A 102,912-nucleotide genomic window follows, 5' to 3' on the forward strand; every position below is an offset into this window, starting at 1 on the left:
CGTCAATGCAATTCTAACCGATTTACTGGACTAACACGCAATAATCGGTTCCGGCTCAACTCATCGGACCTGAGGCCCGGTCCACCGCCCCAAGCGTTGATCCTTCGGCAGACAGTCCGCAATCAACTCTGCCTACACCACATCAACGGGAAGGACCGATTTAATGAAGTTCAAGCAGACGATCGCAATCGGCGTCACGGCGCTGGCTGGGTGGTCAGTAGCAGCTCAGGCCCAGAGCATTGCGGCAGCGGGCGTTTCGGTAGGTGTCACCGTGTATGGCCCGCAAGGCAACGAAGTGGGCCAGGTCGAACGGATCGACGGGGATATCGTCACCATCAACACGGGCAAGAACGCAGCCGCACTCGGCGGTGCATCCTTCGCCCAGGGCGCGAAGGGCCCGGTGATCGGCTATACCAAGGCCCAGTTGGATGACGCGATTGAAGCTGCCAACCAGCAGGCCAAGGCAAAGCTGGATGCTGCACTGGTCGCCGGAAATGCCCTGCGCGGCGCCGATGGCGTAGGCGTAGGCACGATCAAGACCGTGAACGAAGACGGCACGATCGTCATCGAAGGATCCTCACAAACGTTTTCGCTGAACCGCGACCTGTTCAGCGCCGACGATTCCGGGCCGATGCTGCGGATCACCAGCCAGCAGTTGCAAGAGGCGCTGGCGAAAAGTGCGGCAGCCGCACCCGCGGCCCCGGCCAGCTGACGATCAGAACTTGTTGTCGCGCGGGAAGCCCGTCGGCGGCATCCGCCCCGCCGCCCCGCGCGCGACTTTCCACATCACCACGTCCTTTTCGGTGCGGGTCCGGCCCGTTTCGCCGCCCATGGTCCAGCTGAGGCCGTCTTCCAGCCGCAGCGTGATCGCGTCGGACAGCCCGCCGTCGCGGTAGCGTTGCAGGGTTACGCCCTGCCCCTTGGCCAGCACCGGCATTTCCGACAGCGCGAAGACCACCAGCTTGCGGTTGTCGCCGACCACGGCGATGTGGTCATGCTCCGCCGGGACTTCGCGCACCACGGTCAGCTTCACATCGGGCTTGGTGGTCATCACCCCCCGGCCCTTGCGGGTTTCGGCCAGCAATTCGTCCATTTCAGCCACGAAGCCGCGTCCGATGTTGCTGGCCAGCAGCAGCTGCCCCTTGGGCTTGTAGGGGATCAGCGCGATGATCTGCGCGCTGGCGTCGATATCCAGCATCGTCCGGATCGGTTCACCAAACCCACGTGCGGAGGGCAGCTTGTCGGCCCCCAGCGTATAGAACCGGCCATTGTCGCAGGCGATCAGCAGCTTGTCGGTGGTCTGCGCATGGAGCGCGAAGGCCGGGCCGTCGCCTTCCTTGAACTTGAACTCCTTGCCCTCTGGCTCGTGCCCGCTGGCCCCGCGAATCCAGCCCCTGGCTGACAGGATCACCGTGACCGGCGCCTTTTCGATCATCGCGTCCATGCTGAATTCCACCGTCGGCGCGGCTTCGGCGATGGTCGTGCGGCGGCGGCCCAGCAGGGTGGTTTCAGCGTAGTCCTTGCGCAGATTGGTCAGATCGCGCTTCAGCCGGGTGCGCTGGCGGGCGGGACTGTCGAGCAGCTTTTGCAGTTCCTCCTGCTCGGCCACCAGCTCGTCGAATTCGCGGCGCAGTTCCATTTCCTCCAGCTTGCGCAAGGAGCGCAGCCGCATGTTGAGGATCGCTTCGGCCTGCCGGTCATTCAGCTGGAATTCGGCCATCATCACCGGCTTCGGCTCATCCTCGGTCCGGATGATCTCGATGATCCGGTCGAGGTTGAGGTAGGCGATGATATAGCCCTGGAGCAGTTCCAGCCGCGCGGCGATCTTGTCCAGCCGGTGCTGGCTGCGGCGCAGCAGGATATCGATCTGGGCGATCACCCATTCCTGCAGCAACAGCTTCAGCCCCAGCACGCCGGGGGTGCGGGTGGCATCCAGCACGTTGAGGTTGAGCGAAAACCGGCTTTCCAGATCGGTCAGCTTGTAGAGCGATTCCTTGAGCAGTTCCGGATCGATGTTGCGGCTTTTGGGCACGAACACCAGCCGGATCTGTTCATCGGATTCGTCGCGGATATCCTCAAGGATCGGCAGCTTCTTGTCAGCGATAAGCTGGGCGACCTGCTCGATCAGCTTGCCCTTTTGCAGCATGTAGGGGATCTCGCTGATCACCAGCTGCCACTGCCCGCTGCCCAGCTTTTCGATGCCGGTCGGCTCCCAGCTGCCATCGGCTTCGCGCCCGGTGGAGAACCGCCCGCGCACCCGTATCGCGCCCTTGCCGGTTTCATAGGCATGCGACAGCGCCGCCGGGCTATCCACCACCACGCCGCCGGTCGCGAAGTCCGGGCCGTGGAACACTTCCATCAATTGCGCGTGTTCAACGTGCGGATTGTCGATCAGCAGCAGCGTTGCGTCGATGATCTCGGCCACGTTGTGGCTGGGGATCGATGTCGCCATGCCCACCGCGATCCCGCTGGAACCGTTGGCCAGCAGGTTGGGGAAGATGCCGGGGAAAATCTCCGGCTCTTCCTCTTCACCGTTGTAGGTCGGGATGAAGTTGACGGTGCCTTCGTCCAGCCCGGCCATCAGCTGGATCGCGGTCTTGGTCAGCCGCGCTTCGGTGTAGCGATAGGCGGCGGCGTTATCGCCGTCGATGTTGCCGAAATTGCCCTGCCCGTCGACCAGTGGGTAACGCAGGCTGAAATCCTGCGCGAGCCGGACCATCGCGTCATAAACCGACTGATCGCCATGCGGGTGATACTTGCCGATCACGTCCCCCACCACGCGGGCGGATTTCTTGTAGGCCTGGCTGGGGTCCAGCTTCAGCTGCCGCATCGCCCAGAGCAGGCGGCGGTGGACCGGCTTCAACCCGTCGCGCAGATCGGGCAGCGACCGCGCGGTGATCGTGGAGAGCGCATAGACCAGATACCGCTCGGACAACGCCGCATCGAACGGCGCATCGACGATGGCGTCAAACGGATCGGGTTCGGTGGTGTCTATGGCCATATCGGGAACGCTCTAGCAGGCGCGGAATCGGCGCGCCAAGCGCAAACCCAGCCTTATCCAGAGGGAAAACGCGCGGGACTTCTGTTTGGAAACCTAAGCGGTTAGGCTGCTACCGAGACTCGCGGCGTGGAGAGGCAGGCGAAATGAAGCACTTGATCCGGTTTGCCCTGCCTGCACTGGCGCTCTTGTCGGCCTGTGGCGAGAAGGCCGAGGAGGCTGCTGAGCAGCCAAAGCTCATGTCCTACGATTTGAAAAAGCCCAGCGCAGAAGGGGCAGCCCCACAGAACAAGTTCGGCTTTGCGGAAGCGGTAGAGCGCCCCCAGTTGCTGCGGGACAAGCAAGCGGAAGCACGCAGCGATGCCGGAAAAGCGGCGTCCAATGCGGCGGTTCAGACCGACCCTGCCGCAGCTCCGGTCGCGGCGGCGCGGATTGCCTATGCCTATTCGTTCGGCTTTCGCGTTGCCGCCAACAGCCTGCCGGACCTGCAACGCGGCCACGCCGACTTGTGCAAGAAAATGGGGCCGCAAAGCTGCCGCGTGATGGAAATGAGCCAGTCCGGCGCGGACGAGGACTATGCCTATGGCAAGCTGCTGCTCGAAGTGGCGGCACCACAAGCGCAGGGCTTTGGCGCTCAGCTGGAAAAAATCGCGCAAGGGTTGGACGGCGAACAGATTTCCAGTGCGGTCAGCGGCGAGGACTTGTCCAAGCAGATCGTCGATACCGAGGCCAAATTGCGCGCCCGCGTGCTGCTGCGCGATCGGCTGATGGAACTGCTCGCCACCCGCAAAGGCACCGTGGCCGAACTGATCGAGGCTGAGCGCGGCGTGGCCGAAGTGAACCAGGAAATCGACGAGGCGCAAAGCTGGCTGAAGGAGCTGCAAGGCCGGGTCGAATTCAGCAAGGTCACCATCGAGTATGAAAGCGAAAACCGGTCCGGCAGCAGCTTCCTCAGCCCGATCAAGGCGGTGCTGGGCAGCCTTGGCACGATCTTTGGCGGGGTGATCGCAGGCCTGATCGCCCTCACGGTCGCGCTGGTGCCGATCTCGCTGTTTGTGGTGGGGGTCCGCTGGCTGTGGCGCCGGGTGCGCCGCTTGCTGCAACGCGGCTCGGTAGCGCCTTAACGGCGCTGCATATCCCGGCTTTCCCCCGGAATTCGCACTTCCAGCCCGTCCACCTCCTCGGTCAGCGTGATCTGGCACGACAGCCGGCTGGTGCGGGTAACGCCAGCGGCCAGATCGAGCATATCCTCCTCATCCTCGCTGGCACGGGGCAGCTTGGCGAACCAGTCTGGCGCGATGACCACGTGGCAGGTGGAGCAGGCCATCTGCCCTTCGCAGGTGCCTTCCAGCGGCATATCGGCGTGCTGCGCCACATCGAGCAGGCAATCGCCCGCTGCCCCGCTGACTTCGACCTTGTCGCCCTGCGCCGTGATGAACGTGACTTTGACCATTACACCCCTTGCGAGCGGGCTGCGGCATCCAGTGTGCGGCAAGCCTCGATAAGTTCGTCCCTAGTCGTATAGCGCCCGAAACCCAAGCGGATCGAATTCTTCGCCTGCGCCGCGCTGAGGCCCAATGCCGCCAGCACGTGGCTGGGCCGGCCGGAGCCGCTGGCGCAGGCCGATCCGGCGGAAAAGGCAATCGTCCGGCATTCGCTCATCAACCGGCCAACGTCCAGCCCATCGAGCCGCAAGTTGAGGTTGCCAGGCCAGCGCTGCTCCGCGCTGCCGTTTAGCGTCCAGCGCGCCAGCACATCGCGCGCGGCATCGCGCAGCGTTGCAACATGGGCGGCGTCCGCCTCCATCCGGGCCAGCGACAGCGCCGCCGCCGCCCCGAACCCGGCGCAGAGCGCAGGTGACAGCGTGCCGGAGCGCAGGCCGCCCTCCTGCCCACCGCCGAGGATCACGGGGGACAATTGCACCCCATCGCGGACCCACAGTGCGCCGATCCCTTTTGGTCCATAGAGCTTGTGCGCCGATACCGCGATCAGGTCCGCCCCGGCCGGGGGCGCGATTTTGCCCGCGCCCTGCACCGCATCGCACAGGAACAACGCGCCCGTCGCTTTCGCGCGCTCCGCCAGCCGCCCGGTCGGCTGGATCGTGCCGATCTCGTTGTTGACCTGCATCACGGCGATCAGCTTGGCCTCGGCGGGGAACGGCACTTCCGGATCGATTACGCCGTCCGCACCGACCGGCAGTTCAAAGTCCTCGCCAAACCAGCGCGCCGTATCGCGCACGGCGGCGTGTTCGATCGCGGAGACGGCGGCCGGGCCATACGGCCCGCCCCGGATCGCCAGATTGATCGCCTCGGTCGCGCTGCCGGTAAACACGACCTTGCCGCCCGGCGGGAACAGCGCGGCGACCGAATCGCGCGCCACTTCCACCGCAGCCGCCGCCGCGCGGCCGGGCCGGTGTGCGCTGTGCGGGTTGGCAAAGCCGTCATCCGCCAGCCAGCGCAGCATCGCGTCGCGCGCTTCGGGCGCGAGCGGTGTGGTCGCCTGATAATCGAGATAGGTCACCCGGCCACCTGCTGCCAGGCGGCGATGAAGCGGTCGATCTCGGCCAGGCTCGTCTCGCGCCCGATGCTCACCCGGATGACTTCGTTCGCGCCTTCGATCCCCATCGCGTCCAGCACATGGCTGGTGCGCAGCGAGCCCGAAGAACAGGCGCTGCCCGCCGAAACCGCAATGCCCATGCCATCAAACCGGATCAGCTGGGCGTTGGCCGACTTGCCCGGCATCCGGTAAGCCGCAATGGTCGGCACCCGCGCCGTTCCTTCCGCAATAGACACACCGCCCGCCGCCGCGATCGCCGTATCCAGCCGGTCGCGCAATTCAACCGCATGATCCAGCCAGTCCGCCCCCGCTTCCAGCGCCGCGACCATCGCCAGCACGCCCGGCAGGTTCTCGGTTCCGCCGCGATAGCCACGCTCCTGCCCGCCGGTGGGGCGCAGCAGCGCCCAATCGCGCACCAGCAGCGCGCCCACGCCAATCGGCCCGCCGAACTTGTGGGCTGACAATGCGATCAGATCGGCATCGGGCAGCGCCAGCTTGCCCACGCCCTGGGCGCAATCCGCCAGCAGCAAGCCGCCCGCCCCGCGCACCGCAGCGGCGATGGCCTCCAGCGGCTGCATCACGCCGGTTTCGTTATTGGCCTGCTGGACCGCGACCAGCCCCGGCAGCGCACAGGCCGCCGGATCGACCAGCCCCAGCCCATCGACCGCGATCCGCGCCGCGTCGCCCGCATGGCGTAGCACGGCCTCATGCTCCACCACTGAGACGCCCGCCAGAGGCAGGACGCAGCGGGTGATCGCCAGCGCCAGCGCCTCGCTCGCGCCGCCGGTGAAGATCACTTCACCGTCCCAGCAAAGCGCGGCCTTCAGCCGTGCGCGGGCCTCTTCCAGCGCGGCCCGCGCCGCCCGGCCGGGCTTGTGCGGGCTGGACGGATTGGCCCAGATCGCAAAGCCATGCAGCAACGCGTCGCGCGCTGCGGGCAGCAGCGGCGTGGTGGCAGCGTGGTCCAGATAAAGGGAATCAGGGGTCATGTTCGGAAAAGTTGCTTTTAAGAGACACGTTTCTATATAGCGCCTCTCTCCCGATCATACCCTTATCCGGTCCGGCACGCCGCTTTATCAACGGACGCCGCGGAATTGGCCTTACAAGAGCAGGTGCCAGACTATGCCCGCAGTGATTTTCCCCGGTCCCGAAGGTCGCCTTGAAGGCCGGTTCCAGCCCGCGTCGCGCCCGCGCGCACCCGTGGCGATGATCCTGCACCCGCACCCGCAGGCCGGCGGCACGATGAATGATCGCATCACGCAGGCGCTGTATAAAACGTTCGTTAATCGCGGCTTCGCCACGCTGCGCTTCAACTTTCGCGGCGTCGGCCGCAGCCAGGGCAGCTTTGACAACGGGATCGGCGAGTTGTCCGATGCCGCCGCCGCGCTCGACTGGGTACAGTCGATCCACCCCGAAGCGAGCACGACCTGGATCGGCGGCTACAGCTTTGGCGCGCTGATCGGCATGCAGCTGTTGATGCGCCGCCCGGAAATCCGGGGCTTCATCTCGATCGCGCCGCCCGCCAACATGTATGATTTCAGCTTCCTGGCCCCCTGCCCGGCATCGGGCATCATCGTGCAGGGTGCTTCCGACACGGTGGTCACGCCCAATTCCGTGCAAAAGCTGGTCGACAAGCTGCGCACGCAAAAGCACATCACCATCCACCACGAGGAAATCCCCCGTGCGAACCATTTCTTCGAAAACGAAATGGAAGACCTGATGCGCTCGGTCGACAACTACCTCGATATGCGCCTGTCGCCGGATTGCCCGATCAAGTAGGCTACTGGGGAAGCTGACCCGCCGGGGCAGTCCCGGCGGCGTCTGGCCAGGTCCAGATCGCGACGTTGATCGCTGCCACGAAGGTCAGCACCAGCATCAGCACCGCCTGCTGGCGCGCGCCGCGCCGCCACAGTGACCACGCCAGCACCGGCAGCAGCAGCACTGCCAGCACCAGCAGCGAGAGCACTGCATTCATCACTTGATGAGCTTGCCCGCCATATTCAGAATATCGTCGAGCGCGTTGCCATCGCCGTCCATATCGAGCAGCGAACCGAGGCTGCCAAGCACACCGCCGCCGGTTGCCGTGCCATTCTGGTTGCCGCCCTGATTGTCGCCCAGCACTGCGCCCAGAATCGATCCGATCCCGTCCAGCCCGCCGCTGCCTTGCGCGCCGCTGCCGCCCGCTCGCGCGGAAAAATAGCCCCCGACCAGCATCGCCAGCATTGGCAACATCTGCTTCAGGATTGCCGGGTCGATCCCGGTGCGGCCCGCCGCATCCGCCGCGACCGAGCGGCTGACATCTTTCGAGCCGAAGATCTGGCCCAGCACGCCGTTGCCCCTGGCTACGTCCGTTTCATCAGGGCCAAGCACGCTGGCCGCCAGCGCGCCGCCGCCCAGTCCGCCCAGCATCGTCACGAGTGCCCCAAGCCCGGCTTCGCCGCCGCCTGATGCCTCGGATGTCTTGCGAAAGCCGCCAATGATTGCGGGCACCAGTGCTTCAGTCCCGGCCATCGCCGTTGCCGGGCTGATGCCAAGTTGATTGGCGACGGCGTTGATCCCGCCACTCCGCCGCAGCATATCCAGCACGTCCATATTTGCCATTCCCGGGGGTCCTCGGTGCGACCCGATAACGTCCCTCTATCCGTTGTCCTCTAACGCAACTGCCCCCGCTCGCGCCAGTCCATTCTTTGGTCGGACTTAACCATGTTCTGATTTGACACAGCCCGCGCGGCCACGCAGTTTCGTTGTCATGACAAACACTTCCCTTTCCCGGCGCCAGGCGCTTTCGTTGATCGGCTCAGGAACGGCGGCACTGACGCTGCAGGCATGCGGCGCGGGCCAGCTGGCCGCCCCGCCGCCACTGCGCGATGCCGCTGCCTTGCTCGATTCGCTGGCCTGGGATCTGCTGCAACTCTCGCCCGAAGCCGCCACCTCGCTGGGGATCGACACTGGCGCACACGCCGGCTTGCGCAGCCGGTTGGGCGATCGATCGCAAGCCGGGCAGAACGCCATGGCAGCGCTGCTGCGCAAGGGCCTTGATCAGGTGCAAGCGATCGACCCCGCAGGACTGGACCATGCGGTGCGGATCAGCCTGGCCGTGGTCAAAAGTGCGTTCTCAGTCGCGCTGGACGGCTTTGCGCTGCCCTATGGCGATGTCGCGGTCGGCGGGTGGCGTAACACGCCGTACGTGGTGATCCAGAATGTCGGGGCCTATCTCGATACACCGCGCTTCCTCGATGGCGATCACCCGGTGCGGGAAGCCGCCGACGCAGAGGCTTATCTGGCGCGGCTGGCGGCAATGCCTGCCCAGCTGGACGGCGAACTGGAACGGCTTGTCAGCGCCGGACGGATCGGCGCGATTGCCCCGTCCTTTCTGCTCGACAAGGCGATCCGGCAGCTCGAACGCACCCTGGCCGATGCCCGCAGCGGCGGCGATATCGTGCAATCGCTGGTTCGCCGGACAGCCTCGATCCCCGGCGATTGGGAACGCCGTGCGAAGGACAGCGCAGCGGGGCCGGTCGCCGCCGCGCTGGAACGGCAACTTGCAGAGCTGACCGCCCAGCGCGCCCGCGCCAGCGATGCCGCCGGTCTGTGGGCGCGCCCGCGCGGGGATGAATGGTATGCCTGGGGGCTGCGCGCCAGCACCACCACCCGCCACACCCCCGCTGACGTCCACCGGATGGGTCTGGAACAGCTGGCCGAATTGCAGGCCCGGATGGACCCGATCCTGCGCAAGCTGGGCTACACCAGCGGCACGGTCGGTGAACGGATGACCGCGCTGGGCAACGATCCGCGCTTTGCGTTCAGCAACGACGACAAGGGCCGCGCCGAAATCATTGCGCTGATGCAGGACAAGATCGCCGCGATGCGCACCAAGCTGCCGCAAGCGTTCCGCACGCTGGTCAAGGGCAATCTGGAAATCCGCCGGCTGCCCGTGGCCGAGGAAGCGGGCGCGCCGGGGGCCTATGGCGGGGCCGGGTCAATCGACGGAACGATCCCCGGCAAGATCTGGCTCAATCTGGGCGATACCGGCCGTCACAGCCGCTTCAGCCTGCCGACGCTGGCGTTTCACGAGGGGATTCCCGGTCACGTCTGGCAAGGGGAATATGCCAACCGCCTGCCGCTGATCCGCACGCTGCTGGCCTTCAACGCCTATTCCGAAGGGTGGGCGCTCTATTCCGAAACGCTGGGCGATGAACTGGGCATCTATGCCGACGATCCGGTCGGTCAGCTGGGCTATCTGCAATCCATTGCGTTCCGGGCCTGCCGGATGGTGGTCGACACCGGGCTGCACGCCAAGCGCTGGACGCGCGAACATGCGGTGCAGTGGTTCGCGACGACCAATGGCTCCAGCCTTTCCGATGTCGCGCCGGAAGTGGACCGCTATTGCAGCTGGCCGGGACAGGCCTGCGGCTACAAGATGGGCCACGGCGAGATCCTGGCCCAGCGCGCCCGCGCGCAGCAGACATTGGGCGGCGCCTATGATCTGCGTGATTTCAACGACGCGGTGATTACTGGCGGGAACGTGCCGCTGGATGTGCTCGCCACGAACGTCGATCGCTATATTGCGACGGCTCAACGCTAACCTGTTGGCCCGCCCTGCAAATGTGATAGCCCACCCTATGCAGTTGGTTCAGCGGCTCAATTCCGATTCGCCGCCGACTGTGAGGAGTCGCTTGCCATGTCGATTTTCAGCAAGATCAAGGAAAAAATTTTCGGCAAGAAGGCCGAAGCTGCCCCGGTCGAACAGCCCGCCGCCGCTCCGGTTGCTGCCCCCGTTGCTGCACCCGTGGCAATCAGCGAAGTTGATGTCGAAGCCAACCTTGCCGCCATGGCGGGCGCTGACACGCTCAACTGGCGCACGTCGATTGTCGACCTGATGAAGCTGGTCGGGCTGGACGCCAGCTTTGCAGAGCGCAAGGAACTGGCGCACGAACTCGGCGATACCGACTATTCCGGCACGGCCGAAGAAAACATCGCGCTGCACAAGCACGTGATGAAGGCGCTGGCCCAGAACGGCGGAAAGGTGCCCGCCAGCATGCTGGACTGAGCCAGACCGAAGCCATGCCCAGCATGTCGTTGATCGGGTTTCCGTCACCGTCGCGGTCAAGCATGCCGAGGATGCTGGCCGCTTGCGGATTGTCCTTGAGCAATCCGCTGAGCTGGCCCAGCCCGCCTTCGCCGCCCAGCTGCTGCACGAGCTGGCCGAGCATGCCGACATCCAGTCCGGTGCTGGCAGCGGCGGTTTCAATCGTGTTGCCCGGCTCCGGATGCGCTTTGCCCAGCGCAGCAACGGCCTTTTCCGCCAGTTCCGGGGCAATCCCGAACTGACCGGCAATAGCGGCAATATCAACGTTCCCGGCCATCTGGCCCATGATTCCATCCAACAAACCCATGAATGCGACTCCATTTGCAAAGGAGCCGCCTACATGCCCGCAAAGCACTGGTCTGCATATCGATTTCACGGAAGGCCAAACGCAAACGGCCCCGCCGGATGGCGGGGCCGTCGCTGTTCAACTGAGTGATTGCGGTCAGGCTGCTTTGGGCGCCGCATCCAGCACGCTGGCATCGACATGATCGGCAAACTGGGCGAAGTTCTCGATGAACTTGCCGACCAGATCCTGCGCGGTCTTGTCGTATTCGGCGGCATCGGCCCAGGCCCCGCGCGGATCGAGCAGCTTGCTGTCAACGCCTGCCACTGCGACCGGCACTTCAAAGCCGAAGTTCGGATCGCGGTTGAATTCAGCAGCGTTCAGGCTGCCATCGAGCGCCGCGTTGAGCAGCGCGCGGGTCGCCTTGATCGGCATCCGCTTGATGCCTTCCATCGTGGCCTTGCCGCCCGACCAGCCGGTGTTGACCAGCCAGCACTTCACCCCGCCTTTGGCGATGCGTTCTTTCAGCAGGTTGCCATAGACCGACGGGTGACGCGGCATGAACGGCGCGCCAAAGCAGGTGGAGAACGTCGCTTCGGGTTCGGTCACGCCGATTTCGGTGCCCGCCACGCGCGCGGTGTAGCCCGACAGGAAGTGATACATCGCCTGATCCGGGGTCAGCCGCGCGATCGGCGGCAGCACGCCATAGGCGTCGGCGGTCAGGAAGATCAGGTTGGCCGGAACCGGGCCGAGGTTGTCGGCGCTGGCGTTCGGGATGAAGTCGATCGGATACGAACCGCGACTGTTTTCAGCCAGGCTGTTGTCGTCCAGATCAATCTCGCGGGTGACGGGATCGATCACCACGTTTTCCAGCACCGTCCCGAAGCGCTTGGTGGTGGCGAAGATTTCCGGTTCGGCTTCGGCCGAAAGCCGGATCATCTTGGCATAGCAGCCGCCTTCGAAGTTGAACACGGCGGTATCGGACCAGCCATGTTCATCATCGCCGATCAGGGTGCGGCTGGCGTCGGCCGACAGCGTGGTCTTGCCGGTGCCCGACAGGCCAAAGAACACGGCCGTCTTGCCGTCCGCGCCGATGTTGGCCGAACAGTGCATCGGCATCACGCCCTTGGCCGGCAGCAGATAATTGAGAATGCCGAACACCGACTTCTTCATTTCCCCGGCATAGGCCGTGCCGCCGATCAGGATCAGCTTCTCGGTAAAGTTCACCGCAACCACGGTTTCGCTGCGGCAACCGTGGCGCGCGGGATCGGCGCGGAAGCTGGGCAGGTCGATGATGGTGTATTCAGGCGTGAACGCCGCCTGTTCGGCCGCTGAAGGGCGAACCAGCAGCGTCTTGATAAACAGGTTGTGCCACGCAAATTCGTTGATGACGCGCACATTGACGCGGTTTTCCGGCTGCGAGCCGCCAAACAGGTCCGCCACGTACAGCGTGTTCTTGCTGGCCAGCGCGGCCAGAAAATCAGCCTTGAGCGCAGCAAAATGATCCGGCGTCATTTCGACGTTGGTCTTGCCCCACCACACGGTGTTTTCGGTTTCCGCATCGCGGACGATATACTTGTCTTTCGCGCTGCGGCCGGTGTGCGCGCCGGTTTCGACCACCAGCGGGCCATCCTTCGACAGCACGCCTTCGCCGTTGCGCACTGCATGCTCGACCAGCGGCGCGGTGCCAAGGTTGGCGAAAATCGTCGCGCCGGTGGCAATGCCCTGATTTTCAAGCGGGAAGAAAAGCGAACCGGACAAGGCCATCTCCATGATCATGGGTCGGGCACACCCAGCGCGCGCCCGGTCCTGTGCATAGGTATGCAAAGGAGTCGAGCCGCGCATAGTCGGTTGGAGCGATTCCGTCAAATTGCCCCGGAAATTCGCCAAATATTCGCCAAATATTCGCCTAATCAATCGCTTATCCGAAAGTCCCGCCGCAGCGATTGCCAGCACGATCCCAAGTCGCTAACTCTTTGGCCCCGCTTCAAATCCTGCTGTCCATCCGCAATGGCAATCCGCTATGGTCGACGCCGCTTCACCCCCTGCCCCGGCTGACAGCGCCCGCCAGACGATCGCGCTGGTGGATGATGACCGCAATATCCTGACCACCGTATCGATCGGCTTGCAGGCCGAAGGGTTCGCGACCCGCCTCTACACCGACGGTGCCACGGCGCTGAAAGCCTTGCTCGACAATCCCCCCGATCTGGCAGTGTGCGACATCAAGATGCCGCGCATGGACGGGCTGGAACTGCTTCAGAAACTGCGGGAGAAATCGGCCCTTCCAGTGATCTTTCTGACCAGCAAGGATGAAGAACCGGACGAGGCGCTGGGGCTGGCGCTGGGGGCGGACGATTACATCACCAAGCCGTTCAGCCAGCGCCTGCTGATTGCCCGGATCCGCGCCATCCTGCGCCGCTCCGAACTGGTGCGGGGCGAAGTGGAAGCGCCATCTCCCACCGCGCAGCCCGATGCCATCCGGCGCGGACGGTTACTGATGGATCCGCCGCGCCACGCGGTAACGTGGGATGACCAGCCGGTGTCGCTGACTGTCACCGAATTCCTGATCCTTGAGGCGCTGGCGCAGCGCCCCGGTCTGATCAAGACCCGCAACCAGTTGATGGACGCCGCCTATAACGACGATGTGTTCGTCGATGACCGGACGATTGACAGCCACATCAAGCGACTGCGGCGCAAGTTCCGCAGCGTCGATCCGGAATTCGGCGCGATCGAGACGCTGTACGGCGCGGGCTATTCCTTTGCCGACGGCTGATCGGCGGCCGCGCGAACCCGGCCCCGTCCGGCTGTTCTGGACCCGGCGAACCTCGCTCACCGCCCGCATCCTCGCGGTCAACGTGATCGCGCTGGGCCTGATGGCGGGCAGCCTGTTCTACCTCGACAGCTATCGCAAGCAATTGCTGGCCGAACGGTTTCAACTCGCCCGCGCCGAGGCAGAGATTACGGCTGATGGCCTGGCCGAAACCCCCATCGGCGGGCGGCGCGCGCTGATTGAGCGGGTCAGCACCGATCAGGCGCTGCGGCTGCGGCTGTACAATTCCAAAGGCAAGTTGCTGATCGACAGTTTCGATCTGGCCGGACCGACCTTCACCTTCGTCGACCCCGACCAGGAGGACTGGTATCAGCACGCCGCCCGCCGGATCGATGCGGGGATGAACTACCTGCTCGGCACCGCGCCGCTTGAACCGTATGCCGATCCCGCCGAAGAGCGCGCCGACGCCTGGCCGGAAGTCACCCGCGCGGTGGCGCTGGGCCAGACGATCGTGGTCCAGCGCGCCGCGCCCGATGAAACCCCGGTGCTCAATGCTGCGGCAACCGTTGGCGCGCGGGGCGAAGTGCTGCTGGCCACCCGCAACGCCACCGATATTACCCAGTCGGTCCGTGATGCCCGCCAGACGCTGGTGATCGTGCTTGCGGTCACGCTGCTCATCTCGATCCAGCTGTCGCTGTTTCTGGCGCGCACCATCGTCCAGCCGCTGCGCACGCTGGTGCGCGCGGCGGTGCGGGTGCGATTGGGGCGCGACCGCGCCGTCGTGGTGCCCCGCCTGCCGGAACGACGCGACGAGATCGGCCTGCTGGCCCGCGCCATTTCCGACATGACCACCGCCCTGCGCCGCCGGATCGACGGGGTGGAAGCCTTCGCCGCCGACGTTGCGCACGAAATCAAGAACCCGCTGGCCAGCCTGCGCAGCGCGCTCGAAACGCTGGAAAAGGTTGACGACGCCCAGCTCCGCCGCGAACTGACCGCGATTGCCGCGCATGACGTCCGCCGGATCGACCGGCTGGTGACCGAAATCGCCGAAGCCAGCCGGATCGACGCCGAACTCAGCCGCACCCAGTTCGTCGCGGTTGATCTGTTGGCGCTGGCCGAAGGACTGGCCCGCGGCCGGATCGAACGCGGCGGCAATGGTGCCTGCCGGGTACTCGTCACTCCGGTCGATACCGGCCCCTGGGACGTGCCGGGCGACCCGGCGCGGCTGGTACGGGTGCTGGAAAACCTGCTGGACAATGCCGTTTCGTTCTCCCCGCCCGGCGGCCATGTCGAAGTTACGGTGGAACGGCTGTTTGACCGGGTCGAGCTGGCTGTCAGCGATGACGGCCCCGGCATCCCGGCAGAAGCGCGTGAAAAGGTATTTGAACGGTTTCATTCGCTGCGTCCGTCCGGCGAGGATTTCGGCAGCCACTCGGGCCTTGGGCTGGCAATCGCGCGCACCATTGCCGAAGCACACGATGGCACCCTGATCGCGAGCGACCGGACCGATGCCCGCCCCGGCGCGCGGCTGGTGCTGAACCTGCCATCGCTGGATGAGGAGGACGAGGAATGAGCCTGCTGCATCAGGCCAGCTGCATCGCGATTCGCCGCCGGGCCGTGCTGATCGAAGGCCCGGCGGGCAGCGGAAAATCCAGCCTTGCGCTCGCGCTGCTCGATCGCGGGGCAGAACTGATCGGCGACGACGGGGTAACGCTGAGCGTCCGGGACGAGCGCTTGCTGGCCAGCCCGCCGCCGCGCATCGCCGGATTGATCGAGGTGTGCAACGTCGGCCTGCTGACGCGCCCCACCGTTGCAGGCGTGCCCGTGGTGCTGGTGCTGACGCTCGATCCACAAGCGCCGCGCTTCATTGAGCAGGCCGAACTGGCGGTGCGAGCGGGCGTGACGATTCCACTGGTGCGGCTCTGGCCGGACAGCCCGGTGCTGCACTTGCGCGCCGAACTGGCGCTTGACCGGTATGGCCTGACAGCCGACTAGCTCCGCTTTGTCCCTTCCCTTTGGGCCTGCGCCCGCCCACCCAGGAGGCCGTGATGTCTGAACCAGTCCACCCTGCCACCCGCCAGCGCGTGCTGCTGGTCACCGGCCTGCTGGGCGCGGGCAAGTCGACCGCGCTCAACGTGCTGGAAGATCTGGGCTGGGAGACGATCGACAATTTCCCGATCCGCCTGCTCGACCGGTTGATCGACGGTCCGGACGCCCCGGCGCCGGACTTGCGCCCGCCGCTCGCCATCGGGTTCGATTCGCGCACACGCGGGTTCGATCCGAACAAGGTGATCGAACGCGTGAAAAAGCTGGTCGGTCGCAACGACCTGGAGCTGACAACACTGTTTCTGGACTGCGCCGGGCAGGAGCTGGAACGCCGCTACAACGAAACCCGCCGCCGTCATCCGCTGGCGCAGGATATGCCGGCCGCATCCGGGATCGCGGCTGAGCGCGAGACGATGGAACCGTTGCGGCGCTGGGCCGACATGGTGATTTCCACCACGGATTTCACCAGCAACGATCTGCAACAGGCGATCCGCGAACGGTTTGGACGCGATGCGCCGATGGGCACCACCGTTTCCATCACCAGTTTCGGTTTCTCCCGCGGGATGCCGCCCGTCGCCGATCTGGTGTTCGATATGCGGTTCCTGCACAATCCGCATTGGAACCCGCAACTGCGCGCCCAGACCGGGCGCGACGCCCCGGTGGGCGATTTCATCCGCACGGATCCCGCGTTTGAAGAGGCGTTTGGCCGGATCCGCGACCTGATCCTGCAACTGCTGCCGCGCTATCAGGCGCAAGGCAAAGCCTACGTGAACATTGCCTTTGGCTGCACGGGCGGGCGGCACCGCTCGGTCTTTACCGCCGAACTGATGGCGGCGGCGTTGCGCGCGGCGGGCTATTCACCCAGCATCCTGCATCGCAACCTGTCCGCCCGCGCCGCCGATCTGGTGGAAGACCCATCGGGGAATCTACGCGGATCAGCGCCACTAAAACGTTGACCGTGGGCCGGTTCAGCGCCATTCGGAGCGGCTGAAATCGAGGCCGAATCGGCGGGTTGCAACAGCGGAGCGTCAGTTCAGCATGATCGGCATGATCCTTGTCACGCACGGCCGCCTGGCCGAAGAGTTCGTGCATGCCATGCAGCACGTTGTTGGCCGCCAGGAAGGCGTCGCAACGATTTGCATCGGCCCCAATGACGACATGGAGATTCGACGGCGCGAAATTGCCGACGCGATCCGCGACGTCAACAGCGGCCAGGGCGTAATCATTCTGACCGACCTGTTCGGCGGCACTCCGTCAAACCTTGCGATTTCGCTGATGCAGGCGGGCACGGTGGAAGTGATTGCGGGTATCAATCTGCCCATGCTGATCCGGCTCGCCAAGGCGCGCGGCTGCATGGACATCAAGGCCGCCACCGCTGCGGCTCGCGATGCAGGCCGCAACTACATCACGATCGCGTCTGAATTTCTGGGGCAAGACGCTTAACACGTTGGGGGATTTCAGCGGGATGACAGAGGCACGCGCAAGCGTCGAGATCGTGAACAACCGCGGGCTGCACGCCCGCGCCAGTGCAAAATTCGTCAACGCGGTCACCAAACTTCCCGATGGGCTGGCGGTGCGCGTTGCCAAGGACGGAAATGATGCGGTCGGCGGGTCGATCCTGGGCCTGATGATGCTGGGCGCAGCCAAAGGGGATACGATCGACATCATCGTCGCCGGGGACGGCGCGGATCTGGCGCTGACCAAGCTGGTTGGGCTGGTCAAGGATGGCTTTGGCGAGGACTGAGGCTTGACCCTGCGCCGCACGATCACCGGATTTTCCAACCCCACGGTCAAATATCTGCGAAGCTTGCGCGAAAAGAAGCACCGCAAGGCCGCCGGGCAGTTCCTGGCCGAAGGTTTGCGGCTGCTGACCGACGCGCGCGAAAGCGGCCAGCTCCCCGAAATCCTGGTCATGGCGACGGGCCGCGAGGCCCATCCGCTGCTGTCCGCGCTGGAGGCAGACGTGATCGCTGCCGGGGGCGAAGTGCTGGAAATGGACGAGGACATCCTCGCCAAAGTCACCGGCAAGGATAACCCGCAGGCGGTGGCCGGGGTATTCGCGGAATTCGATACGGGGCTGGCCGCGCTCGACCGGTCTTCGGCCAGGATCTGGCTGGTCGCGCAGGCGCTGCGCGATCCGGGCAATCTGGGCACGATGCTGCGAACCGGCGATGCTGTCGGCGCGGGCGGGCTGATCCTGATCGACGATTGCGCCGATCCGTTCTCGGTCGAGGCGGTGCGCGCCAGCATGGGCGCGATCTTTACCCAGCAACTGGCGCAGGCCCGCTGGGACGAATTCCTGCCCTGGCTGCGCAGCGGCGCGGGGCAACTGGTCGCCGCCAGCCTGCGTGACGCCCAGCCCTATCGCGGCGCGCCGTATGCCGCGCCGTGCTTCCTGATGGTCGGGAACGAATCGCGCGGCCTGCCTGAGGAATACGAGTTGGCCTGCGATCTGCGCGTCACCATGCCGATGAAAGGGCGCGCTGACAGCCTCAACGCCGCCGTCGCCGGGGCGGTGCTGGCCTATGAAGCGCTGGCCGCGCTGGACGGCTGATCCGTTCAGCCTGCGATCAGACAGCGTGCCCCACAACACGCGCCATGATCCGCACAATCACGCTCACCGCCATCGCCGCCCTGTCGCTGACCGCCTGCGCCCACGCCGCCGCCCCGCGCCAGACCGCGCTGCACGATACCAACTGGAAGATCGTGCGGATCGACGGCAAGGCCCCGGCCAGCGAACGCGCCGCGATTCGCTTCACGCAGGACCGGCTGAGCGCCACCGTTGGTTGCAACGGCCAGGGCGGCACCTGGCGTATCGAACAGGGCAAGCTGGTGGGCGGCCCCTATATGTCCACCATGATGTATTGCGACGGCCTGATGGAACAGGAACGCGCGCTGGCGGACCTGCTGGGCGCGAAGCCGTCGGTCGATGTCACGGGCGGCACACTGACGCTGCGGTCAAAGGACCATGTGATCGAAGCCCGCCGGGTGCGATAATCCCAATCCTCGCTTCCTGCATTCGTCCCGACCCCACTGCCCCATCCGCCCTGAGCTTGTCGAAGGACTGCCTTTTCCTGTTCGCTGGGAAAGTAAGGACAGTCCTTCGACAAGCTCAGGACGAGCGGGTTAGGGTGGTTTCGAGTGCTTTCAGGCGGGCGTATCGGTTTCCAGCGGCTCGCTATCCGCTGACGGCAAAGCGGGCTGCGCCGATTCCACATGGTCAGAATAGCGCGGATTCGATTCAACAAACGGAATCTCTTCGCTGATTTCACGCTTACCGATCTTGATGTGCTTTTCAGTCAGCCTGCGGGCGCGACTGAGTACATTACCTTCATAAGTCTTTGTAAAGTCATTGAACGAATTAACAGCGCGTCCGAGATGCACACCGGTCTTCACCAAGTCATCTTGGGTCTTTGCAAGACTGTCATAAAGATCGGATGCCAGTTTGCCGATCTCTCGGGCCTCCTTTGCAAGCCCTTCCTGCTGCCATACCTGCGCAATTGTCCGCGCGATCGCGACCAGGTTGGTCGGACTGGCGAGCAAGACCTTGTTGCGGAATGCAAAATCCCAAAGCGTGGTATCATGCTCTAATGCTGCGGAAATGAAATGTTCGCCCGGGACGAACATGATCACGTAATCGGGCGCATTCTCGAACTGCGACTGATAGCTTTTGGTCGCGAGCGTCTGGATATGATTGCGCATCGAGGCTGCGTGCAAATCAAGATGCACCTTGCGCGCATCATCACCCTCCGCTTCAAACGCGTCCTGATAAGCATTGAGCGAAACCTTGGCGTCGATCACCAACTGCTTATGGCCCGGCACCCGAATAATCGCGTCCGGGCGCAGCCTACCGTCTTCGGTTTCTACAGAATGCTCAAGGAGGAAATCGGTATGCTCTGACAGGCCGCACTGCTCCAGCACGTTCTTGAGTTGCTGTTCGCCCCAGCGGCCGCGCGCCTTTGGCGCATTGCGGAGAGAGTTACCCAGCCGTGCTGCCTCAACCCTTACGGCATCCTGGCCCTTGCGCATCTCGTCGATCTGCCCAGCAAGCTTACCAAAGGCATCGACCCGGTCCTTTTCCAGCTTCTGGACCTGTTCCTCATAACTCTTGAGGCGGTCCCCGACCGGCTGGAGCAGCGCCTTGATCTTTTCCGCGCTCTTGTCCTCTGACACGGTCATCCGCTCCTGCGCGCGGGCGAGGAACGATTCCTGTGCGGCGGCCAGCACTTTGGCCCCGGCGTTCTCAAACTCTTTCTTCAGCCCGTCCTGCGCGGTCAGCAGCAGGCGCTTCTGTTCATCGAAGTGATCAGCCTTGGCATGCATCGTTGCCAGTTCAGCCGTCTGCTCATCGCGGTGCCTACGCACCTCGGCCAGCTCCGCCTGCAACGCACCGACCCGTTCTGCCCGCTCACTCGCGGCGGCAAGGTCACGGATCGCGGCTTTGAACATGTCATCAAGTTCGCGCGAAAACCCTTCGGCCTGCGCCAGCCGCACGCGCAGATCCCCCACCGGGCGACTGGCGAGAAACCAGCCCAGCAGTGCGCCCAGCACGAGCGCGAAAACAACGATTACGGCAATGACGAACGGCGAATCCACATCGGCTCCCATCTGGAACGAAATGTGAACTTAGCGCCAGTTCCCCGTCAGCACAACACCCCTGACGATCAGGCCACCTTGCGCAGCTTGTCCAGCTTCTTCAGCGCCATCTGCCGCTTCAGGCGCGACAGGTGGTCGATGAACAGGATGCCTTCGAGGTGGTCCATTTCGTGCTGGAGGCAGGTCGCCATCAGGCCGTCCATGTCCGCTTCATGGGTCTTGCCGTCCAGATCCTGCCAGCGGGCGCGGATGCGCGCGGGGCGTTCCACTTCGGCGTAGATTTCCGGGACCGACAGGCAGCCTTCGGAATAGACCGAGTGCTCTTCGGACGGATCGAGGATTTCCGGATTGATGAACACGCGCGGTTCGCGCTTCACCGGCTGATGGGTGTGGCTGTGCCCGCCGTGGGCGGTGCAGACTTCGGGTTCGGCATCGGGATCGTCGGGCTGAAGATCAATCACCAGCACCCGCAGCGGCGCGCCCACCTGCACGGCGGCAAGACCGATGCCGGGCGCATCATACATGGTTTCGAACATGTCTTCGACCAGCGTCTTCAGCGCAGCGTCGAAAGTGGTGACGGGTTCGGACACCACTTTGAGGCGCGGGTCGGGAACTTCGATGATTTCACGGATAGCCATCTGGGCCAGATAGGAGCGTTGCGCGCGATTCTCAACCCACCCCTCAGCCCATCGGACGCCGCGCGCGCAGCGCCTGCGCCAAAGTGCCTTCATCGAGGTAGTCCAGTTCCCCGCCCACCGGCAATCCGTGCGCCAGCTGGGTGATCCGCACCGGATAGCCTTCCAGCCGCTCGGCAATGTAGTGCGCGGTGGTCTGCCCCTCCAGTGTGGCGTTCATCGCCAGCACAACTTCGTCGATCCCGCCTTGCGACACGCGCTCGATCAGCTGGCCGATGGTCAGGTCTTCAGGCCGCACGCCCTCCAGCGCGGAAAGCCGCCCGCCCAGCACGTGATAGCGCCCGGTAAACAGCCGCGCCCGGTCCAGCGCCCAGAGGTCCGCGACATCTTCCACCACGCAGAGCGCGCGGGAATCGCGGCGGGCATCGGTGCAGATCGCGCACGGATTGGTGGTATCGACGTTGCCGCAGGTATCGCATTCGACCAGCGTCGTGCGCACCGCTTCCAGCGCGTCGAGCAGCCCGACCAGCGCGGATTCGCGCCGCTTGATCAGCCATAGCACCGCCCGCCGGGCCGAGCGCGGGCCGAGGCCCGGCAGCTTTGCCAGCGCGGATGTGAGCGTTTCGATTTCAACCGAGGCCATGCCACCCCTTAACCGCTTGGCCAGAGCTTGTCGAAGGCCCGTCCTTTTCTTTTGCGACGGTAAAGCTAAGGACAGCCCTTCGACAAGCTCAGGGCGAACGGGGTTGGGTACACATGCGCATCATCTTCATGGGAACCCCGGATTTTGCCGTGCCCGCGCTGATCGCGCTGGTCGAGGCAGGGCATGAGGTCGTCTGCGCCTATTCCCAGCCGCCGCGCCCGGCTGGCCGGGGCAAACAGCTGCAACCCTCCCCTGTCCAGCGTGAGGCGGAGGCGCGGGGCATTCCGGTGCGCCATCCGGTGTCGCTGAAAGGGGCTGAAGATCAGGCCGCGTTCGCCGCGCTGAATGCCGATGTGGCGATTGTCGCCGCCTATGGCCTGATCCTGCCGCGCGCGGTGCTGGACGCGCCCCGCCATGGCTGCATCAACCTCCACGCCAGCCTGCTGCCGCGCTGGCGCGGGGCGGCACCGATCCAGCGGGCGATTCTGGCCGGGGACGCGCAAACCGGTGTCACGATCATGCAGATGGAAGCAGGGCTGGACACCGGGCCGATGCTGGCAGACGTGCGCACGGCGGTGGACGGCAAGACCGCGGGCGCGCTGACGGCGGAACTGGCGGAGCTGGGCGGACGATTGCTGCTGGACGTGCTGGCCGACCTGCCCGCGCATCCGCCCCGGCCCCAGCCGGATGCGGGCGTGACTTATGCCGCCAAGATCGACAAGGCCGAAAGTCGGCTCGACTTCACCCGCTCCGCCGCCGAAGTGGAACGCCAGGTCCGCGCGTTCGCGCCAACGCCGGGAGCGTTCTTCGAACTGGAGGGTGAGCGGTACCGTGTGTTGCAGGCCGAAGTGGCGGACGGCACTGGGGTAGCGGGCACAACCATCAACGATGCGCTGACCATTGCCTGTGCAGACGGCGCGATCCGCCCGGTGCTCATCCAGCGCGCGGGCCGCCCGGTGATGGACCGCGCGGCCTTGCTGCGCGGGCGCGCAATTCCCGCCGGGACCGTGCTGGCTTGATTTCCCACCTTCCCCGTTCGGGTCGAGCGAAGTCGGGACACAGGCGCGGGGTATCTCGACTTCGCTCGACCCGAACGGCATGGAAGTAAGCAATCATGACCCGCTTCGCCCTCACCCTGGAATTCGATGGCTCCCCCTTCATGGGGCTGCAACGGCAGACGCATGACCCGACCGTGCAGCAGGCGGTGGAGCATGCCGCCCGCGCGGTCACCGGCGAAACCGTGACCATGCATGCTGCCGGGCGCACCGACTCCGGGGTCCACGCGCTGGCGATGCGGGCGCATATCGACCTGGCCAAGGACATCGCTCCGTTCCGGCTGATGGGGGCGCTGAACGCGCATCTGCGACCCGCCCCGGTCGCGGTGCTGGCCTGCGAAGTGGTCGCGAATGACTGGCACGCGCGGTTTTCCTGCACGGGGCGCGAATACCTCTACCGGATCATCAACCGCCGCGCGCCGCTGACGCTGGAGCGGCAGCGGGCCTGGCAGGTGTCGCAGCCGCTGGACACCGATGCCATGCGCCGCGCCGCGCAGGCGCTGGTCGGGCTGCATGATTTCACGACGTTCCGGTCCGCCCATTGCCAGTCGGCGAGTCCCGTCAAGACGCTGGACCAGCTGACGGTCGAGCGGGTGGGTGATGAAGTGCAGATCCGCACCGCCGCGCGCAGCTTCCTGCACCATCAGGTCCGCTCGATGGTCGGTTGTCTGGCGCTGGTCGGCCTGGGGCGCTGGCGTGAGGAGCAGGTCGGCGAAGCGCTGGCCGCGCGGGACCGGCAGGCGCTGGGCCTCAATGCGCCCAGTGAAGGGCTTTATTTCGTTCGCGCGCTTTACCCCGGCGAGTGACGGGTTAAGTTGCAATCTGAAACCCCGCGCAAGGCGGAATGGATTCGGGAGACAATCATGACTTTCACGGGCCAGCAGCTCACCACCCAGCTTGATGCCGATGGCACGCTGACGGTGCAGCTCAACGATCACAGCTGGGATGCCCCGACCGGTACGCAAGTGCTGATCAAGGTCGAGGCCACCCCGATCAACCCGTCGGACCTGGGCCTGCTGTTTGCCTCGGCCGATACCGACAACGCGGTTTACACCCCCGGCAAGGTCGTGGCGAAAATGCCCGATGGTGCCACCCGCGCGTTCAAGGCGCGGCACGGCATGGCGATGCCGGCGGGGAACGAGGCGGCGGGAATTGTCGTCGCGGCGGGCGATGCCCCGGCCGCGCAGGCCCTGATGGGCAAGCGCGTGGCCTGCGTTCCGGGCACCGCCTATGCGACCTATGCAATCGCCGATGCCAGCATGGCCTTTGCCGTCGATGACAGCGTCACCGCCGAACAGGCCGCGTCCAGCTTCGTCAACCCAATGACCGCGCTGGGCTTTACCGAAACGATGAAGCTGGAAGGCTTCACCGGGATCGTCCACGCCGCTGCCGCATCGAACCTGGGCCAGATGCTGGTCAAGATCTGCCTTGAGGACAACATTCCGCTGGTCAACATCGTGCGCAGCGAAGCGCAAGTGAAGCTGCTCAAGGATCTGGGCGCGACCCACGTGCTCAACATGACCGATGCGGATTTCATGCCCAAACTGATCGACGCGATTGCCGAAACCAAGGCAATGCTGGGCTTCGATCCGATTGGCGGCGGCACGCTGGCCAGCCAGATCCTGACCGCGATGGAAGCCGCCGCCAGCCGCGGCGCGGTGTTCAGCCGCTATGGCTCATCCGAACCGAAAAAGGTCTGCATCTATGGCGGGCTCGATATCGGGCCGACGATCCTGAACCGCGCGTTCGGGCTGACCTGGGATCTGGCCGGGTGGTTGCTGACCCCGTTCATGATGAAAGCCGGCCACGAAGTGGTGGGCCGGATGCGCGCACGGGTGATGAAAGACCTGACGACCACCTTCGCCAGCCACTACAAGGCGCACGTCACGCTGGAAGAAATGCTGACCAAGCCCGCGGTGAGCGAATACAACGCGCGCCGCACCGGTGAAAAGTATCTGGTGACGCCAAACGGCTAATCCTGCGGTTCGGAGAGGCGGCGGAACCATTCGAGGATCGCCGCCTCGCCCCGGCTGTCGGCATTGCGCCAGCTTTGGGCATCGCGCCGGGAGTTGCGCGGGCGGCCATCGGGGCCGATCACGAACATGATGGGCGTGCCGCGCATCCGCTTCACGCCGTACCGCGCGGCCAGATCCAGATTGCGGCCTTTACCGACCTGCGGCACGCCAACATCGATGAAGGTAACACTGAACCGCGCGCCGAATGGATCGCGGAAGGCAGGACTGGTCAGCAGTTTGGCCAGACCGGTGCTGTCATGACACCAGTCCGCCCCGAACACGATCACGGCAGAGCGGCCGTCCCGCGCCGCATCGGCCAGCGCCGCGTCCAGATCGGCGCGGGCATCGGCGGCGGCGGGATAGTAGGCGGGCTGTTCAGCCTCTGCCGGAGCGGCCAGTGCCGCGCCGCCTGGCAACGCAAGTGCCAGCAGCAGCGCGGGCGCCAGCCAGCGCAGCATCAGGCCTTGCCCACCACGCTTTCCGGCAAGTCCTGCCCGAACACCCGCTGATAGTATTCCGCCACCAGCATCCGTTCCGTCTCGTCACACTTGTTGAGGAACGAGAGGCGGAAGGCAAAGCCCGGATCCTTGAAGATCGCGGTGTTCTGCGCCCAGGTGATGACCGTGCGCGGGCTCATCACGGTGGAAATATCGCCATTGATGAAGCCCTGACGGGTCAGGTCGGCGACCTTGACCATGTTGCTGACCACGGTCTCGGCCACGCCTTCAACCTTGCCCAGCACGATTTCGCTTTCGACGGCGGCGGGCAGATAGTTCAGCCCGACGACGATGTTCCAGCGGTCCATCTGGCCCTGGTTGATCGCCTGCGTGCCGTGATACAGCCCGCTGGTATCACCCAGCCCGACCGTGTTGGCGGTGGCGAACAGGCGGAAGTTCGGGTCCGGGCGGATAACACGGTTCTGATCGAGCAGCGTCAGCTTGCCTTCGGTTTCCAGCACGCGCTGGATCACGAACATCACGTCCGGGCGGCCCGCGTCGTATTCGTCGAACACCAGCGCGACCGGGTGCTGGAGCGCCCAGGGGAGCAGGCCTTCGCGGAATTCGGTGACCTGCAAGCCATCGCGCAGCACGATCGCATCGCGCCCGATCAGGTCGATCCGGCTGATGTGCGCATCGAGGTTGATGCGGATGCACGGCCAATTGAGGCGCGCGGCGACCTGTTCGATGTGAGTCGATTTACCCGTGCCGTGATAGCCCTGCACCATCACGCGGCGGTTGAACGCAAAGCCCGCCAGAATCGCCAGCGTGGTGTCCGGATCGAACACATAGCTGTCATCGCGGTCTGGCACGCGTTCATCGGCGATCGAGAAGGCCGGAACCTTCATGTCGATGTCGATGCCGAACGTTTCGCGCGCATCGATTTCGATGTCCGGCGCGGGCAGCACGGTCTTGTTGCGGGTGTCGAGCTGATCTGTTGAGGTCTGTGTCATCGGATACAAGCGCCTATACGGGCGCGGGCGGTCCTGCAATATGGATTAGATTGCAAAATACGACTCGTTTTGCTGCCGGGAGAGCACAAAGGCCCATGTACGAACTTTCCGTTACCCGCCTGATCGACGCCGCGCCTGCCAAAGTGTGGGATATGCTGACCAACCGCATGGGCGAATGGTGGTGCCCCAAGCCCTGGCGCGCCGAAGTCGAACGGCTGGACCGCGCGCCCGGCGGGCAATCCCTGATCGTGATGCATGGCCCGGACGGCGAAGTGAACCGGCACCCTGGCTTCATCGCGGCATGGGACGAAGGCCGCCGCTTTGCGATGACCGATGCGATTACGGGCGATCTGGAACCTTCGGGTCCGTTCATGCTGGGCATCTGGGAAGTGCAGGCCGAAGGCACCGGCACCCGCTACACCGCCCGCGCCCGCCACTGGACGCCCGAAAGCATGGCCCATCACAAGGAAATGGGGTTCGAACAAGGCTGGGGCGTCTGCGCCGATCAGTTGCAGGCGCTGTGCGAAGCCGCGTGACCCGTCAGGCGAACGCCGCCGCCTTGCGCAGCAACTGATACGCCTCCACCACCGCTTGCAATCGCTTTTCAAAACTGCGGTCGCCGCCGTTGCGATCCGGGTGATATTCGCGGACCAGCGCGGAATAGCGGCTGCGCAGCATCATCCGGTCCGAATCGAGCGGCAGGCCCAGCAATTCCAGCGCGCGTCGCTCATCGGGCGTCACCGCGCGGCCATCCTTGCGCTGCGCCGGGCGGCGTGCGCGGGCGCGGGCGCTGATCGCTTCGAGCGGGTCGGCAAAGTCCGCCCAGCGCGGGGCGGCATCGATTCCAGCCGTCGGGTTGAACGCCCGGGTTTCGCGTTCCCAGCCGTGGATCGGGGACTGCGCGTGCATGATTTCCTCGGCCGTCATCCCTTCGAACCAGTCATAGCCCGCGTTGAATTCGCGCACGTGATCGAGGCAGAACCAGCGGTAATCGCCCGGCCCGTCAAAGCTGGAGCCGCGCGGACCGGGCGCGCGGAATTCCCCCGCCTCGCGGCAGCCGGGCCGGTCACAGCCCCGGCCTGCCGCGCCAACGCGGCCATGAAAGCGATCATGTCTCACAGCGTTTCCCCATGGCGATTGTTCCGCTAGAAAGGAAGCCATGACAGGCCCCCTTGCACTCGAAATGGAAACGCTGCTGACGCAAGCGTTCCAGCCCACCCACCTTGCCGTGATCAACGACAGCGCGCGCCACCACGGCCACTCCGGCGATGACGGATCGGGCGAATCGCACTTCACGCTGGAGATCGAAAGCGCCGCCTTTGCGGGCCAGTCGCGGCTGGCGCGGCAGCGGATGGTCAACGCCGCGCTGGGCGATATTCCGGGGCAGCGTGTCCACGCCCTCGCCATCAAGGCGCGCGCACCGGGAGAGTGACGATCTCCAGCCTGACCGCGCTCCGCCCCGGCCAGGCCAACCTGATGACCGCCGGGCGCTTTCCCACATCCCGCTGCCGCAAGCGCCCTTGACCAACAGCGACTGATCGCTCCACCCTGCTGCCAAATGCAATAACAGGGAGAGTTCGATGACTGAGGCAACCAGGACCGCATGGATCACCGGCGCATCGTCCGGCATCGGCGCGGCGCTGGCGCGGGCTTATGCGGGGCGCGGGCTGCGGGTGATCCTGTCGGGCCGCAACCGCACAGCGCTGGAAGCGGTCGCGGCGCAGTGCGGGACCGAAACGCTGGTCCTGCCGTTCGAAGCGGCGGACTTTGAGGCCGCCCGCGCTGCTGCTGATACCGCGTGGGACTGGTCGGGCGGGATCGACGTGCTGGTCAACAACGCCGGGATTTCGCAGCGCTCGCTGGCCATCGACACTGACTTTGCGGTCTATCAGCGGATGATCGACGTCGATCTGCTCGGCCCCATCGCGCTCACGCAGGCGCTGCTGAAGCGGATGGCGGCGCGGGGGACCGGGCAGATCGTGATGATTTCCAGCCTCGCGGGCAAAGTCGGCTCGCCGCTGCGCTCGGCCTATTGCGCGGCCAAGCACGGGCTGATCGGTTATGCCGATGCGCTGCGGATTGAACTCAGCGCGCACGGGATCAGCGTGATCGGCGTCACCCCCGGCTCGATCCGCACCGATGTATCGCGCAACGCCGTCACCGCCGATGGATCGCGGCGCGGGGAAAGCGATGAAGCCATCGACAGCGGGATCGATCCCGATGAATTCGCCGCCCGGATGCTCGCCGCGATCGATGCAGGGGAACGCGAAGTGGCGATTGCCGAACACGGCATGGAACAGTGGATCGCGCAGGAACGCCGCACGCCCGAAGTGCTGTTTGACAAGATGATCGAATCCTTCAACGCCGGGTACGCCGCCAAGATGGGCGTGACCGCGCAATGACCGGCTATATCAAGCTGGAACAGCAGCGCGTCCGCCTCGCCAACGGGATCGAACTGGACGTCGTGGACACTGGCCCGCGCGATGCGCCGGTGCTGATCTTCCTCCACGGTTTTCCGGAAAGCCACCGCACCTGGCGCCACCAGATCGCGCACCTGTCTGCCCGGTTTCGCTGCATCGCGCCGGACCAGCGCGGCTATCGCGGGACGTCGAAGCCGGACGGGATCGAGAACTATACCCCCGACAAGCTGATCGGCGACGTGTTCCTGCTGGCCGATGCGCTGGGGGTGCAGCATTTCACCATCCTGGGCCATGACTGGGGCGGCGCGATTGCCTGGGGCGTGGCCTTGACCGGACAGGCCAGTGGCCGCGTCACCCGCGCGGTGATCGCCAATGCGCCGCATCCCACGATCTTCCCGCGCCTGCTTTACACCAATCGCGCCCAGCGCGCCGCCAGCCAGTATTTCCGCGACTTCCGCGACACCGCAAACGATGAACTGGTGCGCCAGCACGGGCTGGGCGCGCTGCTGCTGAAGGCGTTCGGCGGGCGCGATGCATCCCCCGCGCTGGAACCGGAAGAGCGCGCCGCCCTGCTGGCCGACTGGGCCGATCCCGATGCCGCCATCGCCATGCTCAACTGGTACCGCGCCAGCCCGATGGAAGTGCTGGACATGGACGCGCCCTATGAACTGCCCGCCGGGTGGAAGCCCTACCCCATCCCGCAGCTGACCATCCCGACCATGGTGATCTGGGCGCTGGACGATCACGCCCTGCCGCCTGAAAACCTCGACGGGATGGACCAGATCATCGACGATCTGACCGTGGTCAAAGTCCCCGGCTGCGGCCATTTCGTGCCGTGGGAAGCCCCCGCAGCGGTCAATGCTGCGCTGGATGCTTTTCTGGCGCGGACTGCCGATGGCTGAAGCAAGCCCGGCGCACCGGGACGATCTCGATTTGCTGCCCGCCGCGATCCGATCCATGCGGCGCAAGCCAGAACTGTGGCCTGCCAACCGGCGACCGCTGATCAACGGACCGGGCGTGGGTTACCGGTTAGCGGAGGGTGATTAAGCGCAACAGCGTTCTGCTTGCAGTCAGATCGCGGAGAAGTGTTCAAGATCACTGATTCGACCCGACACGACCAATTCGTCATCGGGGAAGATGATGGTATCAGGGACGGCATAAATGAACGCTTCGCCAGTGCGTTTCACACCCACCACGGTCACTTTGTACTTCTCACGGCATGCGCTGATGACCAGCGGCAGGCCATGGATGGGTTCGGGTGCGCGCAGCCGGGCGATGGCAAATTCATCATCAAAAGCGATGAAATCGAGCAGCCGTTCATTGAGAAGATGCGCCACGCGCTCGCCCATGCGTTCTTCCGGGAACACCACATGCGTAGCGCCGATTCGTTCAAGGATGCGGGCATGATTCGCGTTGCTCGCTTTGGCCCAGATGTTCGATATCCCCATTTCCGCGAGTGCCAGCACCGTCAGCACGCTGGCTTCGATGTCGGTGCCGATACCGACCACCGCCGTGTCGAAATCAGCCACGCCCAACTGCCGCAGCACTTCGCCATTGGTACAATCGGCCTCGACCACCTTGGTCAGATCCTCGGCATAGCGCTGCACCAGCTGCGGATCGCTGTCGACCCCCAGCACTTCGCTGCCCATGCTGCTAAGCCTGCGGGCCACAGCGCCGCCAAAGCGGCCCAGACCGACGACCAGAACAGGTTTGTGCTTGTCAGCCGACAATGAGATTCTCCTTGGGATAGCGATAGAGTTGCGGGGTTCGTCCAACCGCTAGCGCGGTGGCGAACGTAATCGTTCCCACCCGGCCGATAAACATCAGCAGCACGATCACAACCTGTGCGGATGGTGGCAGGTCGGCGGTGATGCCGGTTGACAGGCCGACGGTGGCGAAGGCTGAAATGCATTCGAACAGGATATCGGTCAGCGGCAGCGTGGTGATCGACGCAATGTAGGTGGTGGCGGCAAACACCAGGCTAGCGGAGAGCACAGTCACTGTCAGCGCCTGCCGCTCCAACTCGTGGCCGAACCGACGCTGGAAAAGCCCCGCATCGCGGTGGCCCAGCACTTCAGACAGCACTATGGCGAACAGAACGACGAAGGTCGTGACCTTGATCCCGCCGGCCGTGCCCGCGCTGCCGCCGCCGATGAACATCAGCAGGTAATTGACCATCAGCGTCTGATCATGAAAACCGCCGACATCGACGCTGTTGAAGCCCGCCGTGCGCGGCATCACCGAATGGAACGCGGCGTTGAGCAGCTTGGTCCCTACACCCATTGGGCCGAGGGTGGCAGCATTGCTCCATTCCATCACCAGGATCGCCACGAAGCCCAACGCCAGCAGCGCCAGCGAGCCATAGACCGTGACCTTGGAATGCAGCGACCACCGCCGCCATTCCAGCCGCTTATCGCGCAGATCCTGCAACACCGGAAAGCCGATTGCGCCAAGGGTGATCGCCACCATGATCGGCACGAGAATCAGCGGGTCGGCCTGATAGCCCATCACGCTGTCGGCATGGGTCGAAAAGCCGGCATTGTTGAAAGCGCTGATCGAATGGAACACCCCATGCCAAACGGCGTTGCCGACGCTCATGTCGTAACTAGCCATACGGACGGCAAGGATGGTCGCCACCGAAGCCTCAACGGCGATTGTGACGCCAAGCACTAGTTTGAGAACCGACAGCGCATCCCCCCGCTCCAGCCGCCCACGCTCGACCTGCGTCGCGATGCGATCATGCAACCCGAACCCGCGCCCGGCGATCAGTCCGAACAGGGTGGCGGCCGTCATAATGCCAAGCCCGCCAATCTGGAACATCAGCAGGATCGCCACCTGCCCGAACGGTGACCAATATGTGCCAGTATCGACCACTACCAGCCCAGTGACTGCGACCGCCGATGTGGCAGTGAACAGAGCCGTGAGGAATGGAGCCGGGGTTCCTTCAGCAGTGGCAATCGGCAGGCTCAGCAACACTGTGCCAATGGTGATGGCGAGCAAAAACAGGCTCGGCACCAGCCGGATCGGATTGCGCAGCGATTTCATGCGGCGTGATTGCCGCAGGTTCCTGCGATGAGCAAGGGCATGATCGGCCGGACATCCCGGCCATAATCGCCAACAGCGTCATGGGTGGATACCCGTCGCGCACCATCATAGCAGCATTCCGCCCATTTTCGGACACGAGCTGACCAGAGAGCGTCACCTTAAAGCGGAATTTCGGCTTACGCGCGTTTCAGTCCGTAACCCATTCCGCAGACGGCCAAGTGGCTGACATCTGGACGGGTGAACTTAGGGCAGGTTCTGATGCGCCGTCGGGCAGCGCGGAACCGCTTGCCGTTCTCACCCCCCTAAACCCACCAGTCAATACTCGCCCCATGCGGATGCGCGCGGGCGAGCATGACCGGCTCACCGTCGCCGGGCCAGTGGCGCATGACCAGCTCGTGCAGGTGGACCGTGCGATTGGCCTCCAGCGCGACCCATGCCAGCGGGCGGTCCGGCGTGGCCCGCGCTCCGGCGGCTTCCATCGCGGCGGTGATGCGGGCTTGCTGATCGGCGGGAACATATTGCCAGACGATGGAATGCATCAGCACCCGCGTCGTGCCGGCGTCCTGCGGCCGGGCCAGCTGCGCCTCGACGAAATCGGCGGCATTCATTTTTACCAGATCGGGCGGGGATTGGCCCGCCTCGGCAATCGCGGCGGCCATCCGTTCGAACCGGACGGTGTGTTCGGGCCAGATATAGGCTTTCAGCCGCAGCGCCTGCGCCGGGTCGGTCAGGTCCACCGGCGCGACATCGCAGCCTTTGGTCGAGGCAATCTGGATGGTAGCGTCCGGCGGCGGGCTGCCTTGCCACTCCGGCCGGAACGCCATCGCCCCCGGCAGCGGCCCCACCTGCACCCCGCCCAGATCATAGTGATAGCGCTCCAGCATCAGGTTGATCCCCGCGCTCGATCCGATCTCCAGACACTCGAAGCGCGGCGGCAGTCCCTGCCCCGCCAGCCACAGCATCGCGGCGATGAAATTGGCCGAGCGCCCGGCCTCGTTGGTCTGCGGCGGGCCGTCCAGCCAGGGCAGCAGCGCAGCTTCGTGGGTGTGGATCGCGGCTGCGACGATTGCGGGATCGTCAACGCCGGGTTGGTCCTCATAAATCGCCGCCAGCGCCGGTTCGGTCCCGCTCAGGTGCAAGGCATGCAACCCGCCCGCCAGCCGCAGCGGCAGCGCATCCGCCAGCGGCGCACCGGGCCAGTTGCGGACCCGGTCCAGCAGCGGACCGCCCTCACCCCGCGCCAGCAATTCCCCCACCGCCGCGCAGATCCGCCCCGTGATCGGGGCATCCGCCGCAGCGCAATAGGCCACCTGATTGACAAACGCCGCCGCCACCGCCCCGCTGCCGGTCGCCTGTATGTCGATCGGCTCGTATTTGTCCTGCATCCACCACTCCTTGCCCTTTGCGCCCATGCCGCCTAAACGCCGCCCCTTATGACCCGACCGCTTACTTTCGCCGTGCCCAAGGGCCGCATTCTTGATGAGGCGCTGCCGTTGATGGCGCGTGCCGGTGTGGTGCCCGAACCGGGCTTCCACGACAAGGCCAACCGTGCGCTGTCGTTCGCCTGTGAAGACAGCGCCATGCGCCTGATCCGCGTCCGCGCGTTCGACGTGGCCACGTTTGTCGCCCACGGCGCGGCGCAGTGCGGCATCGTCGGGTCGGATGTGGTGGAAGAATTCGCCTATTCAGACCTTTACGCCCCGGTTGATCTGAACATCGGGCACTGCCGCCTGTCGGTCGCCGAACCGGTCGGCCCCAGCGAAGACCCCGCGCGCATCAGTCACCTGCGCGTCGCCAGCAAGTATCCCAACCTCACCCGCCGCCATTTCGAACGGATGGGCATTCAGGCCGAAGTGGTGAAGCTGAACGGCGCGATGGAACTCGCCCCCGGCCTTGGTCTGGCCAGCCGGATCGTCGATCTCGTCTCGACCGGGCGCACGCTGAAGGACAACGGGCTGGTCGAAACCAGCACGATCCTGAACATTTCAGCCCGCCTGATCGTCAACCGCGCGGCGCTGAAAACGGATGAGCGTGTCGCCGCCCTGGTGGAGCGTTTCCGTGCCCTGGTGGCCGACTGATGTTGCGCCTGAAGACCAGTGAGGCAGGGTTCGAACAGGCGTTTCGCCGTCTGGTGCAGGACCGCCGCGAAAGCGACGAGAACGTCTCACGCGATGTCTCGCTGATCCTCGCCGACGTCCGCCAGCGCGGGGATGCAGCGCTGGCTGAGCTGACCGCGAAGTTCGATGGCCACACCCTCACCACCGACGATGACTGGCGCATCCCGCTGGGCGCCTGCCGCGCCGCCTTCGACGAGCTGAAGCCGGACCTCCGCGCCGCACTGGAACTCGCCGCCCAGCGCATTCGCGCCTATCACGAGGCGCAGTTGCCCGCTGACCGCGATGAAACCGACGCCGCAGGCGTACGGCTCGGTGCACGCTGGCGGGCGGTCGATGCGGCTGGCCTCTATGTGCCCGGCGGGCGCGCGGCGTACCCGTCGTCGCTGCTGATGAACGCCATTCCCGCCAAGGTGGCCGGGGTGGAACGGCTGGTCGTGGTCACCCCGACGCCGAAGGGCGTGGTCAACCCGCTGGTCCTCGCCGCCGCGTATCTGGCCGGGGTGGATGAAGTGTGGCGCATCGGCGGCGCGCAGGCGGTGGGCGCGCTGGCCTATGGCACGCAGCGGATCAAGCCGGTCGACGTCATCACCGGCCCCGGTAATGCCTGGGTGGCCGAAGCCAAGCGCCAGCTTTTCGGCGTGGTCGGGATCGACATGGTCGCCGGTCCCAGCGAAATCCTGGTCATTGCCGATGGCCAGAACGACCCCGAATGGACCGCCGCCGACCTGCTCAGCCAGGCCGAGCATGATCCGTCCGCCCAATCGATCCTGATCACCGACGATCCGCTGTTCGCCGACACCGTGGCCGACCGCGTCGGCGTGGAACTGGCGATGCTGCCAACCGCGCGGGTCGCGGCCGAAAGCTGGAACACCCATGGCGTCATCATCGAAGTTGCCAGCATGGATGAGGCCCCGGCGCTCGCCAACGCGCTCGCGGCCGAACACGTGCAGCTGGCCGTGGCCGATCCGCAGCCGCTGATGGACGCGATTCGCCATGCCGGATCGGTGTTCCTGGGCCGCATGACCCCCGAAGCGGTCGGAGATTATGTCGCTGGCCCCAACCACGTTCTCCCCACGGGTCGCCGTGCGCGGTTCTCATCCGGCCTCTCGGTGCTCGATTTCATGAAGCGCACCAGCTTCATCCAGCTGGACGAGGCCGCCCTGCGCGCGATCGGCCCCGCCGCCATCCAACTGGCCGATGCCGAAGGTCTGCCCGCGCACGCCCGTTCGATCGAAGTGAGACTAGGCATATGAAACCGCACAACAGCGCCACCGCCAAAGCCCGCGCCGCATCGCGGCTGGCCGCCGTGCAGGCGCTTTACCAGCTGGACATGGAAGCCAGCCCGCTGCCCAAGCTGCTCGACGAATTCCACCGCCACCGGCTGGGCGCGGAAATCGAAGGCGACCAGTATGCCGAGGCTGAAAGCGCGTTCTTCGACGATCTGATCAAGGGCGCGGTCGCGCGCCGCGATGAAATCGACACGCTGCTGTCGGGCAAACTGGCCGAAGGCTGGAAGCTGGAACGGCTCGACAAGACCATGCTCCAGATCCTGCGTGCCGGCGCGTATGAACTGATCGCCCGTCCCGACGTGCCGACTGCAACCGCGATCAGCGAGTATGTCGATGTGGCGCACGCATTTTTCGAGGCGCGTGAGGCAAAGTTCGTAAACGGGCTGCTCGACGCCGTGGCAAAGGCCGTGCGCTGAGCCGCGAAAGCGCCTTCATTGACGCCTTGCGAGCTATCGCCACGCACCCCGCCGCGCGCGGACTGGCCGATGATGCCGCCGTGCTGGAAGTGGGCGGCGAAACGCTGGTGCTGACCCACGACACGATGGTCGAGGGCGTGCATTTCCTGCCCGGACAAGACCCGACTGATGTCGCGTGGAAGCTGGTTGCGACCAATATGTCGGACCTCGCCGCCAAGGGCGCGCAGCCGCTGGCGGTGCTGCTGAGCTATCAGTTGGGACGCGATGACGCCGCGTTCCTGCGCGGCCTTCAGGCGGCGCTCCAGCATTACGGAGATGCCGCGCTATTGGGCGGCGATACCGTCCGCGCCGACGGACCGCAAAGCGTCGGCCTGACCGCGATTGGCCGTGCATCCCACCGCCCGGTGCCATCGCGCAGCGGCGCGCAAGTGGGCGACGGGCTGTGGATCACCGGCCCGGTCGGCGCTGCCATGCTGGGGCTTGAAGCCCTCAGGGCCGGGACCGGCGATTCGAGCGCCTATCGCCATCCGTCCGCGCTGCTGGTCGAAGGGCAAATGCTCGCCCCGCTGGTCAGCGCGGTCATGGATGTATCGGATGGACTGCTGCTCGATGCCAGCCGCATGGCCGATGCCTCTGGCGTGACCATCGTGGTGGAACGCATGGCCGTGCCGATCGCCACACCCGAAGCCCGCCGGGATGAAGCGCTGCGCTGGGGCGATGACTATCAGCTGTTGTTCACGCTCCCCGCCGATGTCCCGCCGCCCTGCCCCGCGTGGCGCATCGGCATTGTGCTGGAACGACAAAGCGCGCCAATCCTGCTGGACGGCGCGCCTGTGTCTGGCCGGTTAGGCTATGAACACGGTCAAGCGGACGGCGCCTAATCCTTCAGCGGACTGCAATCCACGCCGCGCGCTTCCAGCAGCGGCTTCATTTCGCGGTAGGCATAGCGCGTCATGTGGTTGGGCACTTCGGGATAGAGGTGGTGGACCACGTGATATTGCATCCCCATCGACAGGTGATGGCCGATCCAGGTTCTGAATACGCGGGTGTTGTCATATCGGCCCGTGCCGGTGCGCGGGTGATGCGGTGCCCAGCTGAGCCAGAAGCGGATGTACGACAGCCCAAGATGACGCGGCAACCACCACAGCAGCGCCACTTCCATGGCATAGCCTGACCACGCCATCGTGAAGAAGAACGCCATCGAAAACAGCTGCAGGATCATCGTGTCGCGCAGCGCCGCCTTGGCGGCGGGCGTGCCGATCCGTTCCAGAATGCGCTTGTAGTGATGGATCGAACCATCGACCCCCGGCTGGCGATTCAACCAGGTCTTGTACCAGGCGGAATACTTGCCCGGCGCGGCATCGGTGTAGTCCGGATCCTTGTCCGGATCGTTGGTGTAATAGTGGTGATGCAGATGCATCATCCGCGCCATGCTGAACGGGAAGATCAGGATGATCGTGGCGACCTGACCAACCGCCTCGTTCCAGAACCGGGCTTTCGTTCCGGGACGTCCGATGTTGGAATGCATCGCTTCATGGCTGGTGATATAGCCCCCAGCGGCGAAAACGGTGCTGGCAACAAAACCCAGCCACAGCGGCAGGATATCCAGCATCGCCAACGGCCAGAATGCCAGCCACAGCGCAAAGCAGCCCAGCGTAACCGCAGTATAGGGCCACATTTTCCTGGGATCAGACGTGTATTTGCGCGCAATCGCCCGTTCCTGTTGCAACAGTGTCCGGCGGGTGTGCGCGTCCAGCCCATCGCCAGCCCCCAGCGCGATCGCGGGTGCTTCGCCCTGGTCCGGGGCCAGCGCAACGCCGGGTTGCAGCGTGCTCAATTCGTTCATAGCCAGCGCCCCCGCAGCGTTGCGTAAAGCCCCCACGGCGCGCCGATCAACAGCCCGAACTGAATCGGGCTGAGCCCCACCGGGGCGGCAACCTGCCAGTATTGCAGCATCTGCGCGATGAGCGGAGCGATGAAGCCGATTCCGAACAGGAATGGCATCCAATGGAACAGTTGTTTGATCGCCGTGGTCATGGTGGTTAACTTCTCATAAACCACGAAGGCTGGCAAGAATCGTTGTTCCAGAGACTGTTCCGAAAGGGAACGACCCCAGCGGCAGACCAGATTGCGCCGCTGCGGGCGGGTTGGCGGTAAAGCATTGCAAAGCCCGAAACCGGGCTTAAGCTTCGCGCCGACCACCCGCCCCCTTGGGGGCATCCTGTGGCCACAATTAATAAGGGGGAGCGTTGCGTGAATGATCTTGTCACGATCGCGATAGTCTTGGGACTATTGGCCGTGGTCTACGGCTTTGTAACCAGTCGGCAGGTGCTAGGGGCACCGGCCGGCAATGAGAAGATGCAGGAAATTGCCGAAGCGATCCAGGAAGGCGCACAAGCCTACCTGAGCCGCCAATATACCGCCATCGGGATTGTCGGTGTGGTCGTGGCGGCGCTGGTGGCCTATTTCCTTGGCCTGGTATCCGCATCCGGCTTCATCATCGGCGCGGTCCTTTCGGGCGTGGCCGGTTTTGTCGGCATGAACATCTCGGTCCGCGCGAACGTCCGCACGGCTGCTGCCGCGCAGACCGGGTTGCAGGCCGGCCTGACATTGGCGTTCCGCGCTGGTGCGATCACCGGGATGCTGGTGGCCGGTCTGGCACTGCTCTCGATTGCGGTGTTCTACTGGTATCTGACCGCGATCATGGGCAAGACCGTGGGCGGCGTTGACCGCACCGTGGTCAACGGTCTGGTCGCGCTGGCCTTCGGTGCGTCGCTGATCTCGATCTTCGCGCGCCTGGGCGGCGGGATCTTCACCAAAGCTGCCGACGTCGGCGCCGATCTGGTCGGCAAGGTCGAGGCAGGTATTCCGGAAGACGATCCACGTAACCCGGCCGTGATCGCCGACAACGTGGGCGACAACGTGGGCGACTGTGCCGGCATGGCGGCCGACTTGTTCGAAACCTATGTCGTGACCGTGGGCGCGACGATGGTGCTGACCGCGCTGCTGCTCAAGGGCATCGGCGGGGAACAACTCCAGGCGCTGATGGCGCTGCCGCTGCTGATCGGCGGCGTCTGCATCGTCACCAGCATCATCGGCACCTACTTCGTGAAGCTGGGCAAATCGAACAACATCATGGGGGCCATGTACAAGGGCTTCCTGGTCACTGCCGTTCTTTCAGTCGGCGCGATCTGGTGGGCAATTTCCTATGCCCTGGGCGGCATGGAAACCGCGATGTCGTACACGGTGCTGGGTGATACGGTGAACTTCACCGGACGCACGCTGTTCTATTGCTCGCTGCTCGGCCTGATCATCACCGGGCTGATCATCTGGATCACCGAATACTACACCGGCACGAACTATCGGCCGGTGCGCTCGATCGCGAAGTCGTCGGAAACCGGGCACGGCACCAACGTGATCCAGGGTCTGGCAATCAGCCTTGAATCGACCGCGCTGCCGACGCTGGTGATCTGTGCGGGCATCATCATTGCCCACCAGCTCGCCGGACTGATCGGGATTGCCTATGCCGCAACCGCAATGCTGGCGCTCGCCGGGATGGTCGTGGCGCTCGACGCGTATGGTCCGGTTACCGACAATGCCGGTGGCATTGCCGAAATGGCCGGCCTTGACGATTCGGTCCGTGAAAAGACCGACGCGCTCGACGCGGTGGGCAACACCACCAAGGCTGTGACCAAGGGCTATGCAATCGGCTCGGCGGGGCTTGCCGCGCTGGTGCTGTTCGCGGCCTACACGGCTGACCTCCGGGAGTTCTTCCCGGACCTTGAGGTCAGCTTCAGCCTTGAAAACCCCTATGTCATCGTTGGCCTGCTGCTTGGCGCACTGCTCCCGTATCTGTTCGGTGCGATGGGCATGACCGCCGTGGGGCGTGCAGCTGGTGACGTGGTGCTTGATGTGCGCAACCAGTTCCGGGAAAATCCGGGTATCATGGCTGGCACCAGCCGTCCGGACTATGCCCGCACGGTTGACCTGGTCACGAAGGCGGCGATCAAGGAAATGATCATCCCGTCGCTGCTGCCGGTGCTTGCGCCGATCGTGGTCTACTTCGTGATCGCCGGGGTAGCCGGTGAAGCCAATGGCTTTGCCGCACTGGGGGCGTTGCTGCTGGGCGTGATCGTGGGCGGCTTGTTCGTCGCCATCTCGATGACGTCGGGCGGCGGAGCCTGGGACAACGCCAAGAAGTATATCGAAGACGGCCATCACGGCGGCAAGGGCAGCGAAGCCCACAAGGCCGCGGTGACCGGTGACACGGTCGGCGATCCTTACAAGGATACCGCCGGTCCGGCCGTCAACCCGATGATCAAGATCACCAACATCGTCGCGCTGCTGCTGCTCGCGGCGCTGGCCGGGGCACACTGACCCCAGCCTGACACTGCGGTGACAGCAAACCCCGTCCGGAGCGATCCGGGCGGGGTTTTGCTTTGCGGGCAAATGGTTGCCCCCCATTGCGTCAACCGGGTCTTGCGGTAATCTGCCGGGCATTGAACCGCCACGTTCGCCGTGGCCGATGGAAGGAAGCATATTGTGAAGCTCAAGACTTCGTTGCTCGCCAGCAGCCTGGCCGCACTGGGCCTGGCACTTGCCGCCCCGGCACTGGCGCAGACCACGCCGGGCGAACCGGTCGCAGCCAAAGTGCCAATGGCCACACTGGCCGAATTGCCTGCGATGTCCACGCTGCGCCTGTCGCCCGACGGAACGAAGGCCGCGGTCACGCTGGGTGGCGGGAATGATTATGCTTATGCCGTCCTCGATCTGGTCAATGGCGGCAAGCCCAAGGTGTTCGCGACGGCCGAAACCTACAAGGAAGCCGGCCAGCGCTCGGTCCAGTCCTATCGCTGGGCAACGAACCGGCATCTGCTGATCACGCTGGGTTCGCGGGAAAACATTCAGGGCCAGCGCATCGATCTGCGCCGGATCGCGTCGTATGACGTCGAAACCGGTGCGGTCGTCCCGATTGCCTGGCGCGATTCGACCGGGGATGCCGGGTCAGTGCTGCATATCGACAAGGAAAATGGCCGTCTCCTGCTGGCCCGGCAGGTCGATACCGGCAACACCGAACTGATGTTCCGTTATCGCGTGGAGTGGGTCGATATCGCCACTGGCAAGACGCTGAGCATCGTTCAGCAGCCAAACCCGGTGGTCGGCGGCTGGGCTGCCGATGGCAAAGGCGTAGTCCGCTGGGGCGGCGCATCGGACCGCGATTCAGGCGAGCAACGCTCGCTTTACCGCTCCAAAGCGGGCGATCCGATCACCACGGTGCAAAAGGTAGTCGACACCAATTTCACCGGATCAGGAATCGATCCGATCGTGTTCCTGGACGAACCGGACATGGCGATCGTAGCCAGCAACCACGAAGGCTACACCGCCATCTACAAGGCCAACCTCAAGACGATGACCATCGTCGGCAAGGTCTTCTCTGCCCCGGATGGGTATGACGCCTCCTCCGCCATTGCGAACGAGCGCGAGAACGGAATCATCGGGTTCACTTACACCACCGATCGCCCCCGCCAGAAGTTTGTCGACGCCAAACTGAAGGCAGTCCAGGGTTTCCTTGAGGAAAGCTTCGGCGAAGGCAACGCCACCATCGTTTCCACCAACGACGGCGATACCAAACTGATTGTCTCGCTTGCACGGCCCGACCAGTTGAACTCCTATTATCTCTACGATGTGCCGACCGGCCAGATGCAATTGATCGGGCATGAGAATGCACAGATCAAGGACGGGCGGATGAACCCGGTCGAGGCGATCCGCTACAAGGCCAGCGACGGGCTGGAAATCGAGGCTGTGGTAACCCGTCCGCGCCTGCGCGCGGGTCAAGGCAAGCTACCGGTCGTGGTACTCACTCACGGCGGCCCGTATGGCGTGCGCGACAACGCCGAATACGATCAATGGGCGCAGTCCATCGCCGAACAGGGCTATGTCGTGATCCAGCCGAACTATCGCGGTTCGGGCGGTTACGGCACCGAGTTCGTCAAGAAAGGCCGCCAGGACGGGTTCGGCACCCGGATGCAGGACGACCTCAACGATGTGATCGACCATCTGGCCGCCAAGGGTGAGATCGACCCGAACCGCGCCTGCATGATGGGCTGGTCATACGGCGGTTATGCCTCCGCCCGTGCCGCCCAGCGCGATCCGCAGCGCTGGAAGTGCACGGTCGCAGGAGCCGGCGTCTATGATCTGCCGATGATGCGCGATTACGACAAGGCCTACCTCGGCTCATTCGGCGCGAACTATCTGGCCAAGGGGGCCAACTCGCTCGGCGATGTGTCACCGGCTTTGCAGACCCGGACCAAATGGTCGCCAATCCTCGTCGTCCACGGCGTGCGCGATCCGCGCGTGCCGATTGCCCAGGGCCGGACGCTGGCATCGCGGTTGCGCTCATCGGGCAAACAGGAGGGCGTTGAATTCGCCTATATCGAACAGCCGAAAAATGGCCACTACGGCAACTTCTTCACCAAGGAGGAGCGGCTGGAATGGCTGGGCGGCGCGGCGGCGTGGATGGACCGGTTCAACCCGGCCTACATCCCCGGCGATGCCGATTTCGCCAAAAAGCCCGCAGCTGACCCCGCCGTAACCACGATGGCCCAGCGGCTGTTCACCCGGTAGGTTCCTGCGCGTTAGCCATTCCTTGGCATTTCAACGTTAAACCCCCCTTGCGGCGGCGCTGGTTCCGCCGCTGCAAGGGGTAATGATCGTGGCAACGCAGGCCTTGCGCGCACCGCTGGCCGAACCGCAGCAGGAAGCCGCGGCGATACCCTTGCCTGCGCCGATCATGCGGACTGCCAGCTGGTCCAGCTTCGATGCCCCCGATGCCCGCGCAGCCTGGGACAAGCTCGCCCAGCGAGCGAGCGAGCCGAACCCGTTTTTCGAAAGCTGGTATCTGCTTCCTGCCCTGCGCACGCAGGATCCCGACCAGTCCGTAACCCTGCTGTGCGCCGAACAGAACGGCGCGCTGATCGGGTTGCTGCCAATCCGGCTTGAGCGGCGCTATTACCAGCGCCCGGTCCCGCACCTCGCCAGCTGGCACCATCCCAACTGTTTCCTGGGCGCACCGCTGGTGGCCGCCGGGCAGGAGCGGCCGTTCTGGCAGGCGCTGCTGGAATGGGCGGACCGCAACCCTGGCTCCGGACTGTTCCTGCACCTGCCCCAACTGCCGCTGGCCGGGCCGCTCTATGCGGCCCTGATCGATGAACTGCGAGCGCAAGGCCGCTTTGCCGCACTGGTTCACCGCGAGGACCGCGCGATGCTTGCGTCGGACCTGTCGGCCGACGCTTATCTCGAAGCGGCGCTATCCGGCAAAAAGCGCAAGGAACTGCGCCGCCAGTTCGCCCGCCTGTCCGAACTGGGCGACATCCAGTTCGAACGCCGCACCGATGCCGCCGGACTGGAGCGCTGGGTCGATGACTTTCTGGCGCTGGAGCATTCCGGCTGGAAGGGCGCCGCAGGCTCCGCACTTGCTTCGCACCACGCCACCACCCTGCTGTTCCGAGAGGGGCTGGCCGGGGCCGCCGCGCATGGCCGGCTTGAGCGGTTGACCTTGACGCTGGACGGCGAGCCGATTGCGATGCTGGCCAGTTTCCTTACCCCGCCCGGCGCATTCAGTTACAAGACCGCGTTCGACGAACGGTTCTCCCGCTTTTCCCCCGGCGTCCTGCTCCAGCGCGAAAACCTCGCCATGCTGGATCACCCCGCAGTTCGCTGGACCGATAGTTGCGCCGCGGCCGATCATCCGATGATCGACCACATCTGGCGCGAACGCCGCGCCATCGGCCGCGTTTCCATTGCCATCGGCGGCCCGCTGCGCCGCTTCGCCTTCCGTCTCATCGCCAAGGCCGAACTCGGCCGCAATCCTGCTGGACTAACGCCATGACTGTGTTTTCCCCCGACGACCGCGCAACCTTTGCCGCAAACTATCCCGAAGCCCCGCACAAGCTGACGCACCGATTGGGCCTGCATCCGTTGCTGGAACTGGATGCGCTGGCCCGTCTGGCCGAGGCGCTTCCTGAAACATCGATTGAATACAACAAGGCCGACTTGCCGCTGGGGATCGATGGCAAGCCCGCCCCGACCGGCATTCCGATCGGCGAAACGATCCGCCGGATCGAGCAGACCGGCAGCTGGGCCGCGCTCAAGAACATTGAGCAAGTGCCGGAATATGCGGCGCTGCTGGCCGAGTTGCTGGCCGAAATTCGCCCGGAGATCGAGGCCAGGACCGGGCGGATGCTCAAGACCCAGGCGTTTGTCTTCATCACCTCTCCCGGCGGGGTGACGCCGTATCATTTCGATCCGGAACACAACATCCTGCTTCAGATCCGGGGCAGCAAGGTGATGACCCAGTTCCCGGCCGGGGATGCGAACTATGCCCCGGATGAGGTCCATGAAACCTATCACACCGGCGGCGGGCGCGAGCTGGTCTGGCGGGACGATCTGGCTGCGGGTGGGCGCGAATTCGCCCTGTCCTCTGGCGAGGCACTGTTTGTGCCGGTGATGGCCCCGCATTTCGTGCGCAACGGCGCTGAACCGTCCGTCTCGCTCTCGATCACCTGGCGTTCCGAATGGAGCTTTGCCGAGGCGGATGCGCGGGCGTTCAATTCCGTGCTGCGCCGGATCGGGCTGCGGCCGCGCAGCACCGGGCGCTGGCCGCACGACAACCGCGCCAAGGCGCTGGGCTGGCGAGTGATCCGCAAGCTGCGCGGGCAGGCCTGACCGGCACAAGGTTGACGGCCACCGCCCTGCACCGCAAAGGGCATGGCGATGGAACAAGCACAACCCACCCCCGAAGAACTGGTCCGCTGGCTGGTCAAGCTGCTCGACGTGAAACCGGGCGAGGATGGCCACTTTGCCGGTCGGCGCAAGTGGGGCGGCGTGGGCCGCGTATTTGGCGGGCAAGTGATTGCCCAGGCGCTTGCCTCCGCCGAACGGACCGTGCCGGATGACCGCCCGGTCCATTCGCTCCACGCCTATTTCCTGCGCGGCGGGAACGAGGACCACGAGATCGATTTCAAGGTCGAGCGCGACCTCGATGGTGGCAGCTTTTCAAACCGCCGGGTCGTCGCCAGCCAGCAGGACAAGCCGATCCTCAACCTGGTCGCCTCGTTCCATCGGCGCGAACCGGGGGTTCACCATCAGGACGCCATGCCCGACGTGCCGCGCCCCGACGATCTGCCGAGCGAGGCCGACCTGCGGCGCGAATTCCTGCATCTCGTGCCCGAAGACAGGCGCGCGCAAATGATCGCCCCGCGTCCGATCGAGCAGCGCCCGGTCGAAAAGCGGCACTGGATGGGAGCCGAACCAAGCCCGCCGCTCAGCCATACCTGGTTCCGCGCCTGCGCCCGCCTGCCGGACGATCCGAAGATCCACCGCGCGGTACTGGCCTATGCCAGCGATATGTCCCTGCTGGGTACCTGCACCCTGCCCCACGGCATGTCATGGACCGTGGGCAACGTGATGGGCGTCAGCCTGGACCACGCCGTGTGGTTTCATGACGATTTCCGCGCCGACGAATGGCTGCTCTACGCCACCGATAGCCCTTGGGCCGGCGGCGCACGCGGGATGAACCGTGGCCGCATTTATACGGCAGATGGCCGCCTGGTCGCTGAAACAGCGCAGGAAGGCCTGATCCGCGAGATCAAGTCCAAAGTCTGAGCCACCTCACCCGCCGGGGTGGTAGAAATCATACACGGTCTGCGCCACTGCGGCGCTGACGCCAGGGGCGCATTGCAGGTCTTCCAATGCGGCGGCGCGGACTTTTCCGGCGGTACCGAAATGCAGCAAAAGCGCGCGTTTGCGGGCCGGTCCGATGCCTGGAATCTCGTCCAGTGGACTCGCGATGATCGCGCGGCTGCGCTTGTCGCGGTGCGCGCCAATGACGAAGCGGTGGACCTCGTCGCGCAGGCGCTGGAGGTGGAACAGCAGCGGTGAGTTGACCGGCAGCGTCTTTTCGCGGCCATCGGCGAAGTGAAACACTTCGCGCCCTTCGCGCCCGTGGTTCGGCCCCTTGGCGATGGCGATGAGCGGCACATCCTCGATCCCAAGCTCCTCCAAGGTGTCCTTGACGGCACTCATCTGGCCCTTGCCGCCATCGATCAGCACCAGATCAGGCCACTGCCCGCCGTCGCGGTCCGGATCCTCATCCTGCGCCCGCGCGAACCGCCGTCCCATCACCTCGCGCATCATCGCATAGTCATCACCGGCCGCTTCAGGCTGCTTGATGTTCCATTTGCGATACTGGCCCTTGATGAAGCCCTCTGCCCCCGCAACCACCATCGCCCCGACCGCGTTGGTGCCCTGGATATGACTGTTGTCGTAAACCTCGATCCGTTGTGGCGGTTCGGGTAGTTCCAAAAATTCGGCCAGTTCACGATTGAGCTTGGCCTTGCTGCCGCTTTCGGCCTGCCGCCGCTCCAGCGCCTCGACCGCGTTGCGTTCGGCCTGCGCCATCAGGCGGCGGCGATCGCCGCGTTGCGGCACCGATATTTCGACTTTGCCGCCCGCCGCCACCGCCAGCGCCTCGGCCAGCAGATCACCCTCGGGCAGCTCGCGGTCGATCAGGATCGTGCGCGGCGGGGGCACTTCCTCATAGAACTGGGCAAGGAAGCTGGTCAGCACTTCGGCTTCGTCCAGCCCGTCGGTATGGCTGGGGAAGAACGCGCGGTGGCCCCAGTTCTGACCGCCACGAATGAAGAACGCCTGCACCCCGAACTGGCCGTTCGCCTGCGCAATGCCGAAGACGTCGGCATTGCCAACCCCCTCGGCATTGATCGCCTGGCTGCCCTGGATGAACGTCGCGGCGCGCAGCCGGTCACGCAGCATCGCGGCGCGCTCGTAATCCAGCGCTGCGGCCGCGGCCTGCATCTGCGCTTCGATCTTTGTCTGCACGGCCGAGCTTTTGCCGCCGAGGAAGTCCTTCGCCTCGCCCACCAGTTCGGCATAAGCCGCAGGATCGATCCGGCCGACGCACGGCGCGCTGCACCGCTTTATCTGGTAGAGCAGGCACGGCCGGTCGCGCCGGCTGAAAAAGCTGTCGGTGCAGCTGCGCAGCAGGAACAGCTTTTGCAGCGCGTTGATCGTGGTGTTGACGCTGCCCGCGCTGGCGAAGGGGCCGTAATAGTTACCCTTCGCCTTGCGCGCGCCGCGATGCTTGGTGATCCGGGGAAAGTCATGCTCGGCCCGCAGCAGGATGAACGGGAAGCTTTTGTCATCACGCAGCAGCACGTTGTAGGGCGGGCGATAACGCTTGATCAGCTGCGCTTCGAGCAGCAGCGCCTCGGCCTCGGAATTGGTGGTGACGATTGTCATCGACCGCGTCTGGCTGACCATCCGCTTGATCCGCAGCGGCAGCCGGTCAACCTGGGTATAGTTCGTCACCCGGTTCTTCAGCGCCCGCGCCTTGCCGACATAGAGCACATCGCCGCGCGCATCGAGCATCCGGTAAACCCCCGGCTGCGGCTTCAACGTAGCCACCACTTCGCGGATCGCCGCCAGCCCCGCCGCAAGGTCCGGCTGACTACCGGTCATCGTGAAGGTTGCCTGCCCTTCGTTGAAGCGGTCACCACTTTGCCGGTCAGGAGGGGTCGGATTGCGGGGCATCAGCGCCAGATAAGCGTTCCCCGGCCAGCACGGAAGCAGGGAGTTGGGGCTATCCCCACCCGATTGGCGCGACATTGCGATCACGCCGGACATAACACGGGCCGCGCATCAGGTGATACGCAGCCCGGTCCAGCTATTCTTGTTTGCGACTAGAGCGCGCGCCCGTCGATATTGACGTTGCGGATCCGGCCATCGCCATCGACCGTGCAACTGAACGACCCGCCGCCAGTCGCCCGGCCCTGCACGCGCCAGCCATCGCCTTCGCGCGCCACGCTATCGACGGTGTCAATCCGCGTGCTGCCGCGCGACACTTCATCGCGGCAGCGATTCACCGCGCTGTCGATCCCCGTGCCTTCGCGCCATTCAGGGCGATCGTCGGAGTTGTAATTGCCCGAATTGCCGCGCTGGTAATCATCCGCCGGATAGCGGTAATCCGGTTCGGCGCGGCGCTGGTCTTTCTTTGCTTTGGTCGATGCGCTGGCAATCGCCGCAATCGCGCCGATGATCAGCACTCCGGCAAAAATATCGCCCGCGTCGACCCGGTCATGCTGGTAGTGCCGACCCCAGTTGCCACCGCCCCAGCGATCGCGCGCCTGTGCGGGGGTTGCCGCAATCGAAACAGTTGCCACAGCTGCCAGCACGGCAGCCACACGCGAAACCTTGCGTCCCATTTGCAAGACCCTCCGGCGGCGCCCCGACCCATGCCGGGGACTCGTAACCGCCACATTCTGTTGTCGCGCCTAGGCGGTCCAGGCTTTCAACTGCCTGAACCGCCCATCGCGATCATCTTATCAGAGGCCGCGAATACCGCTGTAGTCGATATCGACCACCCGGCCGCGTTCGACCCTGCACTTGAACGAGCCGCTGTCGTAGCCGCGCAAGTTCGAGTTCCAGCCACGGTAGTCGTTACCCCAACCCCGGCCATAATTGCCGTCGTTGGCGCGCCAGCCGCGGGAGTTGGTGTTCACCGCGATCCGGCCCCGCACTTCGTAGCCATAACGGGTTTCCCTGACCTGACGAATGTCGGTCACATCGGCCCGGCCATAGCTGTAGCGGCTTGCACCGCGCTCGGCGGCATTGACGCACTGCTCTACGGCACTGCGCGGGCTGCCGCCCCAGCGGGTGTCGCGATCGTAACCGGCCCGGCCGTAGCGGTAATCGTCGTAACGGGTGTCATAGCGATCACCTCGCCCCGCCGATGCGGCAACTGCGGCGATTCCACCGATAACCAGCGCGCCGGCAATGATCTCACCTGCGCTTACCCCGTCCCGATGGTTGCGATCACGGCTGTCAGCAAAGGCCGGGGTGGCCGAGGAAACCGCCATCGCGCCCGCCGCGATGGTGCCGACAAGTGCTTTGGACATGGTCTTCATGGCATTCATCCTTCAACTGACCGGACGGGATAGTCCGGCGTTGAGGATGGTTTACCGATTCGCCCGTGGCGTGAGCCTGAACTGGATCGACAGCCACCGTTCAGATTAATGTCCACTTTGATGAACAGTTATTCGGGAACCGCCAGGCCGCTCCACTGCGCCAGGAACGCCAGGATATCCGCACCTTCCTCTACCACCTTGTCGGTCGGCTTGCCCGAACCATGGCCCGCGCGGGTTTCGATCCGGATCAGATGCGGTTTGGGTCCGGCCTGCGCGGCCTGAAGCGCAGCGATGTACTTGAACGAATGGCCCGGCACCACGCGGTCATCGGTATCAGCCGTGGTGACCAGCATCGCCGGGTAATTCACCGCCGGCTTGATGTTGTGATACGGCGAATAGGCCCGCAGCACGCGGAAATCGGCTTCCTTGCCGGGGTAGCCATAATCATCGACCCAATACCGGCCAGCCGTGAACCGGTCGAACCGCAGCATGTCCATCACGCCGACTGCGGCATTCCCGGCCGCAAACAGATCGGGCCGCTGGTTGACCACAGCACCAACGAGCAGGCCCCCGTTGGAGCCGCCCTGCACCGTCAGCCCATCTTTGGGGGTGATCCCCTGCGCAATCAGGTATTCGCCTGCCGCGATGAAATCGTCGAACACATTCTGCTTGTTCGCCAGCCGCCCGCCATCATGCCAGGCCTTGCCGTATTCGCCGCCACCGCGCAGGTTCGCCATCGCAAACACCCCGCCCGCTTCCAGCCACGCCATCCGCACCGCCGAAAACGCCGGGGTCAGCGACACATCGAACCCGCCATACCCATAGAGCAGCGTCGGCGCGGCGCGGCCTGCGCTCGCCAGTCCCTTCTTGCGCACCACGAACATCGGCACCCGCGTGCCATCCTTCGAGGCATAGAACCGCTGTTCCACCGCATAATCGTCGGGTGAGAATGTCAGCTTCGGCAGCGCAAACGGGGTGCTGACGCCCGTATTGCTGTCAAACCGGTAGATCGCGCTGGGCTGGTTGAAGCTGGAAAACGCGTAAAACGTTTCCGGGTCACCGGGCCGGCCGGTAAAGCCGGTCGCCTTGCCGATCGCGCTCAGCACGATCTGACGCACCGGCTTACCGTCGAGTGAGACGACTTCAGCGGTCGAGGCCGCATCGCGCAAATAAGACAGGATCAGGCGATTGCCGACGATCTGCGCGCGATCAAGGGTTTCCGCGCGTTCCGGGATAACGTCGCTAAAGCCGAACCGGACACCGGTGGGCGATGCCGCCGCGACAGGCGCTGCCGTCAGGTCCACTTTCACGACCTTAAGCTTCGGCGCGTCCTTGTTGGTCGCGAAATACAGCGTATCGCCCATTCCTTCGATCAGCCGCCATTCGTGGTCCAGCCCCGACACCAGCGGATGGACCTGCCAGCTGCGCTTGCCGCGTCCAGCCTTTGCTGCGGTCACCCCGCCGAGGCGCTGCCCGGCCAGCGGGATAGCGTGCAGTTCATACTTGGCATCGGTCCCGCGTGAGGTGGAAATCACCATCCAGCGGTCATCCGCCGTGACAGTGGCAAAGTGGCCCAGTTCCGGACGGTCGGGCGTGGCATAGACCAGTTCATCGGCGGCTTGCGGCGTGCCGACCCGGTGGAAATAGATCGCCTGATTGGTGTTGAGCGACTGGAATTCCTGCCCCGGCTGCGGCTGGGGAAAGCGCGAATAGAGGAAACCTTCGCTGCCCACCCACGCAATCCCGGTGAACTTGGCCCACTTGATCTCATCGGCCATGACCTTGCCGGTCTTCACGTCGATCAGCTTGATCGTGCGCCAGTCAGATCCGCCGTCCTGCACCGAATAGGCCAGCAACTTGCCGTCGTGCGAAGGCACCCAGGCATCCAGCGCAGTCGCCCCGTCCTTCGCCCAGGTGTTGGGATCAATCAGCAGCCGAGGCGCACCATTCAGCCCGCTCCGGACAAACAGCTGCGACTGGTTCTGCAACCCTGAATTGCGGGTATAGAAATACGCCTTCCCGGCCTTCTGCGGCAACCCGAACCGTTCGTAATCGGTCAGCGCCCGGATCCGCTGCGCGAACCAGTCACGCTGCGGCAGCGTCGTAAGATAGGCCTGGGTCAGGCCATTCTGGCGCTTTACCCAGTCGGCCACCTCCGGATCGGTGCGGACATCGTTCTCCAGCCAGCGATAGGGGTCGGCCACACGCTCACCAAACTGAACTTCAACCAGATCCTGCTGGTACGTGTCGGGATATGTTAGCGTTGGCATCGGGTCAGCACTCACCAGCGTGGCAGTCGACAACAAAACGGCACCCAGTAGGGTGCGGGACACGCGGCGCATCAAATTCTCCCCGAACGAAAAAGCGGTCGCAGAGCTAACGCCTGCGACCGCCATTTCAATCCGTGGATCGACGAACGCCAGACGACGCCCGTTGGTATCCGCTTATTCGTCGTCGGCAGTGAACACCGGACCCGAATCCTGACCCTTGGCCGAAGTATCGCGGTCCACCAGTTCGATCACGGCCATCGGCGCAGCGTCCGATGCGCGGATGCCGGCCTTGATCACGCGGGTGTAGCCACCGGCGCGATCAGCGTAGCGGGCCGCCAGAACGTCAAACAGTTTCGCCAGCTGCGCGTCATCCATCAGGCGGGTGTGCGCCAGGCGGCGGTTCGACAGCCCGCCGTGCTTGGCCAGCGTGATCAGCTTTTCCACATAGGGACGCAGTTCACGGGCCTTGGGCAGCGTGGTGGTGATCTGTTCGTGCTTGAGCAGCGCCGCCGCCATGTTGCGGAACATCGCCTTGCGGTGCGACGAGGTGCGGTTGAGCTTACGCCCACCAATTTTATGACGCATAATTCAGTCCTTCGTTCGTAGGGGGCCCGTATCAGGTAGCCCGATCCTGGCAGCGTTCTCGGCAGCTGCCCCTTGCCGTTTCCCGCATCCCCGCAAAGGCGGGGACGTCAGGCAATTTCAGGCCGGCTCCAGCAGGCCTGAGGCCCCCGCTTGCGCGGGGGCTCCAAGTTTCAGCCCAGCAGCTCTTGTTCGAGCTTCTTGGCCATTTCCTCGATGTTTTCCGGCGGCCAGCCAGGGATGTCCATGCCGAGGCGCAGGCCCATCGAGCTCAGGACTTCCTTGATCTCGTTGAGCGACTTGCGACCGAAATTCGGCGTACGGAGCATCTCGGCCTCGGTCTTCTGGACCAGGTCGCCGATGTAGATGATGTTGTCGTTCTTGAGGCAGTTGGCCGAACGGACCGACAGTTCCAACTCGTCCACCTTCTTGAGGAGGTAACGGTTGAGCTGGTTGGTATCGCCTTCTTCCGAAGCCGGAACTGCCACACCAATCATCGGCGAACCGCCCACCGGCAGCGCGTCTTCGAAGTGGACGAACAGCGCCAACTGGTCCTGCAGGATGCGCGCAGCGTAAGCCACCGCATCTTCCGGCGTGACCGTGCCGTCGGTTTCGACCGTCAGGCTCAGCTTGTCATAGTCAAGCTCCTGCCCGATGCGGGCATTGTCGACCTTGTAGGACACCTGACGCACCGGGGAATAGAGCGAGTCGATCGGAACCAGCCCGATCGGCGCATCAATCGGACGGTTCGCCACTGCGGGAACATAACCCTTGCCGGTATCTGCGGTCAGTTCCATGTTCAGCACCGCACCTTCGTCGAGGTGGCAGATCACGAGGTCCTTGTTCATCACCTCAATGTCGCCAGACACGGCGATGTCACCAGCGGTAACAGCGCCGGGGCCGGTCGCCGACAGTTGCAGACGCTTGGGGCCTTCACCCTGCATGCGCAGTGCAATCTGCTTCACGTTCAGCACGATGTCGGTCACGTCTTCACGCACGCCGGCCAGCGACGAGAATTCGTGCAGCACGTTTTCCATCTTGATCGACGTGATCGCCGCGCCCTGGAGTGAGGACAGCAGCACACGGCGCAGCGCGTTGCCGAGCGTCAGTCCGAAACCGCGCTCCAGCGGCTCGGCGACGAACACGGCACGCCGCTTGGGGTCGTGGCCCGGCTTCACCTCAAGGGTGTTGGGCTTCTTGAGTTCCTGCCAGTTCTTGATGTTGACAGTCATAGACTTCCCCTAGGGTATTGTTCTGGCGGGAAAGGCCGCTGCCCCTGATGGAGCCGCGGCCGTTCCGAAAACGCAGCAACGCTGATGCGCTGCCGCGTGGCATCAATCAGACGCGGCGACGCTTGGACGGGCGTACGCCGTTGTGCGGGATCGGCGTCACGTCGCGGATCGACGTGATGGTGAAACCCACCGCCTGCAGCGCGCGCAGCGCGCTTTCACGGCCCGAACCCGGGCCCTTCACTTCGACTTCCAGGGTGCGCACGCCGTGTTCGGCGGCCTTCTTGCCGGCATCGTCCGCTGCCACCTGAGCGGCGTAGGGCGTCGATTTGCGGCTGCCCTTGAAACCCATCGTGCCGGCACTGGACCAGCTGATGGCGTTGCCCTGGGCGTCGGTGATGGTGATCATGGTATTGTTGAAGCTGGCATTCACGTGGGCGATGCCGCTCGTGATGTTCTTCCGCTCGCGGCGCTTAATGCGCTGGGGTTCGCGTGCCATATGGAATTCCTGTCAGGTATCGGGAAGGGAAAGCGATCAGTCGGTGACGACCGATGCTTACTTCTTCTTGCCGGCGATGGGCTTGGCCTTGCCCTTGCGGGTGCGGGCGTTCGTGTGGGTGCGCTGTCCGCGAACCGGCAGCCCCTTGCGGTGACGCAGGCCGCGATAGCAGGCCAGATCCATCAGGCGCTTGATGTTCATCGCGGTTTCACGACGCAGGTCACCTTCAACGGTGTGATCCGCATCGATGGCTTCGCGAATATGCAGCACTTCCTGGTCAGACAGATCCTGCACCCGGCGGGTGTGATCAATGCCAAGCTTGTTCGCGATCTGCTTCGCCTTGTGCGCGCCAATACCGTGAATGTAGGTGAGCGCGATGATAACGCGCTTGTTGGTGGGGATATTTACCCCGGCAATACGAGCCACTTAGTTCTCCATGCTCCACAGGGAAAGGCGGATGCCAGACCCTATCTCAACGCTTCACTGCGATGGAACGGCAAAAAGCCCGGTTGGCGCGCACAATGGCTGACGCTTGCCGGACTGACCCGCCTGTATCGAGTGAACCGCGCGCTTAGGGCGATTCGACTTCGCTGTCAACGCTGGCCTGACCGGGCACAAGCAATCGGAGGGCTTCACCCGCCCTCGTCAGGGCAACGGCGCACGGTCCGGCGAGGCCCCGCCGCCGACCGGAGTCAACCGCGCCGCGAGGCGTTGAACCTGTTCTGCCAGCACCCGGTCCACCAGCGGCGCGACATCCGCCAACTTCATCCGCATGTAGCCGCCGACAACATAGTTCCAGATGATCGTCGTGCCGCCGCCTTCGACCGGCTTGAACGTGATCGTCAGTGTCGCGTGAACGGCCTCGCCCTGCAAAGGACCGAGGCCGCCGGTCATCCGCAGCACCCGGCGAACGGGATCGGCATAGACGACATGGGCATGCTCGACACTGCCCATCCGCTGCCCCGGCAGTGCATCCTTCGGCACCGGGAGCTTTTCGCAAAAGCAGCCGGTCGCCTGCGGATCGAGATAGAGATTGGACGCATCGCCGGAATAAGTATGGTCGCCTGACCACCAGCGGTTGATCGCAACCGTTTCCAGCCACGCTTCGCCCGGGCTGGCCGGAACAGTCGCCTCGTTGCGACTGACGAAGCCATTTTCGGTCAGGCCCGACACTTCGGCATGCGCGGGCAGTGCAACTGTCGCCGCCAGCACCGCAACCGCACAACGGAACAATCGCATCGGCCAGCCTTTCCGCTTCAGCGCCAGCCGAACCGGCAACGCCTCAGCCCGCGATAACGCGTTCAATCGCCGCCGTCACGTGATCCATTTCAGCCATGCCGTTGACCCGCGTAACGATCCCGCGCGCGTCGTAGATCGGCAGTATCGGCGCAGTCTTCGCACGGTATTCGGCCATCCGGGTGCGCACGGTTGCTTCGTTGTCATCCGGGCGGCGCTTGAATTCCGTGCTGCCGCACTTGTCGCAAACGCCCAGCTGGCGGGGCTGTTCGAACGTGTCGTGATAACCCTTGCCGCAATTGGCGCAGGTAAACCGGCCGGTGATGCGCTCAACCAGCGCGTCTTCATCAACGTCCAGTTCGATCACGTGATCCAGCTTGCGGCCTCGTGAACCTAGGATCGCGTCAAGCGATTCAGCCTGCGCTGCCGTGCGCGGATAGCCATCAAAGATCGCGCCAATGCCCGGCCCCATCGCGTCCAGCTCATCGCCGATCAGCGCCGAGACGATCTCGTCAGAGACCAGCTCGCCGCGCTCCATCACTGCCTTTGCCTGCAACCCGACCGGGGTGCCGGCCTTGACCGCCGCGCGCAGCATATCACCGGTCGACAGCTGCCGCATGCTGTGCGCTTCGACGAGCCGCTGGGCTTGCGTGCCCTTGCCCGCTCCCGGCGGTCCAAGCAGGATGATGTTCACAGTTGCGGTCCCCTCTGTTTCCTTGCCGGCCCAGTGCCGCGCGTCAGCGCATGCGGCCCTTGAGCTTCGCCTTCTTGATCAGATCCCCGTACTGGTGGGCCAGCAGGTGCGACTGGATCTGGGTAATCGTATCGACTGTCACGTTCACCACGATCAAGAGGCTGGTGCCGCCCAGGAACATCATGTTGATGCCGGTCTGGGCGATCCAGTATTCCGGCACGACGCAGACAATCGTCAGGTAAATCGCGCCGATCACGGTGATGCGGGTGAGGACATAGTCGAGATAATTGGCCGTGTTCTTGCCGGGGCGAATGCCCGGAATGAACCCGCCATTACGCTTCAGGTTCTCCGAGGTTTCTTCCGGATTGAACACCACGGCAGTGTAGAAGAAGCAGAAGAAGATGATGCCCATCGCATAGAGCAGCATATACAGCGGCTTGCCGTGTGCCAGGTACTGGTTGAGGTTGACGATGAACGAACCCATTGGCGTGTCAGGCGATACGGAATTGCCTGCGAACTGGGTGATCGTCAGCGGCAACAGCAGCAGCGAACTGGCGAAGATCGGCGGGATCACGCCCGCAGTGTTGAGCTTCAGCGGAAGATGGCTGCGATCCGCCTGCATCATGCCCTTCTGGCTGGCACGCTTTGGATACTGGATCAGCAGCCGCCGCGTGGCGCGTTCCATGAAACAGATTATCAGGATCATCGCGACCAGCATCAGGGTCAACAGCGCAATCGTCAGGCCGCTGATGGCGCCGGTGCGGCCGCCTTCAAACATGTTGACGATGAATGTCGGCATCTGCGCGACAATCCCGGCCATGATGATCAACGAAATGCCGTTGCCGATCCCGCGACTGGTGATCTGTTCCCCCAGCCACAGCAGGAACATGGTGCCGCCGATCAGGCTGATCACCGCCCCCACCTTGAACATCATGCCTGGATTGACCACCGCCTGAAGTCCGCTCGACGCGCCATACGCCTCAAGCCCGGATGCCACGAACCAGCCCTGAATCGCCGTCAGCAGCACCGCGCCATAGCGGGTGTACTGGTTGAGCTTCTTGCGCCCGCTTTCGCCCTCCTTCTTCAGCGCAGCCAACGCCGGATGCAGCGAGGCCGCGAGTTGGACGACGATGGAGGCCGTAATATAGGGCATCACGCCCAGCGCGATCAGGCTCATCCGCTCAAGGCTGCCGCCAGAGAACGTGTTGAACAGATCAAGAATCCCGCCGCGGGTCTGGTCGTAGAGCGTCTCCAGCACCAGCGGATTAACGCCGGGCAGCGGCACGAAGCTGAGGAAACGGAACACAACCAACGCCCCGATCGTGAACCAGATGCGGTTCTTGAGTTCGGTTGCTTTGGAAAAGTTTGCGAGACTCATGTTGCTCGCAATGTTGTCGGCGCGTGATGCCATCTGGGGGATATGCCTTGATGTGGGTCCGGTCCGGACCGCGTGTCAGTGCCATATAGGCACGAACCCGCGATGTCGAACCCCCGAAGCCGCACCATCCCCGCATCCCCGCACGGGGATATCCCCGCATCCCGGATGCGGGGATGGCCAGAGCCTTACTTCGCTGCCTTGTTGGCTTCGCGGCGGGCCGTCTTCTTTTCATGCTCGCTGGGCTGGGCAGCAGGCAGTTCGACCGAACCACCAGCGGCTTCAACCGCGGCGCGGGCACCGGCGGAAACGCCGTCGACAGCAAACTTTGCCTTGGCCGAGAAATCGCCCTTGCCCAGCAGCCGGACGCCGTCCTTGCCGCCGCGCGCGAGGCCAGCGGCCTTCAGCGCAGCGTGGTCGATCACGGCGTTGACGTCGAGCTTGCCCGAGTCGATCGCCTTCTGGATCAGGCCCAGGTTGGCTTCAGCGAAGTCCTTGGCGAAGATGTTGTTGAAGCCGCGCTTCGGAATCCGCATGTGCAGCGGCATCTGGCCGCCTTCGAAGCCGTTGACCGATACGCCCGAACGCGCCTTGGCACCCTTCTGGCCGCGGCCAGCAGTCTTGCCCTTGCCCGAACCGATACCACGGCCGACGCGCATCCGGCCCTTGCGGGCACCGGCATTGTCACGGAGTTCATTGAGTTTCATAAATTGCACTCGCTTTCGCTTTAGTCGCGCTAATGGAAGCGGCGCCCTTAAGCGAAGGCCGGGGCGATGTCACCCCCCTTTATACGATGGTTCAGCCAGCCGCCCCCGCCCGGGCCGCAATCCGGCGGCGCAGCGCCTCGATCCGAACGTCGACGAACCGCACCAGAACCCAGGCCAGCGCGCAGGTAACAAGCAACGTGGCGATGGTCAGCAGCGACGGACTGGCTTTCAGCAGTGGCAGCGCGCCCAGCATCGCGAACACCAGCAAATGCCCCAGATAGACCGGAAACGACAGCTCACCGATTGCGCGATCGACGGCCGAACGCTGGCTCCAGCCATGAATGGCCGGCAAGGCGAGCGCGACCAGCGTCAGCAGGGCAAGGCGCGGCGGGGAGAAAAACTGGTCGTGCGGCCAGTCTCCGCTCCACCAGGGCCAGGTCAGTATGGCCACCGGAACCGCCAGCGCCAGCGCCTTGGCGGCATTGCCCACCCATAGCGCGCGATCTGAGGCCCACACCCGGTAAGCGAGCACCCCGGCAAGAAACAACGCCAGTTCGAACGGGAAGAATCGATAGCTCCACGGATCATCGACCAGCCCACCCCCGGCCGCCAGCGCGCGCGCGGCCAGCGACAGCGCCAGCACGACCACGATCGCCTTGACCGAGCGGCGCGCAATGAACGGAGCGACGGCGTAAAACATCAGCTCCAGGCTGAGCGACCAGGCCATCGGGATCATCATGTAGTTGATGACCTCGCCCGCACCACTCGCCTTGAACGTGGCGGTCCACGCCAGTTGGCCGTCCTCGACCGTCAGCCACAGCGGAAGTTCCTGCCCGATTGCAGTGAAGTTCAGCGCCCCCAACCCGATTCGCTCGCCCAGCCCGATCCGATCATCGGCATAGATCCCCAGCGGCGTGGTTCCGCCCTGCACCTCGACCAGCGCGAACACAGCCAGGTGCAGCGCCAGGAACAGGTAATACATCGCAAAAATGCGGATCGCGCGGTTGGTGTAGAATGCGCGGTTCAGCGCCGGGCGGTCATAGCGCTCGTTCAGAACCAGCCCCATGTAGAAGCCGGAAATGATGAAAAAGCACTGCACCGCAACCGCGCCGCCCGTCATGGCATAGCCGCCCAGCCCGCCAGTGTGCTCGAACAGCACGATCGCAGCCAGCAACAGGCGCAGCAGCCCCATCAGATCTGGCCAGCTTCAGCATGGCGCCGCAGGCGTTCCCGCAGCGGTCGCTCGAACCAGATGAAGCTCAGCCGCGCGGCCAGGATCACGGCGCCAAGCCACGCTGCCAGCACCCAGCCTTGCGCGGTGAACTCGGCGGGATTGCCGTGCGGCAGGATCACCAGCATCAATGCCAGCTGCATCGGCACGTGCCACAGGTAGATACCATAGGTGCAATCCCCCAGCCAGCTGCTGGCCCGGCGCAAACCGCGCGGCGCGGCATTTTCAACCGCAGCCAGCATCAGCAAGGCCGCTCCCGTCAGCGCTGGGATGGCAACCACCTCGCGGGCCAGTCCGCTTCCCTCACGCAGCGCCGCCAGTCCGGCCAGTGTCAGTACAGCGCAGATCAGGCTCCGTCCCGCGCCGTTGCGCAGATGCAGCCACTCATGCAGCCGGAACAGGGCGGTCCCGACGAAAAAATAAAATGCGCAATTGGGAATACGCGATACCGACGAGAACAGGTTGCCCAGCAGGCACAGCGCGATCACCGCGATCAGCCCGCCTGCACCAAACTTGCGCAGCGGCTCGCGCAACACCCAGAACAGGGCGTAAACCACCACTTCCACCGATACCGACCAGATCGGACCGTTGAACGACTGCCCGGTTCCAACCAGCCAATCCGACGCAAAGAACAATTGCAGGAAGAAATGCCACCAGTCGTAATTGTCGTAGAGCAGCGTGTGCCCCACCTGTTGCAGGGCGATGAACTGCAACCCCGCCACCACCAGCAACGTCAGGAAGTGCAGCGGATAGAGCCGGGCAAACCGGTTCACCACGAATTCCCGCGTCGTTGCCGGTCGATCGAGATAGACCGCTGCAAACACAAATCCGGAAATCATCCAGAACAATTGCACGGCGTAAAAGCCCCAATCGTACAGCAGACCGAACATGGCCCGCGCCGGCTGGTAATCGAGATACTGGAAATAGCGCTCATGATCGGTGCCGATCATCGCAAAATGCATGTAGTGATAGAACAGCACGGCCACAGCGGCCAATCCGCGCAGCCCGTCGATCAAGGTAAGCCTCGGCATGCTCAACCGCACCGGAGCAGGTGGCCCAGGCACCGTGACCTGATCGGACGTAACATTCACCAGCCCGGCCCTTCGCTAAGCAGTTGCTATCCTGCCTATGTCGCGATGGTTAAGATCGGGCAAAGGAAAAGGGCTGCGGATCGCTCCGCAGCCCTTTCGTTTCCAGCTAACCGCTGAGCGTTCAGTCGATCACAGCAACCATATGCGGCAGCTTGGCGATTGCGCCGCGCACTTCGGCGGTGTCTTCCAACTCCACCACGCGGTTCATCTTGCCAAGGCCCAGGCCGATGAGGATCTTCTTCTGGCTTTCCGGCCGGCGGATCGGCGAACCGATCTGCTTGATCTTGATTGTCGCCATCAGACTTACTCCGTGATCGCGTCAGCGGCAGCTTCCGCTTCCGCTACGCTCGCGCCGCCACGACCCAGCAGGTCGGCAACCTTCTTGCCACGACGCTGGGCAACCGACTTCGGCGAAGTCTGGTCAGTCAGCGCGTCAAAGGTGGCGCGGATCATGTTGTAGGGGTTGCTGGTGCCGACCGACTTGGTCACCACGTCAGCCACGCCCAGGCTTTCGAAGACAGCGCGCATCGGACCACCGGCGATGATGCCGGTACCCGCCGGAGCCGAACGAAGGTTGACCTTACCGGCACCAAACCGGCCCTTGCCGTCATGATGCAGGGTGCGACCGTCCTTGAGCGGAACACGAACCATCTTCTTCTTGGCAGAAGCGGTTGCCTTGGTGATGGCTTCCGGCACTTCGCGCGCCTTGCCATGACCAAAGCCAACGCGGCCCTTGCCGTCACCGACCACGACCAGAGCTGCAAAGCCGAAGCGCTTGCCGCCCTTCACGGTCTTGGACACGCGGTTGATGTGGACGAGCTTTTCAATCAGCTCTTCGCCGCCATCATCATCGCCGCCACGGCCACCACGGCGGTCATCACGGCGACCGCCACGGCCACCACGATCATTCCCGCCACGGTCGTTTCCGCCGCGACCACGACCACGGCCACGGCCGCCTTCGCGTTCACCACCCTCAGGGGCAGCAGCAGCCACTTCGGCAACGACGCCTTCGACTACAGTGTTGGTTTCGTCTGCCATCATCAGAACTCCAGCCCGCCTTCACGCGCAGCGTCAGCCAGCGCTTTGACGCGGCCATGGAACAGGAAGCCGCCGCGATCGAACACGACAGCGGTCACGCCCGCCTTCTTGGCGGCCTCGGCGAGCTCGGTGCCCACCTTGGCTGCCGCATCGGTGGTCGCGCCGGGGCCAGTGCTGCCCTTGGTCAGCGTCGAAGCGGCCGCCAGCGTACGGCCGGTCGCATCGTCGATGATCTGCGCATACATGTGGCGGCCCGAACGGTGAACCGACAGCCGGGGACGACCAAAGGCACGCGCCTTGAGTGCGGTACGAACGCGCCGACGACGGCGCGCGAAAAGAGAAAGCTTGGCCATTACTTCTTCTTCCCTTCCTTGCGGAAGATGAACTCGCCGCGGTACTTGATACCCTTGCCCTTGTAAGGCTCAGGCTTGCGCCACCGGCGAATTTCGGCCGCAACCTGGCCAACCTTCTGCTTGTCGATCCCGGAGATCTCGATCGTGGTGTTGTCCGGCGTCTTGATCTCGATGCCTTCCGGCACCGCGAAGTCGACGTCGTGGCTGTAACCGAGCAGCAGCTTCAGGTTGTTGCCCTGAACGTTCGCACGGTAACCAACACCGGTGATTTCGAGAACCTTGGTGTAACCGGCGGTCACGCCGGTCACCAGGTTGTCAACGAGGGTCCGCTGCATGCCCCAGAAGGCGCGAGCCTGCTTGGAGTCATTGGCAGGCTTCACAACGATGACCTCGCCTTCGATGGAGTAGCTGATTTCATCACGCATACGGAGCGTAAGAGCGCCCTTGGGGCCCTTCACGGTAAGCGTGCCATTCGCGATATCAGCGGAAACACCGCCGGGAATCGGAACAGGCTTTTTGCCGATGCGGCTCATCAGAACACCTCCGCCAGCACTTCGCCACCGACGTTGTGCGAGCGAGCTTCGGCATCCGAAAGCACGCCGCGCGGCGTCGAGACGATGGTGATGCCAAGACCGTTGCGCACTACCGGGAGTTCTTTCGAACCCGAGTAGACGCGGCGGCCCGGCTTGGAGACGCGAGCGACATGCTTGATCGCAGGTTCGCCCTCGAAATACTTCAGCTCGATGCGCAACTGCGGATGGGCGCCAGTGGCGTCCTCCGAATAGCCGCGAATATAGCCTTCACGCTGCAACACTTCGAGTACGCTTGCACGCAGCTTCGAGGCCGGCGAAAGGACAGAGTCCTTCTTCGCACGCTGGCCGTTGCGGATACGGGTGAGCATATCACCCAGGGGATCGGTCAGTGCCATCGCTTGTCCTTACCAGCTCGACTTTGTCACGCCCGGGATCATGCCTTTGTTGGCAAGATCACGCAGCTCGATGCGGCAAAGGCCGAACTTGCGATAGTAGCCGCGGGGGCGGCCGGTGGTGGCGCAACGGTTGCGAACCCGGGTCGGGTTTGCGTTGCGCGGGATTTCCGCCAGCTTCAGACGCGCGATCAGCCGTTCGGTATCGTCGAGCGACTTGTCGTCGGCGACCGCCTTCAGCTTTGCGTACTTGGCAGCGTACTTCTTGACGAGGACCTTGCGGCGCTCGTTCTTGTTCACGGAACTCAGTTTCGCCATGGACTTAAGCTCTCTCTAACTCAGGCCGCTTGAGCGGGTTCGGCTTCAGCCGGGAACGGGAAACCGAACAGGCGCAGCAGTTCGCGCGCCTCGTCGTCGGTCTTGGCAGTGGTGGTGACAATAATGTCCATCCCACGAACCTTCTCAATCTGGTCGTAGCTGATCTCCGGAAAGATGATCTGCTCCTTCAGACCCATCGCGTAGTTGCCGCGACCGTCGAACGACTTCGGGTTCAACCCACGGAAGTCGCGAATACGGGGCATGGCAATCGTGATGAGACGATCCAGAAATTCAAACATGCGTTCGCGGCGCAGGGTAACCTTGCAACCGATCGGCATGCCTTCACGCAGCTTGAACTGCGCGATCGACTTCTTCGCCTTGGTGATGACAGGCTTCTGGCCGGCAATCAGTTCCATTTCGGCGGCGGCGGTCTGGACCTTCTTCTTGTCCTGGCTGCCTTCGCCCACGCCCATGTTGATCGTGATCTTCTCGATCTTGGGCACTTCCATATGGTTCTTGTAGCCGAACTTTTCGGTCATCGCTGCAACGATCGCGTCGTCGTACTTCTTGCGAAGCCGGGGTACATACTTGTCACCCATCGATCTTCTCCCCGGACTTCACGGCCACACGGACCTTCTTCCCGTCAACGGTTTCGAACCGCACGCGCGTTGCCTTGCCGTCCTTGGGATCGGCCAGGCCAACCTTCGAGACATGCATCGGCGCTTCACGGCGATCGATGCCACCCTGCGGGTTTTCCTGGGTCGGCTTGCGATGGCGGGCAGCGATGTTCACGCCTGCAACCACAACCTTTTCGTCCTTCGGAAGGACCTGCAGGACAGTGCCGGTGCGGCCCTTGTCCTTGCCCGAGCGGACAACAACGTTGTCGCCCTTCTTGATCTTAGCGGAAGCCATTACAGCACCTCCGGAGCAAGGCTGATGATCTTCATGAAGCCCTTGCCGCGCAGTTCGCGGACCACGGGGCCGAAGATACGGGTGCCGATGGGCTCTTCGTTCTTGTTGATCAGAACGGCGGCATTGCTGTCAAAGCGAATGACGCTGCCATCGGGACGGCGAACGTCCTTGCGGGTACGCACGATCACCGCGCGGTGAACGTCGCCCTTTTTCACGCGGGTGCGCGGCTGGGCTTCTTTCACCGACACCACGATGATGTCGCCAACGCCGGCGGTGCGGCGCTTAGACCCGCCCAGTACCTTGATGCACTGGACGCGCTTGGCGCCGCTGTTGTCCGCGACGTCGAGCTGGGATTGCATCTGGATCATTGATCCGGTTCCTTCTCACTGGCTTGCCGGAACCAGTCCGGCAGTTCCAAATTGCTCGTCTGACTTAGACGTCGGCTTCCACAGCGGCAGTCTTGCCGGCGAGGACGCGTTCGATAACCTTCCAGGTCTTCAGCTTCGAGAGCGGGCGAGTTTCCTCGATCCGCACCGTTTCGCCAACCTTGAAGGCGTTGTCTTCGTCATGTGCGTGGTACTTCTTCGAACGGCGGATGATCTTCCCGTAGAGCGGGTGCTTCACCTTGCGTTCGACCTTGACCACCACGGTCTTGTCGGTCTTGTCGGAGACGATGGTCCCGATCAGGATACGCTTGGGCATCGTATTCTCCTTACGCCTGGGCCGACTGAGAACGCTCAGTCTGCAGCGTTTTGATGCGGGCGATGTCGCGGCGCACTTCCTTGATGCGCGCCGGGCGTTCCAGCTGGTTGGTCGCCGCCTGGAAGCGGAGGTTGAACGCCTCGCGCTTCAGCTCAGCGAGGTCTGCCGACAGCTGATCGTCAGTCTTGACGCGCAGGTCTTCAATCTTGCTAGCCATCATTCGGCTCCCAGGTGCGAGGTGTCGCCCAGGCGGGCCACGACCTTGGTCTTGATCGGCAGCTTCATCGCTGCGCGGCTGAACGCTTCCGCAGCGAGCGGGCCGGCGACACCGTCCAGCTCGAACAGGATGCGGCCCGGCTTCACGCGTGCGGCCCAGTATTCCACCGAACCCTTGCCCTTGCCCTGACGGACTTCGGCAGGCTTCTTGGTCACTGGCACATCCGGGAAGATGCGGATCCAGAGACGACCCTGGCGCTTGATGTGACGGGTGATCGCGCGGCGAGCCGCTTCGATCTGACGTGCGGTGATCCGTTCCGGTTCCATCGCCTTGAGGCCATAGGAACCAAAGTTCAGATCGGTGCCGCCCTTGGCGTCGCCCTTGATCCGACCCTTGAAGGTCTTGCGGAACTTGGTCTTTTTCGGTTGCAGCATGGTGCTTACTCTACCTTAAGCTCAGCGTGCCGGACGGACGCCGGAGGTTTGAGCCTCCATCATCAACCGGTCCTGCGCCATCGGATCGTGGCCGAGAATCTCACCCTTGAAGATCCAGCACTTGATGCCGATGATCCCATAGGCGGTCAGCGCTTCGGCTTCGGCGTAATCGATGTTCGCGCGGAGCGTGTGCAACGGCACACGACCTTCGCGATACCATTCGACGCGGGCGATTTCTGCCCCGCCCAGACGGCCACCGCACGTGATCTTGATGCCTTCGGCACCAAGGCGCAGGGCCGATTGCACGGCGCGCTTCATCGCCCGGCGGAACGCCACGCGGCGGATCAGCTGGTCGGCGATGCCCTGGGCGACAAGCTTGGCGTCGATTTCCGGCTTGCGGATTTCAACGATGTTCAGCTTGACGTCGCTGCTGGTCATCTTGGCAAGCTGCGAGCGCAGCTTTTCGATGTCCGCACCCTTCTTGCCGATGATCACGCCAGGACGGGCGGCATAGATCGAAACGCGGCACAGCTTGGCCGGACGTTCGATCACGACCTTGGAAATCGCGGCCTGCGGCAGCGTTTCCATGATGAACTTGCGCATCTTGAGGTCTTCCTCAAGCATCGACGCATAGTTCTTGCCCTCGGCGTACCAGCGGCTGTCCCAGGTACGGTTGATCTGGAGACGCAGACCGATCGGGTTGCTTTTATGACCCATGGATCAGGCCTCCTCGACTTCGCGAACCACGATGCGCAGCCGGCTGAACGGCTTCAGGATGCGCGTGGACTTGCCACGGCCCCGCGTGTGGAAACGCTTCATGGTGATGGACTTGCCGACGCTGGCTTCAGCAACGACAAGGGCGTCGACATCCAGGTTGTGGTTGTTTTCCGCATTGGCGATCGCGGATGCGAGCACCTTGCGGGCATCAACCGCCATGGCCTTCGTCGAGAAGGTCAGGATGTTCATGGCCTCTTCGACCTTGCGACCGCGGATCAGAGCGGCGACCAGGTTGAGCTTCTGGGCCGAACCACGGATCGTGGTGCCGACCGACAGGGCTTCCTTGTCACCGACGCGACGGGGAGCTTTTGCCTTGCCCATTAGCGCTTGCCCTTCTTGTCGGCAGCGTGGCCGGGGAACGTGCGCGTGGGCGCAAATTCACCAAGCTTGTGACCGACCATGTCTTCGTTGACCGAGACGGGGATGAACTTGTGACCGTTGTAGACGCTGAACGTCAGACCAACGAACTGCGGCAGGATCGTCGAACGACGCGACCAGGTTTTCACCGGGCCAGCGCGCGTGCCAGCTTCCTGCGCGGCTTCCGCCTTCTTCAGCAGGTGCAGGTCGACGAAGGGGCCTTTCCAGACGGAACGTGCCATGGTGGCTTACCTCTTCTTCTTCGCGTGACGCGAACGGATAATCATCTTGTCCGTCTGCTTGTTATGACGAGTGCGAGCACCCTTCGTCGGCTTGCCCCACGGAGTAACCGGATGACGGCCACCGGACGTGCGACCTTCACCACCACCGTGCGGGTGATCGACCGGGTTCTTCGCGACACCGCGGGTTAGCGGGCGACGGCCCAGCCAGCGGTTACGACCTGCCTTGGCCAGGTTCTGGTTGCCGTTGTCGGGGTTCGACACGGCACCGACGGTGCCCATGCAATCCCCGCGCAGGTAACGCTGCTCGCCCGAATTCAGACGCGCAATCACCATGCCGCGGTCACGACCGACAACCTGAACGTAGGTGCCTGCCGAACGTGCGATCTGGCCGCCCTTGCCCGGCTTCATTTCCACGTTGTGGCAAATCGTGCCGACCGGCATCTGGCTGAGCAACATCGCGTTGCCCGGCTTCACGTCGGTCTTTTCACCGGCAACCACAGTGTCACCGACCGCAAGACGCTGCGGCGCGATGATGTAGGCCTGTTCGCCATCGGTATACTTGACCAGCGCGATGAACGCGGTGCGGTTGGGGTCATATTCCAGACGCTCCACGGTCGCAGGCATATCCCACTTGCGACGCTTGAAGTCGATGAAACGATACTTCTGCTTGTGACCGCCAGCGATCCCGCGCGAGGTAACGTGCCCCTTGTTGTTACGGCCACCGGTCTTGTGCTTGCCTTCGGTAAGCGCCTTGACGGGCTTGCCCTTCCACAGCGACGAGCGGTCGACCAGGATCAGGCCACGACGGGCCGGGCTGGTCGGGTTATAGTTCTTGAGTGCCATGATTCAGCCTCAGATCCCGCTGGTGACGTCGATCGACTGGCCTGCAGCCAGCGTCACAACCGCCTTTTTGACGTCCGAACGGCGATAGGGCTTGCCCTTCCACCGCTTGGTCTTGCCCTTCTGGGTCAGGGTGTTCACGGAGACCACCTTGACGTCGAACAGAGCTTCGACCGCAGCCTTGATCTGCGGCTTGGTGGCAGCTTCGGCCACCTTGAAGACCACGGCATTATGCTCGCTGAGCAGCGTCGACTTTTCCGTGATGTGGGGAGCCACGATCACGTCATAGTGACGCGTGTCGATTGCGTCCTTAGCCATTGAAACGTGCCTCCAGCTTTTCGACCGCAGCGCGGGTCAGCACCAGCGTGTCATGCTTCAGGATGTCATAGACGTTCGCACCGACAGCCGGGAGGACGTTCACGCCAACGATGTTGCGGGTGGCGCGGGCAAAGCCCTCATTCACCTGCTCACCGTCGATCACGAGCACCTTCTTGCCCCAGTTCGCCTGAGCGAGCTGGGCAGCAACGGCCTTGGTCTTGGCGTCGCTCACGTCCAGCGTGTCGACCACGACCAGACCCATCTTGGCCTTGGCCGAGAGCGCCATCTTGAGGCCGAGCGCGCGGACCTTCTTGTTCAGCGAGACGTCGAACTCGCGGCGACGTGCGCCGTGAGCCTTGCCGCCGCCGATGAAGATCGGAGCTGCACGGTCACCGTGACGGGCAGTACCGCCACCCTTCTGGTTGCCGAACTTCTTGCCGGTACGGGCAACGTCCGAACGCTCGCGGGTCGCACGGGCAATGCCGCGACGATTTTCGAGCTGCCAGGTGACAACGCGGTGGAGGATGTCGGCGCGCGGTTCGAGACCGAACACCTCATCATTGAGTTCGACTTCGCCCTTGGCGGCCGAACCATCGAGGTTGAGGACCTTGACTTTCACGACTTAGCCCTCCTGGCCTTCGGCCTGTTCGACGGCCACCGCTTCAGCGGGGGTGTCGGCAGCGGCCGAATTGTTGCTGTTGGCAGCCTGCTTCAGGCCGGCGGGATAAGGTGCTTCAGCGTGGCGCGAGACCTTCACCGAGTCCTTGACAGTCAGCCAGCTGTTCTTCGAGCCAGGGACCGAGCCCTTGACGAAGATCAGCCCACGTTCGTCGTCAACGCGCACGACTTCCAGGTTCTGCTGGGTGCGGTTGCGGTCGCCCATGTGGCCGGCCATCTTCTTGTTCTTGAACACGCGGCCCGGATCCTGACGGTTACCCGTCGAACCGTGGGCACGGTGGCTGATCGAAACGCCGTGGGTTGCGCGCATACCGCCGAAACCCCAACGCTTCATCGCACCGGCAAAGCCCTTGCCCTGGGTGTGGCCCGAAATATCGACCAACTGACCCGGAACGAAGTGCGACGCAGCGATCGTCGAACCGACTTCAAGCAACGCGTCATCAGCTACGCGGAATTCAACCACGCGAGCCTTGAGCGGCACTTCAGCCTTGGCAAAGTGTTCACGCTGCGGCTTCGCAACGTTCTTTTGCTTGGCCTGGCCCGCACCGAGCTGAACCGCGACATAACCGTCACGGTCATCGGTGCGCACCGAAACCACCTGGCAATCTTCCAGCGCCAGAACGGTTACCGGCACGTGCCGACCGTCCTCCTGGAAAAGGCGGGTCATCCCCACCTTTTTGGCGATCACGCCAGTGCGCATGATCCATTCTCCATAAACAGAGGCCTGCCCGGGCCCATCCCGAACAGGCATGTCCAGCCCATTTTGTGATACGAGCCCCGTCCGGGCTGGGTGCTCCCTGACCGGTGCGAAGCACCAGACGGAAGCGAGACGGGGGACGCATTCCCGGCCATCCGACCGGAGGTATCCCTGTGTCCGGGCGGGTTTCCCCGCCAAGCCGGCCGAAACCGGAAGGAGTTGAGCAGCGCGTTACCGAACTGCCCGGAACTGGTAATCGAGCTGGCGGATTACGCCAGCTTGATCTCGACGTTGACGCCAGCAGCCAGATCGAGCTTCATCAGCGCGTCCACGGTGGTGGCGTTCGGCTGCACGATGTCGAGCAGACGCTTGTAGGTGCGAACTTCGAACTGCTCACGCGACTTCTTGTCGATGTGCGGCCCGCGGTTCACGGTAAACTTCTCGATCTTGGTCGGCAGCGGAATGGGGCCCCGGATCAGCGCGCCGGTGCGGCGAGCGGTTTCCGCAATTTCACCAGTTGCCTGGTCCAGCACGCGATGATCGAATGCCTTCAGGCGAATGCGGATATTCTGAGCTTCCATGTCCAACTACCGATGAGAAAGAGCCAAAAACAAACCAGACCGCCGCTCTTTCCCGCTTTCGTGAAAGAGCGAGCAGCCTGAAAAACCGGCCCGCAGGAGAACGAATCTCCTGCGGGAGCGCGGCCTATATTACTTCGTGATCTTGCTGACAACCCCCGAACCGACGGTGCGGCCACCTTCGCGAATTGCGAAGCGCAGACCTTCATCCATCGCGATCGGCGCGATCAGCTTGACCGACAGGGCAACGTTGTCGCCCGGCATCACCATTTCGGTACCTTCCGGCAGAATCACTTCGCCGGTGACGTCCGTGGTGCGGAAGTAGAACTGCGGACGATAGTTGGCGAAGAACGGCGTGTGACGGCCACCTTCATCCTTCGACAGCACGTAGACTTCGGCAGCGAATTCGGTGTGCGGAGTGACCGAGCCGGGCTTGGCCAGAACCTGACCGCGCTCAACGTCGTCACGCTTCAGACCGCGGACCAGCGCGCCGACGTTGTCGCCAGCTTCACCCTGGTCGAGCAGCTTGCGGAACATTTCGACGCCGGTCACGACGGTCTTCTGCGTGTCACGCAGACCGACGACTTCGACTTCTTCACCAACCTTGATGATGCCGGTTTCGATACGGCCGGTCACCACGGTGCCACGGCCCGAAATCGAGAACACGTCTTCCACGGGCATCAGGAACGGCTTGTCGGTCGGACGCGGCGGCTGCGGGATGGCAGTATCGACGGCGTTCATCAAGGCAATGATCGAGTCCTTGCCGATGTTTTCGTCGCGACCTTCAAGTGCGGCAAGAGCCGAACCCGGGATCACGGGAATCGCGTCGCCGTCAAAGCCATAGTAGCTGAGCAGTTCGCGGATTTCGAGTTCGACGAGCTCAAGGATTTCCGCGTCGTCGACCTGGTCAACCTTGTTCATGTACACGACCAGCGCCGGCACGCCGACCTGGCGGGCCAGCAGGATGTGTTCGCGGGTCTGCGGCATCGGGCCGTCAGCAGCGTTCACCACCAGGATCGCGCCGTCCATCTGCGCTGCGCCAGTGATCATGTTCTTCACATAGTCAGCGTGGCCCGGGCAGTCGACGTGCGCGTAGTGGCGGTTTGCGGTTTCGTACTCGACGTGAGCGGTCGAGATCGTGATACCACGCTCGCGCTCTTCGGGAGCCTTGTCGATGTTTGCGAAGTCAACAGCTACACCACCGTTGATTTCGGCCATGATTTTGGTGATCGCTGCGGTCAGCGTGGTCTTGCCATGGTCGACGTGACCGATGGTGCCGATGTTGCAGTGCGGCTTGTTCCGCTCAAATTTTGCCTTCGCCATTGTCTCAAACCTTCTTTTCGCTTGATATCGAATCTGCGGGAATGGACGGCGCCCGCTGAATCAGGCGCCGCCCCTAGTATCATCTTGCCCCTTAGGCAAGCTTCTCCTTCACTTCGGCCGCGACGTTTGCCGGGACCTCGTCATAGTGAGAGAAGAACATCGAGTAGTTGGCCCGGCCCTGGGTGAACGAGCGCAGCTGGTTCACGTAACCGAACATGTTCGCCAGCGGCACCAGCGCCTCGACGACTTGCGCGTTGCCGCGCGTGTCGGTGCCCTGGATCTGACCGCGACGGCTGTTCATGTCGCCGATGACGTCGCCCAGGTATTCTTCCGGGGAAACGACTTCGACCTTCATGATCGGCTCGAGCAGCTTGATGCCGGACTTCTGCGCCACTTCGCGCATCGCACCGCGACCCGCGATTTCGAACGCCAGCGCCGAGGAGTCGACGTCGTGGTAGGCACCGTCATACAGCAGCACTTCGAAGTCGATGATCGGGAAGCCGATGAGCGAGCCGGTTTCGGCCGTTTCACGGAAGCCCTTTTCAATCGCGGGGATATATTCCTTCGGAATGTTACCACCCTTGATTTCGTCCTTGAAGACGAAGCCCGAACCGCGCTCACCCGGCGTGACCTTGACCTTCACGCGGCCAAACTGACCGGTACCACCCGACTGCTTCTTGTGGGTGTAGTCGATGTCCACCGGCTTGCCGAGGTATTCGCGATACGCCACCTGCGGCGCACCGACGTTGGCCTCGACCTTGAATTCACGGCGCATGCGATCGACGATGATGTCGAGGTGAAGCTCGCCCATCCCCTTGATGATCGTCTGGCCTGATTCATGGTCGGTCGACACGCGGAACGAGGGATCTTCAGCCGACAGGCGGTGCAGTGCCACGCCCATCTTTTCCTGATCGGCCTTGGTCTTGGGTTCCACCGACAGTTCGATCACCGGCTCGGGGAATTCCATGCGTTCCAGCACGATCGGGTAGCGTTCCGAACAGATCGTATCGCCGGTCGTCGTTTCCTTCATGCCCGCAAGCGCGATGATGTCGCCTGCGAAGGCTTCTTCAACGTCCTTACGCTCGTTCGCGTGCATTTCGAGCATGCGGCCGACCTTTTCCTTCTTCCCCTTGACGGAGTTGAGGTAGGTGCCCTTGGTCAGCGTGCCCGAATAGATCCGGATGAACGTCAGCGAGCCCACGAACGGATCGTTCATGACCTTGAACGCCAGCGAGCTGAACGGTGCTTCGTCGGTCGGCGGACGGCTGTCTGCCTCGTCGCTGTCAACCTTGACGCCCTTGACGTCTTCGATGTCCAGCGGCGAGGGCATGAAGTCCACGACCGCGTCGAGCAGCGTCTGCACGCCCTTGTTCTTGAACGCCGAGCCGCACAGCACCGGCACGAAGGCCTGCGCCAGCGTGCCCTTGCGGATCAGGCGCTTGAGTTCGGCGGCGTCGGGAATGTTGCCATCGAGATAGGCTTCCATCGCGTCGTCGTCTTGCTCAACGGCCAGTTCGATCAGCTTTTCGCGGTATTCGGCGGCCTTGTCGGCAAGGTCGGCCGGGATATCGACGTATTCGAACTCTGCGCCGAGGCTTTCATCCTTCCAGATGATGCCGCGTTCGTTGATCAGGTCGACCAGGCCGACGAAGTCGCCTTCGGCGCCGATCGGCAGATACAGGACGGCCGGCTTTGCGCCGAGACGGTCGATGATCGTCTGGACGCAGTAGTAGAAGTTCGCGCCGGTGCGGTCGAGCTTGTTGATGAAGCACATCCGCGGCACGCCGTACTTGTCGGCCTGGCGCCAGACGGTTTCGGACTGGGGCTCAACCCCGGCCACGCCGTCGAACGCGGCCACGGCACCGTCGAGCACGCGCAAGCTGCGTTCGACTTCGATGGTGAAGTCAACGTGGCCGGGGGTGTCGATGATGTTCAGGCGGTGGTCGTTCCAGAAGCAGGTCGTCGCGGCGGACGTGATCGTGATGCCGCGTTCCTGTTCCTGTTCCATCCAGTCCATGGTCGCGGCGCCGTCGTGAACTTCGCCGATCTTGTAGGACTTGCCGGTGTAGTAAAGGATGCGCTCGGTCGTCGTGGTCTTGCCAGCGTCGATGTGCGCCATGATACCGAAATTCCGGTATTTTTCAAGGGGATGGCCGCGTGCCATGGGTATTTCCTTTGAAGAGAGTTTGGGGCCCGAACAGCCCCGCCCTCTGGTTCAGTTTCGTGACAGCCTGAAGACGACTTACCAGCGATAGTGGCTGAACGCACGGTTGGCGTCGGCCATGCGGTGGGTGTCTTCGCGCTTCTTGACCGCGTTGCCGCGGTTGTTGGCGGCGTCCAGCAGTTCAGCCGAGAGGCGCGCGGCCATCGTCGTTTCGCTGCGGTTGCGCGCGGCGGTGATCAGCCAGCGGATCGCCAGCGCCTGGGCGCGTTCCGGACGGACTTCGACCGGGACCTGATAGGTGGCACCACCGACGCGGCGCGAACGCACTTCGATCTGCGGCTTCACGTTGGCCAGCGCATCGTGGAACAGCGCAATCGGGTCCGATTTGGCGCGCGTTTCCATGGTGGCCATGGCACCATAGACGATGCTTTCAGCAACCGACTTCTTGCCGTCCATCATGAGGTTATTCATGAACTTGGACAGAATCTGATCCTTGAACTTCGGATCAGGCAGGATTTCCCGCTTCTCGGGACGACGACGACGTGACATGTCACATATTCCTTTGCATCAACCCGGCCCTGCACTGTGCCCGCTTTCGTCACCCTGAACTTGTTTCAGGGTCCATCCAGCGGTTGGCCTGGCCGTGTGAATTCTTAAACCCGGGCTTGCGGCACCATGGATCCTGAAACGAGTTCAGGATGACCTGATGCCTGCGGCCGTCAGGTCACTTCGGACGCTTGGCGCCGTACTTCGAACGGCTCTGCTTGCGATCCTTGACACCCTGGGTATCGAGCACGCCGCGCAGCACGTGGTAACGCACGCCGGGAAGATCGCGCACACGCCCGCCGCGGATCAGCACGACCGAGTGCTCCTGCAGGTTGTGGCCTTCGCCCGGAATGTACGAAATCACTTCGCGCTGGTTGGTCAGGCGGATCTTCGCGACCTTGCGCAGTGCCGAGTTCGGCTTCTTCGGGGTCGTGGTGTAAACGCGGGTGCAAACGCCGCGCTTCTGCGGGTTCTGCTCCATCGCAGGGACCTTGCTCTTGGCCTTCTGCGGAACGCGACCCTTGCGGATCAGCTGGTTGATAGTAGGCATGAAGTACTCTTCACCTTGGTTGTGGCCGAAGCGGACAGGTGAAGGAATGCGGGTCCCGCGAAATGCGCTTACCGGGGCAAGGCAAAGCCCGCCGCCACACATCACACGAGCCGAAAACGCTCCACCCGGACAACTGGACCGGGTTACTTTGACGGCTTGCCAGGGTTCCCCCGACGCACCGCCAATGTTCAGCTCAACCGGAACGCAGGCAAAGCCCGCCTCCGGAAGTCGCGGCCCCTAGTGTGATTCCAACACAGGGTCAAGCGGAATGGGCCGCTGGGCCGTGACTGCCTACATCGCGCCTTGAGCCTTGCCTTCTATTTAAACCGCTTGCACGCCGCGTGTATTCACTGACAAATAGCACCCGGCATCAGCCACAAGTCGGAGACTTGCGCATGTTGACGATCAGTCAAGGCGTGGTGACATCATTTGAAGGAGAAAAGGCGCTCCAGCGCAGGGAGCGCTTTTCTCGGTGGGTGGCCTCGTTGCAGCCAGTCACAGGCGCACTTGCGCCACATCAGATCAGTCAGGCCCCGGACCTGTTCCTTGATGAGGCAAGGCGCGCGGGAATTGACACGGAACCGCGGCTGTTCGTCTATGCCCTCGCCCGCCTGCTCATACCGGAAATGAATGGGCTGCAATACATGCAAACCATGGACACGGTCTTTGCGCCGCTGGACACCGCGTTGAAAGTAGAGACGATCGTTCAAATCCGGGATCGCCCAAATGGCTAGCGCGCCACTCATGCAAAGTTGCCCGGTCGATGGCGGCTGTCCGCAAGCGCAAAGCGAGTTGCGCGAGATGCAGCAATGGCGGCAGGATGCCGATGTCGCCAATGCGGCCTACGGGCGCCCTCCGCCGCAGACCATTGCCGCCCCCGCCAATCAGATCATTCCACCCAAGCCTATCCCGCCGATGGCGCTGGTCGATGATCCGAAAGAACTGGCCAAGGCCGGCCTGAGGCCAGAAGATCTGAAAATCGAAGGCACCAATTTTGGAGCAGTCGTCTATAAAAGCGGTGAGCCACCAGCCTATACCGTCTCGTTCAGGGGGACGGAGGAATGGTTCGGCAGCGACATGGGCGCAAACAAGGATCAGGCCCTGGGGAAGAACGATACGGCTTACTACAGCCGTGCGCAGGAAATCGCCAGGAAGATGGAAATCCACAACCTCCAGAACGGTTCGCCTTCGCCACCCTCGAAATTTGTCGGTCATTCGCTCGGCGGAGGATTGGCGAGCGCGGCGGCGGTCGCGGTTGATGGCAACGCCACCACGTTCAATGCCGCCGGCCTCCACGCCAACACGATTGCGGCTGGTGGCCGTCCCAACGGCAAAGTCGTGGCGCTCCACGTCAAAGGTGAAGCATTGACGGCACTTCAGGAGAGCACGCCCGCGCCCGACGCTTTCGGCACGCGCAAGATCGGGCTGGACCCCCCGTTCAATCTGACGCGCGACCTGCTGGCGCAAGGCCTGGGTGCTGCCTTGTTGGGCATCAAGGGCATTCTCGCGGCGGAAGCAGTCAGGTCCGGTCTGCTGCACAAGATGGGAAATGTGGTAGACAGTCTGGACGGGGCGCTGGGCACCGCACACGATAACGTCAAAGCGAAATGTGGGGGCTGAAAAGGATATGCACGCACCATGGCCCGATCCTGGCACTTCGGCGTTCTCGCACTCGCGGCCCTGCTGTTGGGGTGCACGGACATGACGCCCGCCCCCCCGGGCTCGTCACCCTTGGCCAACGCCGTGGTCAACCGTGAAGCGGCCATGGCCATGCAACTGCTGGATTCCGGCGCTTCTCCGAACAGCGCGGATGAACGTGGCACCGCAGCCCTGATTCTCGCTGCGGTTACGGATCAGTATCGCCTCGCCAACTTGCTGGTTCAGCGGGGGGCCGACGTCTGGGCTGCCGACAGCATGGGTTATACGGCAGCGATTTACGCCAGCACTTCACGGCTCGATGATGAGAGCGATGAGGGCAAGGCCCGCCTTGTGTTCATTTCAACGATGCGCGCAGCGGGCTATTCGTGGCCTCCGCCGTGGCCCAAGGACGTGCTGGCCATGAAAGACGCAGGTCGTTGGCCGCCGCGCCCCGCGCAATAGCCGCACTTTCAGCCCGGTAGTTCGGCCCGGTAGTTCGGCCAGACTTTCGCTCCAACCGCCGTCAAACCATTTTCCTACACCGCCCACCCTGCGTTAAGTTGATCCTCCAACGGGGAATCCAACAAACCAGGTGGAGTGTGGTTCCTTGCGCGATCCCGACAGTTTTGATGATGAGGGCGAGGTAACAGGCCCTCCCCCAACCCCTCCCGCAAGCGGGAGGGGCGAAATCTGGCCCCCAACCTCGCCCGCCAGTGAGCGGGAAGCGATCTGGTCGCCGGCCTCGTTCGCCAGCGAGAGCGCGGCTGTGGGCTGTGCCTCGCCGCGCCCGTGGAAGCGCACATCGCGCACCGCGTTTGCCGATCTGCCGCCCGAGCCGGACGATCCCTTGCTGGGGTTTGCGCCGTATCTCCACCGGATGCCGCGCCGCAATTCGATCACGCCGGACCGGCAGCGCGAGTTTATCGCGGTGCTGGCGGCGACGGGGATCGTGACGCAGGCGGCGCGGCGGATCGGGGCTTCGCTGGAGGCGCTCTATCGGCTGCGCCATCAGCCGGGGGCCGAGGGCTTTGCCGCCGCGTGGGAGGCCGCGATTGACCGGGGGATCGCGCGGCTGGAGGATTGCGCGCTGGAACGCGCGCTGACGGGCGAGGAACGGCCGGTCGTGCGCGGGGGTGAGGTGGTGGCGACCTGGCGGCGCTATGACACCGCGCTGCTGCTGTTCCTGCTGCGCCAGCGCCGGGCCCAGCGCTGGACCACGACGGCCCCGCACTTTGCAGTGCTGCGGCCGGGCCATCCGGTTTATGAGCGGCTGCGCGCCGAATGGGCGCTGGGCGATGCCGAGGACCAGCAGGCGGTCTATGACAGCATCGACGCGATGATCGACCAGATGCGGCTGAACTCCATCGCGAATGCCGCGTTGCTGGCGGAGGACGATCCGGAGGAGGAGGAGGACGCCTAGAGACTGAACGCGGGCCGCTCGGCCAGCCGGGCGCGCCAGGCGGCGATGTTCGGCCTGCCCTCGGTGGGATCGAACCGCAGGACGCGGGCGAAATCGATTGCCACGGCGGCGGTGATATCGGCCACGCTGAACCCGCTGGCGGCGACATACTCGCGCCCCGCCAGGTGCGTGTCGAACCGGTCGAGGAAATCGAACAAACGGGCGCGGCCGCGTTCGGCGAGCTGCGGGATCTGGGCGTAATTGACCGGGCCGGGCAGCGCGCGGTCCTTCATCGCCGGGGCGGTGTTGCGCATCGCCTCGGCGATGGGGATGAAACAATCGTGCTCAATCCGCGCGTTCCAGCTGGCGATTTCGGCCTTGTCGAGCGGGGTCCGGCCCAGCAGCGGCGGTTCGGGCTTCACCGCTTCGGCCCAAGCCAGGATCGCGGCGTTGTCAGTCAGCGCAGGCGCGCCGTCCTCCACCAGCAGCGCGGGCACGGTGCAGGCCGGATTGACCGCGCGGAAGCCCTCGGCCAGCTGCTCGCCCGCCGCCAGATCGACGATCGCGGTGTCATGGGCGATCCCCTTTTCCGCCAGCACGATCCGTGCACGGCGCGGGCTGGGGGCGCGGAGGTAGTCATAGAGAATCGGCATCGGCATCTCCCGTTTCACCCAGCCTAGCACCATGCGGATCGATTGCGATTGAAGACTGGTTTCCGCTACGGCATCCGCGATTCGTTCATTGACGGTTATGGTATGTTGTAACATACCTAGTGCGTCGCCCCGGTGCGACTCAGGATAAGCAAAGGGCCGTCGGGGCGCCGTCACCAGAACGGAGGGTGCCACCATGGCTTATGTCGATACCCACACTTCCAACCACCGGATTGCCACACTGACCACGGTCGCGCTAATCCACGTCGCGGCGGGGTTTGCGCTGGTCAACGGCCTCGGCGCGAGCTTCATGCCGCAGGCGCGCGAGATCATTCGCACGTTCGATGTCGACCTGCCCAAACCCAAGCCGGTGCCCACGCCGACCGAGCAGCCCGTGGCCGCAGACCCGCGCCCCGCGCCGAACCGGCCCGCGCCGAACCCGGCCGATCCCTTTGCCTTCACCGCCACCGGCCCCGCGCCGACCTTCCCGACCGGCCCGGTCGGCGAGGCCAGCGGCGGCGGCCTGGGCGAGGCGCTGTTCCCCACGCCAGCGCCCACTCCCGCCCCTGGCATCGCCCCGCGCGCAGCCCGGCCAAAGGGCAACCCCGCGCTGTGGGTATCGACCAGCGATTACCCCAGCGCCGGGATACGCGGCGAACTGGAAGGGCTGGTCAAAGTGCGCCTGACCATCGGCGCGGATGGCAAGCCCGGCGACTGCACCGTCACCGCCTCAAGCGGCCATGACGTGCTGGATGACGCAACCTGCGCCAAACTGCTGCGCCGCGCCCGGTTCGATCCGGCCAGCGACCAGACCGGCGCGAAAGTGGCGGGCACATGGACTACGGCGGTGCGCTGGGACATCCCGGACTAAGCCGGGGCTGCGGGATAGGCGCGGGCGCGCCTGCGCCTATCCCAGCGGCATCACGCGGGTCAGGAATTCGATCACTGCGCTGTTGAATTCATCGTTCTTGTCGCCCGCCACCATGTGGCCAGCGCCGCTGATATCGGCGATTTCGAGCGCGGGGATGCGGCGTTTCAGGTCATCGACGCCGTCTTCGGTAACGATGTCGGACTTCATCCCGCGCACCAGCAGGGTCGGCACCCGGTCGGTCCAGTCGGCAGCGTCCATCAGGTTGAGCAGGGCGTGCGGATCGCGCCGGAAATCGTCCATCATGCGCGGATCCCAGTGCCAGTGCAGACGGCCATCGTCGCCAAGGCGCAGGTTCTTGTTGAGGCCCGACACGTCCTTGGGCCGGGGGCGTTCGGGGTAATAGGCGGCGACGGCATCGGCCGCCTCGTCCAGATTGGCGAAGCCTTCCGGATTGGCGGACATGAACGCGCGGATGCGGCCGACGCCCTCCTCGCTCATCTTCGGGACGATATCGACCAGCACGATTGCCGCCGGTTCCAGCCCGTGCGAGGCCGCGACGAGCGAGGTCACCCCGCCCAGCGACGCCCCGACCAGCGCAAACGGGCGCGAGCCGACCGCCGCAACCTGCGCCAGGTCCTCCGCCCGCAGATCGATGTTGTAATCGCCGTCGGGCGACCAGTCGCTGTCGCCGTGGCCGCGCAGGTCATAGTTGATGGCGAAATAGCCGGCCTGCGCCAGCTGCTGTTCGGCCTTGTCCCAGCTGTGCCGGGTCTGCCCGCCGCCATGGCCGAGGATTACAGTCGGCGCGCCGCGCGGACCGGCGATGTCAGCGGCGATGGACAGGCCTTCGCCAATCGGAATGCGGATCGTTTCAGGTTTCATGTTGCAACCGGGATGCCCCGGCCGCGCGGCCCGGTCAATCACCGATTTAGCCGCGCGGTTAAATTGGGCAGAGGCCCCTCACGCCAACAGTTCGAAGTCCTGCTTCTCGCTGCCGCAATCGGGGCAATACCATTCGTCGTCGATGTCCTCGAACCGGGTGCCCGGTGCGATGCCCTCGTCCGGCAAGCCCAGCGCCTCGTCATAGATGTACCCGCAGTTGCGGCAGCGCCACTGGCGGAAACCTTCGGCCATGGCCCGTCCCTCCCCCTTAGCTCAGTTCGCGGTGAAGCGGATCGGCACGTGCTTTGGCCCGCACACGAAGTTGGAAATTGTGCGTTCGCCCTTGCCCGCCAGTTCGACCGTTTCCAGCCGCTTGAACAGTTCCTCCCACAGGATCCGCATTTCCATCCGCGCGAGGTGCTGACCGAGGCAGACATGGACGCCGTAGCCGAACGCGATCTGCGGGTTGTTTTCGCGGTCGATCCGGAACTCGAACGGGTCAGCCCAGACGGTTTCGTCGCGGTTGGCGGATTGATAGGACAGCATCAGCCAGTCGCCCGCCTTGATCTGCTGCCCGCCGATTTCGCAGTCCGCCACGCAGCTGCGCATGAAGTGCTTCACCGGCACTTCCCAGCGAATCGATTCCTCGACAAAGGCATTGATCAGCGCCGGGTCGGCCTTCATCTGCGCCAGCATTTCCGGCTTTTCGGCCAGCGCCCACATGGCCCCTGCGGTGGTGTTCGAGGTGGTGTCGTGGCCAGCCGTGGCGGCGATGATGTAATAGCCCATCATCTGCCGGTGGTTGAGGTATTCGCCGTCGATCTTCGCGTTGGCGATCAGGCTGTTGATGTGGTCGGTGGGGTTCGCGCGGAACTTTTCCGTGACGGCGGCGAAATAGCGCTCCAGCTCCATCGTGGTTTCCCACAAGGACTTGAGCATATCCTCCGGCGACAGTTCGGCGCGCGCGCGGTTGAGTTCCGGGTCGGCGTTGTTGAACAGTTCCTGCGTCAGCTTCAGCATGAACGGCTCGTCCTCCTGCGGCACGCCCAGCACGGTCATGATGACCCGCAGCGGATAGAGGAATGCAACGTCGGCGGCGAAATCGCATTCCCCGTCAAAGCTGAGCATGTGGTCCACGAATTCGCGGGCAATGCTGCGGATCTGCTCTTCCAGCGGCTTGATCGCGCGCGGGGTGATATGCGGAAACACGATCCCGCGCAGATCCTTGTGCTCCTTGCCGTCGACCGACACCAGGCTGCGGATCAGGTTCGGTTCCCCCCCGGTCAGCATCTGGACGCGCGCGTTGCCTTCGATATTGGTCAGGAACGTGGACTTGTCACCGTTATGGAAGAAGTCCGACTGACGTTCGATTTCCTTGATGTCGGCATGGCGCGTGACGACCCAGAACGGCTCAAACCCGTCGAGCTGCGCCTTCACCAGCGGCGCGGTCGCACGAATGGTGCGGAACGCTTCGTCAACCACCTCACGGTTTGAATAGGCCTTGGGATCGATGATGGTCTGGGCGAGTTCGTTCGGCAGTGCCATGGGTTAAGCGTCCTCTGCTGGATCGGCGGCTGATGCGCCGGTTGTGCGAGGATGATATTTTAGAGTTAGTATACGGTCAACAACTAAGTTATAGTTGCAATGCTGCCCGTCCTGGGGATTAACAACATCGATGGATATGCCCGTGCGTGAACCCCCTGCCCCCGATGCTACCGCCCCCAAGCGGCGCACCCAGGCGGAGCGCAGCGCGCAATCCGAACACCGCCTGCTGGATGCCGCCGCGCAGATCATCGCGACCGAAGGCTATCTGGCCGCCACGCTGGAACGGGTGGGGACCAGCGCGGGCTTCAGCCGGGGGCTGGCCAGCCGCAAATACGGATCGAAGGACGGACTGATCGAAGCGGTGATCTGGCGCGTATCGGCCCATGTCCACGAACAGGCCGATTGCGCCGTGGCCGGGATCGACTGCCCGCTGGAACAGGTGCTGGCGCTGGCTGACCGGTTTGTCGAACTGGTCCAGCGCGATATCTCGGTGCGGGCCTATTTCGTGCTGTTCAGCGCGATGATCGCCAACCGGCTGGAAACCCGGCCCGTGTTCGATGAAGTGCAGATCCGTTTTGGCGAACGACTGGCAGCGCTGATCGTGGCGGCGCAGGGCGCGGGCAAAGTCCCCGCCACCCTGCCCGCAGAGCACGCCGCGTTCATGCTCGGCTGTTTGCTGGCCGGGGTGGCGATCGAAACCACCATGGGTTTCGACCGCCTGACCGATCCTGCGGCGGTCCGGACAGACCTGACCGCGATGTTGCGGCGGGCTTTGGGGGGTTAACCCCCAAACGCGACCCGCAGCCGGAGATAGGCCGACCGCCCCGCCCCCGGCAGCCGCGCACCCAGCGGGACGTCGCCAAGGCCGTTGCGGTTATAGCCGGACAGATGCTCCACATAGTGCCGGTCGAACAGGTTCTCGACGCCGGCATCGATCCGCACCCCGTCGCGCGGCAGGACATGGCCGTGCAGGCTGGCGGTGACATAGCCCGTGCTGCGCTGTTCGCTGTTGGCAGCCGACACGCGGTCCTGCGCGGCGACGGCTTCGCCTTCCAGCGACAGCCCCCAGCGCGCGGCATCCCAGCCCAGCGCCAGCCGCACTGCGGCCGGGGCGATCCGGTAGAGCGAATCCGCGATGTCCACCCGCCGTCCGCGCACCCAGCTGGCCACGCCGTCCAGCCGCAGCGGTCCGGCCAGTTTCGCCCCGAACGCCACGTCCGCGCCCCACAGCTCGGCCGCGACATTGGCAAACCGCAGCGGGGTGGGATCGCCGCTGGCGGCCGCGACCATTTCCACCGGGGTGTTGATTACCCCCGGCGTGGCATCATACGGCACGCCCTGGATATAGTCGTTGATCCGCCGCCAGAACAGCGCCGGCCGGGCATAGGCGGTGCCGCTTTGCCAATCGAGCCCAGCCTCGACCAGCCAGGCCCGTTCCGGCTTGAGCTGGGTATCGCCGACATAGATGTTGCCATCTGCCAGCCCGCCGCTGGCCTCGGTCGGCAACCAGCTGAACCGCTCGACCAGGCTGGGCACGCGGGTCTTGTGCGCCAGTGTGAAGCGCGGCGTCAGCGCGCCCAGATCGGCCCAGATCCGCAGTGCGCCGTCCACCGTGGTGCCGGTCCACTGCCGGTCGGCCGCCGCGAAGGCGAGCGCCAGATTGGTCGGCCCCATCGGCACGCCGGTGCCCACCCGCGGCGCATCGGTCGCGGCCATATGCGCATCGACGCGCACCCCCGCTTCGATTTCCACCGGGCCAAATCCGCTGCGCAGTTCGGCATAGCCGCCGACCCGGCTGGAGCGCGCCTTGTCGAGCGGATGGATCGAGAATGTCGGCATGTTCGGGTTGTAGATCTGGAACTGCTTGTCGATGTGCTCGTAATCCGCGCCCAGCCGGACATGGCGGGTCGGCGTGCCGATCTCCAGCGCCAGCCCGGTCGCCAGCGTGCGCGCGGTGGTATCGGACTGGCGCGTGGCGCTCAGCGCGGGCGCGGGGCGCAGGCTGTAATTGTTCATCCGGTGATCGACCCCGGCATAGTGCGCATGAACGTCCAGCTTCACATTGTCGGCCAGTTCGCCCTTGAACCCCGCCCGCAGGAAATCGGTATGAAAATAGACGATATCCATTGCAAACGGCGGGTTGCCGGAGGCACCGGTTTCCTGCCGCCGGTATTCCAGGCTGAGTTCGCCCGGCCCGGTCCGCAGTCCCGCCTGCACGCCGTAAACCGCCCGGTCGTACGATGTGCCGCCAATCCGCCGTCCGCCGGGGAAGCGCGTGTCATCGCCGCGCTCGTGCGAGGCGATCACCCCCAGCCGCAGCGTATCGTTGGCAACGCCCACCAGGCCGCCCACGGCAAAGCTGTCATCGACCGAGCGATACTGCGCGGTCACATCGACTTGCGGGGCAAGGCCGCCCGCCGAACCGAACCGCACTTCCTTCAGCGCCACGTTCACGCCGCCAGCCAGCGCAGGCCCGTCGCGCACCGGGGAAATCCCGCGCGCCAGCTCCATCCGGTCGACCAGCACCATCGGCGCATAGTGCATCGCCGGGTCCATCGCGTTGGGACCGCCGGTGGCGAACTGCTGGCCGTTGATCCGCAGCAGCACGCGCTCGCCAAACAGGCCGCGCAGCTGGACCTGTCCGGACAGCACGCCGTTTTCAACCAGCGCAGCGCCCGGCAGGCGGGCAATGAATGCGGCGGCATCGGGCGCGGTGGCGGGCTCGCTGTCGCGGGCCAGCGCGGCATCGGTCGGCGTGGTAGTCAGGCGCGGAGCGGTGACGACAATCGTCTGGGCATCGGCAGAATCGGCTTCATCGGCCAGCGCGGGTGCGGCAGCAGCCAGCGCGGCAAGGCACGCGGACGCGCGCAGCAGGGTATGGAATTGCATGAAACGGGTATCCTGTAATCGCATGAACATGCGCCCGCGCGCGGCACTGGGCCGGGCAGGCGACGGGGGAGTTCAGGCGATGGCAGGCGGTCCGGTCTGGGGCGGCGGCGGGGCGGCAAGACCCCGGCCGACGGAAATTTCCAGCGGCATTCGCGCAGGTGCGACCCTGTCTGACAGCGGCATCGGCAGATCGGCGGCGTGCGGCAGATCGGCAAGGCCCGCCAGCGCGGTGAAGGCGCAGGGGGCTTGCTTGCCCTCATGCGGATCGGGCGTGTCATCGCCCAGCGGGATCGTGACGAAGACCTGCCCGCCGCTGGCATCGCTGCACAGCGCGACGGTGAGTTCACCGCCCTGCTGCTCCACCATCCAGCCGCCTGGCACCGCCACGCGCAGCGCCAGCACCGCCGCCAGCAGCAGCGCTGCGGCGAAGCGATGGTGGTGCAGGAAGGCGCGCCAGAACGTCATGCCCGCGCCCCTACGCCTGCCGGGTTTCGCTGTCACCCCCAATGTCATTGCCGCCGCCAGATAACGCCGATAGGCTGCGCGCAACATTCGTTCAGCCGGAGATTGCCCTTATGCTTCGCCCCGCCCTCGCTCTTGCCGCCCTGTTGTCCGGAACCAGCGCGCTGGCCGCGCCGACTTATATCCACGCGGGCCGGTTGATCGCGGTGCCGGGCCAGACCCCGCGCGGGGCGACGACGATCGTGGTCGATGAGGGCAAGATCGTGGCGGTGCAGGATGGCTATACCCCCGCCCCGGCCGGCGCGGACACGATCGACCTGAAAAGCCGGACCGTGCTGCCCGGCCTGATCGACAGCCACACGCACCTGTCATCCGACCGCGCGGGCAACGAGGGGATCACCGCGATGGTGACCGACAGCCTGCCGCTCAACGCCCACGAAACCTACTGGAACGGGATGAAGACGCTGCGTGCGGGGTTTACCACGGTGCGCAACCTGGGCGACGATGATGGCAAGGTGCTGGCGCTGAAGGAAGCATCGCGGCGCGGCTGGGTGCTGGCCCCGCGGATCGTGGATGCGGGCGAATCGATTTCCACCAGCGGCGGGCACATGGATGGCCGGGTCGGTCTGGCGGACGATGTCCACGCCCTGATCGGAACCGAAAACCTGTGCGATGGCGCGGACGATTGCCGCCGCGCGGTGCGCCGCCAGATCGGGCGCGGGGCGGACGTGATCAAGTTTGCCAGCACTGGCGGGGTCAATTCCGGCACGGGCCTGGCCACCCGGATGTTCGAGGATGAGGCCCGCGCGCTGGTCGATACCGCCCACGCCTATGGCCGCAAGGTGGCAGTTCATGCCCACGGCGCGGAAGGAATCAAGCTGGCGGTGCGGGTCGGCGCGGATTCGATCGAGCACGGGACGATGATCGACGACGAGATCGTCAAGCTGATGAAGGAACACAAAACCTTCTACGTCCCCACGCTCAGCACCGTGAACGGCTATCTGGAACGGCTTGCCGCCAATCCCAACGCCTATCCGCCCGCGATCAAGGCGCAGATCGACTGGCGCATCGGCGTAACCGGCAAGTCGCTGGCCAAGGCCTTTCCGGCGGGCGTGCGGATCGCCTATGGCACCGACGCGGGCGTATCCAAGCATGGCCGCAACGCCGATGAGTTTGAATTGCTGGTAAAGTTCGGGATGCCCCCGGTCGAAGCGATCAAGGCCGCCACCATCAACGCCGCCGAACTGCTGGGCGTGGACAAGGAAACCGGCACGATCGAGGTTGGCAAGGCGGCCGACATCATCGCGGTCGATGGCGATCCGCTGAGCGACGTCAAAGTGCTCAAAGCGATGAAGTTCGTGATGGCGCGCGGCACCGTGGTGGTCGCGCCATAAGCGGATAGCAGACATGAAAACGGCCGGGACTGGCCCGGCCGTTGTCAGTTGGTCCACGCAGCCTTGCGGCCACGCCGGGGTCAGATCGCCCTAGGGCGAGGTGAACCCTGCCGCCGCCTTTTCAAGGTCACGCACCTGGCGCGCCTCGGCGGTTTCGGCAGCGCGGGCGGCCATGGCCTCCCACGCTTCGGCTGAGCGCAGAGCGCGCTCACGGACATTGTCGAGCGAGCAGACTGCCGCCTCGGCCCGGGCTTCACCAGCGCGAGCAAGATAAAACTCCTGCGTTGCCATGTTTCAGCCTTTCCGGGAACCGATGGGCAGAACTGCGCGCGTCAGATCAGGCAGCCGAACGCAGGTTCGTTGCGCTCATCTTGCCACGGCGATCTTCGGTCAGTTCATACGTGATGCGCTGATCCTTATCGAGCGTGTGGAGACCGGCGGCCTGCACTGCGCTGATGTGGACGAAGGCATCATTGTTGCCATTGTCGGGCTGGATAAAACCAAAACCCTTGTCCTGGTTGAAGAACTTCACGGTGCCGGTGACGGCTGTATTGTCGGACATAAACTCTATTCCTTGCGTCGCGAACCCGAACGCCGGGTCGCTGGGCCATAAGTAGCAAAGGCTGGAAAGAGGAGCGTCTCGGCACCAAAAACCGTCAGTGGCAACCGATAGCGCGATCCTATTGGGCGCTTTTGCGCCAAATAGCAAACACCATCTTGGCAATGGCGCAAATCAGCCGTTCGTGAGGAATGCGACGAGCGCTTTGACCTTTTTCTGGCGCCACTGCGGCAGCGGCGCGACCAGCCAGTAGGCCCGGCGGCAGGGCTCCGATTCGGGCAGGTCGCCGATCCGCCCCTGCGCCTGCCAGCTCTGCGCCAGCAGCGCAGGCACCCGCGCGCGGCCCATCCCTGCGGTGGCGGCGGCAAAAGCCTGTCCGGCATCACCGACGGTCAAGGGCGCATCCGCCCCGGCACCACCCGGCTGCGCATCGCCCGGCCAGCCGATCCAGTCACCCGCGCCCACGATGACGCGCGCCGCTGCGCCCAGTTGCACGCCTTCCAGCTCACCCGGCCCTTCGGCCCAGCGCACCGCCAGATCGAGGTTCGCCTCGGTAAAATCGGCATCCTCGCCGTCGATCAGGCTATAGCGCACTTCCGGGTTGGCAGCCCGGAACGCCGCCAGACGTGGAGCGAGCCAGGCCGCAAAGAAATCGCGCGGCGCGGCGATGGTGTAGACATGGCTCGATTGCCCGGCCTGCATCGCCTGGACCGCATCTTCGAAATGCAGGAACCCGGTGCGCAGTGCTTCCAGCCCGGCGCTGGCTTCCTCGGTCAGTTCCAGCCCCTTGGGCGTGCGGCGGAACAGCACCACGCCAAGCACGTCTTCAAGCGCGCGGATCTGCTGGCCGACGGCGGCCGGCGTTACCGCCAGCTCATCCGCCGCGCGGGTAAACGACAAATGCCGCGCGGCTGCATCGAACACGCGCAAGGCGTTCAGGGGCAAGTGCGTGCGCTTCATGGCCCTTCCCTATGGTGCGTGATGCAGCGGGGCAATGGGGTTTTCACGACCCCGCCTGAAAGGAAAATTACTCCGCGCGCGGTTCAACCCGCTGTTGCGGGCGCCGCCAGCGCAAAGAACGGGATCGCCGCTTCGAACAGCGAGCCATCCACGCGGCGGAAGGTGTAATGGCCTTCCATGCTGCCGTGCGGCGTCGTCAGCGGGCAACCGGATACGTAATCGTGGCTGGCCCCCGGCTGAAGCAGCGGGGATTCGCCGACCACCCCTTCACCTTCGACATGGTTCACCAGCCCGCGCCCGTCGGTGATCCGCCAGTGGCGGGTCAGCAACTGCACCGGCTGATCCGATCCGTTCTCGATCCGGATGTGATAGACCCAGAACCACTTGCCCGATTCAATCCGCGATTGATCCGGCAGAAAATTTACCGCGACCCGCACGGTGATGCCATCGGTCATGGCCGCATGTTGGAACAGTTCCTTCATGCGCCCAAGTTAGCGATTGGATCGCGGGCGGGCAATGGGGCGTGATGGCAAAACGCGCGCCGCCTGCCCCGCCTTGCACGGATGGCTCCTCGATTGCTTATTGCGACTTATTCGCATTAGCGATAGGATGCAGCCGCACTTACGGAGAATCGCCATGGAACCAGCCGCCCGCCCCCGCACCGACGCCCCTGCAACCGTTCTGCCCTTTGCCCTGCCCGACGATGCGATGCAGCGCATGGTGCTGGTGGCAGTGCGGCGGATGGCAGCACACGGCATCCGCGATGCCCACGCGGCGATGCTGTTCCTCAACACGTTCGGCGCAGGCTTTCGCCAGCCGCTGGTGCTGCTGCGCGCGTTCGTGGTGGAACTGGCGGGTGCAGCGCGGCGCAAGATCCTGCTCGCCCCGTGCTGCGCACTGCGCATGACGCAGGACGAGGCGCGGATCGTCGGCGTGCTGGCGGCGGCGGCCAGTTCCCCGGCCTGCGCGGCGCGGCACTTGCGCGAGCTGGCGGGCGGCGGCTGCATCGGCCATCCGCTGTCCACCGCGGCAGCGTTCAACGACGCAGCGGCAAATCTGGGACGGCCGCTGGTGATCTAAGTGATGGAATTACCCTATCCACTGCCCGACATCCCGGACTTGATCCGGGGTGTCGGTAAAGGCAGGCTTAAAGCCCTGCTTTGGTCAGCGCCTGATCCAGATCCTCGATCAGATCCTGCGGATCTTCCAGTCCCACGTTCAGCCGCAGCATCCCGTCGGTCACGCCCATTTCGGCGCGGGCCTCAGGGCTGACCGAATAGTGTGTGGTCGAAGCGTTGTGACATAGCAGCGAGCGCGAATCGCCGATGTTGTTGGAAATGTCGATCAGCGCCAGCCCGTCGAGCAGCGCAAACGCCTGTTCGCGGCTTTCCACTTCGAACGAGAAGATCGAGCCGCAGGCATCCATCTGCTTTGACGCCAGTTCATACTGGGGATGGCTGGGCAGGCCCGGATGGTTGATCTTGGGCACGCGGGCTTCCAGGAACTGCCCAACCAGCAGCGCATTCTCGCTCTGCCTTCTGACCCGCAGGTCCAGCGTTTCCAGCCCCTTCAGCACGACCCAGGCATTGAATGGCGACAGGTTCGGACCCGTGTTGCGCTGAAACGGCAGCAGCGTGTTGTTGATGAAATCGGCCGTGCCGGTGACCGCCCCGGCCAACACGCGGCCCTGCCCGTCCATCAGCTTGGTTGCGGAATAGGCCACCACGTCCGCGCCGAACTCGATCGGGCGTTGCAGGGCCGATGTGCAGAACGCGTTGTCGACCACCGTGGTGATCCCGCGCGACCGCGCCAGATCGCAGACGAATTGCAGATCGACGATATCCATCGTCGGGTTGGCGGGGGTTTCAAAGAAGAACACCTTGGTGTTGGGCCGGATCGCGGCTTCCCACTGGGCGTTGTCGCGCGCGTCGATGGTGGTCGATTCGATCCCGAAACGCGGGAACAGCTGGTCGACCAGCCAGCGGCACGACCCGAACGCAGCGCGCGCGGCAACCACGTGGTCGCCCTGCGAAAGCTGGCACAGCAGCGCGGTGGTCATCGCCGCCATGCCGGTGGCCTGCACCCGGCACGCCTCGGCCCCGTCCATCAGCGCGATCCGTTCTTCCAGCATCGCCACGGTCGGGTTCTGAAGGCGCGAATAGGTCATCCCGTCCGCCTCGCCCGCAAAGCGCGCGGCCACGGTCGCGGCGCTGTCGAACGAGAAGCCGGAGGTCATGAAAATCGCCTCGCTCGTCTCGCCCTGCTCGCTGCGCCAGGTGCCCGCGCGCACGGCCTGCGTTGCGGGGCGCCAGGTGCGGGTGATCGAACGGTCGGTTCCGGTGGTGCGTTTCATAGTGGTTTGGGCTTTAGGCGGGGGCTTGGCGGCGGGCAAGGGGCAGACACCACCCTTTCGCCTCAACCCCGTCATCCTGAACGCGTTTCAGGATCCATCGGGCAGGCCTGCGCGGACCCCACCGGCGGCAGCACGGCGGCACCGGGCGCGCCAGAGCGGCCCCAATTGCGCCAACCGGGGGATGGATGCTGAAACAAGTTCAGCATGACGATGCTGGATGGACCCGGCGCTGCTCCCACCAGCCCCACCCCTCCTTACCCCGTCATCCTGAACTCGTTTCAGGATCCATCGGGCAGGCCCGCGCGGACCCCACCGGCGGCAGCACGGCGGCACCGGGCGCGCCAGAGCGGCCCCAATTGCGCCAACCGGGGGATGGATGCTGAAACAAGTTCAACATGACACAAGTGGGAGGGATTTGAACCCGGCCGAACCCATTGCGCTCCTTGTCCGCACGCATTAACCCCGCGTCCATGGGCCGCAGTCTGACCGCCGAACGGGATCCCGCCGACTGGAGCGCGGTCATCGCCGTGTTCTTCCTCGCGCTGGTGTGGTGGCGGCTGGGCATCCCGTCACAGATCTACTTCGATGAGGTCCATTACACCGCCGCCGCGCGCCATGTGCTGGCGGACACGCGGTTCAATCCGGAACACCCGATGCTGGGCAAGACCGTGCTGGCCGGCGCGATCGCGTGGCTGGGCGATAAGCCTCTGTACTGGCGCGCGCCATCCGCGCTGGCGGGCGCGCTGGGGCTGTTCGCGTTTGCGCGGCTGATGTGGTTCGCCACCCAGCGCCGCGCGGTGACGCTGGCCGCGCAGTTCCTGCTGGCCACCAATTTCCTGTGGTTCGTGCAAAGCCGGATCGCGATGCTCGACATGATGATGGCGATGCTGGCGATGGTCGGCCTTTGGCTCTGCGCCAGCGCGCTGCGCCGCCCCGGCAGCGCGCGGTGGCGGCTGGCGGGCGGAGGCATCGCGCTGGGGCTGGCGCTGGGCGCGAAGTGGAGCGTCGCACCGCTGCTGGTGGTGCCGGGGCTGGTGTTCGCTGCGGCCAAGCTGAAGGATACCGGCCTGCGGTTCGGATGGGCGCGCGGCGGCGGGGCGGTTCCGGGCATCTCCTTGCCCGAAGCCGCGCTGTGGCTGGGACTGGTCCCGCTGCTGGTCTATTGGCTGACCTTCTGGCCCGCGTTCCACTGGACCAGCCAGCCGGTCAATCCGTTCGATCCGGTCGGCTGGCACAACTACATGCTGCAATTGCAGGACAGCGTGGTGAAGCCGCACCCCTATCGCAGCGACTGGTGGCAATGGATCATCAACGCCCGCGCGATCTGGTATCTGTATGAGGTGGTGGACGGCGTGCAGCGCGGGATCGTGCTGATCGGCAATCCCTTTACCATGCTGGCGGGCCTGCCCGCGCTGGGCTGGTGCCTGTGGGCGGGGCTGCGGCAGGGGCGGCGTGATGCGCTGGCGTTCGCGCTGCTCTATCTGGTCAGCCTGGGGTTCTGGGCGGTGTCGGGCAAGCCAGTGCAGTTCTATTACCACTACCTGCTGCCCGCCACGTTCCTGATGGCCTGTCTGGCGCTGGCGCTGGAAGACCTGTGGGCGCGCGCGGACCGCTGGCGCTGGCTCGCCCCGGCGACATTGGTGCTGAGCGCGGCGCTGTTCGCGTGGTTCTATCCGATCATCTCGGCCGCGCCGCTGACGGGCGGGAAGATGAGTTACGAACAGTGGATGTGGCTGCCCGGCTGGCGCTGAACGCAAACGTCCCCATATTGCGAGGCGAACAGGAGGATTTCGCAATATGACTACCCCCGCAGCTCCGCTGACCTTTTCGCGCGGCCCGGCGATGGCCAACCGGATGATGCTGGCCCCGCTGACCAATCTGCAAAGCCAGCCCGACGGCACCCTGTCGGACGATGAAATCAACTGGCTGACGCTGCGCGCAAACGGCGGCATGGGGCTGGTGATGACCGCCGCCGCGCACGTCCAGCGCCAGGGCCAGGGCTTTCCCGGCCAGCTCGGCATCTGGTCCGACGATCACCTGCCGCGCCTGACGCAGCTGGCCGGGGCGATCCGCGCAGGCGGCGCGCTGTCATCGGTGCAGCTGCACCACGCAGGGATCCGCTCGCCCAAGGACCTGATCGGCGAAGCGCCGCAGGGTCCGTTCGCGGATGCCGAAACCGGATCGCGGGCGCTGACCACGGCCGAGGTTGAGCAACTGCGCAGCGATTTCATCGCCGCCGCCGTCCGGGCCGAGCGCGCCGGGTTTGACGGGGTCGAACTCCACGGCGCGCATGGTTACATCCTCGCGCAGTTCCTCGATGCCGAGAACAACCAGCGCACCGATGGCTATGGCGGCAGCTTCGAGAACCGCAAACGGATCATCCTGGAGGTAATCGACGGCATCCGCGCCGCGACCCGGCCCGATTTCCAGCTGGGCCTGCGCCTGTCACCCGAACGGTTCGGCATCCGCATCGCCGAGGCGCTGGAACTTGCGCAGGAAGTGATGACCGGCGGCCAGCTCGATTACCTCGACATGTCGCTGTGGGATTGCTTCAAGACCCCCGAAGACGCAGCGTTCGCAAGCCAGCCGCTGATCAACCACTTCACCGCGCTGGAGCGCGGCGCCACCCGGCTGGGCGTGGCGGGCAAGATCATGAGCACGGCCAAAGTGCAGGCCTGCCTCGATGCCGGGGCCGACTTCGTGCTGATCGGCCGGGGCGCGATCCTGCACCACGATTTCGCGGCGCGCGTGGTGGCTGACCCCGCGTTCGCCAGCACGCCCACGCCCGTCACCCGCGCGCATCTGGAAGCCGAAGGGCTGGGCGCGGCGTTCGTGGATTACATGGCGACGTGGAAGGGCTTCGTCGAAGGGTAGGCGATCAGGCCCTTCCCCGCCGGGGAGGGGCCGTCCGGCTCAATACTTGCCCCAGACGAACTTGTTCGACAGCGCAAAGTTCCAGACCGAACCCAGGATGATCCCCGCGACAACCGCGACGACATCATTGATCCCCATCGATTTCAGCGCGGCGGCGGAACCGATGTTGGTCAGCAGGCCCAGCGAGCAGGTCAGCGCAAACTGCGCCCAGCCCTTCAGCACCGGACCCAGCCCGCGCAGGCGCTGATCGGAATAGGTCAACTCGTTGTTCAGCACGAAGTTGAAGGTCATCGCGATCACCGCGGCCACCGTATTGGCGACGTTGAAGGTCGTGCTTTCGGACCAGTTGCCGTAAACGAACCGTTCCCCGAAAACGAGGTGGAGCATCACCCACAGCACGCCCAGCTGCACGAACACACCCAGCGCGCCGACCGTGCCGAACAGCGCGAACCGCGTCGGGATGATCCGGCCCAGCCACTTGTCATAAAGGCCAATCAGGAACTCGAACACCACGGTCCGGTCAAGCTTGCTTTCGCCGTCGGCGCGGGCAGCGAAATTCATCGGCAATTCCTTGATCCGCAGCGGCGCATCGACCGTGGCGAGAATATCGAGCAGGATCTTGAAGCCCACACCCGACAGGCGGTGCGCATCGGCGCGCAGCACTTCGGCGCGCAGCATGAAGTATCCGCTCATCGGGTCGGACAGTTCGACGCCGGTCACCTTGTTGGCGATGCGGTTGGCGAGGTTGGAGGCCTTGACCCGGTCGGGCCGGCCCCACTGCTCGGTACTCGACCCTTCGGCAAAGCGGCTGGCATAGGACAAGTCATGCTCCCCGCTTTCGATCGCGGCCAGCATCAGCGGCAACAGGGCCGGATCGTGCTGATGGTCAGCGTCCATCACCGCCACAACCGGCGCGGCCGTGGCGCACATCCCCTCGATCGCGGCGGAGGACAGGCCGCGCCGCCCGATCCGCTGGATCACCCGCACGCGCGGATCGTCCTGCGCGATCAGGCGCGCTTCATCAGCGGTGCCATCGGGGCTGTTGTCATCGACGACGATCACTTCCCAGGTGACACCGGCCAGCGCCGCATCCAGCCGCTCGACCATACCGCGCAGGTTCTTGCGCTCGTTGAACGTGGGAAGGACGACGCCGAGCCGCAGGGTCATGGTTACAGTCTTTCCAGAACCGCGTCGCCGATGGCGGCGGTGCCGTAACTGCCGCCCAGATCGCCGCCCTTGATCCCGTCGGCCAGCGCGCGGGCCACAGCCGCTTCGATCCGCGCCGCGGGCGCTTCAAGGCCAAAGCTGTGGCGCAGCATCATCGCGGCGGACAGGATCGTCGCCATCGGATTGGCCAGCCCCTTGCCAGCAATATCGGGCGCGCTGCCGTGGATCGGCTCATACAGCCCGCACGTGCCCTCGGCGAGGCTGGCCGAGGCCAGCAAACCAATCGAACCGACGCACATGCTGGCCTGATCCGACAGGATATCGCCAAACAGGTTGCCGGTGACGATCACGTCAAACTGGCCGGGGTTCTTGACCAGCTGCATCGCCGCGTTGTCGACATACATGTGGGTCAGCTCGACGTCGGGATAGTCCGCCGAAACCTCGATCACCACGTCGCGCCACAGCTGCGAGGTTTCCAGCACGTTGGCCTTGTCGACCGAGCACAGGCGGCCTTTACGGCCCTGCGCAGCCTTGAACCCGACATGGGCGATCCGGCGCACTTCGTCTTCGGCATAGGACATCATGTCCCAGCCCTGGCGGCGGCCGTCGGGCAGGGTGCGGATGCCCTTTTCGCCGAAATAGACATCGCCGTTCAGCTCGCGCACGATCAGCAGGTCGATTGCGCGGGCGACTTCGGGGCGCAGGCTGGTCAGGCCTTCCAGACCCTTGAACACGGTCGCGGGGCGCAAGTTGGCGAAGAAGCCCAGTTCCTTGCGCAGGCCCAGGATCGCCTGTTCGGGGCGCAGCGCGCGTTCCAGATGGTCGCAGTCAAAATCGCCGACCGCGCCGAACAGGATCGCGTCCGAGGCGCGGGCAATGGCGATGGTTTCGGGCGGCAGCGGATGGCCGGTTGCCTTGTAGGCGACGCCGCCAACCAGCCCCTCGGTCAGCTCCAGCCCCGGCAGGTCCAGCGCGTGCAGCACGCGCATCGCTTCACGGGTAACTTCGGGACCGATGCCGTCTCCGGCAAAAACCGCAATCTTCATGGGAATTCCAAGGCTAGCTGATCCGGGCCAGCCGCTCTCGCAGCATGGCGCGCGCTCCCATAACACCGCCGTGCCGTTCGGCAAGCGCATAGCGTTCGATCAGCGGTCCCAGCGTGTCGAATCCGGCCAGTTGCGCTGGCCAATCGGCATCGCCCGGCGGGCGCGGGGTGGCGCCATAGCCCAGCTCGCGCAGCACCAGCCCTTCAAATGCGATCAGCCCCGGCAGCCACCCGCGCGCCGAGGGGGCATGGCACGCCGCATCAAGCAGCGCCGACAAGGCCGCGTGGAGCGCGGGAAACGGCTGGCGTTCGGGCAGCGCGCTGGCGGTGAGTGCGCAGGCCCAGGTGATCGCGGCGGCGGGCAGCGGTTCGTTCAGCCACGGCCCCCGGCTGGCGACCAATTCCAGCCGCGCGAACGGGAGCTGGCTGTCCGAGCGGGCACGCAGCTCCGCGTCGACCACGTTGCCGGGGATCAGCACGGGCCGCAAGTTGCGCCCCCGCCCGCCCGCGACATAGCCCGCGACCAGCCCGTACTCAGCCGTCAGCAGCCGCGCGATCGCGGCGGTTTCGCCGTGGGCGCGGACGGCACAGACAAGGGCTTGAGCGCGCAAGTGCATGGGCGCGGTGTGGCGGGTTTTTGCCGGTTACTCAACCACTTGGAAGGCTAGGCCGTTACGCCGCATCAGCCCGATGAAATTTCACTCCGAGCAATAGGGGAGACGAACTTAGATAACTACTTGGCATCGCAAGGGAAAGCTCGGATTAGCGCTACCGCTGCGAGCGGACCAGCATCGTGGTGTCTACTCTCAGGATGATCAGACAAAAACTTCGACACGACATCTATTTTATGGCCGAGCGTTGCTCGCTCCGAATTACACATCATTTTCCTGCCGCCGGAGACTTCCGCAATACCAGTAATTGTGCCTGAAACACCCTGAATAAATGCAGCGCAGGCCAGCCAGCCGCGCGATAGTGCTCCCTCGCCGCAAGATTCGAGTAACCCATTACCGGTCAGAAAATAGTCGGTTCGAAATTGCTCACCGCGATCAGATTCTTTCAACGGCTGAGGATATGGCCGATCTGGGACCGGGCGCTCAGGTCGCGCGGCTGGGACCAGTTCCTGCCCCTGTTGAAGGATTGCTCCATAATCTAAAGGCTGATCAGCCTCGCGCCTTTTTGTATCGCAAGTGACTGACCGACCAGAAAGATCACAATGAGTGGTGCTATTTGAAGACTGAGCAGCCGCCACTCCATGAACGGCCAATCCTACGATTCCTAGAACGCCATAAAAGTTACGTTTATTGCGACGCATCGTGACGCCCATACTCGCACCTCTCAGCGGTAGGCTACTTCTTCTTCGCCAGCGCCGCTTCCAGCGCCGCCAGTCGTTCGGCCAGCTTTTCGTTTTCTTCCCGCGCCTTGGCGGCCATTTCCTTGACCGTGTCGAATTCCTCGCGGCTGACGAAGTCGAGGCCACCCAGCCCTTCGCGGACGCGTTCGCGGGCGGCGTCGCGGGCTTCGCGGCCCATTCCGGCCATCGTTCCGGCAGCGCTGTTCAGCAGCTTGGCAATATCGGCGAGCAGGGGGTTTTCGCTTTGCATGGGAGTCAGATGGTCCTGATTGCGGGCCGGTTCAAGCCCCTACTGAAACTCGACCGAGGTTACCGCCTCGCCCCCGGCGGCGCCATCGGCATCGGGGTTCAATTGCAGGAACTGCCAGTTGAGCGCGCTCGCGAACAAGACCCAGGCCAGATAGGGCACCAGCAGGTATGCAGCGAGCGGGCGGACGGCGTGGAACAGGAAGATCGTCCCCGCCAGCGCCACCACCAGCACCCCCAGCAGCACCAGCGCCGCGCTGATCTGGTGCGCGCCAAAGAACAGCGGCGACCACGCGAGATTGAGCAGCAACTGGAACACGAATGCGAAAATCGCCACGCCGCGCCCCGGCGCGCCGCGCGCGGTGACGATCATCGCCAGCGCAACGCCCATCATCACATACAGGATCGACCAGACGATCCCGAACGCGGCCGGCGGCGGATAGATCTCCGGCTTGACCAGATCGACGAACCACGGATTGCCCGGACCGCTGTTGGCAGCCTGACCTGAAAAGAACCCCAGCAACAGGATACCCGGCACCAGAAACAGCGACCAGCGCAGAAACGCCGCTCTCAACTGGCCTGGCGATGCAAGCTCACTCATCAGACACCTTCGATTCGGATTACGTCCAGTGCGGATATTGGCGGGCGGATTTCCCTTAAGCAATGGGGGGATAGCCGCGGTGAGGGTCAGGACCTGTTGCCTGCGCCTTCCTTCCTGGCACTGAGCCATTTTGACTCAAACCTCGAAGGCGCAGGCAACAGGTCCTGACCCTAGTCCCGTTTTGCGGCAATCAGGAACTCCACATTGCCTTCCGGGCCGGTAATCGGGCTTTCGACAATCCCCTGGACCTGCCAGCCCAGCGCTTCGATCCACTGGCGGACCTCGGCGCAGACCCGCGCGTGCAGCGCGGGATCGCGGACCACCCCGCCCTTGCCCACTTCCTCGCGCCCGACTTCGAACTGCGGCTTGATCAGCGCGACCAGCTGGCACTGCGGCGCGGCCAGTTTCAGCGGCACGTCCAGCACTTTGGCCAGCGCGATGAAGCTGGCATCGCACACCACCCAGCTGCACGGCGCGGTGATATGAGCGTTCGTCAGCACCCGCGCGCTGGTCTGTTCCAGCACGGTCACGCGCGGGTCCTGGCGCAGTTTCCAGGCCAGCTGGTTGGTCCCCGAATCGACCGCGAAGACGTGCGCTGCGCCTTTGGACAGCAGCACATCGGTAAACCCGCCAGTCGAACTGCCGATGTCCATCGCGGTGACACCGGCGGGATCGAGGCCGAAGTGCTCGATCCCGTGGGCCAGCTTGATCCCGCCGCGCGAGACCCACGGATGATCGCGCCCGCGCACGTCCAGCACGGCATCGGCGGGCACCGTCTGGCCCGGTTTGGCCAGCTTGGTTTCGCCGTGAAAGACCAGCCCGGCCAGCACCAGCGCCTGCGCCCGCGCGCGGCTTTCGACCAGCCCGCGTTCGACCAGCAATTGATCGACACGGGCTTTTCCGGGCTTTTTCGCGGGGGTAACGGTCATGCCGGGGCCAATCGGATCAGAGGTTTGCAGGGCAAGAGGGGTTGTGATGCCCGGCGGCTCATTCCATAGGTAGGCGATGAAGGCAATCGCACCCGCCGAACGGCCCTTTTCCCTGACCCTTGCCGCAGCCGCGCTGACGCTGCTGGGAGCATGCGCAGCGCCGCCGCCTCCCGCCGCAGTGCCATTGCCTGCCGCCGCGCCGCCCGCAGTCCGGCCCGCGCCGCTGCCCGCGCCCGCGCCGGTCGCCAACTGGCGCGATGTCGCGATCACGCCCGGAGTGTGGCGCTGGGGCATGGCCGACGGGAAATCGACTGCCACGTTCGGCCCGCCGGGCGGAACGGTGCTGGTGCGGTTGACCTGTGAAAAGTTCCTGCGCGAAGTGCGGCTGGCGCGGGTCAGTGCCGGCACCGGCCACGTGCCGATGGCTGTAACCACCACCACCGGCACCCGCCCGCTGCTGAGCGAACCGACCGTTGCGGCCCCCGGCTGGATCGTGGCGCAGATCCGCGCGGGCGATCCGATTCTGGATGCGATCGCCTTTTCACGCGGGCGGTTTGCGCTGGATGTGGCTGGCGAAGCACCGCTTTATCTGCCCAGCTGGCCGGAAATTGCCCGCGTGGTCGAGGATTGCCGCTGAAGGGAAAACGGCCCTGCCGAAGCAGGCCGGAAGCGCCGATACTGACGTCAAAATAAAACAATGCAAGTCTTGTTGTGCAGTGCGGAATCGGTATCCCTAGGGCCAAGGACGGACCGGGTTAACCCCCACCGGCCGAGCTTCCGAGAGGGAGCGGCTCTTGGCTCTAACAGCGCGAAAGGAGGTGACCGATGTCTCATGGTTCAGCAAGGAGGTCGGGTATCCGCAGCGCGAGGCATTATCGCTGACCATCAACCAGCGATAAAGGCATCGTGAGCGGCACTTTCGGGCCGCTGACCATGCGAAGGGACGCCCCCGGCGGCGCACCTTCTCATTCTCAGACTTGAAATCGGGGCTGCTTCCGCCGGTGCGGAGGCAGCCCTTTTCAATTTCGCCAATTGGCCCTATCGAGGGAGTGAACCAGTGCGCTTTCCGAATGTTTCACAGGGCTTGCGTTCTGTGTAACATTCGTTCAATGCCTGCATTCCATTGTTCAAGAGGACCGTCCCCATGGCGACCAGCGCCCAGTTCACCCGCCTGCCTCACCCCGCCCCCACGGCGGCCAGGGACCGTGCAGCGGTGCTGGCGGACCCCGGTTTCGGCAAATGCTTTTCCGATCACATGGTCTGCATCGACTGGTCCGAGGACAAGGGCTGGCACAACCCGGTGATCGGCCCGCGCGGCCCGATTGCGCTCGATCCGGCGGCCGCGGTGCTGCACTATGCGCAGGAAATCTTCGAAGGGCTGAAAGCCTATCGCACTGCCGATGGCGGGATCGCGCTGTTCCGCCCCGAAGCCAACGCCGCGCGCTTCAACGCCTCGGCCCGGCGCCTCGCGATGCCGGAACTGCCCGAAGACGTGTTCGTCGCGGCGATCCGCGAACTGGTCGCGGCGGACAGCGAATGGTTCCCGACCGTTGAAGGCGGCTCGCTCTATCTGCGGCCCTTCATGATCGCGACCGAGGCGTTTCTGGGCGTGCGCCCGGCCAAGGAATACAAGTTCCTGGTGATCGCCAGCCCGGCGGGCAACTACTTCAAGTCAGGCGCGCCCGCCGTGTCGATCTGGGTCAGCGACTATACCCGCGCGGCCCCCGGCGGCACCGGCGCGGCCAAGTGCGGTGGCAACTATGCCGCCAGCCTGGTCCCCACCGCCGAAGCCTTTGCCAAGGGCCACGATCAGGTGCTGTTCCTTGACGCGGCGGAGCACAAATGGATCGAGGAACTGGGCGGCATGAACCTGTTCTTCGTGTTCGCCGACGGCACCCTGCGCACGCCCGCGCTGACCGGCACGATCCTGCCCGGCATCACCCGCGACAGCCTGCTGCAACTGGCCCGCGAAGAAGGGCTGACGGTTGAGGAAGAGCGCTACAGCCTGGACCAGTGGCGCGCCGACGCCGCATCGGGCCATCTGATCGAAGCGTTCGCCTGCGGCACGGCGGCGGTCGTCACCTCGGTCGGCAAGGTCGCCGACCGGACCAGCGAGTTCACCATCGGTTCGGGCGGTCCGGGACAACTGACCCAAAAGCTGCGCGCGCGACTGGTCGCGATCCAGCGCGGCGAAGCGCCCGATACCCACGGCTGGGTCACCCGGCTGGACTGATCCGCCAAAGCGCTGGCCAGCGCTTTACGTCCGGGCGCGGTTGCGGCAGATACGCCGGATGACCGACAGCTCGCTTGATCGCCGCCGCTTCCTTGCTGCCACCGGCGCAGCGTTCGCCGCATTGGCGGCCAGCGGCTGCCGCACCGCCCGGTCGGGGGTCGCATCGGCCCCTGGCTATGGCCCGCTGCGACCCGATCCGGCGGGCTTGCTGGACCTGCCGGAAGGGTTTTCCTACCGGGTAATCTCGAAGCTCGGCAACCCGATGAGCGACGGCGGGCGGGTGCCCGATGCGGCTGACGGGATGGGCTGCTTTGCCCTGCCCGGCGGCAAGCTGGCGCTGGTCCGCAACCATGAACTGCGCCCCGGCAAGGACAGCGGCGGGGCGACCGGCCGGGCATTTGACCGCGACGCCAGCGGCGCGATCCTGCCCGGCGGCACGACCACGCTGGTGCTCGATGCCGCAAGCCTGACGCTGGAACGCGAATTCCGCTCGCTCTCCGGCACGATCCGCAACTGCGCGGGCGGGATCACCCCGTGGGGCACCTGGCTGAGCTGCGAGGAAGACGTCTCCCGCGCCGGGGCCAAAGTCGGGCAGGACCATGGCTGGGCCTTTGAGGTGCCCGCCGCCGCGACCGGCCCGGTCGATCCGGTTCCGCTGAAAGCGATGGGCCGCTTCAACCGCGAGGCCGCCGCCGTCGATCCGGCCACCGGCATCGTCTATCAGACCGAGGACCGCGGCGATGGACTGCTCTATCGCTTCATCCCCGCCGTGCCGGGGCAGCTGGCCAAGGGCGGGCGGCTGGAGGCGCTGGCCATCGACGGCGGCCACGCGGCGATGAAGCCCGGTGACTGGCGAAAAGTGCGCTGGATCGCACTCGACAACCCGGAAAGCCCGGACGACGATCTGCGCACACGCGGCGCTGCGGCGGGCGCGCTGGCGTTTGCGCGCGGCGAAGGCATCCACATGGGCGACGGCGAACTGTTCTTCGCCTGCACGTCCGGCGGCGCAGCGGAACTGGGGCAGGTGTTCCGCCTCAAGCCCGGCAAAGCGGGCGACCGCCTGCAACTGTTCTTCGAATCAACCGATCCGCAGCAGTTCAACTATGGCGACAACCTGACCATCGCCCCCGATGGCCAGCTGGTGGTGTGCGAAGACCAGTATAGCGCCGTGTCCGACAACCACTTGCGCGGCCTCACCCGCGATGGCCGCCCCTATCCGCTGGCGCGGGTCGCGATCCAGACCGAACCGGCGGGCGCGTGCTTTTCGCCCGATGGCAAAGTGCTGTTCGTCAACCTCTACAGCCCCACCGCCACGCTGGCGATTACCGGACCGTGGGCGCACTTGCGGGGATAACAGGCAAAAGCCTTGCGCAGACCCGCACGGCAAATTAGGCGTAGTAACTTACAAAAAATCGAGAGGAATCCCCATGTCCGACGCCGAATACACGCCGCCCCCGGTCTGGGTGTGGGACAAGGCCAACGGTGGCCAGTTCGCCAGCATCAACCGCCCCACCGCCGGCGCGCAGGTTGAGCGCGCGCTGCCGGTCGGCAAGCATCCGTTCCAGCTCTATTCGCTGGGTACCCCCAATGGGCAGAAGGTCACGATCCTGCTGGAGGAACTGCTCGCCGCAGGCCATGCGGGCGCGGAATACGATGCCTGGCTGATCAACATCGGCGACGGCGACCAGTTCGGATCGGGTTTCGTCGCGCTCAACCCCAACAGCAAGATTCCCGCGATGCTCGACCAGTCCGGGCCGGAGCCGCTGCGCCTGTTCGAATCCGGCGCGATGCTGCTGCATCTGGCGGACAAGTTTCAGGCGTTCATCCCGCAAGACCTGAAGGGCCGGACCGAGACGATCTGCTGGCTGATGTGGCAGATGGGCAGCGCGCCGTTCATGGGCGGCGGCTATGGCCATTTCTATCACTATGCCCCGGTCAAGATCCAGTACGCGATTGACCGTTATGCGATGGAAACCAAGCGCTTGTTCGACGTTGCGAACAACCAGCTGAAGGAAACCCGGTTCCTGGCGGGCGATGAATACACCATCGCCGATATCGCCGCCTACACCTGGATCGGCAACCTCTATCGCGGCGATGCCTATGGCAACACGCGCGAATTCCTCCAGCTTCAGGAATACGAAGCGGTCGGCCGCTGGGTCGGCGAAATCGACGCCCGTCCTGCGGTAAAGCGTGGCCGTCTGGTCAACCGCCCGTTCGGCGAAGAAGGCACCGTCCTGCGCGAACGCCACGACGCCAGCGACTTCGACGCGCTGAAGCCGGGCGTGCTCTAACCCTTGTGGAAGGGGGGTAAAAGCCCCTTCCCTTCCCCGTTTGCTCTGCTATGAGCGCGCTTCCCGTTGGGGCGTCGCCAAGTGGTAAGGCACCGGTTTTTGGTACCGGCATTCGCAGGTTCGAATCCTGCCGCCCCAGCCAGCAAGCTGTCCGGACCGTCAGGCGGCGCAGGTTCAAATCCCGCCGCCTCTTGAATCCGGCAGCCTGATCCGGGACAAGGCGCGCAAAGGGAGATTTCCGATGCGTGCGACCCAGGCTTTTATCGAACAGACCGGCGGCCCCGAAGTGATCCAGTGGCGCGAGGTGGACTTGCCCGCGCCCGCCCCCGGCGAAGTGCTGCTGCGTCACGAAGCGGTGGGCCTGAACTTCATCGACACCTATTTCCGCACCGGCCAGTATCCCGCGCGCCTGCCGACCGGTCTGGGCATGGAAGCGGCAGGCGTGGTGGAAGCGGTGGGCGACGGCGTGACCCGGTTCGCGCCCGGCCAGCGCGTGGCCTATTTCGCCGCCCCCGGTGCCTATTCGACCGCGCGGCTGATCAAGGCATCCGCGCTGTTCGCCGTGCCTGACGGGATCGATGCCCGCACCGCCGCCGCGATCCTGCTGAAAGGCACGACGGTCGAGGCGCTGGCCGAGCGCTGCGCACCCGTTGCGCCGGGCGGCTGGGCGCTGGTCCCGGCAGCGGCGGGCGGGGTCGGGCAATTGCTGGTGCAATGGCTGGCCGCACGCGGGGTGCGGGTGATCGGCACGGTCGGCAGCGCGGGAAAGGTTGCGCTGGCACAGGCCGCAGGCGCCGAACTGGTGTTCCTGTCCGGCGCGCCGGACCTTGTCACCAACGTGCGCGAGGCAACCGGCGGCGCGGGCGTGGCAGTTTGCTATGACGGGGTCGGCGCGGCCAGCTGGCAATCCTCGCTCGATTCGATTGCGCGGCGCGGCACGCTGGTCAGCTTCGGCAATGCCAGCGGCCCGGTAACCGGCGTGGCGCTGCGCGATCTGGCCACGCGCGGCTCGCTCTATGTCACCCGCCCCGGCGTCTATGACTATTACGCCGATCCGGCCGAAGCCGCAGCGGGCGCGGCGAAGCTGTGGGACATGGTGCTGGCAGGCAAGCTCAGCGTCACCATCGGCCAGGAATACGCGCTGACCGACGCGGCGCAGGCCCACATCGACCTCGAAGCGCGGCGGACGACGGGGTCGACGCTGTTGCTGCCTTGAATCCCCCAATCCCCGTTCGTGTCGAGCGAAGTCGAGACACGCCGCGCAAACGTGTCTCGACTTCGCTCGAC

120 protein-coding genes, 1 tRNA gene and 1 pseudogene (1 of these 122 running past the window's edge) are annotated in these 102,912 nt (G+C 64.5%); 48 read left to right on the plus strand and 74 right to left on the minus strand.

The annotated features are described in order from the left end of the window. Both Q8Q53_RS06955 and Q8Q53_RS06960 read left to right on the plus strand, forming a co-directional pair. Window positions 1-34, plus strand: a pseudogene (locus tag Q8Q53_RS06955) (CCA tRNA nucleotidyltransferase); it begins 1,138 nt to the left of the window's first position. A gap of 129 nt (window positions 35-163) precedes the next feature. Beyond that, window positions 164-712, plus strand: coding sequence for a hypothetical protein (locus Q8Q53_RS06960; protein ID WP_305701034.1), 549 nt, complete (start codon window positions 164-166; stop codon window positions 710-712). 3 nt (window positions 713-715) lie between these two features. Here Q8Q53_RS06960 and parC read toward each other — a convergent pair whose 3' ends face one another. After that, a complete protein-coding gene (parC, locus tag Q8Q53_RS06965; RefSeq protein ID WP_305701035.1) occupies window positions 716-3,001 on the minus strand; it encodes a DNA topoisomerase IV subunit A in 2,286 nt (761 codons plus the stop codon). A gap of 143 nt (window positions 3,002-3,144) precedes the next feature. On the opposite strand from parC, the gene Q8Q53_RS06970 reads away from it, so the two are divergent. Next, window positions 3,145-4,122 carry a DUF4349 domain-containing protein gene (locus Q8Q53_RS06970; RefSeq protein ID WP_305701036.1) on the plus strand — a complete coding sequence of 326 codons (978 nt, stop codon included), beginning with the start codon at window positions 3,145-3,147 and terminating at the stop codon, window positions 4,120-4,122. Here the strand turns inward: Q8Q53_RS06970 and Q8Q53_RS06975 are convergent. From Q8Q53_RS06975 to Q8Q53_RS06985, 3 genes are read right to left on the minus strand one after another with little or no spacing between them, the layout of a single operon-like run. Next, a complete protein-coding gene (locus tag Q8Q53_RS06975) occupies window positions 4,119-4,451 on the minus strand; it encodes a 2Fe-2S iron-sulfur cluster-binding protein (protein ID WP_305701037.1) in 333 nt (110 codons plus the stop codon). The genes Q8Q53_RS06970 and Q8Q53_RS06975 overlap by 4 nt on opposite strands. After that, complete coding sequence (locus Q8Q53_RS06980) at window positions 4,451-5,518, minus strand: cysteine desulfurase family protein (protein ID WP_305701038.1); 1,068 nt, start codon at window positions 5,516-5,518, stop codon at window positions 4,451-4,453. The genes Q8Q53_RS06975 and Q8Q53_RS06980 overlap by 1 nt, the downstream gene beginning before the upstream one ends. Further along, window positions 5,515-6,543: a cysteine desulfurase family protein gene (locus Q8Q53_RS06985; RefSeq protein ID WP_305701039.1), complete on the minus strand. Its 1,029-nt coding sequence runs from the start codon at window positions 6,541-6,543 to the stop codon at window positions 5,515-5,517. The genes Q8Q53_RS06980 and Q8Q53_RS06985 overlap by 4 nt, the downstream gene beginning before the upstream one ends. Before the next feature lie 133 nt (window positions 6,544-6,676). Between Q8Q53_RS06985 and Q8Q53_RS06990 the strand changes: the two genes are divergently transcribed. Next, the gene (locus Q8Q53_RS06990; protein WP_305701040.1) at window positions 6,677-7,333 is read left to right on the plus strand and encodes an alpha/beta hydrolase; all 657 of its coding nucleotides are present in this window, start codon (window positions 6,677-6,679) and stop codon (window positions 7,331-7,333) included. Between the two features lies 1 nt (window position 7,334). On the opposite strand, the gene Q8Q53_RS06995 is transcribed toward Q8Q53_RS06990, so the two are convergent. Both Q8Q53_RS06995 and Q8Q53_RS07000 read right to left on the minus strand, forming a co-directional pair. Next, window positions 7,335-7,529 (minus strand): hypothetical protein, encoded by a 195-nt coding sequence (locus Q8Q53_RS06995; RefSeq protein ID WP_305701041.1) that lies wholly within the window; start codon window positions 7,527-7,529, stop codon window positions 7,335-7,337. Next, on the minus strand, window positions 7,529-8,155 hold the full coding sequence (locus Q8Q53_RS07000) for a DUF937 domain-containing protein (protein ID WP_305701042.1): 627 nt from the start codon (window positions 8,153-8,155) through the stop codon (window positions 7,529-7,531). The genes Q8Q53_RS06995 and Q8Q53_RS07000 overlap by 1 nt, the downstream gene beginning before the upstream one ends. Window positions 8,156-8,303: 148 nt before the next feature. Here Q8Q53_RS07000 and Q8Q53_RS07005 point away from each other — a divergent pair, with 148 nt between their 5' ends. The 3 genes from Q8Q53_RS07005 (at window position 8,304) to Q8Q53_RS07015 (ending at window position 11,079) form a co-directional block, all read left to right on the plus strand. Then, the gene (locus tag Q8Q53_RS07005) at window positions 8,304-10,139 is read left to right on the plus strand and encodes a DUF885 family protein (protein ID WP_305701043.1); all 1,836 of its coding nucleotides are present in this window, start codon (window positions 8,304-8,306) and stop codon (window positions 10,137-10,139) included. Window positions 10,140-10,235: 96 nt separating this feature from the next. After that, entirely contained in the window at window positions 10,236-10,604 is a 369-nt protein-coding gene (locus Q8Q53_RS07010; RefSeq protein ID WP_305701044.1) for a DUF3597 domain-containing protein, read from the plus strand. Window positions 10,605-10,686: 82 nt separating this feature from the next. Further along, on the plus strand, window positions 10,687-11,079 hold the full coding sequence (locus tag Q8Q53_RS07015; protein WP_305701045.1) for a hypothetical protein: 393 nt from the start codon (window positions 10,687-10,689) through the stop codon (window positions 11,077-11,079). Window positions 11,080-11,085: 6 nt separating this feature from the next. Here the strand turns inward: Q8Q53_RS07015 and Q8Q53_RS07020 are convergent, their stop codons facing one another. Next, the gene (locus tag Q8Q53_RS07020; RefSeq protein WP_371136526.1) at window positions 11,086-12,687 is read right to left on the minus strand and encodes a phosphoenolpyruvate carboxykinase; all 1,602 of its coding nucleotides are present in this window, start codon (window positions 12,685-12,687) and stop codon (window positions 11,086-11,088) included. Between the two features lie 262 nt (window positions 12,688-12,949). On the opposite strand from Q8Q53_RS07020, the gene Q8Q53_RS07025 reads away from it, so the two are divergent. The 8 genes from Q8Q53_RS07025 to Q8Q53_RS07060 all read left to right on the plus strand — a co-directional run bounded on the left by Q8Q53_RS07025 (window position 12,950) and on the right by Q8Q53_RS07060 (window position 18,739). Beyond that, entirely contained in the window at window positions 12,950-13,699 is a 750-nt protein-coding gene (locus Q8Q53_RS07025; RefSeq protein WP_305701046.1) for a response regulator transcription factor, read from the plus strand. Continuing rightward, window positions 13,686-15,269 (plus strand): stimulus-sensing domain-containing protein, encoded by a 1,584-nt coding sequence (locus Q8Q53_RS07030; RefSeq protein ID WP_371136527.1) that lies wholly within the window; start codon window positions 13,686-13,688, stop codon window positions 15,267-15,269. The genes Q8Q53_RS07025 and Q8Q53_RS07030 overlap by 14 nt, the downstream gene beginning before the upstream one ends. Further along, window positions 15,266-15,691 carry an HPr kinase/phosphorylase gene (locus Q8Q53_RS07035; protein ID WP_305701047.1) on the plus strand — a complete coding sequence of 142 codons (426 nt, stop codon included), beginning with the start codon at window positions 15,266-15,268 and terminating at the stop codon, window positions 15,689-15,691. Before Q8Q53_RS07030 ends, Q8Q53_RS07035 begins: the two co-directional genes overlap by 4 nt. A 53-nt stretch (window positions 15,692-15,744) precedes the next feature. Next, the gene (gene rapZ, locus Q8Q53_RS07040; RefSeq protein ID WP_305701048.1) at window positions 15,745-16,698 is read left to right on the plus strand and encodes an RNase adapter RapZ; all 954 of its coding nucleotides are present in this window, start codon (window positions 15,745-15,747) and stop codon (window positions 16,696-16,698) included. 82 nt (window positions 16,699-16,780) lie between these two features. Next, a complete protein-coding gene (locus tag Q8Q53_RS07045) occupies window positions 16,781-17,185 on the plus strand; it encodes a PTS sugar transporter subunit IIA (RefSeq protein WP_305701049.1) in 405 nt (134 codons plus the stop codon). A 22-nt stretch (window positions 17,186-17,207) separates the two neighbouring features. Then, a complete protein-coding gene (locus Q8Q53_RS07050) occupies window positions 17,208-17,486 on the plus strand; it encodes an HPr family phosphocarrier protein (RefSeq protein ID WP_305701050.1) in 279 nt (92 codons plus the stop codon). 3 nt (window positions 17,487-17,489) lie between these two features. After that, complete coding sequence (locus tag Q8Q53_RS07055) at window positions 17,490-18,296, plus strand: RNA methyltransferase (protein ID WP_305701051.1); 807 nt, start codon at window positions 17,490-17,492, stop codon at window positions 18,294-18,296. Window positions 18,297-18,340: 44 nt separating this feature from the next. Then, window positions 18,341-18,739 carry an META domain-containing protein gene (locus tag Q8Q53_RS07060; RefSeq protein ID WP_305701052.1) on the plus strand — a complete coding sequence of 133 codons (399 nt, stop codon included), beginning with the start codon at window positions 18,341-18,343 and terminating at the stop codon, window positions 18,737-18,739. Window positions 18,740-18,889: 150 nt separating this feature from the next. Here Q8Q53_RS07060 and rmuC read toward each other — a convergent pair whose 3' ends face one another. Genes rmuC through recR form a run of 3 tightly spaced genes read right to left on the minus strand, consistent with a single transcriptional unit; the run spans window position 18,890 to window position 21,616 of the window. Beyond that, complete coding sequence (gene rmuC / locus Q8Q53_RS07065; RefSeq protein WP_371136528.1) at window positions 18,890-20,350, minus strand: DNA recombination protein RmuC; 1,461 nt, start codon at window positions 20,348-20,350, stop codon at window positions 18,890-18,892. A 56-nt stretch (window positions 20,351-20,406) separates the two neighbouring features. Next, entirely contained in the window at window positions 20,407-20,976 is a 570-nt protein-coding gene (gene def, locus Q8Q53_RS07070; RefSeq protein WP_305701054.1) for a peptide deformylase, read from the minus strand. 43 nt (window positions 20,977-21,019) lie between these two features. Continuing rightward, window positions 21,020-21,616, minus strand: a complete 597-nt coding sequence (gene recR / locus Q8Q53_RS07075) for a recombination mediator RecR (protein WP_305701055.1) — start codon at window positions 21,614-21,616, stop codon at window positions 21,020-21,022. A 113-nt stretch (window positions 21,617-21,729) separates the two neighbouring features. Between recR and fmt the strand changes: the two genes are divergently transcribed. The 3 genes from fmt to Q8Q53_RS07090 all read left to right on the plus strand — a co-directional run bounded on the left by fmt (window position 21,730) and on the right by Q8Q53_RS07090 (window position 24,647). Then, window positions 21,730-22,635 (plus strand): methionyl-tRNA formyltransferase, encoded by a 906-nt coding sequence (gene fmt, locus Q8Q53_RS07080; RefSeq protein WP_305701056.1) that lies wholly within the window; start codon window positions 21,730-21,732, stop codon window positions 22,633-22,635. Window positions 22,636-22,730: 95 nt separating this feature from the next. Next, window positions 22,731-23,477 carry a tRNA pseudouridine(38-40) synthase TruA gene (truA, locus tag Q8Q53_RS07085; RefSeq protein WP_305701057.1) on the plus strand — a complete coding sequence of 249 codons (747 nt, stop codon included), beginning with the start codon at window positions 22,731-22,733 and terminating at the stop codon, window positions 23,475-23,477. A gap of 57 nt (window positions 23,478-23,534) precedes the next feature. Continuing rightward, on the plus strand, window positions 23,535-24,647 hold the full coding sequence (locus Q8Q53_RS07090; protein ID WP_305701058.1) for an alcohol dehydrogenase catalytic domain-containing protein: 1,113 nt from the start codon (window positions 23,535-23,537) through the stop codon (window positions 24,645-24,647). Here the strand turns inward: Q8Q53_RS07090 and Q8Q53_RS07095 are convergent. Both Q8Q53_RS07095 and cobS read right to left on the minus strand, forming a co-directional pair. Beyond that, entirely contained in the window at window positions 24,644-25,144 is a 501-nt protein-coding gene (locus Q8Q53_RS07095; RefSeq protein WP_305701059.1) for a thioredoxin family protein, read from the minus strand. The two genes, Q8Q53_RS07090 and Q8Q53_RS07095, sit on opposite strands and share 4 nt — an antisense overlap. Continuing rightward, the gene (cobS, locus tag Q8Q53_RS07100; protein ID WP_305701060.1) at window positions 25,144-26,136 is read right to left on the minus strand and encodes a cobaltochelatase subunit CobS; all 993 of its coding nucleotides are present in this window, start codon (window positions 26,134-26,136) and stop codon (window positions 25,144-25,146) included. The genes Q8Q53_RS07095 and cobS overlap by 1 nt, the downstream gene beginning before the upstream one ends. A gap of 95 nt (window positions 26,137-26,231) precedes the next feature. Here cobS and Q8Q53_RS07105 point away from each other — a divergent pair, with 95 nt between their 5' ends. Then, a complete protein-coding gene (locus Q8Q53_RS07105) occupies window positions 26,232-26,672 on the plus strand; it encodes an SRPBCC domain-containing protein (RefSeq protein ID WP_305701061.1) in 441 nt (146 codons plus the stop codon). Window positions 26,673-26,676: 4 nt separating this feature from the next. Here the strand turns inward: Q8Q53_RS07105 and Q8Q53_RS07110 are convergent, their stop codons facing one another. Beyond that, window positions 26,677-27,255 (minus strand): J domain-containing protein, encoded by a 579-nt coding sequence (locus Q8Q53_RS07110; protein ID WP_305701062.1) that lies wholly within the window; start codon window positions 27,253-27,255, stop codon window positions 26,677-26,679. A gap of 40 nt (window positions 27,256-27,295) precedes the next feature. On the opposite strand from Q8Q53_RS07110, the gene Q8Q53_RS07115 reads away from it, so the two are divergent. The 4 genes from Q8Q53_RS07115 (at window position 27,296) to Q8Q53_RS07130 (ending at window position 29,603) form a co-directional block, all read left to right on the plus strand. Next, complete coding sequence (locus Q8Q53_RS07115; RefSeq protein ID WP_305701063.1) at window positions 27,296-27,568, plus strand: BolA family transcriptional regulator; 273 nt, start codon at window positions 27,296-27,298, stop codon at window positions 27,566-27,568. Window positions 27,569-27,716: 148 nt separating this feature from the next. Next, window positions 27,717-28,538 carry an SDR family NAD(P)-dependent oxidoreductase gene (locus Q8Q53_RS07120; protein ID WP_305701064.1) on the plus strand — a complete coding sequence of 274 codons (822 nt, stop codon included), beginning with the start codon at window positions 27,717-27,719 and terminating at the stop codon, window positions 28,536-28,538. Then, entirely contained in the window at window positions 28,535-29,458 is a 924-nt protein-coding gene (locus tag Q8Q53_RS07125; protein ID WP_305701065.1) for an alpha/beta fold hydrolase, read from the plus strand. The genes Q8Q53_RS07120 and Q8Q53_RS07125 overlap by 4 nt, the downstream gene beginning before the upstream one ends. Next, the gene (locus tag Q8Q53_RS07130) at window positions 29,451-29,603 is read left to right on the plus strand and encodes a hypothetical protein (protein ID WP_305701066.1); all 153 of its coding nucleotides are present in this window, start codon (window positions 29,451-29,453) and stop codon (window positions 29,601-29,603) included. The genes Q8Q53_RS07125 and Q8Q53_RS07130 overlap by 8 nt, the downstream gene beginning before the upstream one ends. A gap of 23 nt (window positions 29,604-29,626) precedes the next feature. Here Q8Q53_RS07130 and Q8Q53_RS07135 read toward each other — a convergent pair whose 3' ends face one another. From Q8Q53_RS07135 to Q8Q53_RS07145, 3 genes are all read right to left on the minus strand, one after another. After that, window positions 29,627-30,286: a TrkA family potassium uptake protein gene (locus Q8Q53_RS07135; protein ID WP_305701067.1), complete on the minus strand. Its 660-nt coding sequence runs from the start codon at window positions 30,284-30,286 to the stop codon at window positions 29,627-29,629. After that, window positions 30,276-31,601: a TrkH family potassium uptake protein gene (locus Q8Q53_RS07140; protein WP_305701068.1), complete on the minus strand. Its 1,326-nt coding sequence runs from the start codon at window positions 31,599-31,601 to the stop codon at window positions 30,276-30,278. Before Q8Q53_RS07140 ends, Q8Q53_RS07135 begins: the two co-directional genes overlap by 11 nt. Window positions 31,602-31,903: 302 nt before the next feature. Further along, window positions 31,904-32,986 carry a DUF2332 domain-containing protein gene (locus tag Q8Q53_RS07145; protein WP_305701069.1) on the minus strand — a complete coding sequence of 361 codons (1,083 nt, stop codon included), beginning with the start codon at window positions 32,984-32,986 and terminating at the stop codon, window positions 31,904-31,906. A 48-nt stretch (window positions 32,987-33,034) separates the two neighbouring features. On the opposite strand from Q8Q53_RS07145, the gene hisG reads away from it, so the two are divergent. Genes hisG through thiL form a run of 4 tightly spaced genes read left to right on the plus strand, consistent with a single transcriptional unit; the run spans window position 33,035 to window position 36,304 of the window. Beyond that, complete coding sequence (gene hisG, locus Q8Q53_RS07150; protein WP_305701070.1) at window positions 33,035-33,679, plus strand: ATP phosphoribosyltransferase; 645 nt, start codon at window positions 33,035-33,037, stop codon at window positions 33,677-33,679. Then, window positions 33,679-34,971, plus strand: coding sequence for a histidinol dehydrogenase (gene hisD / locus Q8Q53_RS07155; RefSeq protein ID WP_305701071.1), 1,293 nt, complete (start codon window positions 33,679-33,681; stop codon window positions 34,969-34,971). Before hisG ends, hisD begins: the two co-directional genes overlap by 1 nt. Beyond that, the gene (nusB, locus tag Q8Q53_RS07160) at window positions 34,968-35,423 is read left to right on the plus strand and encodes a transcription antitermination factor NusB (protein WP_305701072.1); all 456 of its coding nucleotides are present in this window, start codon (window positions 34,968-34,970) and stop codon (window positions 35,421-35,423) included. The genes hisD and nusB overlap by 4 nt, the downstream gene beginning before the upstream one ends. Beyond that, on the plus strand, window positions 35,420-36,304 hold the full coding sequence (gene thiL / locus Q8Q53_RS07165) for a thiamine-phosphate kinase (RefSeq protein WP_305701156.1): 885 nt from the start codon (window positions 35,420-35,422) through the stop codon (window positions 36,302-36,304). The genes nusB and thiL overlap by 4 nt, the downstream gene beginning before the upstream one ends. On the opposite strand, the gene Q8Q53_RS07170 is transcribed toward thiL, so the two are convergent. Further along, entirely contained in the window at window positions 36,301-37,269 is a 969-nt protein-coding gene (locus Q8Q53_RS07170; protein WP_305701073.1) for a fatty acid desaturase, read from the minus strand. The genes thiL and Q8Q53_RS07170 overlap by 4 nt on opposite strands. Continuing rightward, window positions 37,266-37,460 (minus strand): hypothetical protein, encoded by a 195-nt coding sequence (locus tag Q8Q53_RS07175; RefSeq protein WP_305701074.1) that lies wholly within the window; start codon window positions 37,458-37,460, stop codon window positions 37,266-37,268. The genes Q8Q53_RS07170 and Q8Q53_RS07175 overlap by 4 nt, the downstream gene beginning before the upstream one ends. Window positions 37,461-37,676: 216 nt before the next feature. Here Q8Q53_RS07175 and Q8Q53_RS07180 point away from each other — a divergent pair, with 216 nt between their 5' ends. From Q8Q53_RS07180 to Q8Q53_RS07200, 5 genes are all read left to right on the plus strand, one after another. Next, entirely contained in the window at window positions 37,677-39,800 is a 2,124-nt protein-coding gene (locus Q8Q53_RS07180; protein WP_305701075.1) for a sodium-translocating pyrophosphatase, read from the plus strand. A gap of 165 nt (window positions 39,801-39,965) precedes the next feature. After that, entirely contained in the window at window positions 39,966-42,047 is a 2,082-nt protein-coding gene (locus tag Q8Q53_RS07185) for a S9 family peptidase (protein WP_305701076.1), read from the plus strand. An 82-nt stretch (window positions 42,048-42,129) separates the two neighbouring features. Beyond that, complete coding sequence (locus tag Q8Q53_RS07190; protein WP_305701077.1) at window positions 42,130-43,311, plus strand: GNAT family N-acetyltransferase; 1,182 nt, start codon at window positions 42,130-42,132, stop codon at window positions 43,309-43,311. Continuing rightward, entirely contained in the window at window positions 43,308-44,147 is an 840-nt protein-coding gene (locus Q8Q53_RS07195) for a transcriptional regulator (protein WP_305701078.1), read from the plus strand. Before Q8Q53_RS07190 ends, Q8Q53_RS07195 begins: the two co-directional genes overlap by 4 nt. Before the next feature lie 48 nt (window positions 44,148-44,195). Continuing rightward, window positions 44,196-45,086 carry an acyl-CoA thioesterase II gene (locus Q8Q53_RS07200; protein ID WP_305701079.1) on the plus strand — a complete coding sequence of 297 codons (891 nt, stop codon included), beginning with the start codon at window positions 44,196-44,198 and terminating at the stop codon, window positions 45,084-45,086. A 6-nt stretch (window positions 45,087-45,092) separates the two neighbouring features. Here Q8Q53_RS07200 and uvrC read toward each other — a convergent pair whose 3' ends face one another. From uvrC to rpsL, 38 genes are all read right to left on the minus strand, one after another. Then, window positions 45,093-47,030, minus strand: a complete 1,938-nt coding sequence (uvrC, locus tag Q8Q53_RS07205; protein WP_305701080.1) for an excinuclease ABC subunit UvrC — start codon at window positions 47,028-47,030, stop codon at window positions 45,093-45,095. Window positions 47,031-47,179: 149 nt separating this feature from the next. Next, complete coding sequence (locus tag Q8Q53_RS07210; RefSeq protein WP_305701081.1) at window positions 47,180-47,671, minus strand: hypothetical protein; 492 nt, start codon at window positions 47,669-47,671, stop codon at window positions 47,180-47,182. Between the two features lie 150 nt (window positions 47,672-47,821). Then, window positions 47,822-48,403 carry a hypothetical protein gene (locus Q8Q53_RS07215; RefSeq protein ID WP_305701082.1) on the minus strand — a complete coding sequence of 194 codons (582 nt, stop codon included), beginning with the start codon at window positions 48,401-48,403 and terminating at the stop codon, window positions 47,822-47,824. A 128-nt stretch (window positions 48,404-48,531) separates the two neighbouring features. Beyond that, window positions 48,532-50,673 carry a prolyl oligopeptidase family protein gene (locus Q8Q53_RS07220; RefSeq protein ID WP_305701083.1) on the minus strand — a complete coding sequence of 714 codons (2,142 nt, stop codon included), beginning with the start codon at window positions 50,671-50,673 and terminating at the stop codon, window positions 48,532-48,534. 174 nt (window positions 50,674-50,847) lie between these two features. Then, on the minus strand, window positions 50,848-51,258 hold the full coding sequence (rplQ, locus tag Q8Q53_RS07225) for a 50S ribosomal protein L17 (protein ID WP_305701084.1): 411 nt from the start codon (window positions 51,256-51,258) through the stop codon (window positions 50,848-50,850). A 170-nt stretch (window positions 51,259-51,428) separates the two neighbouring features. After that, complete coding sequence (locus Q8Q53_RS07230; protein WP_305701085.1) at window positions 51,429-52,487, minus strand: DNA-directed RNA polymerase subunit alpha; 1,059 nt, start codon at window positions 52,485-52,487, stop codon at window positions 51,429-51,431. 106 nt (window positions 52,488-52,593) lie between these two features. Continuing rightward, window positions 52,594-52,983 carry a 30S ribosomal protein S11 gene (gene rpsK / locus Q8Q53_RS07235; RefSeq protein ID WP_305701086.1) on the minus strand — a complete coding sequence of 130 codons (390 nt, stop codon included), beginning with the start codon at window positions 52,981-52,983 and terminating at the stop codon, window positions 52,594-52,596. Between the two features lie 57 nt (window positions 52,984-53,040). Then, the gene (rpsM, locus tag Q8Q53_RS07240; protein ID WP_305701087.1) at window positions 53,041-53,409 is read right to left on the minus strand and encodes a 30S ribosomal protein S13; all 369 of its coding nucleotides are present in this window, start codon (window positions 53,407-53,409) and stop codon (window positions 53,041-53,043) included. Between the two features lie 219 nt (window positions 53,410-53,628). Continuing rightward, a complete protein-coding gene (locus Q8Q53_RS07245) occupies window positions 53,629-54,222 on the minus strand; it encodes an SRPBCC family protein (protein WP_305701088.1) in 594 nt (197 codons plus the stop codon). 43 nt (window positions 54,223-54,265) lie between these two features. Continuing rightward, window positions 54,266-54,913, minus strand: coding sequence for an adenylate kinase (locus Q8Q53_RS07250; RefSeq protein WP_305701089.1), 648 nt, complete (start codon window positions 54,911-54,913; stop codon window positions 54,266-54,268). Window positions 54,914-54,956: 43 nt separating this feature from the next. Continuing rightward, window positions 54,957-56,324, minus strand: a complete 1,368-nt coding sequence (secY, locus tag Q8Q53_RS07255; protein WP_305701090.1) for a preprotein translocase subunit SecY — start codon at window positions 56,322-56,324, stop codon at window positions 54,957-54,959. A 152-nt stretch (window positions 56,325-56,476) separates the two neighbouring features. Next, a complete protein-coding gene (gene rplO, locus Q8Q53_RS07260; RefSeq protein ID WP_305701091.1) occupies window positions 56,477-56,995 on the minus strand; it encodes a 50S ribosomal protein L15 in 519 nt (172 codons plus the stop codon). A 91-nt stretch (window positions 56,996-57,086) separates the two neighbouring features. Then, entirely contained in the window at window positions 57,087-58,187 is a 1,101-nt protein-coding gene (locus Q8Q53_RS07265) for an acyltransferase (RefSeq protein ID WP_305701092.1), read from the minus strand. After that, complete coding sequence (locus Q8Q53_RS07270; protein WP_305701093.1) at window positions 58,187-59,257, minus strand: acyltransferase; 1,071 nt, start codon at window positions 59,255-59,257, stop codon at window positions 58,187-58,189. Before Q8Q53_RS07270 ends, Q8Q53_RS07265 begins: the two co-directional genes overlap by 1 nt. 181 nt (window positions 59,258-59,438) lie before the next feature. Beyond that, window positions 59,439-59,615 carry a 50S ribosomal protein L30 gene (gene rpmD / locus Q8Q53_RS07275; RefSeq protein WP_305701094.1) on the minus strand — a complete coding sequence of 59 codons (177 nt, stop codon included), beginning with the start codon at window positions 59,613-59,615 and terminating at the stop codon, window positions 59,439-59,441. Window positions 59,616-59,620: 5 nt separating this feature from the next. Continuing rightward, window positions 59,621-60,355, minus strand: coding sequence for a 30S ribosomal protein S5 (rpsE, locus tag Q8Q53_RS07280; RefSeq protein WP_305701095.1), 735 nt, complete (start codon window positions 60,353-60,355; stop codon window positions 59,621-59,623). A 2-nt stretch (window positions 60,356-60,357) separates the two neighbouring features. Further along, window positions 60,358-60,708, minus strand: a complete 351-nt coding sequence (gene rplR, locus Q8Q53_RS07285) for a 50S ribosomal protein L18 (RefSeq protein ID WP_305701096.1) — start codon at window positions 60,706-60,708, stop codon at window positions 60,358-60,360. After that, window positions 60,708-61,241, minus strand: a complete 534-nt coding sequence (rplF, locus tag Q8Q53_RS07290; protein ID WP_305701097.1) for a 50S ribosomal protein L6 — start codon at window positions 61,239-61,241, stop codon at window positions 60,708-60,710. The genes rplR and rplF overlap by 1 nt, the downstream gene beginning before the upstream one ends. After that, window positions 61,241-61,636: a 30S ribosomal protein S8 gene (gene rpsH / locus Q8Q53_RS07295; RefSeq protein ID WP_305701098.1), complete on the minus strand. Its 396-nt coding sequence runs from the start codon at window positions 61,634-61,636 to the stop codon at window positions 61,241-61,243. The genes rplF and rpsH overlap by 1 nt, the downstream gene beginning before the upstream one ends. Before the next feature lie 9 nt (window positions 61,637-61,645). After that, a complete protein-coding gene (rpsN, locus tag Q8Q53_RS07300; RefSeq protein ID WP_305701099.1) occupies window positions 61,646-61,951 on the minus strand; it encodes a 30S ribosomal protein S14 in 306 nt (101 codons plus the stop codon). Between the two features lie 20 nt (window positions 61,952-61,971). After that, window positions 61,972-62,550 carry a 50S ribosomal protein L5 gene (gene rplE / locus Q8Q53_RS07305; RefSeq protein WP_305701100.1) on the minus strand — a complete coding sequence of 193 codons (579 nt, stop codon included), beginning with the start codon at window positions 62,548-62,550 and terminating at the stop codon, window positions 61,972-61,974. Further along, window positions 62,543-62,863, minus strand: a complete 321-nt coding sequence (gene rplX / locus Q8Q53_RS07310) for a 50S ribosomal protein L24 (RefSeq protein ID WP_305701101.1) — start codon at window positions 62,861-62,863, stop codon at window positions 62,543-62,545. Before rplX ends, rplE begins: the two co-directional genes overlap by 8 nt. Continuing rightward, entirely contained in the window at window positions 62,863-63,231 is a 369-nt protein-coding gene (gene rplN / locus Q8Q53_RS07315; protein ID WP_305701102.1) for a 50S ribosomal protein L14, read from the minus strand. The genes rplX and rplN overlap by 1 nt, the downstream gene beginning before the upstream one ends. 64 nt (window positions 63,232-63,295) lie before the next feature. Then, window positions 63,296-63,565 (minus strand): 30S ribosomal protein S17, encoded by a 270-nt coding sequence (rpsQ, locus tag Q8Q53_RS07320; RefSeq protein WP_305701103.1) that lies wholly within the window; start codon window positions 63,563-63,565, stop codon window positions 63,296-63,298. Between the two features lie 10 nt (window positions 63,566-63,575). Further along, complete coding sequence (rpmC, locus tag Q8Q53_RS07325; protein WP_305701104.1) at window positions 63,576-63,782, minus strand: 50S ribosomal protein L29; 207 nt, start codon at window positions 63,780-63,782, stop codon at window positions 63,576-63,578. Then, window positions 63,782-64,216, minus strand: a complete 435-nt coding sequence (gene rplP / locus Q8Q53_RS07330) for a 50S ribosomal protein L16 (RefSeq protein ID WP_305701105.1) — start codon at window positions 64,214-64,216, stop codon at window positions 63,782-63,784. The genes rpmC and rplP overlap by 1 nt, the downstream gene beginning before the upstream one ends. Before the next feature lie 21 nt (window positions 64,217-64,237). Continuing rightward, a complete protein-coding gene (rpsC, locus tag Q8Q53_RS07335; RefSeq protein WP_189541068.1) occupies window positions 64,238-64,933 on the minus strand; it encodes a 30S ribosomal protein S3 in 696 nt (231 codons plus the stop codon). Between the two features lie 3 nt (window positions 64,934-64,936). Further along, window positions 64,937-65,314, minus strand: coding sequence for a 50S ribosomal protein L22 (rplV, locus tag Q8Q53_RS07340; RefSeq protein ID WP_305701106.1), 378 nt, complete (start codon window positions 65,312-65,314; stop codon window positions 64,937-64,939). Continuing rightward, on the minus strand, window positions 65,314-65,592 hold the full coding sequence (rpsS, locus tag Q8Q53_RS07345) for a 30S ribosomal protein S19 (protein ID WP_305701107.1): 279 nt from the start codon (window positions 65,590-65,592) through the stop codon (window positions 65,314-65,316). The genes rplV and rpsS overlap by 1 nt, the downstream gene beginning before the upstream one ends. Before the next feature lie 6 nt (window positions 65,593-65,598). Continuing rightward, on the minus strand, window positions 65,599-66,435 hold the full coding sequence (rplB, locus tag Q8Q53_RS07350) for a 50S ribosomal protein L2 (RefSeq protein WP_305701108.1): 837 nt from the start codon (window positions 66,433-66,435) through the stop codon (window positions 65,599-65,601). Between the two features lie 9 nt (window positions 66,436-66,444). Then, window positions 66,445-66,750 (minus strand): 50S ribosomal protein L23, encoded by a 306-nt coding sequence (locus tag Q8Q53_RS07355; RefSeq protein WP_189541060.1) that lies wholly within the window; start codon window positions 66,748-66,750, stop codon window positions 66,445-66,447. Further along, complete coding sequence (gene rplD, locus Q8Q53_RS07360; RefSeq protein ID WP_305701109.1) at window positions 66,743-67,369, minus strand: 50S ribosomal protein L4; 627 nt, start codon at window positions 67,367-67,369, stop codon at window positions 66,743-66,745. The genes Q8Q53_RS07355 and rplD overlap by 8 nt, the downstream gene beginning before the upstream one ends. 3 nt (window positions 67,370-67,372) lie before the next feature. After that, window positions 67,373-68,128 carry a 50S ribosomal protein L3 gene (rplC, locus tag Q8Q53_RS07365; protein WP_305701110.1) on the minus strand — a complete coding sequence of 252 codons (756 nt, stop codon included), beginning with the start codon at window positions 68,126-68,128 and terminating at the stop codon, window positions 67,373-67,375. A 266-nt stretch (window positions 68,129-68,394) separates the two neighbouring features. Then, window positions 68,395-68,706, minus strand: coding sequence for a 30S ribosomal protein S10 (gene rpsJ, locus Q8Q53_RS07370; protein ID WP_189541054.1), 312 nt, complete (start codon window positions 68,704-68,706; stop codon window positions 68,395-68,397). Window positions 68,707-68,835: 129 nt separating this feature from the next. Then, window positions 68,836-70,026: an elongation factor Tu gene (tuf, locus tag Q8Q53_RS07375; RefSeq protein WP_305701111.1), complete on the minus strand. Its 1,191-nt coding sequence runs from the start codon at window positions 70,024-70,026 to the stop codon at window positions 68,836-68,838. 91 nt (window positions 70,027-70,117) lie between these two features. After that, window positions 70,118-72,190: an elongation factor G gene (gene fusA, locus Q8Q53_RS07380; protein ID WP_305701112.1), complete on the minus strand. Its 2,073-nt coding sequence runs from the start codon at window positions 72,188-72,190 to the stop codon at window positions 70,118-70,120. A 78-nt stretch (window positions 72,191-72,268) separates the two neighbouring features. Next, window positions 72,269-72,739 (minus strand): 30S ribosomal protein S7, encoded by a 471-nt coding sequence (rpsG, locus tag Q8Q53_RS07385; protein WP_305701113.1) that lies wholly within the window; start codon window positions 72,737-72,739, stop codon window positions 72,269-72,271. A 175-nt stretch (window positions 72,740-72,914) separates the two neighbouring features. Next, complete coding sequence (rpsL, locus tag Q8Q53_RS07390; RefSeq protein ID WP_124809405.1) at window positions 72,915-73,286, minus strand: 30S ribosomal protein S12; 372 nt, start codon at window positions 73,284-73,286, stop codon at window positions 72,915-72,917. A 395-nt stretch (window positions 73,287-73,681) separates the two neighbouring features. Here rpsL and Q8Q53_RS07395 point away from each other — a divergent pair, with 395 nt between their 5' ends. The 4 genes from Q8Q53_RS07395 to Q8Q53_RS07410 all read left to right on the plus strand — a co-directional run bounded on the left by Q8Q53_RS07395 (window position 73,682) and on the right by Q8Q53_RS07410 (window position 76,344). After that, window positions 73,682-74,020: a hypothetical protein gene (locus Q8Q53_RS07395; RefSeq protein WP_305701114.1), complete on the plus strand. Its 339-nt coding sequence runs from the start codon at window positions 73,682-73,684 to the stop codon at window positions 74,018-74,020. Beyond that, window positions 74,013-74,906 carry a hypothetical protein gene (locus Q8Q53_RS07400; protein WP_305701115.1) on the plus strand — a complete coding sequence of 298 codons (894 nt, stop codon included), beginning with the start codon at window positions 74,013-74,015 and terminating at the stop codon, window positions 74,904-74,906. The genes Q8Q53_RS07395 and Q8Q53_RS07400 overlap by 8 nt, the downstream gene beginning before the upstream one ends. 18 nt (window positions 74,907-74,924) lie before the next feature. After that, window positions 74,925-75,386: an ankyrin repeat domain-containing protein gene (locus Q8Q53_RS07405; RefSeq protein ID WP_371136529.1), complete on the plus strand. Its 462-nt coding sequence runs from the start codon at window positions 74,925-74,927 to the stop codon at window positions 75,384-75,386. Between the two features lie 304 nt (window positions 75,387-75,690). Continuing rightward, on the plus strand, window positions 75,691-76,344 hold the full coding sequence (locus Q8Q53_RS07410) for a hypothetical protein (protein ID WP_305701117.1): 654 nt from the start codon (window positions 75,691-75,693) through the stop codon (window positions 76,342-76,344). Here Q8Q53_RS07410 and Q8Q53_RS07415 read toward each other — a convergent pair. Then, entirely contained in the window at window positions 76,341-76,976 is a 636-nt protein-coding gene (locus Q8Q53_RS07415; RefSeq protein ID WP_305701118.1) for a glutathione S-transferase family protein, read from the minus strand. The genes Q8Q53_RS07410 and Q8Q53_RS07415 overlap by 4 nt on opposite strands. Before the next feature lie 193 nt (window positions 76,977-77,169). Here Q8Q53_RS07415 and Q8Q53_RS07420 point away from each other — a divergent pair, with 193 nt between their 5' ends. After that, a complete protein-coding gene (locus Q8Q53_RS07420; protein WP_305701119.1) occupies window positions 77,170-77,844 on the plus strand; it encodes an energy transducer TonB in 675 nt (224 codons plus the stop codon). A 36-nt stretch (window positions 77,845-77,880) separates the two neighbouring features. Here the strand turns inward: Q8Q53_RS07420 and Q8Q53_RS07425 are convergent, their stop codons facing one another. From Q8Q53_RS07425 to Q8Q53_RS07435, 3 genes are all read right to left on the minus strand, one after another. After that, a complete protein-coding gene (locus Q8Q53_RS07425; RefSeq protein ID WP_305701120.1) occupies window positions 77,881-78,726 on the minus strand; it encodes an alpha/beta fold hydrolase in 846 nt (281 codons plus the stop codon). A gap of 78 nt (window positions 78,727-78,804) precedes the next feature. Beyond that, window positions 78,805-78,978 carry a rubredoxin gene (locus Q8Q53_RS07430; RefSeq protein WP_305701121.1) on the minus strand — a complete coding sequence of 58 codons (174 nt, stop codon included), beginning with the start codon at window positions 78,976-78,978 and terminating at the stop codon, window positions 78,805-78,807. Window positions 78,979-78,999: 21 nt separating this feature from the next. After that, on the minus strand, window positions 79,000-80,271 hold the full coding sequence (locus Q8Q53_RS07435) for a cytochrome P450 (protein ID WP_305701122.1): 1,272 nt from the start codon (window positions 80,269-80,271) through the stop codon (window positions 79,000-79,002). 142 nt (window positions 80,272-80,413) lie between these two features. Between Q8Q53_RS07435 and Q8Q53_RS07440 the strand changes: the two genes are divergently transcribed. Beyond that, entirely contained in the window at window positions 80,414-81,055 is a 642-nt protein-coding gene (locus Q8Q53_RS07440) for a TetR/AcrR family transcriptional regulator (protein WP_305701123.1), read from the plus strand. On the opposite strand, the gene Q8Q53_RS07445 is transcribed toward Q8Q53_RS07440, so the two are convergent. Both Q8Q53_RS07445 and Q8Q53_RS07450 read right to left on the minus strand, forming a co-directional pair. Then, window positions 81,052-83,160 (minus strand): TonB-dependent receptor, encoded by a 2,109-nt coding sequence (locus Q8Q53_RS07445; protein WP_305701124.1) that lies wholly within the window; start codon window positions 83,158-83,160, stop codon window positions 81,052-81,054. The two genes, Q8Q53_RS07440 and Q8Q53_RS07445, sit on opposite strands and share 4 nt — an antisense overlap. Before the next feature lie 72 nt (window positions 83,161-83,232). Beyond that, a complete protein-coding gene (locus tag Q8Q53_RS07450) occupies window positions 83,233-83,625 on the minus strand; it encodes a hypothetical protein (protein WP_305701125.1) in 393 nt (130 codons plus the stop codon). A 110-nt stretch (window positions 83,626-83,735) separates the two neighbouring features. On the opposite strand from Q8Q53_RS07450, the gene Q8Q53_RS07455 reads away from it, so the two are divergent. After that, window positions 83,736-85,016: an amidohydrolase family protein gene (locus tag Q8Q53_RS07455; protein WP_305701126.1), complete on the plus strand. Its 1,281-nt coding sequence runs from the start codon at window positions 83,736-83,738 to the stop codon at window positions 85,014-85,016. Window positions 85,017-85,106: 90 nt separating this feature from the next. Here Q8Q53_RS07455 and Q8Q53_RS07460 read toward each other — a convergent pair whose 3' ends face one another. From Q8Q53_RS07460 to apaG, 4 genes are all read right to left on the minus strand, one after another. Further along, entirely contained in the window at window positions 85,107-85,307 is a 201-nt protein-coding gene (locus Q8Q53_RS07460; RefSeq protein ID WP_305701127.1) for a hypothetical protein, read from the minus strand. Window positions 85,308-85,353: 46 nt separating this feature from the next. Next, window positions 85,354-85,578 (minus strand): cold-shock protein, encoded by a 225-nt coding sequence (locus tag Q8Q53_RS07465; protein ID WP_305701128.1) that lies wholly within the window; start codon window positions 85,576-85,578, stop codon window positions 85,354-85,356. 171 nt (window positions 85,579-85,749) lie between these two features. Continuing rightward, window positions 85,750-86,535: a LysR family transcriptional regulator gene (locus Q8Q53_RS07470; protein WP_305701129.1), complete on the minus strand. Its 786-nt coding sequence runs from the start codon at window positions 86,533-86,535 to the stop codon at window positions 85,750-85,752. Between the two features lie 83 nt (window positions 86,536-86,618). Continuing rightward, the gene (gene apaG, locus Q8Q53_RS07475; protein ID WP_305701130.1) at window positions 86,619-87,017 is read right to left on the minus strand and encodes a Co2+/Mg2+ efflux protein ApaG; all 399 of its coding nucleotides are present in this window, start codon (window positions 87,015-87,017) and stop codon (window positions 86,619-86,621) included. Window positions 87,018-87,171: 154 nt separating this feature from the next. Between apaG and Q8Q53_RS07480 the strand changes: the two genes are divergently transcribed. Continuing rightward, entirely contained in the window at window positions 87,172-87,615 is a 444-nt protein-coding gene (locus Q8Q53_RS07480; RefSeq protein WP_305701131.1) for a DUF6628 family protein, read from the plus strand. 67 nt (window positions 87,616-87,682) lie between these two features. On the opposite strand, the gene Q8Q53_RS07485 is transcribed toward Q8Q53_RS07480, so the two are convergent. Further along, on the minus strand, window positions 87,683-88,888 hold the full coding sequence (locus Q8Q53_RS07485) for a PLP-dependent aspartate aminotransferase family protein (RefSeq protein WP_305701132.1): 1,206 nt from the start codon (window positions 88,886-88,888) through the stop codon (window positions 87,683-87,685). Window positions 88,889-89,358: 470 nt separating this feature from the next. On the opposite strand from Q8Q53_RS07485, the gene Q8Q53_RS07490 reads away from it, so the two are divergent. Continuing rightward, a complete protein-coding gene (locus Q8Q53_RS07490; RefSeq protein WP_305701133.1) occupies window positions 89,359-90,639 on the plus strand; it encodes a phospholipid carrier-dependent glycosyltransferase in 1,281 nt (426 codons plus the stop codon). Between the two features lie 46 nt (window positions 90,640-90,685). Next, window positions 90,686-91,762: an NADH:flavin oxidoreductase gene (locus Q8Q53_RS07495; RefSeq protein ID WP_305701134.1), complete on the plus strand. Its 1,077-nt coding sequence runs from the start codon at window positions 90,686-90,688 to the stop codon at window positions 91,760-91,762. Between the two features lie 39 nt (window positions 91,763-91,801). Here the strand turns inward: Q8Q53_RS07495 and Q8Q53_RS07500 are convergent, their stop codons facing one another. The 7 genes from Q8Q53_RS07500 to Q8Q53_RS07530 all read right to left on the minus strand — a co-directional run bounded on the left by Q8Q53_RS07500 (window position 91,802) and on the right by Q8Q53_RS07530 (window position 97,101). Then, the gene (locus tag Q8Q53_RS07500; protein ID WP_305701135.1) at window positions 91,802-92,929 is read right to left on the minus strand and encodes a glycosyltransferase family 2 protein; all 1,128 of its coding nucleotides are present in this window, start codon (window positions 92,927-92,929) and stop codon (window positions 91,802-91,804) included. A 2-nt stretch (window positions 92,930-92,931) separates the two neighbouring features. Continuing rightward, entirely contained in the window at window positions 92,932-93,975 is a 1,044-nt protein-coding gene (gene leuB, locus Q8Q53_RS07505; RefSeq protein WP_305701136.1) for a 3-isopropylmalate dehydrogenase, read from the minus strand. A 13-nt stretch (window positions 93,976-93,988) separates the two neighbouring features. Next, a complete protein-coding gene (locus tag Q8Q53_RS07510; protein ID WP_305701137.1) occupies window positions 93,989-94,591 on the minus strand; it encodes a DNA repair protein RecO in 603 nt (200 codons plus the stop codon). Window positions 94,592-94,707: 116 nt separating this feature from the next. Continuing rightward, entirely contained in the window at window positions 94,708-95,298 is a 591-nt protein-coding gene (locus Q8Q53_RS07515) for a Rap1a/Tai family immunity protein (protein ID WP_305701138.1), read from the minus strand. A gap of 22 nt (window positions 95,299-95,320) precedes the next feature. After that, window positions 95,321-95,575 carry an accessory factor UbiK family protein gene (locus Q8Q53_RS07520; protein ID WP_305701139.1) on the minus strand — a complete coding sequence of 85 codons (255 nt, stop codon included), beginning with the start codon at window positions 95,573-95,575 and terminating at the stop codon, window positions 95,321-95,323. Between the two features lie 39 nt (window positions 95,576-95,614). Beyond that, on the minus strand, window positions 95,615-96,172 hold the full coding sequence (locus Q8Q53_RS07525) for a TspO/MBR family protein (protein WP_305701140.1): 558 nt from the start codon (window positions 96,170-96,172) through the stop codon (window positions 95,615-95,617). A 170-nt stretch (window positions 96,173-96,342) separates the two neighbouring features. Beyond that, entirely contained in the window at window positions 96,343-97,101 is a 759-nt protein-coding gene (locus Q8Q53_RS07530; RefSeq protein WP_305701141.1) for a TlyA family RNA methyltransferase, read from the minus strand. A 76-nt stretch (window positions 97,102-97,177) separates the two neighbouring features. Here Q8Q53_RS07530 and Q8Q53_RS07535 point away from each other — a divergent pair, with 76 nt between their 5' ends. From Q8Q53_RS07535 to Q8Q53_RS07560, 6 genes are all read left to right on the plus strand, one after another. Then, a complete protein-coding gene (locus tag Q8Q53_RS07535) occupies window positions 97,178-97,738 on the plus strand; it encodes a hypothetical protein (RefSeq protein ID WP_305701142.1) in 561 nt (186 codons plus the stop codon). A 507-nt stretch (window positions 97,739-98,245) separates the two neighbouring features. After that, complete coding sequence (locus Q8Q53_RS07540; RefSeq protein ID WP_305701143.1) at window positions 98,246-99,334, plus strand: branched-chain amino acid aminotransferase; 1,089 nt, start codon at window positions 98,246-98,248, stop codon at window positions 99,332-99,334. 58 nt (window positions 99,335-99,392) lie between these two features. Then, entirely contained in the window at window positions 99,393-100,688 is a 1,296-nt protein-coding gene (locus tag Q8Q53_RS07545; RefSeq protein ID WP_305701144.1) for an alkaline phosphatase PhoX, read from the plus strand. Between the two features lie 73 nt (window positions 100,689-100,761). Next, complete coding sequence (gene yghU, locus Q8Q53_RS07550; RefSeq protein WP_305701145.1) at window positions 100,762-101,625, plus strand: glutathione-dependent disulfide-bond oxidoreductase; 864 nt, start codon at window positions 100,762-100,764, stop codon at window positions 101,623-101,625. 67 nt (window positions 101,626-101,692) lie between these two features. After that, window positions 101,693-101,767 (plus strand) — tRNA-Gln (locus tag Q8Q53_RS07555). Window positions 101,768-101,866: 99 nt separating this feature from the next. Then, window positions 101,867-102,841: a quinone oxidoreductase gene (locus tag Q8Q53_RS07560; protein WP_305701146.1), complete on the plus strand. Its 975-nt coding sequence runs from the start codon at window positions 101,867-101,869 to the stop codon at window positions 102,839-102,841. Window positions 102,842-102,912: the final 71 nt, after the last annotated feature.

It is taken from the genome of Novosphingobium sp. (assembly GCF_030699305.1).
GTDB lineage: Bacteria > Pseudomonadota > Alphaproteobacteria > Sphingomonadales > Sphingomonadaceae > Novosphingobium.

What these genes read in the sequence shown, in the direction of transcription:
- rpsH (WP_305701098.1), bottom strand. Translation starts at nt 61,636, where the DNA reads ATGGCACTGACCGATCCCCTGGGTGATATGCTCACCCGTATCCGCAAC.
- uvrC (WP_305701080.1), bottom strand. Translation starts at nt 47,030, where the DNA reads ATGCCCCGCAATCCGACCCCTCCTGACCGGCAAAGTGGTGACCGCTTC.
- def (WP_305701054.1), bottom strand. Translation starts at nt 20,976, where the DNA reads ATGGCTATCCGTGAAATCATCGAAGTTCCCGACCCGCGCCTCAAAGTG.
- Q8Q53_RS07190 (WP_305701077.1), top strand. Translation starts at nt 42,130, where the DNA reads ATGATCGTGGCAACGCAGGCCTTGCGCGCACCGCTGGCCGAACCGCAG.
- recR (WP_305701055.1), bottom strand. Translation starts at nt 21,616, where the DNA reads ATGGCCTCGGTTGAAATCGAAACGCTCACATCCGCGCTGGCAAAGCTG.
- Q8Q53_RS07270 (WP_305701093.1), bottom strand. Translation starts at nt 59,257, where the DNA reads ATGCCGAGGCTTACCTTGATCGACGGGCTGCGCGGATTGGCCGCTGTG.
- Q8Q53_RS06975 (WP_305701037.1), bottom strand. Translation starts at nt 4,451, where the DNA reads ATGGTCAAAGTCACGTTCATCACGGCGCAGGGCGACAAGGTCGAAGTC.
- Q8Q53_RS07145 (WP_305701069.1), bottom strand. Translation starts at nt 32,986, where the DNA reads ATGCAGGACAAATACGAGCCGATCGACATACAGGCGACCGGCAGCGGG.
- Q8Q53_RS07095 (WP_305701059.1), bottom strand. Translation starts at nt 25,144, where the DNA reads ATGCTGCGCTGGCTGGCGCCCGCGCTGCTGCTGGCACTTGCGTTGCCA.
- Q8Q53_RS07170 (WP_305701073.1), bottom strand. Translation starts at nt 37,269, where the DNA reads ATGAACGAATTGAGCACGCTGCAACCCGGCGTTGCGCTGGCCCCGGAC.
- hisG (WP_305701070.1), top strand. Translation starts at nt 33,035, where the DNA reads ATGACCCGACCGCTTACTTTCGCCGTGCCCAAGGGCCGCATTCTTGAT.
- rplB (WP_305701108.1), bottom strand. Translation starts at nt 66,435, where the DNA reads ATGGCACTCAAGAACTATAACCCGACCAGCCCGGCCCGTCGTGGCCTG.
- Q8Q53_RS07470 (WP_305701129.1), bottom strand. Translation starts at nt 86,535, where the DNA reads ATGAAGCGCACGCACTTGCCCCTGAACGCCTTGCGCGTGTTCGATGCA.
- tuf (WP_305701111.1), bottom strand. Translation starts at nt 70,026, where the DNA reads ATGGCGAAGGCAAAATTTGAGCGGAACAAGCCGCACTGCAACATCGGC.
- Q8Q53_RS07010 (WP_305701044.1), top strand. Translation starts at nt 10,236, where the DNA reads ATGTCGATTTTCAGCAAGATCAAGGAAAAAATTTTCGGCAAGAAGGCC.
- rpsQ (WP_305701103.1), bottom strand. Translation starts at nt 63,565, where the DNA reads ATGCCCAAGCGTATCCTGATCGGGACCATCGTCTCCGACAAGACCGAC.
- Q8Q53_RS07545 (WP_305701144.1), top strand. Translation starts at nt 99,393, where the DNA reads ATGACCGACAGCTCGCTTGATCGCCGCCGCTTCCTTGCTGCCACCGGC.
- Q8Q53_RS07485 (WP_305701132.1), bottom strand. Translation starts at nt 88,888, where the DNA reads ATGAAACGCACCACCGGAACCGACCGTTCGATCACCCGCACCTGGCGC.
- Q8Q53_RS07130 (WP_305701066.1), top strand. Translation starts at nt 29,451, where the DNA reads ATGGCTGAAGCAAGCCCGGCGCACCGGGACGATCTCGATTTGCTGCCC.
- leuB (WP_305701136.1), bottom strand. Translation starts at nt 93,975, where the DNA reads ATGAAGATTGCGGTTTTTGCCGGAGACGGCATCGGTCCCGAAGTTACC.
- Q8Q53_RS07395 (WP_305701114.1), top strand. Translation starts at nt 73,682, where the DNA reads ATGTTGACGATCAGTCAAGGCGTGGTGACATCATTTGAAGGAGAAAAG.
- rpmD (WP_305701094.1), bottom strand. Translation starts at nt 59,615, where the DNA reads ATGGCGACAATCAAGATCAAGCAGATCGGTTCGCCGATCCGCCGGCCG.
- rplN (WP_305701102.1), bottom strand. Translation starts at nt 63,231, where the DNA reads ATGATCCAGATGCAATCCCAGCTCGACGTCGCGGACAACAGCGGCGCC.
- Q8Q53_RS07050 (WP_305701050.1), top strand. Translation starts at nt 17,208, where the DNA reads ATGACAGAGGCACGCGCAAGCGTCGAGATCGTGAACAACCGCGGGCTG.
- rpsN (WP_305701099.1), bottom strand. Translation starts at nt 61,951, where the DNA reads ATGGCGAAACTGAGTTCCGTGAACAAGAACGAGCGCCGCAAGGTCCTC.
- fmt (WP_305701056.1), top strand. Translation starts at nt 21,730, where the DNA reads ATGCGCATCATCTTCATGGGAACCCCGGATTTTGCCGTGCCCGCGCTG.
- Q8Q53_RS06985 (WP_305701039.1), bottom strand. Translation starts at nt 6,543, where the DNA reads ATGACCCCTGATTCCCTTTATCTGGACCACGCTGCCACCACGCCGCTG.
- secY (WP_305701090.1), bottom strand. Translation starts at nt 56,324, where the DNA reads ATGGCATCACGCGCCGACAACATTGCGAGCAACATGAGTCTCGCAAAC.
- Q8Q53_RS07090 (WP_305701058.1), top strand. Translation starts at nt 23,535, where the DNA reads ATGACTTTCACGGGCCAGCAGCTCACCACCCAGCTTGATGCCGATGGC.
- rplE (WP_305701100.1), bottom strand. Translation starts at nt 62,550, where the DNA reads ATGGGTGACAAGTATGTACCCCGGCTTCGCAAGAAGTACGACGACGCG.
- rplP (WP_305701105.1), bottom strand. Translation starts at nt 64,216, where the DNA reads ATGCTGCAACCGAAAAAGACCAAGTTCCGCAAGACCTTCAAGGGTCGG.
- Q8Q53_RS07120 (WP_305701064.1), top strand. Translation starts at nt 27,717, where the DNA reads ATGACTGAGGCAACCAGGACCGCATGGATCACCGGCGCATCGTCCGGC.
- Q8Q53_RS07215 (WP_305701082.1), bottom strand. Translation starts at nt 48,403, where the DNA reads ATGAAGACCATGTCCAAAGCACTTGTCGGCACCATCGCGGCGGGCGCG.
- Q8Q53_RS07245 (WP_305701088.1), bottom strand. Translation starts at nt 54,222, where the DNA reads ATGCGATTGTTCCGTTGTGCGGTTGCGGTGCTGGCGGCGACAGTTGCA.
- Q8Q53_RS06995 (WP_305701041.1), bottom strand. Translation starts at nt 7,529, where the DNA reads ATGAATGCAGTGCTCTCGCTGCTGGTGCTGGCAGTGCTGCTGCTGCCG.
- Q8Q53_RS07265 (WP_305701092.1), bottom strand. Translation starts at nt 58,187, where the DNA reads ATGGGGCTGCTGCGCCTGTTGCTGGCTGCGATCGTGCTGTTCGAGCAC.
- Q8Q53_RS07535 (WP_305701142.1), top strand. Translation starts at nt 97,178, where the DNA reads ATGAAGGCAATCGCACCCGCCGAACGGCCCTTTTCCCTGACCCTTGCC.
- Q8Q53_RS07515 (WP_305701138.1), bottom strand. Translation starts at nt 95,298, where the DNA reads ATGGGCGTCACGATGCGTCGCAATAAACGTAACTTTTATGGCGTTCTA.
- Q8Q53_RS07460 (WP_305701127.1), bottom strand. Translation starts at nt 85,307, where the DNA reads ATGGCAACGCAGGAGTTTTATCTTGCTCGCGCTGGTGAAGCCCGGGCC.
- cobS (WP_305701060.1), bottom strand. Translation starts at nt 26,136, where the DNA reads ATGACACAGACCTCAACAGATCAGCTCGACACCCGCAACAAGACCGTG.
- Q8Q53_RS07520 (WP_305701139.1), bottom strand. Translation starts at nt 95,575, where the DNA reads ATGCAAAGCGAAAACCCCCTGCTCGCCGATATTGCCAAGCTGCTGAAC.
- rplF (WP_305701097.1), bottom strand. Translation starts at nt 61,241, where the DNA reads ATGAGCCGCATCGGCAAAAAGCCTGTTCCGATTCCCGGCGGTGTTTCC.
- Q8Q53_RS07045 (WP_305701049.1), top strand. Translation starts at nt 16,781, where the DNA reads ATGATCGGCATGATCCTTGTCACGCACGGCCGCCTGGCCGAAGAGTTC.
- Q8Q53_RS07465 (WP_305701128.1), bottom strand. Translation starts at nt 85,578, where the DNA reads ATGTCCGACAATACAGCCGTCACCGGCACCGTGAAGTTCTTCAACCAG.
- rmuC (WP_371136528.1), bottom strand. Translation starts at nt 20,350, where the DNA reads ATGGGAGCCGATGTGGATTCGCCGTTCGTCATTGCCGTAATCGTTGTT.
- Q8Q53_RS07480 (WP_305701131.1), top strand. Translation starts at nt 87,172, where the DNA reads ATGGAACCAGCCGCCCGCCCCCGCACCGACGCCCCTGCAACCGTTCTG.
- rapZ (WP_305701048.1), top strand. Translation starts at nt 15,745, where the DNA reads ATGTCTGAACCAGTCCACCCTGCCACCCGCCAGCGCGTGCTGCTGGTC.
- Q8Q53_RS07400 (WP_305701115.1), top strand. Translation starts at nt 74,013, where the DNA reads ATGGCTAGCGCGCCACTCATGCAAAGTTGCCCGGTCGATGGCGGCTGT.
- Q8Q53_RS06970 (WP_305701036.1), top strand. Translation starts at nt 3,145, where the DNA reads ATGAAGCACTTGATCCGGTTTGCCCTGCCTGCACTGGCGCTCTTGTCG.
- truA (WP_305701057.1), top strand. Translation starts at nt 22,731, where the DNA reads ATGACCCGCTTCGCCCTCACCCTGGAATTCGATGGCTCCCCCTTCATG.
- rpsG (WP_305701113.1), bottom strand. Translation starts at nt 72,739, where the DNA reads ATGTCACGTCGTCGTCGTCCCGAGAAGCGGGAAATCCTGCCTGATCCG.
- Q8Q53_RS07455 (WP_305701126.1), top strand. Translation starts at nt 83,736, where the DNA reads ATGCTTCGCCCCGCCCTCGCTCTTGCCGCCCTGTTGTCCGGAACCAGC.
- Q8Q53_RS07200 (WP_305701079.1), top strand. Translation starts at nt 44,196, where the DNA reads ATGGAACAAGCACAACCCACCCCCGAAGAACTGGTCCGCTGGCTGGTC.
- Q8Q53_RS07105 (WP_305701061.1), top strand. Translation starts at nt 26,232, where the DNA reads ATGTACGAACTTTCCGTTACCCGCCTGATCGACGCCGCGCCTGCCAAA.
- Q8Q53_RS07490 (WP_305701133.1), top strand. Translation starts at nt 89,359, where the DNA reads ATGGGCCGCAGTCTGACCGCCGAACGGGATCCCGCCGACTGGAGCGCG.
- Q8Q53_RS07420 (WP_305701119.1), top strand. Translation starts at nt 77,170, where the DNA reads ATGGCTTATGTCGATACCCACACTTCCAACCACCGGATTGCCACACTG.
- Q8Q53_RS06960 (WP_305701034.1), top strand. Translation starts at nt 164, where the DNA reads ATGAAGTTCAAGCAGACGATCGCAATCGGCGTCACGGCGCTGGCTGGG.
- rplX (WP_305701101.1), bottom strand. Translation starts at nt 62,863, where the DNA reads ATGGCTTCCGCTAAGATCAAGAAGGGCGACAACGTTGTTGTCCGCTCG.
- Q8Q53_RS07510 (WP_305701137.1), bottom strand. Translation starts at nt 94,591, where the DNA reads ATGCACTTGCGCGCTCAAGCCCTTGTCTGTGCCGTCCGCGCCCACGGC.
- Q8Q53_RS07060 (WP_305701052.1), top strand. Translation starts at nt 18,341, where the DNA reads ATGATCCGCACAATCACGCTCACCGCCATCGCCGCCCTGTCGCTGACC.
- Q8Q53_RS07405 (WP_371136529.1), top strand. Translation starts at nt 74,925, where the DNA reads ATGGCCCGATCCTGGCACTTCGGCGTTCTCGCACTCGCGGCCCTGCTG.
- Q8Q53_RS07435 (WP_305701122.1), bottom strand. Translation starts at nt 80,271, where the DNA reads ATGGCACTGCCGAACGAACTCGCCCAGACCATCATCGATCCCAAGGCC.
- Q8Q53_RS07430 (WP_305701121.1), bottom strand. Translation starts at nt 78,978, where the DNA reads ATGGCCGAAGGTTTCCGCCAGTGGCGCTGCCGCAACTGCGGGTACATC.
- Q8Q53_RS07525 (WP_305701140.1), bottom strand. Translation starts at nt 96,172, where the DNA reads ATGAGTGAGCTTGCATCGCCAGGCCAGTTGAGAGCGGCGTTTCTGCGC.
- yghU (WP_305701145.1), top strand. Translation starts at nt 100,762, where the DNA reads ATGTCCGACGCCGAATACACGCCGCCCCCGGTCTGGGTGTGGGACAAG.
- apaG (WP_305701130.1), bottom strand. Translation starts at nt 87,017, where the DNA reads ATGAAGGAACTGTTCCAACATGCGGCCATGACCGATGGCATCACCGTG.
- Q8Q53_RS07125 (WP_305701065.1), top strand. Translation starts at nt 28,535, where the DNA reads ATGACCGGCTATATCAAGCTGGAACAGCAGCGCGTCCGCCTCGCCAAC.
- rpmC (WP_305701104.1), bottom strand. Translation starts at nt 63,782, where the DNA reads ATGGCTAGCAAGATTGAAGACCTGCGCGTCAAGACTGACGATCAGCTG.
- rpsE (WP_305701095.1), bottom strand. Translation starts at nt 60,355, where the DNA reads ATGGCAGACGAAACCAACACTGTAGTCGAAGGCGTCGTTGCCGAAGTG.
- Q8Q53_RS07530 (WP_305701141.1), bottom strand. Translation starts at nt 97,101, where the DNA reads ATGACCGTTACCCCCGCGAAAAAGCCCGGAAAAGCCCGTGTCGATCAA.
- Q8Q53_RS07495 (WP_305701134.1), top strand. Translation starts at nt 90,686, where the DNA reads ATGACTACCCCCGCAGCTCCGCTGACCTTTTCGCGCGGCCCGGCGATG.
- Q8Q53_RS07450 (WP_305701125.1), bottom strand. Translation starts at nt 83,625, where the DNA reads ATGACGTTCTGGCGCGCCTTCCTGCACCACCATCGCTTCGCCGCAGCG.
- Q8Q53_RS07355 (WP_189541060.1), bottom strand. Translation starts at nt 66,750, where the DNA reads ATGGCTAAGGACGCAATCGACACGCGTCACTATGACGTGATCGTGGCT.
- nusB (WP_305701072.1), top strand. Translation starts at nt 34,968, where the DNA reads ATGAAACCGCACAACAGCGCCACCGCCAAAGCCCGCGCCGCATCGCGG.
- rpsC (WP_189541068.1), bottom strand. Translation starts at nt 64,933, where the DNA reads ATGGGTCATAAAAGCAACCCGATCGGTCTGCGTCTCCAGATCAACCGT.
- Q8Q53_RS07425 (WP_305701120.1), bottom strand. Translation starts at nt 78,726, where the DNA reads ATGAAACCTGAAACGATCCGCATTCCGATTGGCGAAGGCCTGTCCATC.
- rplV (WP_305701106.1), bottom strand. Translation starts at nt 65,314, where the DNA reads ATGGGCAAGGCAAAAGCTCCCCGTCGCGTCGGTGACAAGGAAGCCCTG.
- rpsL (WP_124809405.1), bottom strand. Translation starts at nt 73,286, where the DNA reads ATGCCTACTATCAACCAGCTGATCCGCAAGGGTCGCGTTCCGCAGAAG.
- rpsK (WP_305701086.1), bottom strand. Translation starts at nt 52,983, where the DNA reads ATGGCACGCGAACCCCAGCGCATTAAGCGCCGCGAGCGGAAGAACATC.
- Q8Q53_RS07005 (WP_305701043.1), top strand. Translation starts at nt 8,304, where the DNA reads ATGACAAACACTTCCCTTTCCCGGCGCCAGGCGCTTTCGTTGATCGGC.
- Q8Q53_RS07415 (WP_305701118.1), bottom strand. Translation starts at nt 76,976, where the DNA reads ATGCCGATTCTCTATGACTACCTCCGCGCCCCCAGCCCGCGCCGTGCA.
- rplO (WP_305701091.1), bottom strand. Translation starts at nt 56,995, where the DNA reads ATGAAACTCAATGAACTCCGTGACAATGCCGGTGCCCGCAAGGGCCGG.
- Q8Q53_RS07000 (WP_305701042.1), bottom strand. Translation starts at nt 8,155, where the DNA reads ATGGCAAATATGGACGTGCTGGATATGCTGCGGCGGAGTGGCGGGATC.
- Q8Q53_RS07500 (WP_305701135.1), bottom strand. Translation starts at nt 92,929, where the DNA reads ATGACCCTGCGGCTCGGCGTCGTCCTTCCCACGTTCAACGAGCGCAAG.
- Q8Q53_RS07025 (WP_305701046.1), top strand. Translation starts at nt 12,950, where the DNA reads ATGGTCGACGCCGCTTCACCCCCTGCCCCGGCTGACAGCGCCCGCCAG.
- Q8Q53_RS07220 (WP_305701083.1), bottom strand. Translation starts at nt 50,673, where the DNA reads ATGCCAACGCTAACATATCCCGACACGTACCAGCAGGATCTGGTTGAA.
- Q8Q53_RS07540 (WP_305701143.1), top strand. Translation starts at nt 98,246, where the DNA reads ATGGCGACCAGCGCCCAGTTCACCCGCCTGCCTCACCCCGCCCCCACG.
- Q8Q53_RS07175 (WP_305701074.1), bottom strand. Translation starts at nt 37,460, where the DNA reads ATGACCACGGCGATCAAACAACTGTTCCATTGGATGCCATTCCTGTTC.
- Q8Q53_RS07115 (WP_305701063.1), top strand. Translation starts at nt 27,296, where the DNA reads ATGACAGGCCCCCTTGCACTCGAAATGGAAACGCTGCTGACGCAAGCG.
- Q8Q53_RS07195 (WP_305701078.1), top strand. Translation starts at nt 43,308, where the DNA reads ATGACTGTGTTTTCCCCCGACGACCGCGCAACCTTTGCCGCAAACTAT.
- rplQ (WP_305701084.1), bottom strand. Translation starts at nt 51,258, where the DNA reads ATGCGTCATAAAATTGGTGGGCGTAAGCTCAACCGCACCTCGTCGCAC.
- Q8Q53_RS07445 (WP_305701124.1), bottom strand. Translation starts at nt 83,160, where the DNA reads ATGCAATTCCATACCCTGCTGCGCGCGTCCGCGTGCCTTGCCGCGCTG.
- Q8Q53_RS06990 (WP_305701040.1), top strand. Translation starts at nt 6,677, where the DNA reads ATGCCCGCAGTGATTTTCCCCGGTCCCGAAGGTCGCCTTGAAGGCCGG.
- fusA (WP_305701112.1), bottom strand. Translation starts at nt 72,190, where the DNA reads ATGGCACGCGGCCATCCCCTTGAAAAATACCGGAATTTCGGTATCATG.
- rplC (WP_305701110.1), bottom strand. Translation starts at nt 68,128, where the DNA reads ATGCGCACTGGCGTGATCGCCAAAAAGGTGGGGATGACCCGCCTTTTC.
- parC (WP_305701035.1), bottom strand. Translation starts at nt 3,001, where the DNA reads ATGGCCATAGACACCACCGAACCCGATCCGTTTGACGCCATCGTCGAT.
- Q8Q53_RS07035 (WP_305701047.1), top strand. Translation starts at nt 15,266, where the DNA reads ATGAGCCTGCTGCATCAGGCCAGCTGCATCGCGATTCGCCGCCGGGCC.
- Q8Q53_RS07140 (WP_305701068.1), bottom strand. Translation starts at nt 31,601, where the DNA reads ATGAAATCGCTGCGCAATCCGATCCGGCTGGTGCCGAGCCTGTTTTTG.
- Q8Q53_RS07560 (WP_305701146.1), top strand. Translation starts at nt 101,867, where the DNA reads ATGCGTGCGACCCAGGCTTTTATCGAACAGACCGGCGGCCCCGAAGTG.
- rpsS (WP_305701107.1), bottom strand. Translation starts at nt 65,592, where the DNA reads ATGGCACGTTCCGTCTGGAAAGGCCCCTTCGTCGACCTGCACCTGCTG.
- hisD (WP_305701071.1), top strand. Translation starts at nt 33,679, where the DNA reads ATGTTGCGCCTGAAGACCAGTGAGGCAGGGTTCGAACAGGCGTTTCGC.
- Q8Q53_RS07230 (WP_305701085.1), bottom strand. Translation starts at nt 52,487, where the DNA reads ATGACTGTCAACATCAAGAACTGGCAGGAACTCAAGAAGCCCAACACC.
- rplR (WP_305701096.1), bottom strand. Translation starts at nt 60,708, where the DNA reads ATGGCCAAGCTTTCTCTTTTCGCGCGCCGTCGTCGGCGCGTTCGTACC.
- rpsJ (WP_189541054.1), bottom strand. Translation starts at nt 68,706, where the DNA reads ATGGAAGCTCAGAATATCCGCATTCGCCTGAAGGCATTCGATCATCGC.